83 protein-coding genes and 1 tRNA gene (1 of these 84 running past the window's edge) are annotated in these 105,240 nt (G+C 45.1%); 29 read left to right on the top strand and 55 right to left on the bottom strand.

Features of this window, described 5'->3' with window-relative positions; genetic code table 11:
* Positions 1-43: 43 nt before the first annotated feature.
* Positions 44-14,032 (bottom strand): retention module-containing protein, encoded by a 13,989-nt coding sequence (locus R7035_RS09765; protein WP_318146110.1) that lies wholly within the window; start codon positions 14,030-14,032, stop codon positions 44-46.
* An 861-nt stretch (positions 14,033-14,893) separates the two neighbouring features.
* Here R7035_RS09765 and R7035_RS09760 point away from each other — a divergent pair.
* Positions 14,894-15,145, top strand: coding sequence for a YgjV family protein (locus tag R7035_RS09760; RefSeq protein ID WP_005376619.1), 252 nt, complete (start codon positions 14,894-14,896; stop codon positions 15,143-15,145).
* Positions 15,146-15,233: 88 nt separating this feature from the next.
* On the opposite strand, the gene R7035_RS09755 is transcribed toward R7035_RS09760, so the two are convergent.
* Together R7035_RS09755 and R7035_RS09750 are read right to left on the bottom strand one after the other, a co-directional pair.
* Positions 15,234-15,515 carry a DUF2218 domain-containing protein gene (locus R7035_RS09755; protein ID WP_005376622.1) on the bottom strand — a complete coding sequence of 94 codons (282 nt, stop codon included), beginning with the start codon at positions 15,513-15,515 and terminating at the stop codon, positions 15,234-15,236.
* Positions 15,516-15,556: 41 nt separating this feature from the next.
* On the bottom strand, positions 15,557-17,563 hold the full coding sequence (locus tag R7035_RS09750; protein WP_025767866.1) for a TonB-dependent siderophore receptor: 2,007 nt from the start codon (positions 17,561-17,563) through the stop codon (positions 15,557-15,559).
* A 116-nt stretch (positions 17,564-17,679) separates the two neighbouring features.
* On the opposite strand from R7035_RS09750, the gene R7035_RS09745 reads away from it, so the two are divergent.
* Together R7035_RS09745 and cueR are read left to right on the top strand one after the other, a co-directional pair.
* Entirely contained in the window at positions 17,680-18,648 is a 969-nt protein-coding gene (locus tag R7035_RS09745) for a helix-turn-helix domain-containing protein (protein WP_025767867.1), read from the top strand.
* Positions 18,649-18,735: 87 nt separating this feature from the next.
* On the top strand, positions 18,736-19,122 hold the full coding sequence (gene cueR / locus R7035_RS09740; RefSeq protein WP_005376627.1) for a Cu(I)-responsive transcriptional regulator: 387 nt from the start codon (positions 18,736-18,738) through the stop codon (positions 19,120-19,122).
* A 42-nt stretch (positions 19,123-19,164) separates the two neighbouring features.
* Here cueR and vctC read toward each other — a convergent pair whose 3' ends face one another.
* The 13 genes from vctC to rbsD form a co-directional block, all read right to left on the bottom strand.
* Entirely contained in the window at positions 19,165-19,920 is a 756-nt protein-coding gene (gene vctC / locus R7035_RS09735) for an iron chelate ABC transporter ATP-binding protein VctC (RefSeq protein WP_017635379.1), read from the bottom strand.
* 2 nt (positions 19,921-19,922) lie between these two features.
* Positions 19,923-20,873, bottom strand: a complete 951-nt coding sequence (gene vctG, locus R7035_RS09730) for an iron chelate uptake ABC transporter permease subunit VctG (RefSeq protein ID WP_005376631.1) — start codon at positions 20,871-20,873, stop codon at positions 19,923-19,925.
* A complete protein-coding gene (gene vctD, locus R7035_RS09725) occupies positions 20,866-21,801 on the bottom strand; it encodes an iron chelate uptake ABC transporter permease subunit VctD (protein WP_213971769.1) in 936 nt (311 codons plus the stop codon). The genes vctG and vctD overlap by 8 nt, the downstream gene beginning before the upstream one ends.
* 22 nt (positions 21,802-21,823) lie before the next feature.
* Positions 21,824-22,732 (bottom strand): siderophore ABC transporter substrate-binding protein, encoded by a 909-nt coding sequence (locus R7035_RS09720; RefSeq protein WP_005376635.1) that lies wholly within the window; start codon positions 22,730-22,732, stop codon positions 21,824-21,826.
* Between the two features lie 163 nt (positions 22,733-22,895).
* Positions 22,896-23,576 carry a Crp/Fnr family transcriptional regulator gene (locus R7035_RS09715; protein ID WP_005382613.1) on the bottom strand — a complete coding sequence of 227 codons (681 nt, stop codon included), beginning with the start codon at positions 23,574-23,576 and terminating at the stop codon, positions 22,896-22,898.
* 134 nt (positions 23,577-23,710) lie between these two features.
* Positions 23,711-24,442, bottom strand: a complete 732-nt coding sequence (locus R7035_RS09710) for a nucleoside phosphorylase (protein WP_256900933.1) — start codon at positions 24,440-24,442, stop codon at positions 23,711-23,713.
* A 10-nt stretch (positions 24,443-24,452) separates the two neighbouring features.
* On the bottom strand, positions 24,453-25,184 hold the full coding sequence (pnuC, locus tag R7035_RS09705) for a nicotinamide riboside transporter PnuC (RefSeq protein WP_025767870.1): 732 nt from the start codon (positions 25,182-25,184) through the stop codon (positions 24,453-24,455).
* Positions 25,185-25,683: 499 nt separating this feature from the next.
* The gene (locus tag R7035_RS09700; protein WP_025767871.1) at positions 25,684-26,706 is read right to left on the bottom strand and encodes a substrate-binding domain-containing protein; all 1,023 of its coding nucleotides are present in this window, start codon (positions 26,704-26,706) and stop codon (positions 25,684-25,686) included.
* 35 nt (positions 26,707-26,741) lie between these two features.
* A complete protein-coding gene (rbsK, locus tag R7035_RS09695; RefSeq protein WP_206225662.1) occupies positions 26,742-27,659 on the bottom strand; it encodes a ribokinase in 918 nt (305 codons plus the stop codon).
* Positions 27,660-27,882: 223 nt separating this feature from the next.
* Positions 27,883-28,761 carry a ribose ABC transporter substrate-binding protein RbsB gene (gene rbsB / locus R7035_RS09690; protein WP_005373143.1) on the bottom strand — a complete coding sequence of 293 codons (879 nt, stop codon included), beginning with the start codon at positions 28,759-28,761 and terminating at the stop codon, positions 27,883-27,885.
* Between the two features lie 87 nt (positions 28,762-28,848).
* The gene (rbsC, locus tag R7035_RS09685; RefSeq protein WP_005382618.1) at positions 28,849-29,832 is read right to left on the bottom strand and encodes a ribose ABC transporter permease; all 984 of its coding nucleotides are present in this window, start codon (positions 29,830-29,832) and stop codon (positions 28,849-28,851) included.
* A complete protein-coding gene (gene rbsA / locus R7035_RS09680) occupies positions 29,829-31,334 on the bottom strand; it encodes a ribose ABC transporter ATP-binding protein RbsA (RefSeq protein ID WP_085569089.1) in 1,506 nt (501 codons plus the stop codon). Before rbsA ends, rbsC begins: the two co-directional genes overlap by 4 nt.
* 23 nt (positions 31,335-31,357) lie before the next feature.
* Positions 31,358-31,777 carry a D-ribose pyranase gene (rbsD, locus tag R7035_RS09675; RefSeq protein WP_005382620.1) on the bottom strand — a complete coding sequence of 140 codons (420 nt, stop codon included), beginning with the start codon at positions 31,775-31,777 and terminating at the stop codon, positions 31,358-31,360.
* Between the two features lie 473 nt (positions 31,778-32,250).
* Here rbsD and R7035_RS09670 point away from each other — a divergent pair, with 473 nt between their 5' ends.
* Positions 32,251-34,611 (top strand): EAL domain-containing protein, encoded by a 2,361-nt coding sequence (locus R7035_RS09670; RefSeq protein ID WP_167416090.1) that lies wholly within the window; start codon positions 32,251-32,253, stop codon positions 34,609-34,611.
* A gap of 139 nt (positions 34,612-34,750) precedes the next feature.
* Here R7035_RS09670 and R7035_RS09665 read toward each other — a convergent pair whose 3' ends face one another.
* Complete coding sequence (locus tag R7035_RS09665) at positions 34,751-35,326, bottom strand: imm11 family protein (protein ID WP_017635389.1); 576 nt, start codon at positions 35,324-35,326, stop codon at positions 34,751-34,753.
* A gap of 853 nt (positions 35,327-36,179) precedes the next feature.
* Between R7035_RS09665 and R7035_RS09660 the strand changes: the two genes are divergently transcribed.
* From R7035_RS09660 to R7035_RS09650, 3 genes are all read left to right on the top strand, one after another.
* The gene (locus tag R7035_RS09660) at positions 36,180-36,821 is read left to right on the top strand and encodes a murein L,D-transpeptidase catalytic domain family protein (protein ID WP_262651208.1); all 642 of its coding nucleotides are present in this window, start codon (positions 36,180-36,182) and stop codon (positions 36,819-36,821) included.
* 333 nt (positions 36,822-37,154) lie between these two features.
* On the top strand, positions 37,155-37,613 hold the full coding sequence (locus R7035_RS09655; protein WP_017633653.1) for a hypothetical protein: 459 nt from the start codon (positions 37,155-37,157) through the stop codon (positions 37,611-37,613).
* Between the two features lie 86 nt (positions 37,614-37,699).
* Entirely contained in the window at positions 37,700-38,023 is a 324-nt protein-coding gene (locus R7035_RS09650; RefSeq protein ID WP_054574645.1) for a hypothetical protein, read from the top strand.
* Between the two features lie 125 nt (positions 38,024-38,148).
* On the opposite strand, the gene R7035_RS09645 is transcribed toward R7035_RS09650, so the two are convergent.
* From R7035_RS09645 to R7035_RS09635, 3 genes are all read right to left on the bottom strand, one after another.
* A complete protein-coding gene (locus tag R7035_RS09645) occupies positions 38,149-38,829 on the bottom strand; it encodes a DedA family protein (RefSeq protein ID WP_047101379.1) in 681 nt (226 codons plus the stop codon).
* A gap of 50 nt (positions 38,830-38,879) precedes the next feature.
* Complete coding sequence (locus R7035_RS09640) at positions 38,880-39,260, bottom strand: hypothetical protein (protein WP_262582060.1); 381 nt, start codon at positions 39,258-39,260, stop codon at positions 38,880-38,882.
* Positions 39,261-39,404: 144 nt separating this feature from the next.
* Complete coding sequence (locus R7035_RS09635; RefSeq protein ID WP_262651206.1) at positions 39,405-39,923, bottom strand: DUF4136 domain-containing protein; 519 nt, start codon at positions 39,921-39,923, stop codon at positions 39,405-39,407.
* A 371-nt stretch (positions 39,924-40,294) separates the two neighbouring features.
* On the opposite strand from R7035_RS09635, the gene R7035_RS09630 reads away from it, so the two are divergent.
* Positions 40,295-40,369: transfer RNA gene (locus R7035_RS09630), tRNA-Gly, on the top strand.
* A gap of 16 nt (positions 40,370-40,385) precedes the next feature.
* On the opposite strand, the gene R7035_RS09625 is transcribed toward R7035_RS09630, so the two are convergent.
* The gene (locus tag R7035_RS09625; protein ID WP_005373167.1) at positions 40,386-41,243 is read right to left on the bottom strand and encodes a sterol desaturase family protein; all 858 of its coding nucleotides are present in this window, start codon (positions 41,241-41,243) and stop codon (positions 40,386-40,388) included.
* A 7-nt stretch (positions 41,244-41,250) separates the two neighbouring features.
* Positions 41,251-42,261, bottom strand: a complete 1,011-nt coding sequence (locus R7035_RS09620; protein WP_318146109.1) for a DUF2804 domain-containing protein — start codon at positions 42,259-42,261, stop codon at positions 41,251-41,253.
* Positions 42,262-42,564: 303 nt separating this feature from the next.
* Between R7035_RS09620 and gdhA the strand changes: the two genes are divergently transcribed.
* Positions 42,565-43,917: an NADP-specific glutamate dehydrogenase gene (gdhA, locus tag R7035_RS09615; RefSeq protein ID WP_005373174.1), complete on the top strand. Its 1,353-nt coding sequence runs from the start codon at positions 42,565-42,567 to the stop codon at positions 43,915-43,917.
* Positions 43,918-43,992: 75 nt separating this feature from the next.
* Here the strand turns inward: gdhA and R7035_RS09610 are convergent, their stop codons facing one another.
* The 3 genes from R7035_RS09610 to R7035_RS09600 form a co-directional block, all read right to left on the bottom strand.
* On the bottom strand, positions 43,993-44,460 hold the full coding sequence (locus tag R7035_RS09610) for an OsmC family protein (RefSeq protein ID WP_017820322.1): 468 nt from the start codon (positions 44,458-44,460) through the stop codon (positions 43,993-43,995).
* Between the two features lie 99 nt (positions 44,461-44,559).
* Positions 44,560-46,917 carry an ATP-binding protein gene (locus R7035_RS09605; RefSeq protein ID WP_262651203.1) on the bottom strand — a complete coding sequence of 786 codons (2,358 nt, stop codon included), beginning with the start codon at positions 46,915-46,917 and terminating at the stop codon, positions 44,560-44,562.
* On the bottom strand, positions 46,910-47,878 hold the full coding sequence (locus R7035_RS09600; protein WP_411913237.1) for a cytochrome-c peroxidase: 969 nt from the start codon (positions 47,876-47,878) through the stop codon (positions 46,910-46,912). Before R7035_RS09600 ends, R7035_RS09605 begins: the two co-directional genes overlap by 8 nt.
* Positions 47,879-48,376: 498 nt before the next feature.
* Between R7035_RS09600 and R7035_RS09595 the strand changes: the two genes are divergently transcribed.
* Both R7035_RS09595 and R7035_RS09590 read left to right on the top strand, forming a co-directional pair.
* Complete coding sequence (locus tag R7035_RS09595; RefSeq protein ID WP_005382635.1) at positions 48,377-49,753, top strand: NfeD family protein; 1,377 nt, start codon at positions 48,377-48,379, stop codon at positions 49,751-49,753.
* Positions 49,754-49,763: 10 nt separating this feature from the next.
* Positions 49,764-50,546, top strand: a complete 783-nt coding sequence (locus tag R7035_RS09590) for a slipin family protein (protein ID WP_005373196.1) — start codon at positions 49,764-49,766, stop codon at positions 50,544-50,546.
* Between the two features lie 41 nt (positions 50,547-50,587).
* Here the strand turns inward: R7035_RS09590 and R7035_RS09585 are convergent, their stop codons facing one another.
* Positions 50,588-51,022, bottom strand: a complete 435-nt coding sequence (locus R7035_RS09585; RefSeq protein ID WP_193837964.1) for a globin — start codon at positions 51,020-51,022, stop codon at positions 50,588-50,590.
* A gap of 243 nt (positions 51,023-51,265) precedes the next feature.
* Here R7035_RS09585 and R7035_RS09580 point away from each other — a divergent pair, with 243 nt between their 5' ends.
* Entirely contained in the window at positions 51,266-51,922 is a 657-nt protein-coding gene (locus tag R7035_RS09580) for an NAD(P)H-dependent oxidoreductase (RefSeq protein ID WP_053304732.1), read from the top strand.
* A gap of 96 nt (positions 51,923-52,018) precedes the next feature.
* Here R7035_RS09580 and choV read toward each other — a convergent pair whose 3' ends face one another.
* The 14 genes from choV to R7035_RS09510 form a co-directional block, all read right to left on the bottom strand.
* Positions 52,019-53,197, bottom strand: coding sequence for a choline ABC transporter ATP-binding protein (gene choV / locus R7035_RS09575; protein ID WP_042523602.1), 1,179 nt, complete (start codon positions 53,195-53,197; stop codon positions 52,019-52,021).
* A gap of 2 nt (positions 53,198-53,199) precedes the next feature.
* Positions 53,200-54,042, bottom strand: a complete 843-nt coding sequence (choW, locus tag R7035_RS09570) for a choline ABC transporter permease subunit (RefSeq protein WP_005392552.1) — start codon at positions 54,040-54,042, stop codon at positions 53,200-53,202.
* Between the two features lie 77 nt (positions 54,043-54,119).
* Positions 54,120-55,058, bottom strand: coding sequence for a choline ABC transporter substrate-binding protein (locus tag R7035_RS09565; protein ID WP_005382646.1), 939 nt, complete (start codon positions 55,056-55,058; stop codon positions 54,120-54,122).
* 36 nt (positions 55,059-55,094) lie between these two features.
* Positions 55,095-56,810, bottom strand: coding sequence for a choline dehydrogenase (gene betA / locus R7035_RS09560; RefSeq protein WP_005373209.1), 1,716 nt, complete (start codon positions 56,808-56,810; stop codon positions 55,095-55,097).
* A gap of 180 nt (positions 56,811-56,990) precedes the next feature.
* Positions 56,991-58,451, bottom strand: coding sequence for a betaine-aldehyde dehydrogenase (gene betB / locus R7035_RS09555; RefSeq protein ID WP_258481524.1), 1,461 nt, complete (start codon positions 58,449-58,451; stop codon positions 56,991-56,993).
* An 18-nt stretch (positions 58,452-58,469) separates the two neighbouring features.
* Positions 58,470-59,069, bottom strand: a complete 600-nt coding sequence (betI, locus tag R7035_RS09550) for a transcriptional regulator BetI (protein ID WP_017820329.1) — start codon at positions 59,067-59,069, stop codon at positions 58,470-58,472.
* Between the two features lie 605 nt (positions 59,070-59,674).
* Positions 59,675-61,696: a diguanylate cyclase gene (locus R7035_RS09545; protein WP_373417442.1), complete on the bottom strand. Its 2,022-nt coding sequence runs from the start codon at positions 61,694-61,696 to the stop codon at positions 59,675-59,677.
* A 462-nt stretch (positions 61,697-62,158) separates the two neighbouring features.
* Positions 62,159-62,917: an SDR family oxidoreductase gene (locus R7035_RS09540; protein WP_054576059.1), complete on the bottom strand. Its 759-nt coding sequence runs from the start codon at positions 62,915-62,917 to the stop codon at positions 62,159-62,161.
* 9 nt (positions 62,918-62,926) lie between these two features.
* The gene (gene mmsB, locus R7035_RS09535; RefSeq protein WP_138940142.1) at positions 62,927-63,823 is read right to left on the bottom strand and encodes a 3-hydroxyisobutyrate dehydrogenase; all 897 of its coding nucleotides are present in this window, start codon (positions 63,821-63,823) and stop codon (positions 62,927-62,929) included.
* Positions 63,824-63,842: 19 nt separating this feature from the next.
* Complete coding sequence (locus tag R7035_RS09530; RefSeq protein WP_042523593.1) at positions 63,843-64,973, bottom strand: enoyl-CoA hydratase/isomerase family protein; 1,131 nt, start codon at positions 64,971-64,973, stop codon at positions 63,843-63,845.
* Between the two features lie 10 nt (positions 64,974-64,983).
* On the bottom strand, positions 64,984-65,760 hold the full coding sequence (locus tag R7035_RS09525) for an enoyl-CoA hydratase (RefSeq protein WP_042523591.1): 777 nt from the start codon (positions 65,758-65,760) through the stop codon (positions 64,984-64,986).
* A 29-nt stretch (positions 65,761-65,789) separates the two neighbouring features.
* Positions 65,790-66,944: an acyl-CoA dehydrogenase family protein gene (locus R7035_RS09520; RefSeq protein WP_053307598.1), complete on the bottom strand. Its 1,155-nt coding sequence runs from the start codon at positions 66,942-66,944 to the stop codon at positions 65,790-65,792.
* A 93-nt stretch (positions 66,945-67,037) separates the two neighbouring features.
* Positions 67,038-68,531, bottom strand: a complete 1,494-nt coding sequence (locus tag R7035_RS09515; RefSeq protein ID WP_256900928.1) for a CoA-acylating methylmalonate-semialdehyde dehydrogenase — start codon at positions 68,529-68,531, stop codon at positions 67,038-67,040.
* 70 nt (positions 68,532-68,601) lie between these two features.
* Entirely contained in the window at positions 68,602-69,780 is a 1,179-nt protein-coding gene (locus R7035_RS09510) for a thiolase family protein (protein ID WP_256900927.1), read from the bottom strand.
* Between the two features lie 209 nt (positions 69,781-69,989).
* On the opposite strand from R7035_RS09510, the gene R7035_RS09505 reads away from it, so the two are divergent.
* The 7 genes from R7035_RS09505 (at position 69,990) to R7035_RS09475 (ending at position 77,621) form a co-directional block, all read left to right on the top strand.
* A complete protein-coding gene (locus R7035_RS09505) occupies positions 69,990-70,376 on the top strand; it encodes a MerR family transcriptional regulator (RefSeq protein WP_005373242.1) in 387 nt (128 codons plus the stop codon).
* Positions 70,377-70,421: 45 nt separating this feature from the next.
* Entirely contained in the window at positions 70,422-71,591 is a 1,170-nt protein-coding gene (locus tag R7035_RS09500) for an isovaleryl-CoA dehydrogenase (RefSeq protein WP_256900926.1), read from the top strand.
* 114 nt (positions 71,592-71,705) lie between these two features.
* Positions 71,706-73,313, top strand: a complete 1,608-nt coding sequence (locus R7035_RS09495; RefSeq protein WP_256900925.1) for a carboxyl transferase domain-containing protein — start codon at positions 71,706-71,708, stop codon at positions 73,311-73,313.
* Positions 73,314-73,418: 105 nt separating this feature from the next.
* Positions 73,419-74,201 carry an enoyl-CoA hydratase-related protein gene (locus tag R7035_RS09490; RefSeq protein ID WP_256900924.1) on the top strand — a complete coding sequence of 261 codons (783 nt, stop codon included), beginning with the start codon at positions 73,419-73,421 and terminating at the stop codon, positions 74,199-74,201.
* A complete protein-coding gene (locus R7035_RS09485; protein ID WP_262651189.1) occupies positions 74,194-76,242 on the top strand; it encodes an acetyl/propionyl/methylcrotonyl-CoA carboxylase subunit alpha in 2,049 nt (682 codons plus the stop codon). The genes R7035_RS09490 and R7035_RS09485 overlap by 8 nt, the downstream gene beginning before the upstream one ends.
* Positions 76,223-77,125: a hydroxymethylglutaryl-CoA lyase gene (locus tag R7035_RS09480; protein ID WP_017820341.1), complete on the top strand. Its 903-nt coding sequence runs from the start codon at positions 76,223-76,225 to the stop codon at positions 77,123-77,125. The genes R7035_RS09485 and R7035_RS09480 overlap by 20 nt, the downstream gene beginning before the upstream one ends.
* 175 nt (positions 77,126-77,300) lie before the next feature.
* A complete protein-coding gene (locus R7035_RS09475; RefSeq protein ID WP_017820342.1) occupies positions 77,301-77,621 on the top strand; it encodes a DUF1840 domain-containing protein in 321 nt (106 codons plus the stop codon).
* 98 nt (positions 77,622-77,719) lie between these two features.
* Here the strand turns inward: R7035_RS09475 and R7035_RS09470 are convergent, their stop codons facing one another.
* Positions 77,720-78,586, bottom strand: coding sequence for a mechanosensitive ion channel family protein (locus R7035_RS09470; protein WP_005373258.1), 867 nt, complete (start codon positions 78,584-78,586; stop codon positions 77,720-77,722).
* Between the two features lie 330 nt (positions 78,587-78,916).
* Here R7035_RS09470 and R7035_RS09465 point away from each other — a divergent pair, with 330 nt between their 5' ends.
* Positions 78,917-79,465 (top strand): sugar O-acetyltransferase, encoded by a 549-nt coding sequence (locus R7035_RS09465; RefSeq protein ID WP_017820343.1) that lies wholly within the window; start codon positions 78,917-78,919, stop codon positions 79,463-79,465.
* 9 nt (positions 79,466-79,474) lie between these two features.
* Here R7035_RS09465 and R7035_RS09460 read toward each other — a convergent pair whose 3' ends face one another.
* The gene (locus R7035_RS09460; protein ID WP_017820344.1) at positions 79,475-80,908 is read right to left on the bottom strand and encodes a PLP-dependent aminotransferase family protein; all 1,434 of its coding nucleotides are present in this window, start codon (positions 80,906-80,908) and stop codon (positions 79,475-79,477) included.
* A 136-nt stretch (positions 80,909-81,044) separates the two neighbouring features.
* On the opposite strand from R7035_RS09460, the gene R7035_RS09455 reads away from it, so the two are divergent.
* From R7035_RS09455 to R7035_RS09445, 3 genes are all read left to right on the top strand, one after another.
* A complete protein-coding gene (locus R7035_RS09455) occupies positions 81,045-82,376 on the top strand; it encodes a cytochrome ubiquinol oxidase subunit I (RefSeq protein ID WP_318146107.1) in 1,332 nt (443 codons plus the stop codon).
* Between the two features lie 61 nt (positions 82,377-82,437).
* Positions 82,438-83,445 carry a cytochrome d ubiquinol oxidase subunit II gene (cydB, locus tag R7035_RS09450; RefSeq protein WP_017820345.1) on the top strand — a complete coding sequence of 336 codons (1,008 nt, stop codon included), beginning with the start codon at positions 82,438-82,440 and terminating at the stop codon, positions 83,443-83,445.
* A 20-nt stretch (positions 83,446-83,465) separates the two neighbouring features.
* Positions 83,466-83,594 (top strand): DUF2474 domain-containing protein, encoded by a 129-nt coding sequence (locus R7035_RS09445; protein ID WP_005373267.1) that lies wholly within the window; start codon positions 83,466-83,468, stop codon positions 83,592-83,594.
* 133 nt (positions 83,595-83,727) lie between these two features.
* Here R7035_RS09445 and R7035_RS09440 read toward each other — a convergent pair whose 3' ends face one another.
* The 3 genes from R7035_RS09440 to R7035_RS09430 all read right to left on the bottom strand — a co-directional run bounded on the left by R7035_RS09440 (position 83,728) and on the right by R7035_RS09430 (position 85,963).
* Positions 83,728-84,234, bottom strand: a complete 507-nt coding sequence (locus R7035_RS09440) for a hypothetical protein (RefSeq protein ID WP_020480907.1) — start codon at positions 84,232-84,234, stop codon at positions 83,728-83,730.
* Complete coding sequence (hxpB, locus tag R7035_RS09435) at positions 84,227-84,952, bottom strand: hexitol phosphatase HxpB (RefSeq protein ID WP_053349210.1); 726 nt, start codon at positions 84,950-84,952, stop codon at positions 84,227-84,229. The genes R7035_RS09440 and hxpB overlap by 8 nt, the downstream gene beginning before the upstream one ends.
* A gap of 129 nt (positions 84,953-85,081) precedes the next feature.
* Positions 85,082-85,963: a LysR family transcriptional regulator gene (locus R7035_RS09430; protein WP_017820348.1), complete on the bottom strand. Its 882-nt coding sequence runs from the start codon at positions 85,961-85,963 to the stop codon at positions 85,082-85,084.
* Between the two features lie 97 nt (positions 85,964-86,060).
* Between R7035_RS09430 and budA the strand changes: the two genes are divergently transcribed.
* Genes budA through R7035_RS09415 form a run of 3 tightly spaced genes read left to right on the top strand, consistent with a single transcriptional unit; the run spans position 86,061 to position 89,334 of the window.
* Positions 86,061-86,846, top strand: coding sequence for an acetolactate decarboxylase (gene budA / locus R7035_RS09425; protein WP_017633685.1), 786 nt, complete (start codon positions 86,061-86,063; stop codon positions 86,844-86,846).
* Positions 86,847-86,875: 29 nt separating this feature from the next.
* On the top strand, positions 86,876-88,579 hold the full coding sequence (gene alsS, locus R7035_RS09420; protein WP_213869872.1) for an acetolactate synthase AlsS: 1,704 nt from the start codon (positions 86,876-86,878) through the stop codon (positions 88,577-88,579).
* The gene (locus R7035_RS09415; protein WP_318146106.1) at positions 88,576-89,334 is read left to right on the top strand and encodes an SDR family oxidoreductase; all 759 of its coding nucleotides are present in this window, start codon (positions 88,576-88,578) and stop codon (positions 89,332-89,334) included. Before alsS ends, R7035_RS09415 begins: the two co-directional genes overlap by 4 nt.
* A 288-nt stretch (positions 89,335-89,622) precedes the next feature.
* On the opposite strand, the gene R7035_RS09410 is transcribed toward R7035_RS09415, so the two are convergent.
* From R7035_RS09410 to R7035_RS09370, 9 genes are all read right to left on the bottom strand, one after another.
* Positions 89,623-90,219 carry a methyltransferase domain-containing protein gene (locus R7035_RS09410; protein ID WP_005382731.1) on the bottom strand — a complete coding sequence of 199 codons (597 nt, stop codon included), beginning with the start codon at positions 90,217-90,219 and terminating at the stop codon, positions 89,623-89,625.
* A gap of 136 nt (positions 90,220-90,355) precedes the next feature.
* Positions 90,356-91,558 (bottom strand): phenylacetate--CoA ligase family protein, encoded by a 1,203-nt coding sequence (locus R7035_RS09405; protein ID WP_170890151.1) that lies wholly within the window; start codon positions 91,556-91,558, stop codon positions 90,356-90,358.
* Between the two features lie 9 nt (positions 91,559-91,567).
* Positions 91,568-92,389 (bottom strand): ABC transporter ATP-binding protein, encoded by an 822-nt coding sequence (locus tag R7035_RS09400; protein ID WP_005373283.1) that lies wholly within the window; start codon positions 92,387-92,389, stop codon positions 91,568-91,570.
* Between the two features lie 80 nt (positions 92,390-92,469).
* Positions 92,470-93,714, bottom strand: coding sequence for an ABC transporter substrate-binding protein (locus tag R7035_RS09395; protein WP_318146105.1), 1,245 nt, complete (start codon positions 93,712-93,714; stop codon positions 92,470-92,472).
* Between the two features lie 45 nt (positions 93,715-93,759).
* Positions 93,760-94,827 carry a branched-chain amino acid ABC transporter permease gene (locus R7035_RS09390; RefSeq protein WP_005382737.1) on the bottom strand — a complete coding sequence of 356 codons (1,068 nt, stop codon included), beginning with the start codon at positions 94,825-94,827 and terminating at the stop codon, positions 93,760-93,762.
* A gap of 11 nt (positions 94,828-94,838) precedes the next feature.
* A complete protein-coding gene (locus tag R7035_RS09385; protein WP_005373295.1) occupies positions 94,839-95,732 on the bottom strand; it encodes a branched-chain amino acid ABC transporter permease in 894 nt (297 codons plus the stop codon).
* A complete protein-coding gene (locus tag R7035_RS09380) occupies positions 95,732-97,684 on the bottom strand; it encodes a long-chain fatty acid--CoA ligase (RefSeq protein ID WP_213885482.1) in 1,953 nt (650 codons plus the stop codon). Before R7035_RS09380 ends, R7035_RS09385 begins: the two co-directional genes overlap by 1 nt.
* Complete coding sequence (locus R7035_RS09375; protein ID WP_005373297.1) at positions 97,684-98,484, bottom strand: ABC transporter ATP-binding protein; 801 nt, start codon at positions 98,482-98,484, stop codon at positions 97,684-97,686. The genes R7035_RS09380 and R7035_RS09375 overlap by 1 nt, the downstream gene beginning before the upstream one ends.
* 242 nt (positions 98,485-98,726) lie before the next feature.
* The gene (locus R7035_RS09370) at positions 98,727-100,364 is read right to left on the bottom strand and encodes an electron transfer flavoprotein-ubiquinone oxidoreductase (protein ID WP_186585399.1); all 1,638 of its coding nucleotides are present in this window, start codon (positions 100,362-100,364) and stop codon (positions 98,727-98,729) included.
* A gap of 155 nt (positions 100,365-100,519) precedes the next feature.
* Between R7035_RS09370 and R7035_RS09365 the strand changes: the two genes are divergently transcribed.
* The 3 genes from R7035_RS09365 to R7035_RS09355 all read left to right on the top strand — a co-directional run bounded on the left by R7035_RS09365 (position 100,520) and on the right by R7035_RS09355 (position 104,313).
* A complete protein-coding gene (locus tag R7035_RS09365) occupies positions 100,520-101,272 on the top strand; it encodes an electron transfer flavoprotein subunit beta/FixA family protein (protein WP_186585400.1) in 753 nt (250 codons plus the stop codon).
* Complete coding sequence (locus R7035_RS09360) at positions 101,269-102,195, top strand: electron transfer flavoprotein subunit alpha/FixB family protein (RefSeq protein WP_186585401.1); 927 nt, start codon at positions 101,269-101,271, stop codon at positions 102,193-102,195. Before R7035_RS09365 ends, R7035_RS09360 begins: the two co-directional genes overlap by 4 nt.
* A gap of 87 nt (positions 102,196-102,282) precedes the next feature.
* Positions 102,283-104,313 carry an acetoacetate--CoA ligase gene (locus tag R7035_RS09355; RefSeq protein WP_186585402.1) on the top strand — a complete coding sequence of 677 codons (2,031 nt, stop codon included), beginning with the start codon at positions 102,283-102,285 and terminating at the stop codon, positions 104,311-104,313.
* A 177-nt stretch (positions 104,314-104,490) separates the two neighbouring features.
* Here R7035_RS09355 and R7035_RS09350 read toward each other — a convergent pair whose 3' ends face one another.
* Positions 104,491-105,240, bottom strand: the 3' portion of a protein-coding gene (locus tag R7035_RS09350) for an alpha-glucoside-specific PTS transporter subunit IIBC (protein WP_262651176.1). It continues 801 nt past the right edge of the window; only the last 750 of its 1,551 coding nucleotides appear in the window; its start codon lies off the right edge, out of view; it ends in the stop codon at positions 104,491-104,493.

The following is a 105,240-nucleotide window of genomic DNA, read 5'->3' as shown; positions in this document are numbered from 1 at the left end:
ACTGTGACTGAAGCATAGGAGTTCCCTCCAATCGTTGCCTACTTTAAGTATAACAACAGTTAAAGGGAACATAGCCAATTGAGAAGTTGTCTTCATTAGTTACTGTCCAACGACCTCCACCTTCATTTAGTGCACCGACGATAACCAATTGGTTGAGGATCTCAGGGTCCACATTGTGAAATTGAACAACAAGTTGAGTCACCACTTCATCTGAAGACGCATCAAACTCTTGGTATTTAATGATATGAGCGCCAGATTCGCCCCCCATAGAAGTGTTGATCGTAAAGTCAATGTTACCTTGATCATCTGACTTCACGATATCGGTAGCACCACCACCACTTTCAGTGACAAGCAGACGGGTTTGGTCATCTATTGCCCCCGTATTATCCTCTGGCTCAACGATTGGATTAACTTGGACATTCACCGTACCATTGATGGTTTTCTCAGCGATACCTTCACCGGGATTCGAAGCGTCAACATATTCATGGTCAATCTCTTTCACAGTGACGGTCGTGGTCAAGTCAAAGTCAGTACTTGAATCCTGCTCCAACTGGACTTGAACATAGCCACTTTGAGAGATTTTAGCGGAAAAATCTTGCTCTGATTCACCAGCTTGCGGTGAAAGCGTTAGTGTTCCAGAAACAAGCGCTTGTGCCACACCATCTACATAGACCGTGCTGCCTGGAGGAAATCCAGAGATGGTTACATCACTAAAGAATTCATCGGTATCAGGGCTTTGTACGAGCGTCGGTTTCCAATCGATGTCAAAGCGCGTATCTTCATCTCCCTCCGATCGAACAACGTAGTTATCTTGAGCGTCAATAACGGGTTCGACCTTGATCCTTACCTCTCTTTCAATCACACGACTATGACCATCATTTTCGGTAACAATGATCGTCCCTGTAATCGCAATGTTTTCGGTTGAAGAGGCTTCTGGAATAATTTGAATACCGGAATTAAAATTCAGCCCAGTGATGTTTGCTTCGTAAATCGGTTGACCGTTACCATCATAGCCAACAAAGGTGAGGTCAACGCTTGAACCGTCTGAATCTACGACACGAACACCGTCGGGGATGTTGGACAGGATAACAGTAATGGCTTCTGAATCATCCTGTGGTCTATCGGCAACTTCACCTGATACAACCGAGAAGTTGAGGTTTACAACACCATTCTCTTCAATAGTCGTCTCTATCCCGGCCACATCTCCGTCTACGAATCGGTTCCAAACGTTCCCCGCGTCAATTAATACCGTGTCTGGTATGTCAGCAACACCTTTTACACCAACGATGACGGTCTTACTGCCCAGTGACAACACATCTTCTGTCGTACCGGTAGACAATGATGCTGTGTCTTTCACAATGCCTTCGACATTGAAAGTAAAGTCATCATTGCTGTGCAACGGAGGAAGAACTTCGACGTTCGCTAATTCAGACTCTGGCACTTCGTAATAAAGTACATTGCCGCCTGAATCGGTCACTTCTACTATCTGACTTGGGTTTGCTGAGTCCAGCCACACCAAAGTAACCCCATCAATTGAGAAGTTAGAAATGCGCACAAATAACGCTTCAGAACCATCTAAGTCCGCTGATGGTTTCATGGTGATCACTTCACTTAATTGGAGTGGGTCGTGATCAGTGACAGGGTCTACCGTATTTTGAGTTCGAGCATTATCCTCAAACACATTAATTCGGTTTACAGTAAAACTACCTTTATCCGCAACTGGGTTTACATCAATAATGATGGTTTCGGTTTCTGAGCGAGCGGTATCTTTCCCAAGCAGTGGATTGTTGTTTTCCGTCGTAATAGCGGTGACATCAATTCTGATTTCGCCCGAGAAGTTATCTATCGGATCAACTTGAACTTCATCAATTCGGCTTGCATCCACCAGATAAACACCACCGGATTTTGGTATCGCACTACCATCTGAATAGACTAACTCTGCGTTACCTTCTCCTTGTGTAAAGACAAGCTCGTACACAATGCCTTCAGGGTTACTAGTGTCTTGGGTTTCAGCCGTGATGTTAAGTGCGACATTGTTTCCATCTTCATCAACCGAGTAGTTAAATTCGCTGCTTGCCGTCCACGTTGCAATATCTGCGACGGCAGCAACTTCAATGTCTAAACGACCATTAATCGTATGATCTGGCGTACCATTGTTAAGAATTTCCACGCGGATACGAGGATCGATACCAGAAGCATCGGTTGATGTATGACGATCTGGTACGAAGTACAAGTTATCTAACGAGACAAGCTCACCATTGAATGACTGCTCAACATTTGATGCGTCGAGAACAACCGTATTGCCCACAGATGTTAATTCAATGTAGTTGCCACTGCCGTCTCTGTAGTAGAACGTACCGTTGTGAGTATCAGCATCTCGAATAGTGATGTCACCTAAGCTCTCGTTACGGTCGATATCGTGTAAATTGATAACCAAGTCGACTTTCGCAGGGCTAACATCCAGCGTCGACAAGTTGTCCTGAGTATTTGCAGAGTCAACGCCCACAACGACACCATCACGCCCTTGGTCTTCGAACGCAGTAACGGTAGACGTGTCAATTTGCGCATTGCGGTCTCTTATCGAGATATCCACATCGGCATCTGCGATATCGCCATCACCATCGGTTGCAACAACGTTGATGGTGAAATCAATCGAGTCGGTTTCGGTATGGTCAAGGTCGTCATTCGGACGGAATGACACACTGCCATCGGTTCGAACAACCAAACGACCGATTTCAGTATCCACTCCGTCAAGAACCTTGTGAACAAATACGACTTGGTCGCTGCCGTTCAAATCGACAGAATCAGAATCAACACCATTTTGCTTAAAGTAAATGCCTGAATCATCAGCCGAGAATGAAGTCACTTGTGCGCCGTCAGCACCAAGGTCATCATCCCCCTCTACAGGGTCTCGGAATAAACGAACCGTGCGGCTGCCTTGCCCCTCAACACGCGAAATAGATGCATCGTGCAAGGTTGGAACATCATCGGTAATCGTCACTGGTAAGTTAATACCTGCCGTATCACCATCGACATCGGTCGCAAAGACTGGGAGATCAAGTATGAGTGTATCTTCGCCTTGAGTTGAGTGATCTAGCGCACCCTCAAGCGTAAACTTGTAAGAGCCGTCAGCGTTCAAAACTAGTGTGAACACTGAGTTACCATCAGGTGTTTGACCTTGATAAGTAAAGTTGTTGTTGCTTACCGCGGTTTGAACTAACGTCACCGCAAAACCACCTGAAGTTACTCCTGGTATCGGGTTAGAAGTAAGATCCAACTGATAAGAGACAACGGTATCTGCCCCTTCCACCGTATCGAAATTGCCCGTTGCTTCTAGGCTGTCTTTGTTGGTTGCCTGAGAGCCGTTGGCAAGGTCATCCTCATCAACAGCCAAAGCATCTGCTGATTTAATTTCGGGAATGTCATCAACTACGGTAATTGGAAGATTCAGTGATGATGACGTGTCACCATCAAAGTCTGTTACTGTAATTGGAATATCAATGACAAGGTTGTTTTCACCTTGAACAGCGTCATGGTCGATTGGTCCCAACAGCTCAAATTGGTAGCTGTCATTATTCGCATCAAGAGACAGCGTGAAGATCTTAGTTGATGTGCCAGTAATAACCGCTTCGTAACTGGTTACTCCACCATTCGTGCTTACTAGATTCAACTCGATGCTGCTGCCGTTCGACGTTAAACCAGACACGACTGCATCGAGGTCTGAAACTTGGTAGCTGACAATCTTGTCTGCACCAGCAACGACCTCAAATCCGCCGTTCAATACCGTTGAATCACTACTTGTCGTGTCAGAGCCACCGGAAAGATCATCTTCATCAACGGTTTGTTGGCTAGAGTCTGTCACTTTCACAATAGCTGGGACATCGTCCACCACGGTGATCGGCAAGGTGATGTTATTGGACACATCGCCATCAAAATCAGTCGCGTTGACTGGGAAGTTAATGACCAACGAGTTTTCATCGTTACCCGCAGGATGATCAAGTGCACCCAACAGTTCAAATTCATAACTGTCTGCTGAACCATTTAGCGTCAGTTTAAAGACGGTGTCCGTCGTACCTTGTACATAAGCTCGGTACTCAATCACACCGTTTGAATTTGAAAACTCAACCAACTCAAGCGGTTGACCACCTGAGGTAAGTCCAGAAACAGGCGACGTTAAGCTATCCAACTGGAAGCTAACGATAGAGTCGGCACCATCAGTAACGTCAAAGTTGCCACCAATGATATTGGATTCTGGCGTGTCGTCCGAACCTTGGCTCGGAATATCATCCTCATCCACAGACAAGGTACTACCAGAGCTAATAGCATCAATGGTTGGCTTGTCATCTACGATGGTCACTGGCAAGGTCGCAGTGATGATATCGTTGTCGCCATCCGTGATCTTCACAGGTAGATTCAACAAAATCTCATCAGAGTTAATCGCGTGATCTAACTGACCAGATAACTCAAAGTCGTATTTACCATCTTGATGAAGTGTCAACGTGAAGACCGTCACTCCACCCGGAGTTTGTCCCACGTAAACACGCGCGTCAGCAGTTGAAGCACCAACGTCTTGAGAAAGTGTTACCTCTTCTCCACCCGATTTCAGATTCGGGATAGGATTTGAGCTCAGATCCAATTCGAAAGCATCAATACCATCTGCGCTAGTGACTTCGAATTCACCTGATACCGTTAACGGCTCTTTAGTGCCATCAGAACCAAGAGGTAAGTCATCTTCGTCGACACGTAGACTTTCAATATTGGTAACAACTGGAACATCGTCCACAACGGTAATTGGCAATGTGAAGGCTGGTGAAGTATCACCATCATTATCTGTCGCCGTCACAGGGAGGTTAATAACAATCTCATTTTGCTGATTACCATCTGGATGATCAAGCGGCTTCTGTAAATCAAACTCGTAGGTGTTGTTCGTTGCATCCAACGTCAGTTCGAACACCACTTCAGCAGGATTGCCAGCGACACCTTGGTATACGTTCACGCCGTTTGCGCTAGAAGACAGAACTAAGGTGATAGCTTCACCATCTGAAGTCAGTGACGCAACAGGCGTGGTCAGGTCACTCAGCTGAATAGAAGCAACTTGGTCAGCACCTTCGGTGATATCAAAAGTACCTGAAATAACAGTATCTTCTGCACTTGCAGCATCCGTACCTGCTGGTAGGTCATCTTCATCAACGGTTTGTTCGCTGCCTGCTAGTAAACCGTCAATGGTCGGAACATCATCCACAACCGTAATTGGTAAGGTGATGTTGTTCGACACGTCTCTATCAAAGTCAGTCGCGTTTATCGGTAAATTGATGACCAGTTCATTTTGGCCATCAGCATTTGGATGATCGAGAGGAGCAAGCAAATCGAAAGTGTAGCTATCATCAGAAGCATCGAGAGTCACACGGAATACTGGTGTCGTCGTGCCATCAATACGAGCTTCGTAAACTGAAACGCCACCTGCGTTTGATACTTCAACCATAACCAGAGATTGACCACCAGAGGTCAGGCCTTGTACTGGCGTGGTTAGGTCAGAAACGCTGTACTCCACAATGCCATCAGAGCCATCAGTCGCGATGAAGTTACCTGCAATGCTGTTCGACTGCGTACCATCAGATCCGACTGTTGGGATATCGTCCTCGTCAACCGTTTGCACACTTGTTGCTTCGATGCCACCAAGTGTCGGTTTGTCATCAACGATCTTGACAGGAATTGTCTCAGCAGACGTGTCGCCATCAAAGTCGGTTGCGATGATTGGGAAGTTCAGTGTCAGCTCGTCACTATCTACCGCGTGGTCGATTGGACCTTCTAGCGTGAAGTTATAAGAGCCATCGGTATTCACTGTCAGCGTAAAGACCGCTTCAGTCCCCGCTGCCGCTTGGTAAGTAAAGCTACCATCGCCGTTTGCGGTTTCCGTCAGTGTGACTGCCACGCCTTGTGATGTGAGTCCAGCTACAGGTGTTGCAGAAGCATCGAGCTGATAGCTCACCACTCGGTCCGAGCCTTGTGTGGTGGTAAAGTTACCATCGATTGAAATCGGGTCAGTTTGGTCTGAGCCAATCGTACTTAAGTCATCTTCATCAACGGTAATCGCATCGACATCAGTAATGGTCGGTTTATCATCCACGATGGTGACTGGGATCGTTTCTGTGGTGGTATCACCATCAAAATCCGTTGCGATGATTGGGAAGTTCAGCGTCAGCTCATCACTGTCTACCGCATGGTCGATTGGCCCTTGCAGCGTGAAGTTGTATGAGCCATCCGTGTTTACTGTTAGCGTAAATACGGCTTCAGTTCCTGCTGTCGCTTCATAAGTGTAGCTACCGTCGCCGTTTGCAGTTTCAGTCAGCGTGACGGCCACACCTTGTGATGTTAGACCGTCAACAGGCGTTGCAGCAGCATCCAATTGGTAGCTTACTACCCCATCAGAGCCTTGCGTTGTAGTGAAGTTGCCATCGATTGAAATTGGATCTGAGCCGTCGGAGCCAATCGTCGCTAAGTCATCTTCATCCACGCGGATTGCGTCTACGTCAGTGATGGTTGGTTTATCATCAACGATGGTGACAGGTAACGTCTTCGATGAGGTGTCGCCATCAAAGTCTGTTGCGATAATCGGGAAGCCGATTTGCAGACTGTCGCTATTCACCGCATGGTCTAGTGGGCCCTGCAGAGTAAAGGTGTAGCTGCCATCTGGCTTCACCACCAGTTCAAATACGGCATTGCCATCTGCTGTGGCAGTGTAAGTAAAGCTGCCATCACCATTTGTTGTCTCAGCAAGTACGACAGGCTCACCATGAGAGGTTAACCCTGCTACTGGATCTGCTGTTGCATCAAGCTGGTATTTAACAACGCTGTCCGAGCCTTCAGTTGTGCTGAAAGACCCCGACATAAACGCATCATCGTTTTGGTCTGAGCCAATTGAAGCGAGATCATCTTCGTCCACCGTGAGTGGAACAACGTTGTCAATGGTTGGAACGTCATCAGTAATCGTAACTGGAATGGTCGCGGTCGTCGTATCGCCATCAAAGTCTGTTGCAATGATTGGGAAGTTCAGTACTAGCTCATCGTTGTTTAACGCGTGATCGATTGGCCCTTCTAGACGGAAGTTGTATGTGCCGTCTGCATTCACATTCATGGTGAAAACCGGATTGCCATCCGCGGTAGCCACGTAAGTGAAGCTGCCATCGGCATTCGCAGTCTCTACCAAAGTAACAGGCTCACCTTGAGAAGTTAAACCTGAAACAGGATCAGCCGTTGAATCAAGTTGGTAGCTCACCACACGGTCTGAACCTTGAGTGGTCGTGAACGCGCCTTCAACATAAACAGCGTCAGTTTGGTCTGAGCCAATACCTGATAAATCATCTTCGTCTACTGCAAGAGGCACAACATTATCTATGATTGGTGCATCATCCGTGATCGTGACTGGAATGGTTGCCGAAGTCGTATCACCATCAAAATCGGTGGCAATAATTGGGAAATCAATCGTCAGGCTGTCGCTGTTAGCTGCATGGTCAATCGGGCCTTGCAGCGTAAAATCGTAAGTGCCATCTGTTGCTACGTTTAACGTGAATACCGGATTGCCGTCTGCGGTCGCCACATAAGTAAAGCTGCCATCACCGTTGGCGGTTTCCACCAAGGTAATCGCCTCACCTTGAGACGTTAGCCCCGCAACAGGATCAGCCGTTGAATCCAGTTGATAGCTCACCACTCGGTCAGAGCCTTGAGTGGTCGTAAACGCGCCTTCAACGAACAGATCGCCGCCAGGGTCGGAACCCACACCGCTAAGGTCGTCTTCATCGACACTTAACGCATCCACCGCTGTGATGGTCGGTACATCATCAACAATCGTGACTGGAATGGTTTCAGTGACAGTGTCGCCATCAAAGTCGGTTGCGATAATTGGGAAATTTAGTGTCAACTCGTCACTATCAACCGCGTGATCAATCGGCCCTTCTAGCGTGAAGTTATAAGAGCCATCAGTATTCACAGTCAGCGTAAAGACCGCTTCAGAGCCCGCTGTTGCTTCGTAGGTAAAACTGCCATCACCATTTGCAGTTTCTGTTAGCGTGACAGCCACACCTTGCGAGGTTAAACCGTCAACTGGTGTTGATGTGCCATCGAGTTGGTAGCTCACCACTCGGTCTGAACCTTGCGTGGTGGTGAAGTTACCATCAATAGAAATCGGGTTGCTTTGGTCTGAGCCAATTGACGCTAGATCATCTTCATCAACCGTAATGGAATCCACGTCAGTAATAACTGGCTTATCGTCTACGATCGTCACTGGGATAGTGGCATTTGTGGTGTCGCCATCAAAGTCGGTCGCGATGATTGGGAAGTTCAGTATCAACTCATCACTATCTACTGCGTGGTCGATTGGACCTTCAAGCGTGAAGTTATAGCTACCATCAGTATTCACTGTCAGCGTAAAGACCGCTTCAGTACCCGCTGTCGCCTCGTAAGTAAAGCTGCCATCACCGTTTGCGGTTTCAGTCAGCGTGACGGCCACGCCTTGTGATGTAAGGCCGTCAACTGGTGTTGCAGAAGCATCAAGCTGATAGCTCACCACTCGGTCCGAGCCTTGTGTGGTGGTGAAGTTGCCATCGATTGAAATCGGGTCAGTTTGATCTGAGCCAATCGTGCCTAAATCATCTTCATCAACGGTAATCGCATCGACATCGGTAATGGTCGGCTTATCATCCACGATGGTGACTGGGATCGTTTCTGTGGTGGTATCACCATCAAAATCCGTCGCGATGATTGGGAAGTTCAGTGTCAGCTCATCACTGTCTGTCGCATGGTCAATTGGCCCCTGAAGCGTGAAGTTGTATGAACCATCCGTATTCACGGTCAGCGTAAATACGGCTTCAGTTCCTGCTGTCGCTTCATAAGTGTAGCTACCGTCGCCGTTTGCAGTTTCCGTCAGCGTCACTGCCACACCTTGCGATGTTAGGCCATCAACTGGCGTTGCAGCAGTATCTAATTGGTAGCTTACTACCCCATCAGAACCTTGCGTTGTAGTGAAGTTGCCATCGATTGAAATTGGATCTGAGCCGTCAGAGCCAATCGTCGCTAGGTCATCTTCATCCACACGGATTGCGTCTACGTCAGTGATGGTTGGTTTATCATCAACGATAGTGACAGGTAACGTCTCCGATGAGGTGTCGCCATCAAAGTCTGTTGCGATAATCGGGAAGTCGATTTGCAGACTGTCGCTATTCACCGCATGGTCTAGTGGGCCCTGCAGAGTAAAGGTGTAGCTGCCATCTGGCTTCACCACCAGTTCAAATACGGCATTGCCATCTGCTGTGGCAGTGTAAGTAAAGCTGCCATCACCATTTGTTGTCTCAGCAAGTACGACAGGCTCACCATGAGAGGTTAACCCTGCTACTGGATCTGCTGTTGCATCAAGCTGGTATTTAACAACGCTGTCCGAGCCTTCAGTTGTGCTGAAAGAACCCGACATAAACGCATCATCGTTTTGGTCTGAGCCAATTGAGGCGAGATCATCTTCGTCCACCGTGAGTGGAACAACGTTGTCGATAGTTGGAACGTCATCAGTAATCGTGACGGGAATGGTCGCGGTCGTCGTATCGCCGTCAAAGTCTGTTGCAATGATTGGGAAGTTCAGTACTAATTCATCGCTGTTTAACGCGTGATCGACCGGCCCTTCCAGACGGAAATTGTATGTGCCATCAGCATTCACGTTCATGGTGAAAACCGGATTGCCATCCGCGGTAGCCACGTAAGTAAAGCTGCCATCAGCATTCGCAGTCTCTACCAGAGTAACTGGCTCACCTTGGGAGGTTAGCCCCGAAACAGGATCAGAAGTTGAATCAAGTTGGTAGCTCACCACACGGTCTGAACCTTGGGTAGTGGTGAACGCGCCTTCAACAAACACAGCGTCAGTTTGGTCTGAGCCAATACCTGATAAATCATCTTCGTCTACAGCCAGAGGCAAAACATTATCGATGATTGGTGCATCATCCGTAATCGTGACTGGAATGGTTGCCGAAGTCGTATCACCATCAAAATCGGTGGCAATAATTGGGAAATCAATCGTCAGGCTGTCGCTGTTAGCTGCATGGTCAATCGGGCCTTGCAGCGTAAAATCGTAAGTGCCATCTGTTGCTACGTTTAACGTGAATACCGGATTGCCGTCTGCGGTCGCCACATAAGTAAAGCTGCCATCACCGTTGGCGGTTTCCACCAAGGTAATCGCCTCACCTTGAGACGTTAGCCCCGCAACAGGATCAGCCGTTGAATCCAGTTGATAGCTCACCACTCGGTCAGAGCCTTGAATAGTGGTAAACGCGCCTTCAACGAACACAGCGTCAGTTTGGTCTGAGCCCACGCCGCTAAGGTCATCTTCATCGACACTCAACGCATCCACCGCTGTGATGGTCGGTACATCATCAACAATCGTGACTGGAATGGTTTCAGTAACGGTGTCGCCATCGAAGTCGGTTGCGATAATTGGGAAGTTGAGTGTCAGCTCATCACTATCCACCGCGTGATCAATTGGCCCTTCTAGCGTGAAGTTGTAAGAGCCATCAGTATCTACTGTCAGAGTAAATACTGGGTTGCCACCCGCAGTCGCTTCATAAGTGAAACTACCATCACCATTTGCGGTTTCTATCAGTGTGACAGCCACGCCTTGCGATGTTAAACCGTCCACTGGTGTTGCTGAAGCATCGAGTTGGTAGCTCACCACTCGGTCAGAGCCTTGTGTGGTAGTAAAGTTGCCATCAATAGAAATTGGATTGCTTTGGTCTGAGCCAATTGACGCTAGATCATCTTCATCAACCGTAATGGTGTCGACGTCGGTAATAACAGGCTTATCGTCCACGATTGTCACTGGGATAGTGGCATTTGTGGTGTCGCCATCAAAGTCTGTTGCGATGATTGGGAAGTTGAGTGTCAGCTCATCGCTATCTACCGCGTGGTCGATTGGACCTTCAAGCGTGAAGTTATAGCTACCATCAGTATTCACCGTCAGCGTAAAGACCGCTTCACTACCCGCTGTCGCCTCGTAAGTAAAGCTGCCATCAGCGTTTGCGGTTTCAGTCAGCGTAACTGCCACGCCTTGTGATGTAAGGCAGTCAACTGGTGTTGCAGAAGCATCAAGCTGATAACTTACCACTCGGTCAGAGCCTTGTGTGGTGGTGAAGCTACCATCAATAGAAATCGGGTCAGTCTGGTCCGAACCAATCGTGCCTAAATCATCTTCATCAACAGTAATCGCATCAACATCGGTAATAGTTGGCTTATCATCCACGATGGTAACAGGCAATACGATTTGGCTTATGTCACCATCGAAGTCTGTAGCAATAACGCTAAAATCAAGGGTTAAGCTGTCGCTATTTGCCGCATGGTCAATTGGACCTTGCAGCTCAAAACTGTACGAGCCGTCGGTATTCAAAATTAATGTGAAAACTGCACTGCCATTTGCCGTTGCGCTGTAGGTGTAACTGCCATCTGCATTTTGCGTTTCGGCAATGGAAACGGTTTGACCTTGAGATTGCAGGCCATTTAAAGAATCAGCGTTTACATCCAACTGATACTGTACGACGCCATCAGAACCTTGAGTTGTCGTAAACTGACCTTCGACCAGCGTTGACTGTGATTGGTCAGAGCCTACCAAACTTAAGTCATCTTCATCGACGGTAAGAGCGACAACGTCATTAATGGTTGGCACATCATCGGCAATGGTTACCGGTAGAACAAGTGAACTGGTGTCACCGTCAAAGTCCGTTGCGACAATAGTGAAGTCTAGAGTTAAGCTATCGCTACCCACAGCATGATCGATTGGACCTTCAAGGGTAAATGAATAAGAACCGTCAGGGTTCACTTGTAAGGTGAAGATAGCGTCCCCTTCTGCCGTTGCAGAATAGGTAAAGCTGCCATCTGAATTGGTTGTTTCCGTCAGATAGATAGATCGCCCCTGCGATTCCAACCCATTGAGTGGATCAGTGCCGCTCTCTAATTGATAACTTACAACACGGTCTGAGCCCTGAGTCGTCGTGAAGCTACCTTGCGCGAACACAGAGTCGCTTTGATCGGAGCCAATGCTTGATAAATCGTCTTCATCGACGGCTAGCGCATCAACGCCATCAATCGAAGGAACGTCATCTTGAACTTGAATGACAATTTGCGCAGCTTCTGGTGTGTTCGAACCTTCGGTAATAGAGGAGCGGTCACCATCCGCATCTACCGCGTAAACTGGCAGTGAGAAAGTGAGCGAGTCATCGTTAGCACCCGTATGGTCAAGTTGTTCATACAAGTTGAATTGGTATTCGCCCAATGCAGGTGCATCAATCGCCACATCAAATACGGTAATACGCACACCATCCAGCTCGATGAAGCCTTCGTAAGTACGTACGCCGTTACTCTCGGACGCTAGTTCTAGTTGAACAACCTGCCCTTGAGATTGGAGTTCTCCACCAACATTGAACTCTGTAGGTTCCAACTCATAGTGATCAATGATGTCACTTCCGACCGCTGTCGTGATCGACCCAGTACCACTTGTTACTGCCGCGCCTTCCTGTGAACCTTGGTCAACCCCCGCCTCATCTAAAGACAAGCCCGTCACGTTCTCAATCACTGGGTTATCGCCATCGAGGATGGTCATCGTAAAGGTGTTGCTTGCCGTATCTTGGTCATAGTCGACGATTGTGGTTGGTAAAGAGAGCTCAATCGTATCTTCACCGTTTGTTTGTTCTAACGGCTTAAATTGCTCAAATTGGTAGGTACCATCAGTATTCAGACTGATGGTTAAGACGGTTTCATTCGAGCCAGCAATGGACAAGGTGATAGTACTGCCGTCTTCAGAGAGTACCGCTTCTGTCGCCTGATTATCACTCAGTAGGCCATCGAACTGACTAAGTCCTTCTTGATTAAACGTGACCGTTGCCAATTGATCACTACCAATATCAACAAAGGTGCCAGTAATTGGTGTAGAAGAAGATTCAACGTTTTCAAAAGTAACGTTTTGCGGCGCAGGATCATCGCCATCAATAACGGTTGTCGTAAAATCGATAGGCGCTTGAATGCTGTTACCACCAATATCTGCACCTGTAATATCAAAAGCAATATTGATTTGACCACCGACGATCGATACTTGGCCATCAGCAACAGACGCAACATGGTCAACGCCCTGGCTAATCGTGGTAACGACTTCTAACTCTAAATCACGGCCTACAGATGTCGCTTCGATCTCGATACGAAGCACTTCGTTACCTTCTTGAGTACCGATAATGGCATTTTGCGCTTCGTCATAAACGAACGCCACTGGCTGACCACCAGAGGTAATATCACTGTTAAGCTCAGTCAACAAAGACTCTAAAGAAGACGTTTCGGGTACAAATGAAGCAGTATCAAGTGCGAGATCCCCTGCTTCAACCAGCACACTAGACGAAATGGTTTGCGGGTAGCTTGATAGAGAAATTGAGCCTTCTGTTACGCTAGATTGCAGTGACTGCCCACCATCAGCAAAAATCGTGACATTCAAACCGTCATCTTCGTCGCGAGCATCTTCTCCGCTGCGAGTCGCAGACGTTTCAAAAAAAGTAGAAGCGAGTACTTCCGGGTTATTATATTCAACCGTCACGTAGCCAGCATTAGCCGAGCCTTCAGCACCTGCGCCAGCAGCTGTTGCTTCTAAGATAGCGGTAGGGTCAGCTCCGTCTAAAATAGCTTGCTGGATAGCGGCAATATCGTTGGCGTCGAAGTCAGCACTTCCAATAGCCGTTGGGTCAAAAGTCACCAAGCCATTAACTGGAGATTGTACCAATACTGGTTCTAACGGTTCAGAAGAAGGCACAGGAAGACAAGCAACACAATTTGCATCGACCAGATAAAGCTCATTATTTATCTGTACGTCGAGAGAAGCATTATTTTCTGTGATAATAATCTCGCCAGGTCTTAACTCATCCCCCGCTTTTATGACCTTAACGTTTCCATCCAGGCCCAAAACCAAAACTTCACCTTTGACAGCATTTACAATCGCGCTCTGCGGTACCGTGTGCGTACTCATCTGACCTCCGCTAATGGCTTACGTTTCCCATTAACCTTTTTAGATAATTTCTTATTAATTTAGTGCGGCATACTGCACACCTTTATACGATTAAACTAAGTATTGAATCATTAAACAATCGATAAATACCCTACTACCAAGCAACATAAGTAAAACTTACTCGTAGTCACAGAAATGTGACACATGTGCTGACGCGTAGATATCGAATAATTATATGAAATTGATACCTTATTCTGATTAAGTGTAGTTGTTTTAAGAAAAGAAGAGAGATGAAATCATTCAGCTAAACGCCAGACTGCCGGTTGCGATCAATAATGGAAGAAAAGCAATGAGAATGTTGTATACACCGGAGCGTGATGACATCTTAATCAATATCGGTGACGAAAAAAACGTAACGATTAAATATTGAACAACATAAATTGCAGGACAAAATGCAACGATAAAAAAGTGGCTTACGATATGAATCCCCGCACACCACGAGTTCGGTTTTGTTCTGATATACAGCAAAAAAAACACGAGCAAGCTAATAATAAAATACATAAACACAGCACTTGAAAATAATTATCATTTTCAATCATATGTAAATATTCCCTTACTTTCAATGGTGTTTGAGCTATTAATGTCATCGTTATTATCAATCAACACAATAAGTAAAATTATCAGTAATTCCAGTCCTAAACGTTTGCGTAATCGCTAACCTTCTCTTAACCTTGATTTGAGGCTTTTATCACGGTTTTTCCATTGATATAGTGCGTCCATACAACAAAAAAAGACCATTCGAGGCATGGAGCTTCCTCATTAATCTCAAGATGAGAAGAATTGGTACCGACAAAATTCGGCAGATTTTAAGAGGGTCAAAAAATGGACATGAATATGGTTGAGATTTTAGGTTATGCAGCTTCAATCATGGTCGCTATTTCGCTAACTATGAAAGATATTGTCAAGCTTCGTATCCTTAACTTTATTGGTTGTGCGCTATTTACTGCTTACGGACTAATGATTGATTCTTGGCCTGTAGTACTAACTAACGGTTTTATTGCTTGCGTTAACATCTACTTCCTAGCAAAAATGCAGCAGGAAAAAAAAAGCCTAGAGCCTGAGAAAGCGCAATAGCATTCAAACAATAAAAGCCCGCAAATCATAAGATTGCGGGCTTTTGCTTTTAACATTCCCTTTCTATCACAGCATCCTTAAACGAGCGCTAACGAACCCAGCTAAGTGCTAGTGTTTCTCGACGAGAAAACATGTCCACATGCGATGAAATGATCGCCTTCACCGTATTCAGTTTCTCTTCTGAATCCGCCTCACAGGTTATAGTTAAGCTAGATGCACAAAGGTTAAACTCAGCTTTTCCCGTCGGAAATGTCACCAAACCGCTATTTTCATTCCAAGTAGCAGGAACTTTTCGTCCAAAATGCCGACAAAGCGTCACTAAGTATTTGTCAGCGTGTTCGCTATCTATTCGGGTGCTTTCTTTAATCATGAACTTACTCGTTACTTTGAAACGTCCTATGAAGAACCTTGTTAGAATTGATAAGCTGCAGAGAGCTTGAAGTTGCGACCCGGCTCGTAGTCATCAAGCGTGAAGCCACGTGCAGTCCCCGAACGAGACGCATGAGAGCTGTACAACTCGTCAAATACATTATCAATACCAAAGGTCACCGACAGCCCATCAATATCAGACGGCACCCATTGAGCGTATAGATTATGCACATCATAACTTGCTTTCTTTGGCTGACCATCAAAGACGTTGTCTTCCTCTAGAACAAACATTGAGTTCCACCCGAAGATCGTTTCTAAAGCGTCTGACTGGTAATCCAAAGTTAGAGCAATGCTATCACCCATATCAATGCTACGCCCATTGCCCCCAGCAACAGGACCACCAGTATTCTTGTTTTTGGTGTCCGACTTAGAGTAAGAAAGTTTGCTGTTAAACTTGTCGTAACCATAAGAAGCACTTGCTTCAAAGCCTTTAATCTCAACATCACCTAAGTTGTAAATCAGGTAAGTTTGAGTCGCGTTTTGGTACTGATCTGCAATGTAATCATCAATTTCCGTTTGGAATACCGTAATATTCGCCCCAAAGAAATGCTTATCAAAGGTTTTATCAAAACGAACACCACCCTGCGTGTTCAATCCCGTTTCTGGCTTTAACCCATCCTCTAAAAATGCAACGTCTTGGTAAGCAATAAAGGTTTCCATTAGCTCTGGACCTTTAAATAGAGAGCGTGCACTCGCAAACAACGTCCAATCTTGCGTCACCGCCCATTCTGCTGCTAGAGCCCAAGTCACATCATCATAATTACTGTTTCCTGTCTCAGCTTTGCGTTTGTAATCATCAAAGCGCATACCTGCAGTAATAAAGAAGGCATCAGAGAAGAAGAACTGATCTTCTACAAACAGTGCGGTTGAAATCGCCGATTCGTCCATAAACTTACGACTACCGTAGTAACTCGAAGACGTTTTATCCATGTAGTCGAAGCCATAAGTGACTCGATTATCAAACTCACCTAACATAACATCTGACTGGAATTTGCCATTCAAACCAAAGTTTTGGTTTTTGGCGGTGTTCTTTGATAAACGGTTCGAGGGCCAACGAGGGGCCATCACCGTTTCGTCACGTTTAATTTCTGTCTCGGTATTATAAAGAGTGACGTTTCCTTGGTGTTGTTCGCCTCGCAACTCGTAACTCAAGGTAACGGTATCGCGGTCATAATCCGTAGGGATAAGTAACTTGCTCGACAGGCTATTATTTGCACTACCCGACATATCAGGACGCGGACTGTAATCTCCACTGTCTCGGTACATGTCATAAGAGAGCTCAAAACGATGGATGTCATTTAGTTCATACCCCAGCTTAGCCAGAATGTTGTAAACATCACCTGCAGCACCATAGGTTTTATTGCCATCACCATCTTCAAAATCATCACGCGTAACGTAATGGCCATAGACCATCGCATCAATGTTTTCGGACAAAAGTCCGTACAGTGTCAACGAACCTTGTTGGTTGTCGTTGGATGCATAGCCGCCATAAACACGCGCACCAAACTTTTCATCGTAACGAAGTAAGTCACGAGCGTCTTTCGTTTCAAAGTAGACCGAACCGCCTAACCCGTTTTGAGTCACAGAGTTATTACCTACCTGAATGTCCGCAGATTTGAGAATGTCAGGGTTCAACGTCAAGTTACCAATATGATGGAACATGCTCGCATGCTGAGAAGCACCGTCAAGACGAATGTCCAAATCGGTTTCGCTCAAACCACGAATCGTAATACGTTGATTCACAGAGTGTGTGCCACCAACATCCACACCGGGAATATCGCGCAGTAAATCAGACATATGATCCGCTTGCTTCAGTGACATGTCGTCCGCAAACATCGACTCAGTGTTGCTGGAAACTTTCGTTCCCCATACAACGACCTCTTCAAAATGTGACTCAGTATCTTGAGCTAAAACAGGGGTTGATAGCGCCATTCCCACTGCAAGGCAAAGGCTTGAAAGCTTGATAGGTGAACAAGCAGGGCTTTCCATAACTTAACTCCTAAATATTAATGATAATAATTCTCAGGTATAATAAGCATGAGTTTTATAAATACAAAGGCGATTCGGTTATGCGAAATCGCACAAGTGTTATGAGGAAGTGTCAAATGCAGGAAGTCACAACAAAACGAACTAAAATTGCCAAGATAGCTTTAACCCAAAGACTAGAGGCGACAGAGAAACAATGGATTGTCACGCAAGGCCAACCTTGTCAAACTCAACTGGCCGAAGGTAAGTTCCTATCATATCAGTACAATGATCAAATTTTTGTTCATGGCGGGCGTTGTCTAGAACTTATTGATTCGAATATTGTTTCTACTGCACACGCCTCACTGCTGGTCACTATTCTTTTAGAAGGTAGACTCTCGTTTGGCTACGACGATTTGCAATTTGATTTAGACGCGAGCGACGGCCCTAAGGGTGTAGTGGTGAACTTACTCAAACCTGCAAATTTTCGTCGTTCACTGCTCAAAGATAACCTCATTAATAAGATCAACATATTGGTTAAGCCCCAATGGCTAGAGGCCCGCCTTGAGCAAAATTGTAGTCATCGAGCCTTTTTTAACTCTCATCAGGCGTTTCAACAGTTGGAGCCTAACCAGACGCTATGCGAGCTGGCCGAAACGTTAACAAATAGAGAAACACCGCAAGAGTTCCAAGAGAAGCTAGAGGTCGAAAGCTTGATCTATCAAATATTACATCAAGCCACCAAGCAAATTCCTAAGAATTTCAGTGCTAAAAACAGCAATATTGAACGACACATTGATGGTCGGATTGAGGATATTGTCAGCTATATTGAAACTCACCTTGATCAAGAACTACGCTTGGAAAAGTTGGCGAGCCAATTCTCAATGAGTGTTTCAAACCTGCAGCGCCGATTTAAACAATCACTTAATATGACCATAAACGGCTACATTCGTTTTCGACGTCTTGAGATTGCTAGGCAACATTTGGAACGTGGCTTAGTGACGATAACAGAAGCCGCCTATGAAGCAGGATACCACCACCCTTCTAACTTCACTTATGCCTTCAAAAAGGCATTTGGTGTGCCACCACATGAAGTGATTAAAGAGTAAGGGGACTCTAGATAACTGACTGTTATTTAGGAGTGTCTTATCCACAACATCGGTATATACTCGCCTTAAACGTTATGGAGGTTAAACATGAATATTGGTGCTGTCGCGAAGCTCACAGGGCTTTCATCTAAGTCGATTCGATTATATGAAGACAAAGGGATCATATCTCCACCAGCGCGTAGCGACTCTGGCTATCGCGAATATTCAGATAATCATATTCAAGAGCTTAACTTGGTATCACGCGCAAAAAGCGCAGGCTTTTCGTTGCAAGAATGCAAAGAGTTCGTACAACTTGCTCATAACCCCAACCGCAAAAGTAGCGAAGTAAAAGCAAGAACCATGGACAAACTGAGAGAGGTTGAAGAAAAAATTGCACACCTCATGGAGATCAAAACGCAACTTGAAGGTTGGGTTTCTTCTTGTCCTGGAGATGCAGAGAGCCGATGCCCAATCATAGACGAGCTCACCAAGTAAGCCCGCCTATCTATTGATCTCGTTAAAAACGAACTAGCTCGCTTAATGATAAGTACACATGCGCTTACCGTTTAACTCTATGATGTTAAATGGCGTTTCATAGATGTCCTCTAGCGTAGATGCTTGAATAACCTCTTCAACCGCACCACTCGCCACAACCTTGCCTTTCTTAAGCGCCAATATGACATCTGAGTAACACGCCGCGAAATTAATATCATGAATCACGACCACCATGGCTTTATTCATGTCATGGGCTAACTGCTGCACAACTTTCATGATCTGAAGAGAGTGTTTGATATCTAAGTTATTAAGAGGTTCATCAAGAAAGACATAATCTGTATCTTGTGCAATCACCATAGCAATAAATGCAAGCTGTCGCTGACCACCACTTAATTCATCCAAGTATTTGTCTTGAATATCTTGCAAATCTAAGTAGTCGATCGCTTGTTCTATGACCTCATGATCTTCTTTAGTCAGATTTCCTTTAGAGTATGGGAAACGACCAAAAGAGACTAACTCTTTTACGGTAAACCGCATTGTAATCGAGTTAGCTTGGCGAAGTACTGCCAGTTTTTTCGCTAGCTCTTTTGTGTCCCATTCCGCGATTTCCTTGCAATCAATGATAACACTACCGCCATCTCGCTCCGTTAAGCGCGAGGCCATAGATAACAGCGTGCTCTTTCCCGCGCCATTTGGACCGATAATCGATGTTACCTTGCCCTTTTCAAACTGAGTATTGGCCTCGTCTACGACTTTGTTTGAACCGAAAGCCTTCGTTAATTTATCTATTACTATCATATTTATACAACTTTGTTTTTCAGCAGCAGGTATAAGAAATACGCACCGCCGATAAAGTTAATTACGACACTCAACGTCGTCTCAAAACTGAACACGTTTTCGATTATCCATTGCCCAGCAAGTAGTGAACTTATGGATAGAAACGAACATCCGACCAATAGCGTTTTATGTTGGTAACTTCGAAACATTTCTCGGCTTAAGTTGGTCACTAGTAAACCAAAGAACATGATTGGCCCTACCAAAGCCGTAGAAATAGCAATCAAAACCGCCGAGATAATAAACACATTTCTCGTCACTTTAGGTACATCAACACCCAAGCTTTTCGCATTGTCTTGGTCGAGCCAAAACACATCTAAAGTGCGATGCATCCTAAACAACAACCAACATGCAAACATCAAAGCCGGAGCACTAAAGTAAACCAAGTTCACTTTGACATTATTGAAACTGGCGTACAGTTTCGACTGAACAATCGCATATGTGTTTGGGTCCATCAGCAAAGAAAAGAATGACGCCGCATTGGAAAATAGCTGACCAAAGATCAAGCCGACCAATAGCAACGTAATCAAGTTCTTGCTTCCTTTTGAAAAGTAAAACCCAAACAGCAGTAGCGAAAACGACACCATTACAATTACTGCAATCGCGAAATTGACGTACAAGTTAAGAACTAAGGTACTCAACCCACCAAAAATCAACACGATCAAAATTTGGGTTAACACATACAGCGCATCAAAACCCATGATACTTGGCGTTAAAATTCGGTTGTGCGTAATGGTTTGAAATACAAGTGAAGACTGAGCAATGGCCACACCCGCTAGCACTATCGCCAATACTTTAGGGACTCTACGAGACAAAAAATATTGGTAGTTGTCAGCCGTTAGCCCAATACCAATAAACAGACACGCGAAAAGAATCGCAATGCCACCTAGCAGCAGGATTTTCGTTGAATCACGCATGTTGCTTACCTCGCAACAACATAGCGATGAATACCACTCCACCCAATATGCTGATCACGATAGAGATTGGCATTTCATGAGGGAAAATAATTAAACGACTCACCAAGTCGCAACACAACACTAAAATGGCCCCATACATGGCCGTAAGCGGAATGTTCTTTTTGAGGTTATCGCCATAAAAGTGACTCACGAGATTCGGTACAATCAGCCCTAAGAATGGCAACTGGCCAACAATCATCACGACACTTGCTGACATGATGGACACCAATAGCACACCAATCGTCACAATCTGCTGATAATTCAAACCCAAGTTAATCGCGAAATCTTTTCCGATACCTACGGCGGAGATCCTTGCGGCAAAAAGATAGCTGAGGATAACCATTGGTACCGCGATGTACAGCAGTTCAAAATCACCACGCAAGATGTTAGCGAAGTTTGCGACTGTCCAAGCATTCAGACTTTGAAGTGCATCATATTTGTAAGCGATAAACGTAGTCATGGATTGGATGACATTGCCGAAAATAATCCCGACAAGTGGCACAAAAACCACGCTCTTAAATTGAATGCGCTGAATAAAGAAAACAAACGCCAGCGTCCCAAATACCGAGATGCCGAACACGAGCCAAAGGTGATTATCATTACCAAAGAAAACCACGCTCAGTACATAGCCCAGCATGGCACATTCGATCGTACCAGTTGTAGAAGGTGCCGCAAATCGGTTCTGGCTGATTTGCTGCATGACAAGACCTGCAATACTCAAGCCAGCACCAGCAAGCAATATGGCAAATAAACGTGGTATACGGCTGGTAAAGAAAAGTTCTAATGCTTTCTCATCACCTGAAAAGAGTTGTTGGGGCGTCATGTTTGCCACCCCAACAAATAACGAAACCGTGCTTAAAACCACAAGGGTTAGCAATAACTTCTTCAAAGTTAACCTCTGCTATCTTGGATTACAGTTCAACGGTTTGCTTTATCTCACTGACCATTTTTTCTGTTGCTGTCACACCAGACATCGACAAGTACCACGCGTCCACATCTAAATAAGTGATTTTATGATTTTTATATGCTGCGGTCGCTTTGACTAAGTCGTTATCCATGGATTTACGAATATCGTTATCCGGCGTACCTGTCAGAGAATTTCGGTCAACCACGAGAATATTTTTCGGGTTAGCTTCACGAATAAACTCATAAGAAATGACATCTCCGTGAGTGCCCGTTTTCACGTGCTCAACCGTTTCCAAGAAGCCAAAGTCGTTATAAATGACGCCAAATCGCGACTGGGCACCAAACGCGCTGATGTTGTCACCCATGCTCAAAATCGTTAATGCATCATTTTTGTTCGATTGGTTGTAGTCACGGATTGCTTTGAATTGAGCATCTAGCGCTTCAATTTTCTGCTCTACTTTTTCTTCGATATTAAAGATCTTACCAATATTGCGCCATTGCGCTTGCGTGCCTTCCCAATAGCCTTGGTTCTCTTTCGCCGCAAAAACAACTGTAGGGGCAATTTCACTCAGCTCTTCATATTTCGCAGACGCTCGCGGACCAACCAAAATCAAATCCGGTTTTTGCATGTAGATGGTTTCAAAATCAGGTTCAAACAAACTACCCGCAGAGGTGTAGTTATCTTTGCTGTATTTTGAAAGGTAACTAGGAAGATTAGAAGAGTTAGATACTGCAACAGGATCGATACCAAAGTTGTCCAACGCATCTAGCGGGCCAAAGCCAATCACAACCACACGCTCTGGGGATTGTTCTAGCTCTGTTTGACCCATGTAGTGGTCAATCACAACTTTAGCAGCGAAAGAAGGAGAAACAGTAAATAACGACAGCATAGCCGCACCAACGAATTTTTTCATTTTGTTAAGCCTTAATGAGATCTATTATCATACGCGTTCGCAATATAACGCTACTCTTTAATGCATTCAACAAAATTTAAGGTACTTTACATTAGTTACGTTTACTCAAGACTTAGATATATCAAAGACTTATAAAACCCATCAGTTCCAATACCTGGGCGTATCATTCATGCGCTTCAATAAACGCTTTGAGTGCCAGCTCATCAATAATCTCCAAACCGTTGTCCGTTTTTGTAATCAATCCCTTTTCAATCAAGTCCTTAACTGCACGTCGATAGACTCGGCCTGAGGTACCAAACCGCTCAGCCTCTTGGTTCACTTTATCAAAACCACCAAGCAACTTATCCGTCTGATTACGGACGAGAAGATCATAGGCAATGTTGTAAGTAATGGGATGCAACAAACGGTTAGTGTAGATATCCATGGAGTCTTGATAATCCTCAGCCAATGCTGAAGCGAAGAACACCATCATTTGGGGATGATTTTGCAGTGCTTCGGTTAGTTTTTGGATACAGATAACATCAACCTGCATATGTTCATCTGCTATCACATTCCATTGACAAGGAGTCTGAGTGAAGAACTCCATTTCACCATAAATATGATAGTCGCAGTTAGCTTCCCCTAATTGAAAACGTCGTCCATTTGCGGCCAATATGTTCATCGAGACTCGACCTACTGGCACAACATACAAGTACTGAAGTTGCTCACCTTGGCGGAGAATTGCTTCCCCAGCATCAAAGTAACGCGAATTTATTTGGCATTGATAAATCAAATCGCGAAAGGTGGCACTCTTTTCTTCAAGGTATGTTTTGAAGCGACCAGTCGGATAAGGGCTGATTTTCATTTTCTGCTCTCTCAGAAAAAGTTACGGACAACTATTTAAGGTGGATTGTACCCCGTAACTCCAAATAAAAAAGCGACAGTGACCTGTCGCTTTACATCTATTCTGTTTATGTGACTTACTGAGATAGAGACTGGCTAACGCTGAGCAACCAAGGCTTCTAATGCCGTAATCGCGGCACTCTTCTCACCTTGCATCATTACTTTGGCTTCATCAACGTACTGACCAACACCTTCTTTCACATCTTGTTGATACAGCACCACGTTGTTTAATATCGAAGCCACATTAAGGCCTCGTAGTCGACCGACCGTAAACAGCGCAGAGGTTTCCATATCGGCACCTAAGATGCCTTTCTTGTTCCAATGTTGGCATATTGCATCTTCGTCATCGGTATAGAAACTGTCGTGAGAACGCACCACACCAAAATGATAATGCACTTTTTGCATCGACAAGTAACGCTCAACTTCCTTTAACAGTGAAAAGCTTGCGTAGGCTGGATAAGACGAATCGACATACGCTTTAGAGCCGCCCTCATCTCTTACCGCGCCTTCGGCAATGATCAACTCGCCAAGGTGAATGCCTGATTGCATTGCCCCCGCCGATCCAACGCGTACCACATGAGTCACACCGCACTGTTTTAGCTCTTCCACTGCGATGATCATCGATGGCGCACCTATACCTGTACTACACACTGAAACAGGCTTGCCTTTGTAGTTGCCGGTAAACACACGGTACTCGCGGTTTTCCGACACCATTTCTGCATCATCAAATAATGCCGCGATACGATTCGCTCGATCTGGCTCGCCGCATACAATAACGAAGGGAGCGATTTGTGTTTCATCCACTCCGATATGAGGTTGTTTGGCCATTCTTCGTTCCTTAAGCAGCAGCGTGCGCTAAGGTTTTATCGCCATTGCGCTTAGCGCTACGAGCCCATTCACGCGTGCCATTGGCAGCGATGAACATAAGAATCGCGTACTGAACAGACATTGCGTAAACACCTTGCGTCGCGTAGATACCCACACTGATAATGTTAATCACGACCCATAGAATCCAGTTTTCGACGTATTTACGTGTCATCAGAATTTGTGCAACAACAGAAAGTACTGTCATGGTTGCATCCCAGAACGGAAACGCGTCAGGTTCAAGCACCGGTTCAGCCAAGCCAGCACCAAAGAGATTCAAGCTATCAACAGCAATGTTTGCTAGCGCAAAGAAAAATGGGTCGATATAGATCGTTAATAATGCGATACATGCAACGCTAATAGAGGCAGTAGTAATAAGTTTCTGTTTATTTAACCAGCGAACTTCCAGCGTTTCACCTTGTGCGTTTGGACGGGTCCACGCATACCAGCCGTAAATGTTCGCACAGAAGAAAAACAATTGAAGAAGCAATAATCCGTATAACTGAATTTGAAAAAAGATAACGGCAAAAAGCGTGACATTCAGCAAACCGAATAAGTAGTTGATGGTTTTTTCTTGGCTGGCAAACCAAATGCAAAGCAGTCCAAAAACGGTACCGAAAGCTTCGATCCAACTCATTGCGTAGCCGTCGCCGATCGGAATGTTAACGAGAGTATTATTAATATCGAGTAAGGCAAAGAGGTCCATAACATGTCCTTTATTATTTTGTTTGGAATACGCTTATATTAGAGCGTGATCCCCAACAAAAAGGAGGACATTTGTCCTCCTCTTGATGCACTCGATCATAATTCAGTTCAATGTTTACTTGAAAGCAATAAATGATGCTATTGAACGATGTTGGAAATAGACGTGCCTATGAATCCAAGCCTAGATAGCGTTTTTTGAATGCAGAAGCTGATGCAAATAAAGCTGACGCCAAAAGTGTAATAATAAAGCCAATTGCGTACTCAAATGCTTCATTAACCAGTAGCTGATAGCAGCTCACAAAAAAAATCAATACAACTGTAATAACATTAACTCGGTGAAACCAAGGGTGTTTTACAGATAACTTAGCGTAACCTTTTGATAACATTTAACTAATCCGCCAGACAACAATTAATAGTTTTATTTATAATCAACGACGATAGTAAGGCTTTATCGTATAAAGAGAAACGACTTTTTTAATTTTTTAGCTCAACATCACACGTCATTCAGTGACGTTTGACTTTAACCTCTTGACGCTTTTTCGTTCCACTAGAGTCGGTTCTAATTGTACGACCTGTGCCTCTGTTGACTTTTCATCCAACTTTCGGACAAGAGTCTCAACGGCAGCCTGCCCCAAACGGTACTTAGGCTGATGAATGGTAGTTAGCGATGGCGACATAAATTTCGCGATATGGATGTCATCGTAACCAATAATGGACAGGTCGTCCGGCACTTTAATATCGAGCTCATTTGCGGCGTTAATCACCCCCATCGCCATCATATCGTTAGAGACGAAAATCGAGCTAGGTAATGCGCCACGCTGAGCCATTTTTTTGAACGCTTGATACCCACCCTCACATTCGAAGTCAGACTCAATGATCCAATTGGCATTAAATTCCAAGCCAGCTTCGTTCATTGCTCGCTTATAACCTTCGTATCGCATTTGCGCTTGGTGTTTAATCAAAGGGCCTGTGATGCACCCAATTTCGGTATGGCCGCAATCAATTAAGTATTTCGCCGCTAAGTAACCGCCACGAAGTGAGTTGTCTTGGATTTTATCGCTTGTAAATAGCATCGGCCCCCAGTCCATTACCACAACTGGGATATCTGGGTAACGCTCAAATACATCGATACGCTCTCCTTCTAGCGACGAGCACATCAAGATCAAACCATCGACACGCTTTTGCAATAGCGTATTAATGGATTGACGCATACGTTCGTTATCACCCTCGGTGTTACATAAAATGAGGCTGTAGCCTTTTTGGTAGCAGCTGCGTTCGACGCCTTTTACGACTTCGCCAAAGAATGGGTTGGTTGAGGTTGTCACGAGCATACCAATGGTTTTGGTACGATTGACTTTGAGGCTACGCGCCAACGCAGAGGGCGCGTAGTAGTTAAGCTCTTTTGCGGCATTGTTAACGCGTTCAGAGATCTCTTCGCTCACAAAACGCGTCTTGTTAATAACATGGCTCACTGTTGAAGTGGAAACCCCTGCCAGTTTTGCGATGTCTTTCATCGTCGCCATGTTACTACTCCTATTTTAATGAGGCGTTGTGCGCCTTATTGTTCAGCGAGAAACGCGTCCACCTCTTCGCGGGTTGGAATCGACGTTTGCGCGCCAAAGCGGGTCACAGAAATTGCAGCCGCCGCATGTGCAAACTTAATCGCTGATTCTAAAGGTAAACCTTCTAGGAGACCAGTGACGAATGCCCCATTAAATGTATCGCCCGCAGCGGTAGTATCCGTCGCTTCAACGCGGAAACCCGAGATGATTTCACCTCGACCGTTTTGGCTTAGCCAAACGCCTTTTGCACCGAGTGTGATCATGACAATTTCTATACCTTTACCATGTAGCACATTCGCCGCTTCTTGCGCGCTTTCGTTGTCTGTTACAGTAATACCTGTCAGAACTTCAGCTTCCGTTTCATTTGGCGTAATCACGTCAATGTAAGACAGTAATTCATCTGACAGTTCGCGAGCTGGCGCTGGGTTCAGAATGACATTGGTTTTGGCATCTTTCGCGATTCGCGCGGCTTTCTCAATGCCGCACATCGGCGTTTCCAATTGCATTAGCAAGTAATCTGCTTGGCGAATACGCTCTAAATCTGGCTCAATCGCTTCTGCTGTCAGTTTGGCGTTTGCTTCAGCTGAAATGCAAATGCTGTTCTCACCACTGTCCGACACTTGAATCATCGCGATACCTGTCGGGCAATTTGGCTGCATCTTCACACCAGTGATATCGATGCCGTCCATTTTGAAGTTTTCGCGAATGTTAATGCCGAATGAGTCGTCGCCCACACAAGCGATAAAACCGATGTCTGCATTTAATCGCGCCGCCGCGACGGCTTGGTTGGCACCTTTGCCACCTGGGATAACTTGATAGTTGCGACCATGCAGCGTCTCGCCTGGGCGAGGAAAAGAAGGCACTTGAAGAACATGGTCAGCGTTTACACTACCTAACACCACTAACTTATTCATACGGTTATCCTCGGTTCTGAATGAACCCTTTTTAAAAACTGTTTAGGAAAATACATTAGATGACTTTAACTTCTCTTCCTGACGAAGGAGTCTCGATAAAAAGCCAAAGGCATCTATACCCCACACTTTGCAGTATTTTGGGTAAATTTGCCCTCACCTCCTAAACGACAGATATAAACGGAGGAGAGAGCAAAAATTAGGATGATTTATTGGAACTTGAAACTTACTTAGTGACTACTTTTAGTGGTACTGGGATGTACTCTTCTACTTCTTCACCTTTCAAAACTTTGTCAGCCGTTTCAACACCTAAAGCACCGATAAGGTCTGGTTGCTGAGCAATAGTTGCCGCTAGTTTGCCACGGTTAACTGCTGCAATGCCGTCTTCCGTACCATCAAAACCAACGATAACGACATCTTTGCCAGAAGCTTGAACTGCGCGAAGTGCACCTAGCGCCATTTCATCATTCTGTGCAAATACCGCTTGTACATCCGGGTTAGCCGCTAGCAGGTTTTCCATTACGTTTAGACCTTTTGTGCGGTCAAAGTCAGCTGGTTGGCTAGCAAGAAGATCCATATCGCTGCCCTTCACGGCATTCATAAAGCCTTCACCGCGCTCACGCGCTGCCGATGTGCCCGCAATACCTTCAAGTTGAATGACTTTTGCTTTTTCGCCGACTTTTTCCATGATGTAGTGGCCTGCCATTTCACCACCAATTACGTTGTCCGACGCGATGTGACTCACAACTTCACCACGGCTTGCACCACGGTCTAATGTCAACACAGGGATCTTAGAACGGTTCGCCATACGAATTGCATTAGACACTGCATCAGAATCCGTTGGGTTGATAAGAATTGCTTTTACGCCGCGAATACTTAAATCCTCGATGTTCGACAGTTCTTTACTCGGGTCATTTTGCGAGTCCAGTACAATTAAGTCGTACCCCAATTCTTTCGCTTTTGCTTCCGCACCGTCTTTCATCGTTACGAAGAACGGGTTGTTTAGCGTCGAAACCACAATCGCCATGGTATCTTGAGCTTGCGCCGCTACCGATACGGTTGAAGAAAGAAGTGCAGCAGAGATAAGAGTTGCAAGTTTTTTCATCGTTCTAGTCCTTTGTGTAGGGTGAGCCAGTACACGTCCCCTGACTCGGTTTGTATTCACTGTTTTATATATACAGATTGTTATGAATTACTTGTTTTTGTTGTCTACCAATACCGCCAGCAAGATAACCACTGCTTTTGCAATCATTTGGTAGTAGGAAGAAACATCAAGTAGGTTAAGTGCATTGTTCAAGAAACCGATGATCAGCGCACCAATCAAGGTACCCATGATACGGCCTTTACCGCCCATCAAGCTGGTACCGCCAAGAACAACCGCTGCGATAGCGTCTAGCTCGTAGCCCATACCTGCTGTTGGCTGCGCCGAAGAAAGACGAGACGTTACAATAATGCCTGCAAGCGCTGCTAACATACCGCAGATGGCGTAGACACCAATCTTCACTCGGTCTACATTGATACCTGATAGGCGAGTCGCAGACTCATTGCCGCCTAGTGCGTAAACATAGCGACCAAAGCGCGTGTGGTTAAGTAAATACCAAGCCGCAGCGAACACAACCACCATTAACCAAACAGGAACTGGAATGCCTAGCGCGTAGCCAGTACCAAACCATGCGAACGCATCCGCGGTGTCAGTAAAGCCTGTCGAGATTGGACGACCTTCGGTGTACACCATGGTCACACCACGTAGTAACGTCATGGTAACCAGCGTAGCGATAAATGCCTGCACCTTACCCTTCGCAATAATGATACCGCTGATCGCACCTAACGCTGCACCTGCGACTAAAGCAGTTGGAACCGCCACCAGCACCGGAACCTCAAGCGCAATCATGCTTGCCGCAAAGGCACCACACAATGCCAATACCGAACCAACACTTAAGTCGATGCCTGCTGTTAAAATAACTAATGTCATACCCACTGCGATAATGGCATTCACGGAGGTTTGACGAAGAATGTTGAGAATGTTGTCGACCGTAAAAAAGTTCGGGTTCAAAAATGACACAACAACGATCAGAAAGATCAAAGCTATCAGTGATTTTTGCTCAATCAGCCACTCTTTTGTAAACAACTTCTTGTTGCCAGTTTCGGTTGGTTTGCTCATGGTATTCGTACTCATGCTGCTTCCTCATTGATCTCTTTGCCTACGGCACAGGCGAGTAATTTTTCTTGATCGGCGTCTTTCGCATCAAATTCGCCAGTGATACGACCTTCATGCATCACTAAAATACGGTCGCTCATGCCGAGCACTTCAGGCATCTCGGAAGAAACCAAGATGATGCTCATGCCTTCGGCCTTAAACTTGTTGATGAGCTGATAAATCTCTTTTTTTGCTCCGACATCAACACCACGTGTTGGCTCATCCAGAATCAGAACTTTAGGTTTCGTCATTAACCCTTTCGCAATCGCAACTTTTTGCTGGTTACCACCAGATAAGTTGCCGATGATTTGATCTCGCGTTGGGGTTTTAATGTTGAATAACTTAATAAAATCTTCCACTGCAATCACTTCGTCGCTGTGTTGAATCTGGAAGCCTTTGGTCAGTTGGTTTAGCGAACAAAGTGACATGTTCTCCTTAACTGAAAGACCTAAAACCAAACCATCGCCTTTGCGATCTTCAGAGATGTAAGCGATACCATTTGCCAAGCCATCTTGCGGGCTAACCGGGTTAATAGTTTTGTTATCAAGATTGATAACACCATGCTCACTAGGTAATGCGCCGTAAATGACTTTCATGAGTTCAGTGCGGCCTGCGCCCATCAAGCCAGAAATTCCAAGAATCTCACCACGCTTGAGAGTAAAGCTCACATCCTGAACGCCAGATCCAGTCAAACCAATGACTTCAAGACAAGCTTCGCCATGTTGTACATCAATACGTGGATATTGCTCTTCTAATTTTCGGCCAACCATCATTTCAATTAGGCCATCTTCATCAGTGTCGGACACCTTGCACTCACCGATAAACTTACCATCACGAAGTACGGTAATGTCGTCACAGATTTCAAAGATTTCTTTAAGACGATGCGAAATGTATACGATGCCGCATCCTTGCTCGCGAAGCTCATTAATCACTTTAAACAGTGATTCCGTTTCGGTATCGGTCAATGCGTCCGTTGGCTCATCCATAATGATGACTTTCGACTCAAACGAAAGTGCCTTTGCAATTTCCACCATTTGTTGTTCACCAAGGCTTAAATCGCCAAGCAATGTTTTTGATGAGTGCTTGACATTGAGACGTTTTAAAAGCTTGTCAGCTTCGTCATACATTTTGCCCCACTGGATACGCCCTAAGGATCCAGTGAACTCTCGTCCCAAGTAAATATTTTCGGCAATCGTCAGTTCAGGAATCAGGTTCAGCTCTTGGTGAATAATACTAATACCAGCTTCCTGTGAATCACGTGGCCCTTTAAAGGCCGCCGGCTGACCTTGATATTGAATGCTCCCCGCATCCATGTGGTAAATGCCTGTCAACACCTTCATTAACGTTGACTTGCCTGCTCCATTTTCACCCATCAGCGCCATAACACGGCCTGGATAAACATTCAGGCTTGCTTTGTCGAGTGCTTTTACGCCCGGAAACGCCTTCTCAATTTCGCTTAGTTGTAGAATGGCTTGAGTCATAATCTGTCCTCAATATCTCTGGCTTAAAAAACCACGCCCGCTTGGAAAATAACGTTCGCATATGGCGAGCATTCGCCGGTTCTTACGATAGCGCGACTTTGCGCCGTACGTGCTTTAAACGCTTCATGTGACACGTAGCTCACTTCAATAGATTTGCCCGTTTCTTCACTCTCTTTGCTCAGTTCGTTGAGCAACGCTTCATGCAAAACTGGGCTTGCATCAGAGAACTCTTCCGCAATGATGACCCCTTCGATTTGGGACTCAGATAGAATTACGCGAACAGTATCAAGAAAACTTGGTACCCCATGCGTTAGCGCCAAATCGATTCGCTGAACATGCTCTGGGATTGGTAGACCAGCATCACATATCGTGATCTCGTCGGTGTGGCCTAGCGTCGCCACCAAGTAAGAAATATCTGAGTTAATTAGGGTACTTTTTTTCATCTCATCGACCTTTCGGTTACACGTTCATACAACCATGAGCGCCTGTCTTAAAGTGTTTTCGTTATTAACAGAAAACTCATCGAAACGTTTCGATGAAATAATAATTCGTCATCGCAATTTGACCAGTGTGAGATCGATAAGGTGTGAGAATGATCTGTAATTCAATTGTCATTGAATAGGAAAAGTGCACTTGAGTCACACTTTACCATCGAAACGTTTCGATGATGGTATTTCCCTGTCATTACGGTTAGGTTTTATACAGGGAGGAAGGAAAAGAGACGTCCAACTACTGAGAAAACCTCTAGTTAATAAGCTCGAAACCTTTCACGTCATCACAATTCTTAGATAGCTGCCTGATTTTGGAGAACGCTCACCTTACAATCTGGTTACAATTTGCCAAAACACATCATCCGTTCAGTACCTTACCTGGTACGCGACGTTTGTAGGGACACAAACGGAAACTAAGAACCATAATGAAGTTAAGCAATAGAGTCATTTTGCTTGTCGCGCCAGTGATCTTATTAAGCGCGTTAGTATCTAGCTATATTATTTATAGCATTCAAAAAGTGACGCTCATCAAGCGGGAAGACAGCTATATTCAGTTGCAAATGGAAAAGCTCGCCGGGCAGTTTCGACAAGCGAATATTTTTCTTAATAGTTATGCCTATACGCTCAGTAAAAGTGATGTATTACAAGACTATTTGGTAAATCATAACAACCCCTATCGTGAACGAGTCTTGTTTAACCGATTAGACGAGACCGCTGAAGTATTGAGCCATGGTTACAAAGGCGATGCGAGCATGGCGATCCTCGACGGAAAACAAAACCTTCTCTACTACACAGAAAACAAATATTACGAATCATCGGGCGTGGTCGACCCAAAGGTGTTAGAGTACATATCACGAAGTTTCAATGAGAGAGAGGCTTTCAGTCACACTGGCTTTATTTATAACTCCAGTGGACAAAGCATTCTTCTTCAATATGAGGTCGTCGACAAAAGAACGGGGACTCACCCTTTGAGCTTTGACTCGAAAAATGTGTTTTTTGTGGTAGTTTCCGTATCACTTGAAGCCTTTAACGAGATTAAGCATGAAATCGAGTTTGACACGCACAGCGTGATTACTTTCGCCGACAAACCCATTTATCTTGATATTCCTCTCGCTCAAACCATTGAGCTGCTGCCGCACTTTTATGCCGTGCTTTCTCCTGCCGAATATTTAATGTGGAATAAAGTCGATAAAGTGTGGCTAGAACTTGCTTTCTCCTTTGGCGTAGCGGCGTTTTTCACCATCACATTAATCATTTTGGTGTTGTACCGCTATGTGTTGCGCCCTGTTTCTCGCCTTGATAAGCAGCTGAACGAACTTGAATCTAATCAACGTGACAATATTGAAAAGCTAGAAACAAACGATGAAATAGGACGCCTCTCTGCACGCTTTTTTGATATGTATGAGGAACTTAATGTCATCTATAAAAAGACAAAACGCCTAGCTGAAACGGATCACCTGACGCAACTCGCCAATCGCCATCGTTTTCATGAGCTTGCCACTCGTGAACTTATCTCCCCTTCGCAGTTTCTGTGGGTTGTTTACGTCGATCTTGATAACTTTAAATACGTGAATGATAAATACGGGCATGAATTGGGAGATAACTTATTAAAAGTGTTCTCATCACACATCAAGAATGCCTGTCAAAAGTTCTCGCACGATTACAACAGCCCCTGCTTTGCCGCCAGGTTATCTGGTGACGAATTTGCAATTTTGCTGAGCTCAAATCAAGAGGTAAAACGCTTGCCTGATTTGCTTGCATCAGAGCTGCTAAAACCGATTAGTAATCTCAGTTCATCTTGGAGTAATTCATTTCCCGTTACGGCAAGCGTAGGTATTGCACAATATCCTCAAGACGGTACTGACATCGCGAAGTTACTCTCCAGTGCCGATGCGGCTATGTATCAAGCAAAACGGGCAGGGAAAAATCAATACGCCTATTATTCAGCCGCTCTCAATATTGAGTCTCAAAGACGAAGTCAACTTGAACGTGCGCTCCGAAAAAGCAATGTAGAGGAAGAATTTCACCTTGTTTTTCAACCCTATATGAACAATCGAAGCAACGAAATTGAGGGGTTAGAAGTCTTGTTGCGCTGGGAAGCCGAAGGTATCGGCCCTATCCCTCCAAAGGAGTTTATTCCAATTGCAGAGCAAGCCGGATTATTTGATAAAATTGACCGCTGGGTTTTCGCCAATGCAACGGCGGAATACCATCAATTAAGGAATATTTTCGGTAAGGATATTGTTCTTTCGGTCAATCTTTCATCAGCAGAGCTAAACTCGATAGAAATGGCAAACTACATCCATGAACAAGCGACACTGCACAGTGTTAAACCAGAATGTATTGAGATAGAAATAACCGAAACCTTTGCCGCAGAACAACAAGGCACGGCTCTACTTGATGAGCTATCAAAACGTGGCTACCGTCTTGCAATTGATGACTTTGGTTCTGGTTACACATCGTTAACTCAGCTCGTTCAGTATCCGGTTCAAAAAATCAAATTTGATCGAGAGTTCCTCGTTACATTGATGAAGACCAACAACGGCCATGTGATCAAACCTATTATTGAGCTATGCCATGCCCAGAATAAAACGGTTACAGCAGAAGGTATTGAACACAATATGATGCATGAATGGCTATCGGCATACCGCTGCGACTATATGCAAGGCTATTTATTTGGCAAACCAATGACTAAAGAACAATTGAGTTTGTGGTGGCAATCGGCAAATGACGACAGTCGATTTGATGCGTCCATGGCCAGCTCAATTAGGGTTTCAAGAACATAAGTTAAGGGGAGACGTACAGCTGTCACAACTGTGGCGGCTGTATTTAGTTATATATGAGCTTCATTGATAGATGCTCAGCTTTTGTTCCCCCATACCTATATCTATGACTTTAGTCGAGTAAATCACTATTTATTCGTTTTTAAACCAGCACTTCCTTGAAATCCAAACCGGTCAAATTCAGCGCTTTGACGCTATCGTACAAGCCACCTTTTTTGTCCGTGCAAAACGTTCTGAGCCCAGCACCTTTTACTCTGAACAAGTCAGATTCATTAACGGCTTCTCTATTCAAAACGAGTTTCTTAAACGGTCTAGCACGACTTAGCTTACCATGACGAAGATTATACTCGGTAGCAGAGGTATCAATGGCATCAATTTGAGTGACAATGTTTAATGCTCGCCAAGGCTTTCCTTGTAGATTTAATGGTAAAAATTCGACATTCTCGCTCAACACATCGAGCTTATCCGCAATAGAAGCGGATACAGCAAGAGTAAAAGATCCCCATGCTGCAATATCAGGCCTGGGCAATGGCTTTTCACCCATAACGTCTAACCATTCAATATCAATACTTTTCCAACTGGCTTTAACAGACTCTCCATAGAGTTGGATAGGTTTGCTTGCCGTTACTTGAAGAGACATTTCCAATGGCGACTCTTGCAACATTGCAAAATCATTAACATTGGGAGTGACAATAAACACTTTATTAAATGCTGTCATAACCGTCCTTAAATAAATTCTAGCGCTTTTCTTAATGAGATGAGCGCTTTCACACCAAACCAAACCGAGCATAATAGATAGAGTTTAATTTCATGTTCAAAAATTTAATGAATTAAGATCTGGCGTTCTTATCTTTTAATTTCGAAGTTTTATTATTTATATATTTTAATCCACACGATAGAATTATTTTTTCAATTTTTACTATGTACCCTTCCTTATGTAATCGAATAAATTAGAAAATAAACAGTAGCACGCGTCACTTCACTTTTGTTGAGCTCATCACTCTCACTTAAACGATACATTCACAAGTTCAATTTTTGTACGACTTAGACTTAGCTTTGTCAATCGTGAATTAAAAACAACCGATTCACCGCTGTTTTACTGCCTTTTCTTACCACCCTGTTGTTTATTCATACATTATAAATGCACTTATACACATAACGATTCGGCGTTACGATTTGTTACGAGTTAAATCACAAACTTTTGAGGTATTGGATAAAGCGTATAAAAAGAAAACACATTGAAATAAAAAGAGTTTCTAAAGTACGAAAAATAAAACGCCGTTTTTATAAATTAGCAACTTCACAAATATCCTTAAACACAGTTTTATTAATTACATATATCAGATATTATTTACGCCGAAGTTTATAGAAACCATCGTTAAACTTCATATTTTATATAAGTTTCAATTAGTTAGTTTTTAACTCGAAAACTTATCGTCAACCCAATATCAAGCACCTAAGCGTGCAATAAGAAACATTGGGAATAGAATTATATTGATGTGCATGTTGTTTTAACGAATGCATGAAGCAATCGGTAAATTTGTAACACCATAGAGTTTTATTTAGCCAAGATGAAAAAGTTAATTTTATTATTTACATGTGCGCTGTTGTCTGTCTCACCTTTTGCTTTTGCAAAACAATCAGATAACGAACCCAGGAATCATTTACGACCAAAGCAAGCTGAACATGTGTTTAAACAAGCCAAGCTAGATGGCATAGTAGACTTTAAGTTGTTCAGTGACGCTTACATCGCTTATCAGAAGACACCCGATAGAAAGAAGTCGGTACTAACGATCATCGACTATAGTAAACCATCAACTGAAAAGCGTTTTTATGTGGTTGATTTAGATAAAAAGAAGCTAATCTACAATACGTATGTTTCTCACGGCGTGAACAGCGGAAAGAAAACAGCGACACAGTTTTCAAATGTCGTGAACTCGCGAAAAACATCATTGGGCACTTTTTTGACTGATACCACTTACTACGGCTCAAATGGCTATTCACTTCGATTAGATGGGCTAAGCTCTGGATTAAACGACAAAGCTCGCGAGCGTTACATTGTCGTGCACGGCGCCGATTACGCAAACCCTTCCTTCATCAAGAAGAATGGATACCTCGGACGCAGTTGGGGTTGCCCTGCTTTGCCAGAGAAGTTGTCTCGCGAGATCATTGACACCATAAAAGGCGGCAGCGTTATTTACGCAAGCGCATAATATCGATGCGACACATATGGGGAAGAAAAAGAAGATTCTATTTCTTCCCTAGTAATAATCCTGTTAGCTTAATCGTCCTGTGCAACGACTCTCTTTCCATTTTCGCTTACTCGAAAGCGAAAATTATTGTGTTATTCGCTGATATACCTAAGTGCGATCAGAAAACTCTGTTCATCCCCCTTCCATCTCGTTAGTATACGCTGAGTTGATCAGACACTGGCTTTCATCGTTATCATAGTGCCACTAAGATTCCTTAATCATAGTGGGTAACTGTGGCTTTATATGTTATATGTTTAGGGTTACTTCTTGCGTTATCTACACCGTATATTATTGATGCTTTCTTTGTCCCTGCTCTCAGGGCTCATCACAGCTTCATATGCGCATGAGTGGCACCACACCAAACATTACACTTCCGAGCGCCTACTTAAACTCTCTCAACAAGACGATTTTGAGCTAGCACACACTGATTTTCATGCCTCAGCTTCTCTGAGCTCTTGGGGTTCAGAAAGTTACTACCTACATATAAAGCGCGAGTTGTTCGGGCTTGTCTCCTGTCGCCGAACATCAGCTACTGATGGCGTTTTATCATCAGATTTTACTCCTGATTATTTTTTACTTATTGCTTTCTCTTCTCCACCACTACTGGAGTTGGCAAAACAAGCATCTCGCTTACCTCTAGACAGTTATGGCGGACTCATGAGTCAACGCTCTCTTTATCGCCTCTCAGGAAGAAAGGAAGCGAACTTAATGTACGTCTTTACTCATGGTCGCAACGCCTTCTCTGTTGTTTAACTTTTTATGACATACAGAGAACACGAAAATGTAACGATAAGAGCCAATATGCTCATTGTTACTAGAACCAATTTGAGGTCCATATAATGACAAGAATCGCTACAACCATCGCACTAGCATTACTATTTTCAGCGGGCTCAACCTTAGCAAACACAGAAACTAAGCCAGAAGAAATGAGTAACGACACTCTGTTAGAGTGTGCCAACGTTTCTAACGCACGTATTGCAGTTCCGGAACACAGAGCGATGTTCAGACACTACTTAATGTCTGAGAGAGACTACAGCTTTGACCAGCTATCGTCTGCCGAACTTGAATTTAAAGCAGCAGATAAGAATGAGTCTGAAGTAGAGAACATCTACAAGTCTCAGTGCAAAGAAGTTGGCGAATACCTATATAGCATTGGCTATTAAATTCGAAACCCTAACGACACTCAAAAAGAAAGGCGCAATGTATGCGCCTTTCTTTTTACTGACAAAAACCTGTCGATTAGATGTCTAATCTGCATACAAGCTTAAAAGTGCAAATCAAAGTAAACTTACTGGGAAAACTCAGACACATCCTTGGGTTTACAGAACGCTCGACGTGCTTTAACAAACAAGAAACTAAGCACTCCAATCACAAGAGTAATTATTGGTGCCGCCATTAATAGCATTGTGATCGCTTTGCTCATATTTTCTGGTAACAAAGGAAGTAATGAACCAAAACCGCATAATACCAGCGTCCATAAAATCGCACTCAACCACGCAAAGTAATGGAATTTACTAATACGTTTCACTCGCAACCCCATCATTAATGGCAATAGGGAGCGAACAACCGGAATAAACCGCGCACAAAAAAGCGCAATCAATCCATGTTTACTGAGTAATACGTCGACTTGTTCCAGGCGCTTTTGAGGAACCGCACTCACCCAGCCTTGGACCTTAGGTAAGCGATTTAGCCACTTGCCTTGTAAATAAGCCGCCCAACTTCCCAATCCCGCACTAACAGCTATCACCAACATGATCATAATTGGGTCAAGGACGCCAACCGCCGCCAGCGTACCGGATAATACGACGACACTGTCGCATGGGAAAGGTGCAGCAGGAATAAAACCACTTTCCAAAAAAATAATCACAGCAACAACAAAATAAACTAAACCTGCACTGCCTGGCGCCATTAACGCCGTGAAATCTTGATGCCAAAAGGCACTCAAGACCTGAATTATCGAATCAAACATAAACCGCTCCTAAGCATAATTAACCAAAAGTTGCAAAAACATGGAATGTGTTAGCGAGCATGTATAAAGCGGTATATGAAATTCGATTCTTTTCTCACGCCGATTCTGTATTTAAAGTGAGTAAAAATACTTTCAATACAACAACCTAAAGCCTCATTGCCGATGCGTTTTAGCCGCTTCATCGAGTAAATTGCCGAACGATGCGCCCACCATACTACATCAAGCATTTCAAACCATTCGGGCTCTACATCGTCGTTCGAGCTCATTTCCTTAGCATGGCTAACCCTCAATACATTCCGGCTGTTTAAACTCGGATAGTCTTGTTGTATTGGAGAGATAGGATGTTCTGAAAAGTGCTTCGACTTAGCGTCAACAGCAATATTCTGGTTATGAAAGGAAAGAAAATTTGGGTGTGAGTGCGCCAGGCTCATGCTCGGAGCCAACAAGCAGAAAAGTAGTCCGAGTAAAGCAATCAGGGTCGTACGCACAAAGGTAACCAAAACCAAAATAATAAGTTCTTTTAACCCTGTGCGTAACTATTGGCAATTAGTATTCTTAATCGTTAAGAATACTAATTATTTTTCACCGTAAGGGTAGCTTTCAAACATCTTCGCGATTTCTTCTTGGATGAGAGATTCTCTTTTCTCAGAGCTCATTGACTCAGACAGTTTACGACTTGAAACGCCTTTCCAAACGACTTGATTAGCCTTTGCATCAACCAGTTCAACCACCAACTTCCCATACTTACGTTCTTTATATCTTTCTGGGCTTGAAGTGATCACACCAAAGCTATTCCAGCCATAGCCAAAGCTCACCGACGATCCTGAAGAAACAAGCTCGGATTCTTCTACGATATCATGATGTACGTAAAGGTCACCGCCACTATTTACCTTAATTAAACCCTTACCCTCAAGCTGTTCAGCAAGCCCTTGCTCAATACGTCGACCATCAATACTGGTAGGAGCTTTCGCCTGAGCACCGAAGTCAAACGTTCTGTAAGCTGAAAAGTCGGCTTGTTTATCTACATCGGTTGTAACGGTAGTACAAGCAGATACCAGCATCACCACCAGCCCTAATATCAAACCTCTCATCATGTTAAATCTCCTTTGGTTAAGCTGACTGTTTCAGCAGAATTACCCTGTGTTATACATACGCATCAACAGTAAAAAGTAATCATTTCAATATCTAGTCTTGACCATGAAACGTGACTGTTCAATAAACGAGATTAACCTTTACACAGAAAATCTTGAATATCATCAACATCTAAACACCTAAGAATTCGGTGTTTACGACCTAATTGGAAGCCTCTAGGCTTAGTAACGAAATCGCGAGTGCCACAAAAAACCAGAGACAATGAACACTTTAACATCAGTCCGCTACTTTTTTAGGCAACTGACAAACATTTGATGAGAAAAGACTTTTCTTTTTCGTCCAGTGTGGCATATTAACCGAGTCCTATCGATGCGCGGGCATCGTATAATGGCTATTACCTCAGCCTTCCAAGCTGATGATGCGGGTTCGATTCCCGCTGCCCGCTCCAATCTCTTTATCTCAATTTACTCATAAAAATCCGATGGCGGAGCGAACAAACGGCGGCAGCGTTGTTTCCATGATAAGTTTGGTCGAGTTACGTCATAAAACATGTCTTTCCATTCTGCAAACGTCACGCGGATGGGATTAAAGCTGTTTACAGGTTTAGAAACCCCATACCGAACCGTTTCCACCTCTGGTTCAAACGTTCCGAACATTCGATCCCAAATAATTAATACACCCGCATAATTTTTGTCGATGTACTGACGGTTCACACCATGATGAACGCGATGGTGAGACGGCGTGTTAAATACCCACTCTAGTGGCCCGAGCGAACGAATTGATTGGGTGTGAACAAAAAACTGTAAGCCCAGATTAAACAACACAACGAAGACAACCCATTTTGGCTCAAAACCAATAATCACCAAGGGCAACCAAAAAATCCACATCCCCGCTAGCGGATACATTAAACTTTGACGAAAGGCGGTACTGAAGTTCATTCTTTCCGAACTGTGATGAACAACGTGCGCGGCCCACATCCAACGAATACGATGGCTAGCCCGATGAAACCAGTAATAGAAAAAATCTTGCAGGACAACAAGTAAAAGAAAAGCTGAGACGCTCATTTCGATATCAAACAAACGCCAATCGAACCACCACAAATACAACTGAGCAATCAGTAAACCCGTGAGTATGTCTGTCGCTTGGTGTAAGCCCGCAAGAACAAAATTACACGCTACTTCAGGGAAGTAATACGTCGCGCTTTCAGGCAAGCGTCCCCTTCTTTGTCCGAACCAATATTCGGCAAGCATGCAGAAAAAGAAAACTGGAGCCAGAATCATCAGAAGTAATTCTGGGCGGTCCATCAACTGCGTCCAATCCATTGTATTTCTACCATTTTGCATAGTGATCTTCAGTAAGACCCATAACTTCTTCTAACTGATGTTTGATGCCATTTCCATCGATAAGATAGCCAGAGAAATAACCGATATACTGACGAAAGTTACTTTTGAGAAGCCAAAAATTTTTCTTCTCTGAGCGTCGATTCAAAGGCGTGAACTGTAAGTTAACTCGTTTATCTTCAGACGTAATATGCCACTTTTGCCCTTCATCACTTCGTGAAAACTGAAACTGCACAGGTTGCAAAAAGTGACGCTGACCATTAATCCACAATACATTTTCGCAATAGCCAGTTTCATTAACGCCAGCTGCCAAGTTCAACCCCAGACGCCTGTCATCCTCAAAGCAATTGATACTCGCCCAGCGCCAACTTGTTTCTCGCCGCATGTACCCAGCGGAAAAATCGTAACCAGCAGCCACCTCTGAAAGATCTTGCTCTTTTCCTAATATGAACAAGTTACCGTCTACTGCTAACGCATTGTGCTTCTGAGTATATGTCCAACCCGCATAACCTGTTGGCGTACACAACATTAATGGCAAACTCATATTTTCTGGACGTAAATAGAGATCCGCATTGACTGACTCTGTCACAAAGTGGACGTGCCAAATACCATCCTTAATAGAAAACTGAACTCTTTTGTTAGCAAGATGGGCAAGACTGCACCAACTGGAAGGCTGAGTTTGATAACCTATATTAAAAGGTTTCAACCATTGTTGCTCAATCAACTTATTCTTTTTAATATCAAACAGGTAGCAAAAGCCGGATGCTAAATACCGTATATCAGCAATCGCTACTCCAATGACGTAATTAGGTGTGACCAAATTGACGAACTGAAACTGCTTATAATCGCGGTAACGGCGCCACTTAGACACCGGCTTATCCATCTCATTGAGGTAGGTAAATTTATCTAGCTGTAACGATGTTGGAATTCCATCAAGGTGGCCAAACGCTGGTAGGCCATTCTGCTGAATAAACGAGTTCAGAACCTTAAGCTCATCCATATAGTTGTCTTTTCACAAGTTATCACACACAAACTTTAACATGACGTTAACATAAACAATTTGCGTAACTGCACAACAACATCGACTAAAGTGATTTCTGCTTGTTATATGTGAAACTGATCACTCAACCACCCGCTTACTTAGCTAGCCCTACCTATCTCAACCAACACAGCCTGGGTTAGAAGCTGCACATTCTCATCCGCAGGAAAGACCACTACAACCATTGAATCTTGGTCAAAATCACTATTTAATGGAAATACATTCATATAAACTGATTGCTTATTCACATCAAGGAAGAAATCTATGTCATACATACACGATACTATTGTTGCGTTGCAACACAGTAGCCCTGCGCAAAAAGAATTTTACCAAGCGGTAGAAGAAGTATTAACTTCTCTCGCGCCGGTAATAGAAGGCAATAATAAATATAAGGAACAAGCGATTATCCAGAGGATCGTCGAGCCAGAACGTCAAATCATGTTTCGAGTTCCTTGGGTTGATGATGCTGGAAATGTACAAGTAAACAAAGGTTATCGAGTTGAATTCAACTCTGCTTTGGGGCCGTACAAAGGAGGATTGAGATTCCATCACTCAGTCAATGCGAGCATCATAAAATTTCTCGGCTTTGAGCAAATTTTTAAAAACGCACTGACTGGCCTTCCTATCGGTGGCGGCAAAGGCGGTTCAAACTTCGATCCTAAAGGAAAATCCGACGGCGAGATCATGCGATTTTGCCAATCATTTATGAACGAGTTGTACCGTCACATCGGTCCTACCACCGATGTGCCCGCAGGCGATATCGGTGTCGGGGCGCGCGAAATTGGCTATATGTTTGGTCAATACAAACGATTGACGGGCCGCTACGAAGGTGTGCTTACAGGCAAGAGTCTGCTTTGGGGTGGCTCACTCGCCAGAAAAGAAGCGACAGGATATGGCGCCGTCTATTTTGCAGAATGCATGCTCAACGACCGCAACGATTCATTGAAAGGGAAAACTTGTCTCGTTTCTGGTGCTGGAAACGTGGCTATCTACGCCATTGAAAAACTGTACCATATGGGAGCAACGCCAGTTACATGCAGCGACTCTCGAGGTACGATCTATCATGAGCACGGTATTGATCTTAAGCTCCTAAAACAACTGAAAGAAGTGAAAAGAGCAAGCTTAGAAGAATATTTAGAAACTTACCCTGAAGCAGAATACACACCAGAGGGCGACTATCCTAATGAAGGACATGCTGTTTGGCGATATCAGGCTGATGCTGCCTTCCCTTGTGCGACTCAAAATGAATTAACGTCAGACGACGCACTGGCTCTTATCGAAAACGGATGTATTTTGATTAGTGAAGGGGCGAACATGCCAACCACCCGTGATGCTGCCAATATTATCGTGGACTCGGACATAGCTTATGGGCCTGCAAAAGCAGCCAATGCAGGCGGCGTTGCAACCAGTCAACTTGAAATGGCGCAAAACGCCAGCATGCAAAACTGGACGTTTGAACAAGTGGATAGTCAGTTGCAAACCATCATGAAAAATATTTTCATCAATGCAAACGAAACCAGTAAAGAGTTTGGCCAACCTGGAAATTTAGTTTTAGGCGCCAACATTGCAGGCTTTAGAAAAGTCGCTGATGCAATGATTGAGCAAGGTGTCGTCTAGATGAACGAGCCAGCAGGATGACTGCTGGCTTAATATAACTCCGCAATAGGCCGCGCTTTTGATAAAGAGCTCCACTTAATTCGCAATAAGCGTTGTCACTTCTGTTTTAACGGAGTTGGCGATAAAGCAATTCTCATGGGCCATGTGATGCAGTTTTTCTAATTGAGATGGTGTCGGTTGTTTTTCACCTGAAAATGTTATCTTAGGGTTTAACGTTACCTTTGATACCCACTCTTTTCCGTTTTCGCCTTTTTCAAGCTCCCCTACCGCTTCATCGAAGTAACTGTCCACAACATAACGTCGCTTTGCTGCAATAGACAGGAAAACGAGCATATGACAACTAGAAAGTGCCGCGACAAACGCTTCTTCTGGATCAACGTTTTCTTCTACGGATAGTGGTAATGGTACTACGTGGGGAGATGGAGATGCTGGGACTTGCAACCCTCCATCAAATTGCCAAATGTGTGCCCGACTATACTTATTATCACTAAACTCTTCGCCAGCTTTACGATGCCATTTGATTAAAGCGGAATGCTTACTCATTCTAACTCCCTGATTTTCCGACGACGAATCAACACTATCCGTCCTTGCCACAGTAAACCACAACAAAATGAGTTAAGGAAAGCATCGCACTCACAGGGACTATAAAATCTGTTGAGGATCGGCATTGTTCTTCTGGATATCATCCAAAAGTCTATGAGACTGATGGATGTTGACCTGTAACCGATTGATCAGCATCTGCAACTGCTCAATCTCGGGACTTTGGTTGGCTTTAAGTTGAGTTTCCAGGGCCTCCGTTTGGCTCGCCAAAATAGGTAAACTTAGGTTCAGTGCCATCCCTTTCGTTTTGTGCAACGTCAGCTCTAATGAAGCAAAGTCTTCAGCCATAAAGTATTCAATAAGTTCATCAACAGAAGTCTCAAAATCGACAATAATGCTTTTTAGCAACTCGTCGAGCGCTTCTGGCTCATCTCGTAAAGAAGTAAACATGCCTGAACGGGAGAGTTCTTCCTCTGTTAACCTTAAGTTCTCGATTGGCTTACGTTGCAATTGAAGCACATTGCTGTCACTCGTTAGTGGCGGATTCTGTTTCGGTTCGAGTCTGGCGGCAAACTGTTTGAGAGCGTCTGAAAAGCTCTCATGCTGTAGCGGTTTCGTAAGCACATGGTCTGCTCCTGCTTCAATAAAGCTATCGTGAGCTTCACGAAATACGTCTGCCGTGTACGCAAAGAGTAATGTCTTGATACCTAACTCTTGTCGGATAACGCGTGTCGCCTCAACGCCATTCATCTCGGGCATATGGTTGTCCATCAAGATCAGGTCGTACTCGTTCTCTTTCGCCTTTTTAACCGCGATTAATCCATTTTCTGCAACTTCCACTTCATGCCCAAGCTTTTCGCAAAACCCTTTTGCCACAATGGCATTCACACGGTTATCATCAGCAAGTAGTATCTTTAAATGGTGTGATTTTGCGCGAGGTTTCGGTGCTTCTTGCTGCTTTTTCGGAGCAGATTCTACCCAAGGAATCGGCAACTCAACGATAAATTGACTTCCAACGCCTTCTATACTCTTCAGAGTAATATGGCCACCCATCAAATCGGTTAGTTTTTTGACGATGGCTAACCCAAGCCCTGTTCCGCCGAACCTTCGAGTCGTTGATGAGTCTGCTTGCTCAAACGAGTTAAAAATATGCTCGTGCTTGTCTGGCGCAATACCAATACCGGTGTCGCTCACGCGCATGACCAACAACTGATTCGATTCATCTAACTCAGTTCTAACCAGCACATGCCCTTCATTGGTAAACTTCACCGCGTTACCGGCGAGATTAAACAAGATCTGTCGTAAACGCGCACAATCTCCAGTAAATTCAGTATATTCAGAAACCTCGTTTTCCAAGATTAACTCGATATTTTTTTCATCAACAAGTGGTTTTATTGCGCTACACACCGGAGAAAGCACTTGATCGAGCTTAAACTTAGCTTGCTCAAATTCCAGTTTGTTTTCTTCAACTTTAGAAAAATCCAAAATATCGTTGAGGATAGTCATCAGATGCTGGCCAGAATCAAGAATAACCCTAATATGCTCTTTCGTCGTCGGCTCTTTGGTCTCTTCTGCAATCATTTGAGAAAGCCCTAGTACACCATTCATCGGCGTCCTTAGTTCGTGACTCATTGCAGCGAGAAAATTTGATTTCGCTTTTGCCGCTCGCTCGGCTTTGTTTCTCGCCTCTTCAATTTCAAGATTCAACTGTTTTAAGTTATGCATTCGGTGATGTGACTGATAAACAAACGCGCTAACTAGAAACATCACCGCGATAAATACAAACAACCACGTAAAACGCGCCTCACTTTGAGCAATATTGAGTAACCGATGCTCTGAGCTTTCGACAAACTCAATATAAGTGTGATCAAGCAGTTCATTCGTCAGCAATTCAATTCTTTTATCACTCGTTTGAAGCCGTTTAAGGAAGTTCGCTTCTTTTTCACTCTCAACTTCAGTTTGTGTTAGAAGCAACTGGTTGAGAAATTCAAAATAACGACTGCCACCCAATGATTGACCGCTCTCGGTAGAAACATCTTGCTGATATAAATTGAACAACATGAGTAATGCATACCGATTTTCTACCTGAACACCAATTAACATATCAAGCTTCAACGTTGTTTGAAGCACTCGCTCCTTAAACTGTTCAAGCGTATCCCTAACTTTTATACGATTGGGTGTCACGGGAAACCAAACTGATGCCTTTGATGATTCCAACAGTGCCTGTGCTGCGATTTCTATCTCTACTAAAGATGTTGTTAACTCATAGTTTTTCCTATCTTCAACGGCATATCGGTTCACGATAACATCACGCTCTTCAATCAATTCATGTCCGATATTCATTAGCTCTGCATGAAATTCTTGAGCGTTTTTTGAGTTCATATACGACATATACGCCAGTGTGCAACACGTCAGTATCCCAATAAAAAAGCAAAAGTTGATCAGTTTGAATTTATTCATTTTCCAACACCTCTAAAATTATGGGTCTAGGTGCTGTCAACGACTGCAAGAATGCTTCAATGTCCGCGACATTCTCATCGTTCATCGTTATACCGAGCTGGGTTTTAGCCATGATTTGTATCGCGTCGGATAACTTATCGACTTGCCCATTATGAAAATAAGGACTCGTTAGCGCGACATTGCGTAAACTGGCTACTCTAAAATAGAATCGCTCTTCATCTTCTATCGTAACGAGTTGCCGGCCCAGGTCCTCTACTACTGGCTTATCCTTGAAATAGGCGAACCTTTGGATCATCGCTCCGCCGATATTTTTGCCCTGATGACACTGCACACAACCTGAAGTCTGAAATGTTTTCCAACCTCTGATTTGCTGTTCACTCAGTACATGCGTGTAACCCAATAAGTAAGCATCGAATGGTGCGCCAGGCGTCTGCAGCCCTTCAACAAACTCCACAATAGCGGACTTGATATTATGAACGTTAATCGGCAATTCATCGTCACGACTAAATAGCGCTTGATAATGTTCACTCTCTTTTACATATTGCTCTATTGTTTGCCAGTTTGAGTCCATTTCCATTGGATTATGGATTGGACCATCAATCTGAGCCATCAAGGTGTTTTCCGTTCCATCCCATAAAAAACGATAATTTAACGCCGCATTAAACACTGTTATAGAATTTCTAATTCCATCACCTTTCACCCCCGTAGAGACTGGTGTATTTTCAGCGCCATTGGTTTGCAGATTGTGGCATGTCGCGCAGCTGACATTACCATTTGACGATAATTGAGGATCGCGTAAGAGATGCCAGCCAATTCTCGCTAGCTTAATATCCACATTAGGATCACCCTGTATGGGCTGAACTAGGGAGATATCACCTAACATCTTCGCGTTTCTTGCGGTTGTTGTTTGGCTCAAAATGAGTGTTACAACAGCTAGTGCGATTGCGCTGAATTGCCTCATCAACTACATACCTTAAACTTGTTATTGATATGAATTTAGTTGCATTTTGGCGTTTTTTCCACCGACAGGAAGTTGAAAAAACGAGTTAAGTATTGCTTTGTTTAAGGCTTTGGTTGAAGAGGGAGTAATAAGGCGAATAGGAAGAAACCTATCGCCTTATGAGTAGCTAACGTATTGAAATCTGAGTTTAGTGTAGAAAAGCCAAAAACCGTTGAAACCAAGTCACCTCTCCATACGAGATCAGATCGAAAATAGTAAAGAATACGGCACAGATAACGGCCAACTTAATCAAACGCTGAACAATAAACATAAACATCACAATTACCAATAATTTGCTTTAGTTTACTATCTCACACAGCGTTTATATATAAAAAAGTAGTCTCCTAATTAGCCTCGGCAGCTTATTCATTAGAACCTATACTCAAGCATCTCTAAGTTATTTGGATATACTTGAATTAGGATTTCAAAAAGTCCCTGTGACCACACAAGGAGGACTGCATGAAACGACTATGGATATGGTTCTTACCTTTACTCTTGATGGCCAGTCAAGCACTGGCGAATACTGTTTGGATTGTTCCTGTCAAAGGCGCTATAGGGCCTGCTACTAGCGACTATTTATCTCGTGAAATAGAAGAAGCTCAACTAAACGGTGTCAGTTTAGTGATCTTAGAGATGGACACACCAGGCGGCTTAGATAGCGCAATGCGAGATATTATTCACGCGATTACCACCTCCTCCACTCCAATTGCGACTTGGGTTGGCCCGTCAGGATCTAGAGCGGCTAGCGCAGGGACATACATTTTACTCGCCAGCCACGTTGCCGCCATGGCTGAAGCCACCAACCTTGGCGCGGCAACGCCCGTCGCGTTAGGTGGTGCCCCTCAGCCCCCTTCATCGGATGATGGCAAAGATCAAAACGCGGAAGAAACGTCAGAAGGAACCAACGAAGGTTCAGAGAAAGTTCCCGCGAAAACCGCAATGGAGAAAAAGGTGATTAATGATGCTAGAGCCTATATTAAAGGCTTAGCAAAGCTTCATGGCCGAAATGCAGAGTGGGCAGAGAAAGCAGTGAGCGAAGCAGCGAGTTTGGACGCCACAGAGGCATTGGAATTAAACGTTATTGATTATATAGCCAACTCACCAGAGGATTTAGTCAAAGCCATTGATGGACAAACTGTTAAAGTTAACAATCGTGATGTGACATTGTCACTGGAAAATCCCGTATGGATTGAAAGAACACCCGATTGGCGAGCAGAAATGCTAGCCGTTATAACCAATCCAAACGTTGCCTACATTCTAATGCTCATCGGCATCTACGGTTTACTTCTTGAATTTTACAACCCAGGAATTGGCTTACCCGGTGTGCTAGGTGGGATTTGTCTGCTTCTTGCCATGTACGCACTACAAATGATGCCCGTCAACTACGCAGGTCTTGGTCTGCTGTTACTCGGTATTGCACTAATGATAGCGGAAGCATTCAGCCCGAGCTTTGGTATTTTGGGCTTAGGCGGCGTTGTCGCCTTTGTACTCGGTTCGATATTTCTCATGGACAGTGAGTTACCAGGATTCCAGATCGCCCTTCCTTTGATTTTTGGTATTGCCATATTTTCCGTGGCTCTAATCGTGCTGACCGTCGGCCTGCTGCTCAAAATTCGTCGCCGGCGTGTAACGACGGGTTTAGAGACTTACCCTGGGAAGGTCGCCGTGGTAAGCGATGACTTTATCGATGGCGAAGGACGCGTTCAACTCAACGGTGCGTTATGGCGAGCTAAAGCCAAAGACCATCAACAATTCAAACAAGGTGATCACGTCACCATTGTTAATGTTAAAGGGCTGACCTTAACTGTGATGCCTGATGACCGCCAAAATAAATAGGAGGCGCTTTATGATGCTCTATACCGTTGCGGTGATCGTGGTGCTGCTGTTCGCACTAGCGACCCAAATGTTCAAGGTTTTGAGAGAATACGAACGTGGGGTTGTGTTCTTTCTTGGTCGATTTCAAGAAGTCAAAGGACCTGGTTTGATCATCCTTATCCCATTTATTCAGCAAATGGTGAGGGTTGATTTACGTACTGTCGTTTTGGATGTGCCGACACAAGATTTAATTACCAAAGATAACGTTTCTGTGCGCGTCAACGCGGTCGTTTATTTTCGCGTAGTCGATCCTCAAATGGCGATTAACAATATTGAAAGCTACAGCGATGCCACCAGTCAGTTAGCACAAACCACGCTGCGCTCGGTATTGGGTCAGCATGAACTCGATGAATTGCTATCAGAGCGAGAACGCCTCAATAAGGATTTACAATCCATTCTCGATCAACAGACTGATGACTGGGGAATCAAGATTGCTACGGTTGAAGTCAAACATGTTGATTTAAATGACAGCATGGTCAGAGCCCTAGCCCGTCAGGCAGAAGCAGAACGTAACCGTAGGGCGAAGATCATTCACGCTACTGGTGAGTTAGAGGCTTCAAATAAATTAAAAGAAGCAGCGCAAATGCTCAACGAAGCACCGAATGCACTGCAATTACGTTACATGCAGACACTCACTGAAATCACTACAGACAAAACATCCACTATTATTTTTCCAATGCCGATCAATCTTGTCGAAGCTGTCAGTGATATCGCCGAAGCGGTGAAAAAGAATAAAGAGACACAAGATAAGTAAGGTTCTGACCCTAGGAAGTAACGACCACTCACGTTACTTCCTTATTTGGAACTCGCTTTAAGGATGTGCCCATCTTCTTTATCACACTCTTGTTTCATTACTTCTAAGCCCGTTTTAAAGCATGTTCGCCAAGCGGTTTCAACATCGGCATCATACCCGGAATCACACTGTCGAACCGTTTCTAACAAACTCTCAAGCCAAACATCAAAATCCTGCGGCTCTATACCAATATCTGCACTTGCATGCTTTTTCCCATACTTTTCCACCATTTTGTGCGCTTCGGTCGAGGTATCTGCCATCATAAAAAATACGATAGACCCTCTAAGCATTCTCACTTGTTGGTGCATGTCTATACCGTCAAACTTCTGTCTAAAGTTGGCACTTTTCGACCATAAATTTTTGTAGAACAAGTCGAAAAACTCCTGATCTGAAGTACAACGTTCATAGCTATCATTAAAAACTTCAATCACGTTCATGTTGCTTTCCCCTACGCCTTAATATGAGTTTAATTTAATATCAAATAAAAGCTTCCAAATAAGGACTTTTAAGTTTCAAACCGATCAACCCACATCGATTTTCAACAAAAAGTAAAAAGTGATTTAAATAAACACCCTCTTATCAATGAAAAAATATCCATTATCATGAACCCATATTCGAGGTACGCATGGTTGTCGATGCTAGTGCATCCTCATCTGTCATCACATAAAGAGGATATAAACGTGTCCCATCAAATCATTACCGATCTAAATAGCCGTTACACTGCAAAAAAATATGATGAAACCAAGCGCGTTTCTCAAGAAGACATGGCGATAATCAAAGAAGCACTGCGTTTGTCGGCGTCTTCTATCAACTCACAACCATGGAAATTCATCGTTATTGAAAGTGATGAAGCGAAGCAACGTTTCCACAATACGTTTGCAAATATGCATCAGTTTAACCAACCACACGCGAAAGCCGCATCACATACGATTCTGTTTGCTTACGATCCTAAATTTACTAAAGAGAAATTTGCGAAGCGTGTGGATGCAGAAGTAACATCTGGCCACTTGCCAGCGGAGATGTACAACAACTTTATGGGTGCTTACGCTTTTGCCGATGCAAATACGGACGAAAATGGCTTCAACGGAAGCTGGACAAAAGCACAAGTCTATTTGGCACTAGGTAACCTACTACACACATTGGCTCGACTAGGCATTGATTCAACACCGATGGAAGGTGTCGATCCGGCTCTGATTGGAGAAGAGTTTAAAGAAGAGCTCGAGGGCCATATTTGTGAAGTTGCGCTAGCGATTGGCTACCATAAAGATGGGGAAGATTATAATCATGGTCTTCCAAAAGCGCGCCTTGCAATGGATGACGTAATTACGACTCTATAGTCGACCATTGTCTTAGCTTAGCGACTTAAATCATTGTTTAAACTAAAAAGAGCCGCACATTAATGCGGCTCTTTTTTACTTGGTTCTGCGTCAACTTTACGCAACTTGCTCTGACTTAAAATTACCAAGCAATGCATCGTAAAGCTCATTGTCGCTTAACACACCAACCAGCTTATTATCTTCAACCATAAGCAGAGGCTGATTGCTACGCTGTTTAAGTTCAATCGCTTCTCGCATACTGATTTCTGGACTAACCTGAACCAGAGAGTTTTCATTAACTTCGTCAAGGTTCGAAGAATCGCTCTTCCATTGAATCAACGATTTATCTTTATCCGCTAAACTTAACCCCTTGCTCTCTTGTATCACCCAAATATCTTTATCAGGGCAAATCAGAACACGCGTATCTTCGCGAACCAAATCGTCACGCATTAAGGAACGTCCCTTCAGCACATTTAATGGATTAGTGTGAGCAACAAAGTCCGCCACATAATCGTTTTCTGGAGCAAGAATGATCTGTTCTGGCTTGCCATGTTGAATCAGCTTTCCTGATTCCATAATGGCGATGTTGTTACCGATTTTAAGTGCTTCATCCAAGTCGTGACTCACAAAAAGAATGGTTTTGTTTAGCTTTTCCTGAAGCAGAATCAATTCATCTTGAAGCTGAGCACGAATCAATGGATCAAGTGCTGAAAACGGTTCATCCATTAACAAGATATCAGTGTCCATCGCGAACGCTCGCGCTAGGCCAACACGCTGCTGCATACCACCAGAAAGCTCGTGCGGGAATTTGGTTTCCCACTCAGATAAACCGACCATTTCGAGCTGTTCACGCGCCTTTTTACGACGCTCTGCTTTACCAATGCCTTGCATCTCTAGACCAAACGCTACATTGTCTAACACCGTTAACCAAGGCATCAATGCAAACTTCTGAAACACCATGGACACGCGGTGCGTACGAAGGTGGCGCAGTTTCTGTTCGTCACAGTTAGAGAGCTCAACCATATCGTCGCCATCTTTAATTTTCAGAGAGCCACGAGAAATATCGTTCAACCCGTTAACCGTTCGCAGCAAACTTGATTTACCCGAGCCCGAAAGCCCCATCAAGACACAGATCTCACCCTGTTTCACGTTCAGCGAAACATTATCAACCCCAACCACTTGGCCAGTTTCATCAATGATTTCTTGTCGAGACTTCCCTTGATCTAGTAGTGCTAGCGCCTGTGCTTGTTGCTGACCAAAAACGACATCAAGATTTTTAATAGTAATAGCGTCCATGATTATGCCTCCTTCTGGTTTGGTGCTTTACACAAGCGATCAAGAATGATGGCAACGAGTACAATCGCTAAACCAGCTTCAAAACCTTGTGAAATGTTTACCGTATTCAGTGCACGTACGACTGGCTTACCAAGCCCATCAGCACCAACAAGCGCCGCAATGACCACCATAGAAAGAGACAACATAATGCACTGAGTAACGCCAGCCATAATACTTGGCAATGCCGCAGGTAACTCCACCTTAAACAGTAGCTTCATGCGGCTGGCACCAAATGCTTTACCCGCTTCAAGTAGCTCCTCCGGCACTTTAATAATGCCGAGGTACGTCAATCGAATTGGCGCAGCGATAGCGAAAATGATGGTCGAGATTAGACCTGGGACAATACCCAATCCAAACAGAACCAAGGTTGGAATTAGGTAAACGAATGTCGGGACGGTCTGCATTAAATCGAGTATTGGCCGCAACAAGGTGTATAACCAAGGACGGTGCGCCGCCATAATGCCCAACGGCACGCCAATTAATACGGAAATCGTTGTCGCTGCAAACACAAGGACAAAGGTTTCCAGCATTTCTTGCCAGTAACCAAGGTTGAGAATTGCGAGTAAGGCCAACACGATAAATACGACAAGAGGAATGCTGCGATGTAAGAACCAAGCAATTGCCGCCGTCATAATGATTGGCGCTGCAGGTGGCATCCATTTAAAAATGTCCACCACGAAAAGAATGATCGTTTCAAGTGTAATAGAGATTGCATCGAAAAAACCCGATGCATTGATGGTTAACCAATCGACGCCAGTTTCCATCCATTGGCCCAACGGTAGTTTGTTGTCCGTAATAAAATTCAAAATAAAACCTTTGTGTTAATGAAGCGGGCAAAACTCTGCCCACTTTCTTTTAAAAAAACGAGCTCAAATACTGCTTATTAAGCGTTTGTTTTTAAGTAGTTTGTAATAGCTGTTAGCGCATCTTGGCCATCTACCGTTTTCACGCCCTCTAGCCACGCTTCAATTTGCTCTTGGTTTGCATTCAACCATGCTTGCGCTGCTTTTGATGGCTTCTGTTTCTGGTTAAGAATCGCTTCCATCAGTTCATTTTCCATTTCTAGGTTAAACTCTAGATTTTTCACTAGCTGACCTACATTTGGACACTCAGCGAGGTAATTTTTACGTACGTTTGTGTAGACGTTCGCGCCGCCGTAGTTAGGACCGAAGAAGTCATCACCACCCGCTAGATATTCCATTTCAACGTTACTATTCATTGGGTGCGGCGCCCAACCTAGGTACACAATCCATTGATTGCGGCGTGCGGCACGTGATACTTGAGACACCATGCCAGCTTCACTGGACTCAACTAGGCTGAAATCTTTTAGGCCGAATGCGTTGCTATCAATCATTGACTGAATTAAGCGGTTGCCATCGTTTCCTGGTTCAATGCCGTAAATGCGGTCTTTAAATTTGTCGGCATGTTTTACTAGGTCAGCGAAGTTGGTTACGCCTGCGTCATAAACGTATTTTGGAACCGCTAGCGTGTACTTTGCGCCAACGAGGTTCGCGCGTACGGTTTCAACAGTACCTGCATCACGGTATTTCGCGATATCACCTTCCATCGTTGGCATCCAGTTACCTAAGAAAATGTCGATATCGCCATTAGCCATAGAGGAGTAAGTTACAGGCACAGACAGAAGATCGGTCTTCGTTTTGTACCCCAACCCTTTAAGTAACTCTGATGTAACGGCAGTGGTCGCTGTGATGTCAGTCCAACCTACATCTGCGAAACGAACCGTTTCACATTGGTTGGCGTAAGCGCCTGTTGCTAAAGTACTTAGTGCAATTGTTGAGAAGATTTTTGTCATCTTAGACATGTTGAATTCCTTGTAATGATTACTGACTTTTTCATTTTATGAGATCGAATCGAGATCTCTTTTTGGCGGATGCATTCGTTGCATCTCTTGCCAGTCCGGTGCAATCCAAACTGGTACGTTGTTCGACGTTTCTAGGGCGTTATCCAAAATCATATCCGCGGCGCGTTCTGCCACCATAATCGTTGGCGCATTTAAATTACCGTTCGGAATGGTTGGGAAAATAGAAGAGTCCACCACACGCAAGCCTTGAATACCGCGTACTTGGCATCGCTCATTTAAGACGGCTAATGGGTCATTATCTGCGCCCATTTTGCAGGTACAAGATGGATGGTAAGCACTCTCGACGTTTTGCTTCACCCATTCATCAATCTGTTCATCCGTTGTGATGTTCAGACCGGGTTGGATCTCGTCCCCACGAAACTCATCCATGGCTGGCTGATTGAGGATCTCGCGAGTAAGGCGAATACAATCACGCCAATCCTGCTTATCTTGTTCAGTGGAAATGTAGTTAAACTCAATCTTCGGCTTATCATTCGGATTCGCAGAGACAACCTCGACCGACCCGCGACTTTCTGGCTTGTTAGGTCCAACGTGCACTTGGAAACCATGACCATCAAAAGCAGCTTGCCCGTCATAGCGCATTGCCGCTGGCAAGAAGTGATACTGAATATTTGGCCACTTTAGTCCTTCACGAGAGCGGATAAACGCACACGATTCAAAGTGGTTAGTAGCACCAAGGCCTTTGCGAGTTAATATCCACTCAGTGCCAATCAAGCCCTTGCTCACCAAACCTAATTTGCTGTTGAGCGTGATAGGTTGTTTACAGTGATATTGGAAGTACACTTCTAAGTGATCTTGCAGGTTTTTACCTACTCCCTCCAACGAGTGTTTCACCTCAATGCCCGCTTTTTCTAATACTGCCTTAGGGCCAATGCCTGAAAGCTGCAACAGCTGAACGGAGCCAACCGAACCCGCACTCGAAATCACTTCATTATTCGCAAAACATTGCTGAATTGAACCTGACTTTTCAAACTCAACGCCTACCGCTTTCTTGCCTTCTGCACCAGTTTCTTCTAATAAAACTCGATGAACCGTCACCCTCTTCATTAGGGTGAAGTTTTTGCGTTTTTTAGCGCGGCTTAAGTATGCATTAGAGGTCGAAGCGCGTACGCCTTTGTCGACGGTCATATGCATTGGGCCAAAGCCCTCTTGCTGATAACCGTTGTAATCTTTTGTTTCTGGGTAGCCCGCTTCTTTGCCTGCATCAATAAAAGCTTGGTACAGTGGATTGAGCTTCATATCGTTGCCGTTACATGTGCCGACTGGACCGTGATCGCCCCGATATTCATCAGCACCACCAATCCAAGACTCTGCTTTACGGAAATAAGGCAAACACGACTGATAATTCCAGCCTTTCGCGCCTTCCTCTTCCCACTGGTCAAAGTCACAAGCGTGTCCGCGAACGTAAACCATGCCGTTGATAGATGAGCTACCGCCCAGAACTTTTCCGCGAGGACAATGAAGTTGGCGACCATCCAACCCTTGCTCTTCAACCGTCTCAAACTGCCACGCGTATTTTTCAGTGTTCATCGGGTAAGAAAGCGCTGTTGGCATTTGGATAAAAATACTTTTATCCGACCCACCCGCTTCGAGTAATAGGACCGAATTTTGACCACTTTCACTTAAGCGATCCGCTAACACACAGCCGGCCGAACCCGCACCGACGATGATGTAATCGTAGTGTTGTTGCATTTTTATTCTCCTAGGAGTTAATACTAATCACCCTAGATAAGTGAACGAAATTAGCGTAGGAAAAATGCTTGAGAACAAGGCGGAAATTTTGATAAGTAGTTAACCTACAATCAAAATTGACAACGTAGTTATCGAGCATTTTAACAAGCTAAAGTGGTCAGTTATCTACTATGAGTAGTATCATTTGTAAGGGCTTTCGAAGTCGCTTAGCTGAACCAGAACACTCTTCGTTTGTGTGTAATGTTTAAGGGTTTCGACTCCGTTTTCACGGCCAACACCTGATTGCTTGTAGCCGCCAACTGGCATTTCTGCAGGTGAGTCACCCCATGTGTTCACCCAACAAATACCCGCTTGAATTTGATGGATCACACGGTGCGCACGAGATAGGTTTTGAGTAAATACACCTGCCGCTAAGCCATAATCGGTGCCATTTGCACGCGCAATCACTTCCGACTCATCGCGGAATTTCAGAACTGACATTACCGGGCCAAAGATTTCTTGTTGAACGTGGCTCATGTCATCATCGCAATCAACAAATACGGTTGGAGCAACAAAGTTACCATTAGCTAGGCCATTGTCTGTTACTTTGTAGCCGCCAGTCAGTAACGTCGCGCCACTCGCTTTCGCGGCTTCAATCGCTCCTAAAACTTTCGATTCATGATCTTTAGAGATTAGCGCGCCAATCTGCGTGTTCTCATCAAGCGGATCGCCGACGACTAACAGCTCGGTTCGGGCTTTAAGTTGTGCGATAAAGTCATCATAAATACCTTCATGGACAAATACGCGTGTACCGTGCGTACAAACTTCACCTTGGGTGTAGAAGTTCGCCACCATGGCCGCAGAAACGGCATCGTTTAACTTCGCATCATCAAAAATAATCAGTGGAGACTTACCACCAAGCTCCATCGTTACTTGTTTTAGTGTCTTAGCGCTGTCACTCATGACGACTTTACCGGTGCCTGACTCACCCGTGAATGACACTTTTGCGATATCAGGATGCGCCGTTAGCGTCTGTCCTACTCGGTAATCCCCTTGCACGACATTAAATACGCCATCTGGCATGCCCGCTTCTGAATAAATTTCGGCGAGCTTAAGCGCCGTTAATGGTGTTTCTTCTGATGGCTTGAAGATCATTGCGTTGCCCGCAGCCAGTGCTGGCGCCGATTTCCACATCGCAATTTGAATTGGATAATTCCAAGCGCCAATACCCGCGCAAATGCCCAATGGCTCACGACGTGTATAGAAAAATTGATCGTCGCTGAGTGGCTGCTGTTCACCTTGTAGACTTGGAGCAAGGCCAGCGTAGTACTCAAGAACATCGGCACCTGTTGTTATATCAACTGCGATAGCTTCTTGAATGGGCTTACCAGTATCTGCCACTTCCAATGCAGCCAGCTCGTCATTACGCTCACGTAAAATGGCAACGGCTTTGTGTAAAATACGGCTGCGCTCAATCGCAGTCATCGCCGACCATGCAGCAAAACCTTTTTTTGCCGATTCAATCGCTGCTTGAAGATCGTCTTGGTTCGCTTGTTTAATATTGGCCAATGGCTCACCATTCGCCGGATTGTAAGTGGTGAAGTGTTCATCTGAACACCCGTCGTACATCGCACCATTGATATAGTGTGCTTTCATTTCCATTTTGAAGACCTGTAACTTTTATATTTTTTCAGAATAAAACGTAAGTTGTTTTTCGAGATAATCGTTGATGATGATTCTCGCTCTTTCTGCATCAATGCCTTGCGGGTTGAGCGTTCCGCGCAGCCAAATTCCATCAATAAGTGATGCAATACCATGAGCAACCAATTCAGCCTGCTCTGCATTTAATAATGCTTTGAGTTCTTTTCTTAGGTGGGACAATAGACGTCGTTCGTTGACACGCTGCAAACGCTTGAGCTGCTCGTCATGCATTGAGTACGACCAAAACGCCAGCCAAGTCTTAGCAACTTGGTTTTCTGCCTGATAGCCGACAAAGTTACCATCAATGATGGCGTTAATTCTTTGGTGATGAGCATCACTTGGCAGCTCACGTAACTTCTGTGTGATAGTGGACGAAAGCTGACGCAAGATTTCGCGCATCGTTTCCTCCAGCAATCCGTGCTTACCACCGAAATAGTGGTTGATAATCCCCGTTGATACACCGGCTTCTTTGCTGATTAACGAAATACTCGCCGCGTGTAAACCGACTCTATCAATCACTGACATTGTCGCTTTCACAAGCTGCGGTTTTCTGATTTCAGGCATCCCCACCTTTGGCATTTTGCGTCCCTGTTATTTTTAATTGAACGGTTAGTTAAATATAAAATGCCTGAAAATTAATTCGAACTCAAATTATTTTTAAAGAAAAATGTTAGTAAAAAAGGATGAAAAGTTGAGGGTGTACGAAAAATCGCTCGGCAAGAACTTGTCGGGATAACTAGATTTCAGTTTAAGAACAAACAAATAAGGCAAACAAAATCAAATAGTTAACCATTAATCTATTTTTAAAACGATGATGAACGAGTTGATTTTTGAACAACAAAAATCTGTGCCACAAAAAATTTATATCGACCACTAATCATTTCACCTGTACACGGTTTATTTGTACAAAGAATAGACACACTAGTTTGTTATAGTTTTGTAGACACAAGTGGCATTCGCACTTTGAAGGTGAAGGAGGCAAAAAGAGAGGTTATATTGAACGCCATGAATATGCGATTCGATATCCTTAAGCAATTTTTAAGTAATATCGCCAAGTGACTTTAAGATGTTAGATTCAGCGTTTTATATTCGAAGCAAGGATCTCAAAGTCACTTGGCTATCAAAGTAAATGGGAGGGATAAGTTCAGATTCATCGTGCGATGAGCCTGAACTTTTGATTTCTGTTACGCTAGCGAGCGACCTTTCACGCAGTTGCGTCCGTTCGCTTTCGCTTGATAAAGCAATTTATCGGCCTGATCGCAAAGTGATTTAAAACTCATCTCATTATCTTCAGTGGTAACGACTCCAAAACTACAGGTCACTCTCACTTCTTCTTTCTGTTCCGTAACAAAGCCATGTAGGGATAAAGCGCTACGTAAACGTTCTGCAGTAATAAGGGCGTTTTTATGGTCTGTATTGGGCATAACAACAACAAACTCTTCACCACCAAAGCGAGCAACAATGTCGTTTTCACGTACAGTTTCCTCCAACACTTTGGCAACGCCCGTTAGTACGGTATCTCCAAACACATGCCCATAGGTATCATTTACCTGCTTGAAATAATCCACATCGATTAACGCTAAAGTTACTGGTCCCGATTGTGGTTTATTTGGCACCATTTTCTGTTTATCGAGTTTGCTATCTACCCATTTATTTAAAGCTAGATAACCGTACTTAACTTGCTCGACTTGCTCAAAAACAAAGTGTTGTATTTTTTCTTGCTTAGATTGAGGTACCGGTTTCTCTTTTCGCTCACGCCTCACTTCTACTGGCTTAGTGAACCAGTCCTCTAAAAAACGGCGATTGAACAACCCTGTCAATGTGTCTGTCTTTGCGAGGCGACGCATTCTCAAACGCGAGCGATTGACGACGAGAAATACTACCGCCATCAAAAACAGAACACCGATGAGCGCAAGTAGCGCTTCACCCAATAAGTAAAAAGTACGACGGTTATTTTCTAGCTCCATACGCTGCAAAACATTGTTCCAGTTGAGATCTTCGTTCTCATATTCAAGTCGTTCCAACTCAAATAACGTCTGCTGGCGCTCAAGATTTTCAACTTCTCTTTGATTGCTAAATTGGATAAATTTATCGTGATAGTTACCGTAAGTTTCGAATGCTAGTTTAAAGTCATTGCTTCCCGCATAGGCCATAGCGGCGACTTTTAGTAGCTCCATTTGCTGTTGCTTGACGTATCGACTCTCTATAATCTCCGGCAGCATTGGCGCGATCATCGCTAAAAGTATTTCAAATTGCTGCTGCTCTAACATATATTCGGCTTGTAACAACTTAAATGTTGCCAAATACGCGCTAGACGTTTCTCTGTACTGTAAATTCTCCGCCAGCTTCAAGTGATTAACCATCTTCTTTTCTTGTTTCGTCTCGCGATATAAAGCTGCAAGTTCAAGGTTAACTCGAAATCTAAAGCGTCCATCACCGATAATTTGAGCCAGCTTTAACGCTCGCTGATATGACGCTATCGCCTCTTCGTATTGGAACTGTGCTTTATGAAGTTTCGCTATCGTCAAAACGCTCAACAACTCATTGAACGACATACGCCTATCCCTAAAATAGCGATATGCTTGTTCCAAAAGCGCCTCAGATCGGTCGTAACCCTGAATTTTGACAAGTACGTCACCTAGCTCTAGTGCTGCACGTTCGACCAGCCCGTGAACACCTGAAGATTCAGCCGCATCCATGGACGACATAAGTGCAGCATAGGATTTTTTAAACTCACCTTGCTCATCGTAATAGCGTCCTTTTAGCAACAGGATTTCTGATTCAAGTTGCTTATCACCATTCTCACGCGATGTTTCCAACAAGCTATCCAACGCAGAAAGCGCGGTATCGATATCGCTCTTTCCAACCATAGTTCGCATCTGAATCAACTTAAACAGGAGATACTCATGGCTCTGTGGACGCACAAGCTCCAATCCTTTTCGAACGACACTCTGACTCTCTTCTAAGCGCCCTAGCAGCTCTAAAACCGTGGCCTTGGCAAGCCAGTAACGCACCAACAGCGCTGTTGGTTGGTTTTGTAGTAAAGACTCTTCTTCTAACGCTTCAATCAAAGCTAAAGAACTCTGAGGTAATGCGTAAATTTGATTTTCGATGCCTTCTAACGACTGTAAAAACTTACCTTCCTGTTCCACCTTTTCTGTGGATGCCTGAACAGAAAAACACAGACACCCCAATAATAGCGGCATCGTCCTAAGCGAATGAAATAGTGACATTATTGCTCTTCCCTAATGGGTAGTTACTTCAGTGTAATTGAGAATTCTGATTATTTATTATTAAGACAACTGAAGGTTATTCAGTCAGCCTCATATTCCCATGTATTTTGCGCTGAATAATAAATCACCATCTTTAGATGCCGAAATAGTTTTCGGTCACAATATAACCAATGAGAGTATTTTTTACACACCAAGAATAATGATCTCGTTAGTGAGACAAAAGATCGTCTTAGTTGTGAGTTGATACATTTACATGACAAGCAATATAGAACTAACCATTCACATTAGAAATAGAATAAATTTCTATACCGTTCGATGAGATAACAGTCGACCATGCATCCAATACATTTTTCAGATAGAAGCAATAAAAGAAAGGAGAAAGTGGAAGGAAGCGGACAATCAAGCTCGCTCCCCTTTTTTATGTTGCAGAGGGGGTTACATTCGCATTCCGCCATCGACTTCGAACACTCTTCCGGTCACGAATTCGTTGGTTAACACGTATTTTATGGTCGATGAAATTTCATCCGCCAAACCTAAACGTCCAACCGGAATCATTCCGATTAAACGTTCCATCGCTTCAGGTTTTATTTGGTCTGTCATGGCAGTTTTGATGACACCCGGAGCAATCGCCACTGAGCGAATTCCGAAACGCCCTAACTCTTTCGCCCACACCGTTGCCATGGTGGCTACCGCCGCTTTAGATGCTGAATAGTTGGTTTGACCAATATTCCCGGCACGCGCAACGCTGGATATGTTGATCAGAACCCCTTTGCTATCGGTGTTCAGCATTACCTTGCTCGCTTCACGGCCACACAGGAAAGTGCCTGTTACATTCACATCTAGAACAGACTGAAATTGTTCCAGCGACATCGTGTTAACCTGACCATCTTTGACTTTAATGAACATACCATCACGCATAATACCTGCGTTATTGATAACGCCATTGAGCTGCTTGAAATCTGCCTCAATTTGCTCAAAAGCACTGCACACCTGCTGTTCGTCAGTCACGTTCGTCACATAAAAACGAGCGGTAACGCCGAGAGATTCACATTCCGCTTTCGTTTCAGCCAGTTGCTCTGAATTGAGGTCGATAAGCGCAAGATGAACGCCATTTTCCGCCAGTGACAGTGCCATTTGTTTACCCAGCCCCTGCCCTGCCCCCGTGATCGCAATGACCTTATTTGCTAACTCCATAAGCGCTCCTTAGGCCTGATTTTGCTTTTGGTAGAACTCAAACAAGCTTGAAAAATCTTTTTGCCCGTTGCCCTGACCGTTGTGAAAATTAAACAGATTACGAGCCAAGCTGCCCATTGGCGTTGATGTTTGACAGGCAACTGCCGCTTCCATCGCAAGACCCAGATCTTTAGCCATTAACTGGCTCATAAAGCCGCCTTGATAACCATTGCTTGCGGGCGTATTTTCCATCACACCTGGACAAGGGTTATACAGCTCTAGCGCCCAGTTACGCCCTGAACTTTGCAACATGATGTCGGAAAGCACTTTGGGATCGAGTCCGTTTTCCATCCCTAAATTGAGTGCTTCACAGGTGCCGCTCATCAAAATGCCCAACATCATGTTATTGCAGATCTTCGCCACCTGACCAGCTCCAGCATCGCCTGCATGGAAGATGTTTTTACCCATGTGGCTAAGCACCGCTTTGGCTTGAACAAAGTTCTCTTGTGAGCCGCCAACAATGAAAGTTAACGTACCTGCTGCTGCGCCCGCAACGCCACCAGATACTGGTGCATCAACAAAACTGATACCAAGTTGCGATGCTTTTTCGCCAACCAAACGAGCAGTCGCCGGATCGATGGTGGAAGAATCAATCAGCAAGGTACCTGATTCGACGCTATCTAAGATGCCATCTTGACCAAGATAAACGCTTTGAACGTGTTGGCTCGCTGGCAGCATAGTGACAACCACGTCAACACCTTGTACTGCCTGCTGAACGGAATCGGCACTTGAAGCGCCCAATGCGGTCAACTCCTCAACTGCGTTTGGGTTCAAATCAAATACTTCGACGTTCAAGCCCGCTTTGAGTAGATTCTTAGCCATAGGCGCACCCATGTTACCAAGGCCAATAAATGCAATTTTGTCCATATCGTATTTCTTCCTTGTACTAAAGTGCCGCTATAGCTACCGACGATGCGGTCAGTGGGTATTCTGCTGAGTCAATTGGCGAGAAGAAGCGCTCCAAAACTTGTGGCGTTACGTCAGAAACCGTGCGATGTTGCCAAGTCGGTTGATTGGTTTTATCAATAATCAGCGCACGAACCCCTTCTCTAAAATCACCTTCTAAGCCACAACGTAGTGTTAGGTTAAATTCCATATCAAAACACGCTTTCAAAGAGAGGTTTTGATACTGCGTTAACTGCTGATAAGTGATACTGAGCGACAACGGACTGCCATAGTTCAGTGACTTCTGCGCATTGACGAACCACTTGTTATCAACGTTAGCACGGCTGATTGCATCAACAATTGACGCTAAGTCACCCGAACATAACTGCTCAATCAATTCCGCATAGGGCATCAACATCCCTTCGGTTGGCTCGTCCACGTGTACCGAACGCAGCGTAGTGGCGATTTTTTCGTTGATGTTCGCTTCACCTTTCCAACTTACCGATGCAAGCAGATCCAGCAGCACTTGCTTGTTTTCTGGCTGTGCAATCCATTGGCTTAACCCCAACGCTTTCATATCTGTTGCGTTAATTTGGCAAGCCGTCAAACTTAAGAACAGTGCCAAATGTTTTGGCAACTGGTTCAGGAAGTACGTCGCGCCTACATCTGGGTAAAGGCCAATTTTAATCTCTGGCATTGCAAAGCGTGTGGTGGTTTCTGCAACGCGATGACTTGCTCCCATAAACAGGCCAACTCCCCCGCCCATCAAATAACCATGTCCCCACGCAATGATCGGTTTTGGATAAGTGTGAATAAGATGGTCACAGCGATATTCGAGGTCAAAGAAGGTTTCCATCGCTGAAAATGCAGAATCAAAGTCTTGCTCTTTGTTTTCAAGTGCACGGTAGATCGCTTGAATATCGCCACCAGCACAAAACGCTTTTTCACCTTGAGCATGCAAGAATACCGCGACGATGCTGTCGTTCGATTGCCACTCTACCAGTTGGTTATAGAGCTGCTCGATCATCACGTAACTCAGCGCGTTGAGAGCAGCTGGATTATCAAGCTCCAACACACCAATGGCAGAACCGTCAGCACATTCTATCTGTGAAACATTTACTGTACCTGTCATTTGGCCTCCGCTAGCTGTTTGTCCATTGTGGCTTACGCTTCTGCAAGAAGGCATTCACACCCTCAGTCTGATCTTGTGTATTGAACAGCTGTAAGAAGAGTTCACGCTCCAAGACCAATCCGGCCGCGTGAGTTTGGCTGCGTCGGCCTTGAATAAGCGTTTTGCATGCAGACACGGATTTCGGCGATTGGCTCGCAACACGCTGTGCAAGTTCCATAGCCGCTTCCAGTGCTTGGCCTTTCGCCACCACTTCTTCGACTAAACCAATTTTTTCCGCTCGCTCGGCCGTCACACGCTCACCACACAAGATCATACGCTTCGCCCAACCTTCACCTACCAACGCGGTCAGGTTTTGTGTCCCACCCGCACACGGCAGCAAACCTACCGACGCTTCAGGAAGTGCCATTTGTACTTGTTCTTCTGCGATGCGAATGTCGCACGCCATTGCCACTTCCAAACCGCCACCCATCGCGTAACCATTAATTGCCGCGATGGAAACCCCATCGAATGCAGAAAGCGCTTCAAACGCTTCACCAAATGCGAACGCCATATCTGCTGCTTGCGATTTATCGCCGGATGCAAAGTTGTTGAGATCCGCTCCAGCAGAAAAGAATTTCTCACCTTCGCCTGTTAATACCAACGCATAAATAGAGCGATCATTGCTAAGTTCAATCGCCAACTCTTTTAGCTGATTTAGAGACTCCAGCGTCCAGGTGTTTGCTGGCGGGTTACTAATCGTGAGCTTGGCAATGTGCGCTTCACGTTCCAATTTGATTTGTGCAATCATAATCATTTCGTCCTTTAAACAGTATCAATCTAAACCAGCTCAACGCCCTCGGTGAGTAAACGTCTTGCAACGATCAAACGCATAATTTCGTTGGTGCCTTCGAGGATTTGATGAACGCGAACATCTCTGAAGTGGCGCTCTACTGGATATTCTTTGATGTAGCCATATCCTCCGTGAATCTGCAGAGCTTGGTCACATACCTTAAAGCCAACATCGGTGGCAAAGCGTTTTGCCATTGCACAGTACGCGCTTTTTTCTGCATGTTGGGCATCGAGTTTTGCGGCAGCAAGTCGCACCATTTGACGCGCGGCAACCAGCTCAGTAGCCATATCAGCCAACTTGAATTGCAGGGCTTGGAATTGCGCCAGTGAACGTCCGAACTGTTTGCGTTCAGTCATGTATTGTTTGGCTTCGTTCAGTGCTTGTTGTGCCGTGCCGACGGAACAAGTAGCAATGTTGATTCGGCCGCCATCCAGACCAAGCATGGCAAACTTAAAACCTTCGCCCTCTTCACCCAACAGATAGTCGGCAGGAATGCGGACATTTTCGAAGGTAATCATGCGAGTTGGCTGGCAGTTCCAACCCATTTTGGCTTCTTTTTTACCGTAGCTAATGCCTTCGCAATCAGCAGGAACAACGAATGCAGAAACGCCACCCGCTCCTTCACCACACGAACGCGCCATCACGACCAATACATCTGTATCACCCGCACCCGAGATAAACACTTTTGCTCCATTGAGGACAAACTCATCGCCATCACGCACTGCGCTAGTCGTTAGAGAAGCGGCGTCAGAGCCGGCATTAGGTTCGGTTAAACAGTAGGAAGCGAGCTTTTCACCCGAAATTAGATCCGCGCTAAATTGCTGCGCCACTTCTGCTTTGGCAAAGCTGGTGATCATCCACGTCGCCATGTTGTGAATGGTCATAAACGCAGTAGTCGCGGTACAACCCATAGCCAACTGCTCGAAAATGATCGCCGCATCCAAACGAGATAACCCTAAGCCACCATGCTCTGGCGGCGTATAGATGCTCAGAAAGCCCAGCTCACCCGCCTGACGCAGTACATCTTTAGGGAAGTGATGGTTTTCATCCCACTCGGCCGCATGAGGCGCTAACATTTGGTCTGCAAACTGCTTTGCTACTTCGGCAAACGCGAGTTGATCTTCGTTTAATTCAAAATCCATCTTGAAGTCCTAAGGTCTAATTCGTTGCATTTGTATCCGAGCCAAGCCCACTTAAACGGTGGCGCTTGGCTAGAGGTGTCGCTAATCCAGTAATTAGCTAAGTTGAATGGTCATGTTTGGACCGCTTGGAATGTCATCTTCAAACCAACGCGCGGTGACAGTTTTCGTCTCGGTGTAGAAGCGAACCGCTTGTTTACCGTAAGCATGCAGGTCGCCGTAGAAGCTGCCTTTCCACCCAGTAAACGAAAAGAACGGCAATGGCACCGGAATCGGTACGTTGATTCCTACGTTACCTACTTCGATATTGTGTTGATACTTTCTCGCGGCAGCGCCGTTCGCCGTGAAAATAGACGTACCATTACCAAAGCGGTTTGCATTGATCAGTTCAATCGCTTCATCTAGGTCATCCACTTCCATAGTTAACAGTACAGGCCCGAAAATTTCTTCCTGATAAATCGACATGTCTGTGGTCACGTTGGTAAACAGTGTTGGCCCCACCCAGTTACCGTTCGGGAAGCCAGGTACTTGGCAGTCTGTCCCGTCCAGAACACAATTCGCGCCTGACGCTTTGCCTTCATTAATCAGATTCACCACTCGCTGCTTCGCTTGAGGGCTAATCAGTGGACCATAACCGGCGGTTTCATCATCCCACGCGCCAGGCTGAACCTGAGCTAACGCCTCTTTAAGCTCTGGAATCCATTCTTTGGTTTCGCCGACAAATACGGCAACCGAAATCGCCATACAGCGCTGGCCTGCAGCACCAACTGACGCGCCAACTAGGTTATTGATGACTTGCTGTTTGTTTGCATCCGGCATGATGACCATGTGGTTCTTAGCACCTGCAAATGACTGCACGCGTTTCAGGTTGTCTGTACCTGTTTTGTAGATGTACTCACCAACGGGCACAGAGCCAACAAAAGAGATCGCACGAACAACTGGATCAGTCAGAATGCGGTCGACTTGCTCTTTGGTCCCGTGAACAACTTGCAATACGCCTTTTGGTGCGCCAGCTTGTTCAAACAGCTCTGCCAGTTTCATTGCCGTTAGTGGCACTTGCTCTGACGGCTTCAAAATAAAGGTGTTGCCACAAGCGATCGCCATCGGGAACATCCACAATGGGATCATCGCAGGGAAGTTAAACGGTGTGATGCCAGCACAAACACCGAGCGGTTGAATGTAAGAGTAACCATCAATATTGGTTGCGACATTCTCAACCGTTTCGCCCATCATTGAGCTACAAATGTTCGCCGCTTGTTCTACGACTTCAATCCCACGCCAAATGTCACCCTTTGCATCCGCGAGGGTTTTGCCTGTCTCACTTGAAAGCAGTATCGCCAACTCATCGTGTTGCTCTTTTAGCAAATGTTGGTAACGCAACATCAATCTAGCACGCTCCGGCGCTGCAACTTCTTTCCAGCGTTTGAACGTTTCTCTTGCGCTGGCAATCGCCGCATTCATTTCCGATTCCGTGGCACAAGGTACTTGTGCAATCACTTCGTTGGTTGCCGGGTTGGTTACATCTAGCCATTGTTTTGAATCGGAGATGGCAAATTCACCACCGATATACTGCTTTACTTGTTCTGTCATGATGACATCCTTGTATTTTTCAGCTTGTTACTGACTACTGTTATGTAAGTGAAACTTTGTTGAGAGTGATTTAGCAGATTTCAATCGCGATAGCGGTTGCCTCGCCGCCGCCAATACAAAGCGATGCAACGCCACGCTTACCACCAGTTTGTTTTAGCGCATGAATCAAAGTGACAAGGATTCGATTGCCACTTGCGCCTATTGGATGCCCCAGCGCACAAGCCCCTCCGCGAGGGTTCACTTTGCTCTCGTCCAGTTCGAGTGCTTTCACCGCGTATTGAGTCACGACAGCAAAAGCTTCATTGATTTCCCAAAGGTCCACGCCTGATTTGTCCCAGCCCGTTTTTTCCAGCAGCGATTCAATCGCGAAGACTGGTGCGATGGTGAACTCATCAGGCTGTCTTGCATGCGTGCTGTACGCGACAATTTTGGCTAGAGGCTGAAGGTTTTCCTGACGACCAAACTCACTATCGACTAAGATCATTGCCGACGCACCATCCGAAATGGAACTAGAGTTTGCTGCGGTTACGCCGCCATCTTTGGCAAACGCAGGGCGTAAGGTAGGAATTTTAGTGACGTCGAGTTTGCTCGGTTGCTCATCATCTACAACCAAGGTTTCGCCGCGTCGACTTTTTACGTTAACAGGCACGATCTCTTCTTTGAACAAACCTTGTTCGATTGCTTGCTGCGCACGAGTCAACGACTGTTGCGCCCAGGCATCCATACTTTCACGGCTGAACTGATACTTTTGCGCCGTCTGTTCTGCAAAGACACCCATCAGCTCGCCTTGGTAGGCATCCTGCAACCCGTCATAAAACATGTGATCAAGCACTTGCTCGTGACCTAAACGGAAACCATCACGCGCTTTCTTTAATAGATAAGGAGAAGACGACATGTTTTCCATGCCACCAGCGATGACAGCATGCGCATTACCAGATTGAATAAGGTCATATGCCAGCATCACGGTTTTCATACCCGATCCACAAACTTTGTTCAGTGTCGTACAACCAATCGATTGTGGCATTTCAGCTTTAAGGCTTGCTTGTCTTGCAGGCGCTTGCCCCACACCGGCGGGTAAAACGCACCCCATCAACACTTCGTCTATTTTGTGCACATCGAGTTGGCTTTCGGCTAGCGCCCCTTGAATGGCTTTCGCACCGAGTTCCGTGACATCTGTTGAAGCTAATGCACCTTGAAAAGAGCCGATAGGCGTTCGCTTAGCGGCAACAATCCATGTTTCATTTTTCATTCCATTAACCTTTTGTTGACGTTTACGTCATAACTATACTAACATTTACGTTAACGTCAAGTTTGAGGTTATTGTTTGTTCGAGTGATTCTTTAATTTCGAGTAAATGCGAGTGATATCAAGGCTCAAGAGTGGATGTTGTTTGTTTACTTTAACGTTAACGAATTGTATATTCATGTAAATGTTATACGAAAGTCGTAAGGTTAAGGAATGAACACATTTAAGATCAGCGAGCTCGCGAAAGAGTTCGACATTACTACTCGAAGCATTCGCTTCTACGAAGATTTAGGTCTCCTAACTCCAGAACGTAAAGGCAACACTCGAATCTACAATGGTCGTGATCGAATTCGACTAAAACTGATTTTGCGAGGTAAGCGATTGGGCTTTTCTCTTGCAGATATCAAAGAGTTATTTGAACTCTACGATACCGATCAAAGTACTGAGCAGTTGAACTATATGATTCGGTTGATCGAAGAGAAGAAGGCAGCATTGCAACAGCAAGCAAACGACATTCAAGCGGTAATGATGGAGTTAAATGCTGCGCAGTTGCGATGCCAAAACACACTGAGATCCATGAAAGGCGAAAAAGTCACCTAACACCTCAACTCTGGGATGTAGGTGACGTAAAGGCAAGGACACGCAATGAAATCTACCTACTCTTCCCTGAACTTTGTTTATGACGAAAATACCGATTTGCTTCGCGAGCAAATCAATAGTTTTGCTGCAAGAGAAATTGCGCCGCTAGCGCAATCTATCGACCAAGCTAACGACTTTCCAAACCATCTTTGGTCCAAATTAGGTGACATGGGTCTTTTAGGTGTGACCACCAGCGAAGAGTTTGGTGGTGCAGGCATGGGCTATCTCGCCCACGTTATCGCTATGGAAGAAATCAGCCGAGCATCCGCTTCGGTTGCGTTAAGTTACGGCGCTCATTCCAACCTTTGCGTCAACCAAATCCACCGTAACGGCACACAAGCGCAAAAAGAGAAATACCTACCTAAGCTCATCTCCGGTGAACATATCGGCGCCCTTGCTATGAGTGAACCCGGCTCCGGCTCTGATGTGGTCTCTATGCAGCTTAAAGCCGAACGTAAAGGCGATATTTTCCTATTAAATGGCAACAAAATGTGGATCACCAACGGCCCTGATGCACACACCTATGTTGTCTACGCAAAAACAGACCCAAGCCAGCACTCCAAAGGCATCACGGCATTTATTGTGGAACGCGGATTCCCTGGATTTACTCAAGCACAAAAACTCGACAAGTTGGGTATGCGCGGCTCGAATACGTGTGAGCTGGTCTTCCAAAACTGCGAAGTCCCTGCGGAAAATATTCTCGGCGAAGAAAACCAAGGCGTGAAAGTATTGATGAGCGGTCTCGACTACGAACGTGTGGTGCTTGCAGGCGGCCCACTTGGCATCATGCAGGCGTGTATGGATATCGTTGTGCCTTACATTCACGACCGTAAACAGTTCGGTAAATCCATCGGTGAATTCCAGCTAGTTCAAGCAAAAATCGCGGATATGTACACACAAATGAATGCCGCTAAAGCGTATGTTTACGCCGTCGCTGCCGCTTGTGATCGCGGTGAAACCACACGTAAAGATTCTGCTGGCGCGATCCTCTACAGCGCAGAGCTGGCAACCAAGATGGCACTGGATGCGATTCAACTACTTGGCGGTAACGGCTACATCAACGAGTTTGATACGGGCCGTTTGTTGCGAGATGCCAAGCTGTATGAAATCGGTGCGGGCACTTCAGAAATTCGCCGCATGCTTATTGGTCGCGAATTGTTTAACGAAAGCGCCTAATCATCATACCTAGGCGTTCGAGCTCGAAACAACTTCCTTATTCAATCTAAATCTTATTCAACCTAAATAAAGACGGGTGGTGACACCCGTCTACCGAATGGAGATCGGCTATTTATGGCTTGTTTGACGACCAATATTAATACCCATTCAGAGCAGTATCAGGAAAACTACCGCTCTATGGCGTCACTTGTAGATCAACTTTATACCGTGACTGCCCAAATAGAAGATGGTGGCGGCGAGAAAGCCCGCGAGCATCAGCAGAAGAAAGGCAAACTTCCGGTACGTGAGCGCATTCTTGCCCTACTCGACCCTGGTTCGTCCTTTCTAGAAATTGGTCAATTTGCTGGCTGGGATGTCTATCCAGATTACGTTCCATGTGCTGGAGTGGTTGCCGGTGTGGGTGTAATTGACGGCACCGAGTGTATGATCGTTGCCAACGACGTGACGGTAAAAGGCGGCAGTTACTACCCACTCACCGTGAAAAAGCACTTAAGAGCACAAGAAATTGCAGAAAAATGCCAACTGCCGTGTGTTTACTTAGTCGACTCTGGCGGCGCTAACCTACCCCGCCAAGATGAGGTATTCCCAGATAAAGACCATTTTGGCCGTATTTTCTACAACCAAGCCCGTATGTCGGCCAAAGGCATTCCACAAATTGCGGTGGTCATGGGGCTATGTACCGCTGGCGGCGCTTATGTTCCTGCCATGTGCGACGTATCCATCATAGTCAAAGAACAAGGCACGATTTTTTTGGCAGGTCCACCTCTTGTAAAAGCAGCGACAGGTGAAGAAGTCAGCGCGGAAGATCTTGGTGGTGCAGACGTTCACTGCCGTACCTCTGGTGTGGCGGACTATTACGCAGAAAATGATCACCACGCGTTAGAGTTGGCAAGACAAGCCGTTTCTCAAATTAACCACTTGAAACCCGTTCAACTCAAGCAAAAAGCACCACAGGAACCACGTTTTCCTGCCCAAGAGCTGTACGGCATCGTCGGAACCGATCTCAAAAAGCCGTTTGATGTTAAAGAGGTCATTGCCCGAATTGTTGATGATTCCCAGTTCGATGAATTTAAAGCCTTGTTCGGCGAAACCTTGGTCTGTGGCTTTGCCCATATTCACGGTATGCCGATTGGCATTGTCGCTAACAACGGCATTCTATTTTCGGAATCAGCACAAAAAGGCGCGCATTTTATTGAGCTGTGCGCACAACGCAAAATTCCTCTGCTTTTCTTGCAGAACATAACGGGCTTTATGGTCGGCCAAAAATATGAAGCCGAAGGCATCGCCAAACATGGCGCGAAAATGGTAACCGCTGTGGCGTGTGCAGACGTACCGAAGTTTACCGTAGTGATTGGTGGCTCGTATGGCGCTGGGAACTACGGCATGTGTGGCCGCGCTTATGATCCAACCATGATGTGGATGTGGCCAAACGCGCGCATCTCCGTCATGGGTGGAGAGCAAGCGGCTGGCGTGATGGCGCAAGTGACCCGCGATATCAAAACTCGCAAAGGTGAAAGCTGGAGCGCGGAGGAAGAAGAAGCGTTCAAAAGTCCTATTGCGGAGCAATATCAGACTCAAAGCCATGCATACTACGCCAGTGCTCGTTTGTGGGACGACGGCATTATTGACCCTGCGAAAACCCGTGATGTTGTCGGCATTGCTCTGTCTGCTGCGCTTAATGCGCCGATACCAGACAGCAAATTTGGCATCTTCCGTATGTAGTCGGATGCAAGGCAAACCTTAACTCCTCGCGAATACCGATGTTTATACAAGTAATGGTTAGCGAGCATTGAAATACAGACTGAAATGTCAGACAAAGGAAGTCACATGACCGGACTACTGCTTGAAAAAGACAGCAATGGCGTTGCCTGGTTGAGCCTGAATCGGCCAGAAAAACACAACGCGTTTAATGACGCATTGATTGCCTCACTAATTGAGACACTAGAACAGCTCGAAAAGGACGATTCTCTCCGTGCACTGGTGTTAACTGCACAGGGAAAACACTTTTCTGCGGGAGCAGATCTGGGCTGGATGCAGTCAATGGCAACCAAAACCGAGGGTGAAAACCTGCAAGATGCACAGCAACTAGCAAAACTTTTGCATACGCTGGATACCTTTAGCAAACCAACCATTGCTATGGTGCACGGCGCTGCATTTGGCGGCGCGCTTGGGCTTATCTGCTGCTGCGATATCGCTATTGGTACACCTGAAAGCCGCTTCTGTTTGAGTGAAGTGAAGCTCGGTTTGTTACCCGCCACCATCGGACCTTACGTAATCCGAGCGATTGGACAACGACAAAGCCGACGCTACTTTTTAACCGCGGAACTGATTGATGCCGAAACCGCACTATCGATGAGTATTCTTCATCAGATAGACGCTCAACCACGTGAAGCCGTCAATCGCACCATTGATCACCTGCTTAACAACGGTCCACAAGCCATGCAGGCAGCAAAAGCACTTTGTTTACGTTGTGATAACCAACCTATCGATCACTCATTAATTGAATACACTAGCCAAGCTATTGCAACCGCTCGCGTGTCCAGTGAAGGACAAGAAGGACTAGCTGCATTTTTTGAAAAGCGCGCCGCCAATTGGAGGAATCATGTTTAAAAGAATACTGATCGCAAACCGCGGTGAAATTGCCTGCCGAATCATTAAAACCGCAAAAAGCATGGCTATAGAGACGGTAGCCGTCTATTCCGAAGCGGATCGCAGCAGCTTACATGTTAAACAAGCGGATTTCGCTGAATTCATTGGCCCCGCTCCGGCGAGTGAATCGTATCTCGATATCGATGCGATTATCGGCGCTGCGAAAAAATGGCAAGCCGATGCTATCCACCCTGGGTATGGTTTTCTTTCCGAGAACCCGAAACTGGCGAAAGCGTGCAGCGAAAATGGCATTGTTTTTATTGGCCCTTCCACCAGCGCAATTGAAACAATGGGTTCGAAGTCGCAAGCCAAAGCCATCATGTCTGAGGCGAACGTGCCCTTGGTTCCGGGCTATCACGGCACAGACAACAACGTAGAGCACTTATTAGCGGAAGCTGAAAAAATCGGTTACCCAGTGATGCTTAAAGCAACCCAAGGGGGTGGCGGTAAAGGCATGCGAGTGGTCAATAGCGCAGCCGAAATGCCTCTGGCCATCGACGGTGCGCAGCGTGAAGCACTTTCAAGCTTTGGCGATAAGCAGCTTCTAATCGAAAAATGCATATTGCAGCCTCGCCACGTTGAAGTTCAGGTATTTGCTGACCAATATGGCAACTGTGTCTATCTTTCTGATCGCGATTGCTCCATTCAACGCCGTCACCAAAAAGTAGTCGAAGAAGCACCAGCTCCCGGTCTTAGTGATGCACTGCGTAAACAAATGGGTGAAGCTGCGGTTCAGGCCGCTCAAGCGATCGACTATGTTGGCGCTGGCACGGTGGAGTTCTTACTCGATAGCCGAGGTCAATTCTACTTCATGGAGATGAATACCCGTCTGCAAGTTGAACACCCTGTCACTGAATTGATCACCGGCGTTGATTTGGTGGAGTGGCAATTCAAAGTCGCAGCTGGCGAGCATTTACCTATTTCGCAATCTGAAATCACCCACAACGGTCATTCAATTGAGCTGCGAATTTACGCAGAAGATACAGACAATGACTTTATGCCGTCGACTGGCCGCATTGACTACTTAAAAGAACCCGTATCAGACAGTAATGTGCGCCTAGCGTGCGTACGCGTTGATAGTGGTGTTACCCAAGGCGATAGCATCAGCGAATATTACGATCCAATGATCAGCAAACTGATCGTCTGGGGGCAAACTCGTGATATCGCGCTAAAGCAGCTTAAGCAGGCGTTAACTCAATATCACGTACGTGGAGTAACGACAAACATTGGTTATCTGCACAGCATTATTTCGCAGCCAACCTTTGCCGAGATTGAGCTCGATACAGGTTTCCTCGTAACACATCAACAAGGCATAAATGAGCAGCAAGACGTGTCGGATTCAATCTGGCTTACATTGGCGGCGGTTGCTCGTTGGAATGATCTCATTTCAAAATCAGACAGCTCAACGTTACCCGCGCCAACCAAACGAGGTTTTAGACTGTCAGTTGACAACGTTTACCGATTTAACTTCACGGATGCCAAAGCCAACCATCAGGCACGTTTGCAACAATCATCGCAAGATACAGGATCTCACTTCACTGTCCGATGTGGTGAGGAGCTGCATCAAGTCATCCTGCTTGAAAGTGGCAACCAGTTTATCGTCGATATTGATAATGTGCGTTACACCTTTAATGCACTTAGCGATGAGCAACAGACAACACTGTTTTATCTTGGCCAGCAACGCACGTTTGCTCATCAACCTAACTTTGACTCTGCAAAAGATATTGACGATGAACTAAGTCCAACCGCACCACTCAACGGCATAATTTCAGCAGTTATGGTGGCTAAAGGTGACGAAGTGGCGGCGGGCGATCCGCTTTTGGTACTCGAAGCAATGAAAATGGAATACACCATCACGGCTCCGGTAGCAGCAAAAGTCGACGAATTGTTTTATCAGCACGGGGACCAAGTACAGCACGGTTCCATCCTGCTGAATTTGGCTTTGATATCGGATAACGTCAGTGAAGATAAGGAGCGCGAATATGCTACCAGCGAAGGTTAATATCGTCGAAGTCGGCGCTCGTGATGGTCTGCAAAATGAAACGTCAGTGACGCTGGTTGATAAAATCCGTTTGATTAACCAACTAAGCAGCAGTGGCTTAAAGCATATTGAGGCGGGATCTTTCGTCTCTCCAAGGTGGGTGCCTCAAATGGCCGATTCCGATCAGGTGTTTGCTGGTATCTCAAAAAAGCCTGACGTGGTTTATAGCGCTCTCACACCAAATCTCGCAGGGTTAGAACGTGCGCTGGAAAGCGGTGTAAAGCAAATTGCGGTATTTGGCTCCGCTTCAGAAACGTTCAGCCAGAAGAACATCAACTGCAGCATTACCGAAAGTCTCGCTCGATTTGAGCCCGTTATCGAATTGGCGAACCAGCACAACATTCCTGTACGCGGGTACTTGTCTTGTACCATGGTGTGTCCATATGAGGGAGTAATCAAGCCAGAGCAAACTACCAAGGTCGCCAATACGTTGTTTGATATGGGATGTTATGAGATTTCGCTCGGTGATACTGTCGGTAAGGCAACACCTAATCGCGTTATCGCCATGCTGGATTCGTTGTTAACGCTACTGCCAAAAGACGCGCTCGCAGTACATTTTCATGACACTTATGGACAAGCATTAGCCAATATCTATCAAGCCTTGTTAATGGGCATCAACACCATTGATAGCGCAGTAGCGGGGCTCGGCGGCTGCCCTTACGCGAAAGGAGCCAGTGGCAATGTTGCAACGGAAGATGTACTTTATCTGTGTGAGCAACTTGGGATTGAAACAGGCGTTGACCTTGGCGTCATCAATGAAGCGGGTTGGCAAATTTGCCGTGCGTTAGGAAAGTCTCCTGCTTCTAGGGTCGCATTGGCTCTAGGCGATCCGTATAGCTTGTAAATCATCAACTATCATAATCAAATAATGTATTTAAACGGGCATGCAGACGTACGTGCCCGTTTTTTATTGTTACTCATAAAAACCTTAACGCTCAACGGTCTTCATCACATTAATTAGTGCCTGATTTCAGCTACAATTTAGTTTCAAAGCGAACGTATAAAACAGGATCAGGTAAATGCTCATAACATTTCGTTGTCGAAGCCACTCAAACGTCACAATGTTTGGTGATATTGCATTAGATATGCTCAAAATGATGGGTCACAGCGGCACTGTGCCGGGATCAATTTCCGCTCAAGATGTTCCTAACGCGCTATCAAGGTTAACTTCTGCTCTATCTGCGAAAAATGCAGCTGAAGAAAACCTCCCTACTGATGTAGACGAAGAGGAAGAACAAGCAGAGCCCGCGGTAAGCCTAGGACGCAGAGCTTTTCCACTGATTGAGTTGCTAAAATCAGCAATCAAAGAAGAATGCGAAGTCATGTGGGACAACCAATAACGCCTTCAAACTGGTTTCTAGCGAGGTGAATCCGTGTTGTGACCGCCTCGCTATGGTTACTCGACACCAAGATAAGAACACCAATACCGCTTATCGCCCTATCCGTTTCTCTCCCTAGACAACTTGATTTGCCCATCAATGTGCACATCTCGTTGTGGAAACGCGATTTCAATGCCGTGCTTTTCGAAAGCTTCGTAGATTTCAAAACGCATGGCACTTGCGACCGAGCGAATACCGCCCTCAACCGTTGAGTTAATCCAAAAATAAGATTCGAAGATCAAAGCATTGTCACCAAAGTCTTGAAAAAACACATCTGGCGCTGGCGAACTCAGAACTTGCGCTTGCTGCGAAGTCACTTCCGCCATTAAGGCAGCAACCTGTTTGACATCGCTCCCATACGCGACACCGACGACGACAGAGCCACGAACTAATCTGTCGCATAACGTCCAGTTGATCACCACGTTCTCAATCAACTGACTGTTGGGTATGAGCATATGAACACCATCGGTTCGTCTGATTCTCGTTGAGCGTGTATTTATTTGCTCGACAGTGCCTTTGGCGCCCTCAACCTCTAAAAAGTCCCCAATTCGGATTGGCTTTTCACCAATCAAAATCCAGCCACTTATGAAGTTGTTAATGATGTTTTGCGCACCAAAACCGAAGCCGATAGCGATGGCACCAGACAGAAAGGCAAACGCGGTAATTGGCACATTTATCATCGAAAGTGTGGTCATAAAAATAATGGCGAGAGCGATGACAAATAATATCCGTTTAACCAAATGAATCACGTTTGGGTCTTTCCCCGATGAAGACATTCTTGACGTAACGGTTTTGATCAAAATTTTGGATAACCATAAAGCGACAATGACCCATGTCGGCACCATCAATATCGCCCACAACGTGATAGGTTGTTCGTTAAAGGTAAACAGTGTTGTTTCTAAAAATGAAATGACCCGTTCGAACATAAAGTGCTCACTCTTGATTCATCGTTATCAGCAAGCCAGAGCGCATAAGTCTTATATTTTTAGCCCAATCGATAGCGCAGCGGCTCAATTAAGTTCTTCCTATTAACTATATTGTAATCTACGTAAAACGCTTCGAGTGGTTTCCCACTTTTTCAACCGATTAAGCCATTTAGGGAATACGTCTTTGTGAACTAAACGAGCCAATCAACCAACTGGATACGCAAGGTAAATCAGTGATAACTTTCTGATTTTTAAGCATCAAATTTTCACTTCGAATCACTCTCACCTATTATGCACCTTATTGCAAATAACATTGATGGAATGATTGTTATGTCAGAACTGACTCGGATGCGCTCTGGAGAAGCCTATAATTGTCTGGATGAAGAACTAAAGCTAATGCGCGCCAAAACTGCGCAGCTTGTCTTCCAATTTAACCACGAGCCAAACCCAGATATCCGTAGACAACTATTGGCGGAAATGGGCGTCCAATTAAAAAACAGCGCCTGTATAGAGCCACCGCTACAACTTACCTACGGTTGTCACTTGTCCATCGGAGAAAACACCTACATCAACTGGGATGCCATTATTCTGGACAATGGGCAGGTTGAGGTTGGCGCGAACGTCATGATTGGGCCTAGAGTGCAAATTTACACAGCCGCTCATTCACTCGATACACAAAGACGCTTAGCCGGAGATGAGATCGCCAAACCGGTAACAATTGGCAATAACGTTTGGATTGGTGGGGGCGCAATCATACTGCCGGGCGTGACCATTGGCGATGAGGCCGTCGTCGGCGCTGGCTCTGTCGTAACCAAAGACGTTGCGCCGGGCGATCGAGTTGTTGGAAATCCGGCGCGCTCCATTAAACCAAAAAACTGAAGAAAGTCGCTATTTCGCCAAATGCTCGCGAATAATATTAGCGAGCAGATTGAGAGCATGAACATATTTGTCATTGAGCTCAAAAGAAGCGTTAAGACGAATACAGTGATCGTATTGTTCTGTCAGGCTGAACATCTTTCCCGGTGCGATGCTGATATTACCTTTTAGCGCTTCTCGATATATCGGCAAGGCATCAATATGCTTGGGAAGCTCTAACCAAATAAAGTACCCACCGCTTTGGCTTAACACTTTGACTGCTTCAGGTAACAGCTCACTAAGCAGAACCGTCATCTTACTTTTACGTTCAAACAGCTTTTTCCGTAACTGCTTCAAATGAGATTCATAATTGCGGCTTGTTAAATAGTGTACCAATGTCATTTGCACTGGTGCACTCGTCGCTAATGTACTCATTAACTGTAACTTTTGTACCTCTAGCGCCCGCTTTCCCGCCGCAACCCAACCAATACGTAGCCCTGCGATTAATGATTTTGAAAACGAGGAGCACAACATGGTATTGCCCGTGTCATCAAACATTCTTAGTGGATAAACCGAGTCATTCCCTGCATGCAGTTCGCTGTACACGTCATCTTCAATCACTGGCACGTTATATCGCTGTGTCAGTTCAATCAGCTTTTGTTTTTTCTCGTTAGAAAGCGTAAAACCCAGAGGATTCTGGAAGTTCGACATCAGCCAGCACGCTTTCACATCGTGTGTTTGCAGCGCTCGTTCCAATGAGTCTAGGTCAATGCCCGTGACTGGGTCTGTTCTTACTGAGAGCGCTTTCAAACCTAACCGCTCTAAGGATTGCAATGCACCATAAAATGCAGGCGACTCCACAACCACCCAATCTCCCGGTCTTGTGCAGGCTTGCAAACTGAGCGTTAACGCCTCCAGCGCGCCTGCCGTAATGACAATTTCATCGGGTGAAATTTCAATGCCTTTCGCAGCATAACGCTTCGCGATGATGGTGCGTAATTGCTCGTTTCCCGGCGGTAAGTTATCAAAGGTGGTGGAAATCGGCATATTGCGAGCGGCTGCGCTCATCGCCCGATTCACGTGATATCGTGGGTACAAACTTGGGTCTGGATAGGCAAAGCCAAAATTGATCATGGATGGATTTTTACTCGCCTGCAGAACATCAAAGATAAACTCATTGATGTCTACCTGCTCAGTCCACGAAACCGCGGCTGGCGCTTGGGGTTCATTTGAGCTCTTAATATTGGGCGCTACTCGATAACCAGATCGCGGCTGTGACGTGACCCAGCCTTGAGATTCCAGAATTTGATACGCGTGCAACACCGTCATCAAGCTCAAACCCGAGTGTTCAGATTGGCGACGCAGCGAAGGCAGCTTGTCACCCGGATGCCATATCCCCGATTTTATCTGCCTTTTAAGCTGTTCCACTAACTCTTGATACTTCGCCAAACGCAAATCCCCTTCCATAAAGCCGAATTCAAAATAATAACACTTCAATATTTAATCTGTTATAGGTTTATAGTCACTGTCTGTACCTACTTCCCTCATTCCGCTCCTCTTAAAATAGCTCTCTCATAAAACTTAAAAGATCAAAGGAAGTTTAATGTTTGGCCTCGACGCATTTATGCTTGCACGGATACAGTTCGCCTTTACGGTATCCTTTCATATTATTTTCCCCGCTATCACCATAGGTTTGGCCACCTATCTCGCCGTGCTGGAAGGCTTATGGCTAAAAACACGCAATCCCGATTACCAAAAGCTCTATCACTTCTGGTCGAAAATTTTTGCGGTTAACTTTGGAATGGGTGTTGTATCTGGTCTTGTCATGGCCTATCAATTCGGCACCAACTGGAGTGGTTTCTCCGACTTCGCTGGTTCTATCACTGGCCCATTACTGACTTATGAAGTGTTAACGGCTTTCTTTCTCGAAGCCGGATTTCTTGGCGTAATGCTGTTTGGGTGGCGTCGCGTCGGCGAAAAGCTGCACTTTTTTGCAACCTCGATGGTGGCGTTAGGCACGATCATTTCGACGTTCTGGATTCTCGCCTCCAACAGTTGGATGCAAACGCCACAAGGCTATGAAATTGTCGACGGACGTGTGGTGCCAACCGACTGGTTTGCTATCGTTTTCAATCCTTCATTTCCTTATCGTTTGGCGCACATGAGCGTCGCGGCTTTCGTCAGTTCAGCACTCTTTGTAGGCGCGTCAGCCGCTTGGCATTTATTGAGAGGCAATCAATCGACTGCGGTAAAAACCATGTTTTCGATGTCGCTCGGGATCTTAGTGTTCCTTGCGCCACTCCAAGCCGTGATTGGCGATGTGCACGGGCTAAACACTCTGGAACACCAGCCCGCCAAAATCGCTGCCATCGAAGGACATTGGGATAACAGCGATGGCAAACCAACCCCATTGATATTGTTCGGCATGCCAAACATGGAACAAGAACGCACAGACTATGCCTTAGAAATTCCTGTTTTAGGAAGTTTGATCCTACGCCACAGTTTAACTGAGCCAATCCCGGCGCTGAAAGACTTCCCGAAAGAGGAACGACCGAACTCACCTATCGTCTTTTGGTCATTTCGAATCATGGTCGGGCTAGGACTTCTGATGATTTTTCAAAGCTTCTACAGCATATGGTTACGAAAAAAGAACACGCTTTATACTTCGCGTTGGTTCCTCAAGTTTTCATTGTTTATGGGGCCATCTGGTCTTATCGCAATACTCGCTGGCTGGTTTACGACAGAGGTTGGTCGGCAACCTTGGGTCGTGTATGGCGTACAAAAAACGCGTGATGCGGTTTCTGCACACGGAGACCTACAAATGAGCATCAGCCTGCTGTGTTTCCTTGTTGTATACAGCTTGGTATTTGGTTTTGGTTATTACTATATGATCCACCAAATCAAGAAAGGCCCCGATGCAATCGAACACGATTAGCACGACATGACGACCGTTTCAGGTCGCATTTAGAATTTGTCACAAAGTGAAGGTAGAGAATATGCATTTTGATTTATCCGTGATTTGGTTCGCGATCATCGTTTTTGCCACTTTGATGTACATCATCATGGACGGCTTCGATTTGGGTATTGGAATACTGATGCCCTTCATCAAGGATGAAAAACAAAAAGACGTCATGGTCAACAGTGTCGCGCCAGTTTGGGACGGCAACGAAACTTGGATTGTGCTTGGAGGCGCATCTCTATTTGGCGCTTTTCCGATGGCTTACGCGGTGATTATTGAAGCGCTAACCATCCCTTTAACGTTGATGTTGATTGCTTTGATCTTTCGTGGCGTCGCGTTTGAGTTTCGCTTTAAAGCATTGGAAAGCCACTTAAAGTTCTGGGATCGCTCTTTTATGGTCGGCTCGATTTTAACCACGTTTTTCCAAGGCATCGTTGTTGGCGCGGTAATTCAAGGCTTTGCGGTGGAAAACCGCGTCTTCGTAGGTAGCCAACTCGACTGGCTCAGCCCTTTTCCCATCTTTTGTGGTTTGGGTTTAGTCGCAACGTACGCGCTGCTTGGTAGCACATGGCTCATCATGAAGACGGAAGGTGAACTGCAAAACACGATGTACCGCTTCACTAACAAAACACTACTGGCAATGATCTCCGCATTAGTCATTGTGAGCGCTTGGACTCCACTTGCTTACCCTGCCATTGCGGAAAGATGGTTTTCTCTGCCTAATTTGTTCTACTTACTGCCCGTACCTGTCATTACTGGGCTGGTCTGTTTGAAGATTGCCGACTCCGTTAAAAAGCGTAAAGAGCGCAGCCCTTTCGTGATGGCATTGGTGATCGTGATTCTCGGGTTCGCTGGGCTTGGCATCAGTATCTGGCCAAATATCATTCCTCCTAGCATATCGATATGGGAAGCAGCGGCTCCTGCAAGCAGTCAGCGCTTTATGCTCGTTGGAGCGGTGATCATCATCCCGATCATTCTGGCTTACACCTTTTGGAGTTACTACGTCTTCTCCGGAAAAGTGAAAGAAGACGAAGCGTACCATTAACGAGTTGATAAGGAGTGAGTATGAAAATCAAAAATTGGTGCCGCCAGTGGGCTTGGATGGTTGGAATTTGGGTCGTTAGCGTCGCTGCATTAGGGTTAGTGTCTATGTTATTTCGCGTCATGATGACCGCTGCAGGGTTAAAATCTTAGCTCGACACGTTTAAGTCAATAAAAAATGGATGCCTCTAGATCTTGTGTAAGAGCTAGAGGCGTTGAACCTAATACTCAATCTTAATGAAAAAGCCAAGCGTTAAGAATCTACTCAAAACATTCTTTCATAAGTCTACATTGCCTGAAGTCGTTCATGCATGCTTACGAGATCAAAAGGTTCAAGCTTTTTCGCAATGCTCAGTAATGCTTCCTTTTTATCTTGCGGTAAACTTTGAAACTTCGACTCTAAACGTAAATCCACTTTGCTAAAAAGTAGCTTTCTAATTTGACTAGCTTTTGCCTTTGATAATTGCAATCCATCATTATCGGAGGTTTCAATTATCATGATAATTCTTGCTAAATCACTGAATTCATCATCAGAGCATAAATAAAGTGATTGTTTGTATAAATAGCCAACCGAAATTTCAAAATCAATATTAAGCGCTTGAATCTGACCGACAATGTTTTCACTCATATCATTTTGAGAAGCAGAGTTGATACAATCATCAAATCGCCTTTCAAATGTAACAAATCGATTATTGAGCTCGTCCAACATAGTCGTATCTTTTGCGAATGATTCTATAGGTAAAACCAATAAGAACATTGGCAGTAGGTATTTTTTCAGCGACCGACTATTCACAATCAAGTCCTTCTTCTAAAAAACTTTCATGCGGTGTTGGTGCAATTGTTTCTTTCAAATTCAAGTCCATTAAACTCGCCAAATGGCTTTCATTAAACTCTGATAGCTTTTGCAGCTTTAGACTGGCTTCATTAAACTCTTGGTAGAACTTATCAGGTTGAGGTATCACGACTGTTTTTATGTTTGCTCGTGTTGCCGCAAGCATACCCGAATAAGAGTCTTCAAAGGCAATACAGTTACTTGAATCTACACCTAGTTTATTGATTGTTAAAAGGTAGACATCTGGCTCTGGCTTACCCTGCTCTACATCGTCTGACGATGATATCGCGTCAAAGTAACTGGCAATACCGAGTTTGTTCAAAATGATGGGAATGAGTTGATAAGGTGAATTAGTAGACAACCCTATCTTAAACCCTTTTTCCTTAAGCAATTTGAGTGTTTCTGTAACACCCTCTAATTCGCATCCTTTTTCAATTATTAATGCCTCCACTTTATCCACAACAGCATTCTCTACTTCCTCTAGGCTCTTTTCTTGCCAAGGATTACGTTCATACCAAAACCTTGTTACTTCACCTGTCGTCATAGTTGCAGTCTGCTTTGACAGCACTTCGGTCACTTGGACACCAACTGATGAAAACACCTGCTTTTCCGCTTCCTTCCACAAAGGTTCTGAATCAATCAGCAACCCGTCCATATCAAAGACCGCAGCGTATATCATTGGTACATCCTCAGTAAGTTCTATTCGTTGAGTAAGATTTGTCTATTCAACCAAAGCATAGCTTTGCATATAACGAGTGAGAGTATCACATTTGCCTGTGGCTATCAGAGCCAGTTCGATGACTCATCTTTAAGCCTCAACATGACCGATGTGCATGGCTACTTTTAGCGCTTGTTTATTGAGATTAGATGCCTCCCAAGCAACAACAACACGACTAGTGAGAGGGATATCCTCAATCTCGGCGACTGTCGCGGAATCATCGAGATGTTCAGCCAGTGAGCGCGGAACGAGAGCAATACCTAACCCGGCCTGCGCCATGGCAATCGTCGTACGAAGTTGCGGTGCTGCGAACTGTGGTTCGAGCCTTACTCCTGCGTCGGCAAAAAGTGTGCTCATGCCATCAAACAATGCGGGTCCAGTCTCTCGTGGAAACAGTAAAATTTTATGGCCTCTCAACTGTTTCATCTGGATACAGGGATACTTTGCCAGTTCGTGGCCCGCCGGAATCACCGCGACAAACGGGTCGTTAAACAACACCTTGTGCTCAAAAGGCTCACTGGCGTAACAGGGTAGCCGCATGATTGCGAGATCAAGTTGTTTGCTTTTTAACTGAGTGGCAAGCTCTGGCATTGACAGTTCCGCCGTCTGTAAATGAACCCCATTCTCTTGAATACGCCCAATCCTCTCCAATACCTTAATGCAGGTTGATGTTGACGTCGCGAACCCAATTTTAACCTGCGTATTTTCACCACGGGCAATCTGTCGGGCTTTTGCTTTAGCGCGTTCCACATCAGCAAGAATATTTACCGCATCCGTATAAAAGACTTGCCCTGCATGGGTCAGTTCTACTCCTCTAGACAAGCGCTTAAATAAGTCCACGCCAAGCTCGTGCTCTAGCTTTTTGATTTGTTGACTCAAAGGAGGTTGCGCAATCCCTAACCGTTCAGCTGCTCGGGTAAAGTGACGAGTCTCGGCGACCGCGACAAAATACTTCAGGTAGCGAAATTCCATATATTTTCCATATCAAAATAAATCTTTTTTATATTGGATTTAGCACCGTGTAGAAGTCAATCTAAATATACTCTTCATTGCATAACTGGTCTTACTCATGCGTGGATTTTATAACCCTCTATGTGCTTGTTCGCTTGAAGTAGCGAAAGAATTTTCTGAATACCATCACGTTACCGGAGATGGTGAGATTTATCAGACTTCGTTAATGAGTGCTTTGATCGCTGGTGTTTACGAAGGCTCAACAACCATAGAAGAACTGCTGAAACATGGGGATTTTGGTTTAGGTACGTTCAATGAATTGGATGGTGAGTTGATTGCGTTTGATAAGGAAGTTTTTCAACTCAAGTCGGATGGCTCCGCAAACCCGGCAGACCTGGCGCAAAAAACGCCCTTTGCTGTCATGACTTTTTTTAAGCCTGATATCGAGCTGCCACTGACATCGCGCATGTCACGTCATGAAGTCCATAGCATCATAGACGAGATGGTTCCAAGCGATAACCTATTTTGCGCAGTGCGCATTGATGGCGTTTTCGATTCAGTTCGTACTCGCACCGTACCTAAACAAACACGCCCTTATCGGCCAATGCTTGAAGTGGTCAAAGAACAACCAACGTTCCGCTTCACGCATAAGCAAGGCGTGGTCGCCGGCTTTCGCAGTCCTAAATATACGACTGGCATCAATGTGCCCGGCTATCACGAACACTTTATTACCGATGACCGCCAAGGAGGTGGTCATATTCAGGATTACAGCATTTCGTCAGGGTTCCTCCAGATTGGCAAAGTCTCGCGGCTAGTGATTGATACCCCGGTATCGACAGACTTCCTCAACGCCAATTTGGCTCCGGAAGATATAAATACCGCCATAGAAAAGGCGGAAAAGTAACAAAGTCAGGCAAATAATAAGGACAACAAATGCAATCCAAACCTTCAAATAAAAATGGATCTCAGTTGATCGCTCAACAGCTAGAGTCTCTCGGCATTAAGTACATTTTCGGTATTCCCGGTGCAAAAATCGATCGACTGTTCGATGCGATTGAAGACACTAACATCCAAATGATTCCGGTACGCCACGAAGCTAACGGCGCATTTATGGCGGGCGTTATGGGAAGACTAACCGGCAAAGCAGGCGTCACCATGGTTACGTCAGGCCCTGGCTGTGGAAATCTAGTTACGGGAGTGGCAACAGCAAACTCCGAAGGCGATCCGCTGATTGCTATCGGTGGTGCGGTGAAACGAACTGACCAGCAAAAACAAACACACCAGAGCATGGATACCGTCAGTATTTTTCGCTCTATAACTAAGTTCAGTGCTGAAGTGCAGCATGTGGACGCCGCAAGCGAGATCATGGCGAACGCATTTCGTATCGCAGAGTCAGGTCGTCCTGGGGCTTGCTTTTTGAGTCTCCCCCAAGATGTTTTATCCGAGCAAACCCAAACGGACATTATTGTCCCCTCGCCTTACACACAGCCTGGTTGCGCAGACATCGCAGCAATCGAAGAAGCGGTCAGTCGAATCAGTAAAGCAAAGCGCTGTGTGGTTTTACTTGGCCTTCACGCGAGCCGCAGTAAAAACGCTGCTGCTATCGCCCGATTTCTTCAAAATACGCAGCTACCCGTTGTCGGCACTTACCAAGCCGCCGGCACGGTAGACATCAATTACTATCATCACTTTGCTGGGCGTGTCGGTTTGTTTAATAACCAACCTGGCGATGTTTTACTGCGGGACGCCGATTTAATTCTCACCATCGGCTTTAGCCCAATAGAGTATGACCCTGAGCTTTGGAACAGCCACCGCAACCCAGTGATTCACCTCGATATTGAACCGGCAGAATACCAACTTAATTATCAGCCTTGTGTTGAAATCGTCGGAAACATTGCGCAGTCATTAGACAAGATGGGCAGCTATATCTCTGAATATGCCCGCCTTTCCCCAACGGCACTTTCAGTACTGGAAGAGGTAGCACTGCAACGGCAAGTGATCAAAACCTATCCCAATGTCTATCACAAGCAAGGATTTCATCCACTGGCACTGATTAAAGCCATGCAATCTATCATCACACCAGATACCACGCTATGTCTTGATATGGGGAGCTTCCACATCTGGATCGCTCGTTACTTAAGTTGTTTTCGAGCTCGCCAAATGCTGGTGTCTAACGGCCAACAAACAATGGGCGTTGCACTACCATGGGCCATTGGTGCCAGCCTACTAAAACCTGGTAGCAAAGTGGTATCGATATCAGGAGACGGCGGTTTTATGCAATCGAGCATGGAGTTAGAAACCGCGGTTAGACTGAACTGTAATATCGTCCATATTGTGTGGGTTGATAACGCCTACAACATGGTAGAAATGCAAGAGATCAACAAATATCAGCGCTGCTCTGGTGTGAAATTTGGACCAATTGATTTCAAGGCGTACGCCGAATCATTTGGCGCGAAAGGCTTCGCAGTGACTAGTCAACACGAATTGCTACCGACATTGAATAAAGCCATGGACGTTGAAGGACCAGCAGTGGTGGCTATCCCCGTAGATTACAGCGACAACGACAAACTGATGTTGCCGCGCACAGAGAAAAATCAAGATCCCGTTTTTGTAAGTTTCGAAGGAGAAATCGCATGAGAGGATTAAAAAATAAAGTCGCACTCGTCACTGGTTCTGCCAATGGTATTGGTTTGGCCATCGCAAAACGTTTGTATGAAGAAGGCGCAAACGTCGCTCTTGCCGATTGGAATGAAGAGCAATTGGCAAACGCCGTTGAGGGCTTTGATAAACAGCGTGTGTCTGCGCATTCTATTGATGTTTCTGACCCAGAAAAAGTCGCAGCACTGATTTCTGATGTTGTTACCCGTTTCGGTAAACTGGATATTTTAGTAAACAATGCTGGCGTACATGTCCCTGGTTCCGTGATTGAAGGTAGTGTGGAAGACTGGAAGAAGATCTCTGGTGTAAACATTGATGGTGTTGTTTATTGCGCGAAGTTTGCTTTGCCTGAACTCTTAAAAACGAAAGGTTGTATGGTAAATACCGCGTCCGTTTCCGGTTTGGGTGGTGACTGGGGTGCCGCATTCTATTGCGCGAGTAAAGGCGCAGTGGTGAACCTTACCCGAGCGATGGCATTGGACACTGGTGCGGATGGGGTAAGAATTAACGCCGTATGCCCAAGTTTAGTAAAAACCAACATGACAAACGGCTGGCCGCAGGACATCCGCGATAAATTCAATGAGCGCATTGCGCTTGGCCGAGCAGCCGAACCTGAAGAAATTGCGTCTGTCGTGACTTTCTTGGCAAGTGATGACGCATCTTTCATTAATGGCGTAAACCTACCTGTAGACGGCGGTGCCACCGCATCAGATGGTCAACCTAAAATAGTATAAGCATGAAATAGACAGATCAGTGAGAGACGTTCTACTACCTTTCGGATCGATGCTGATCTGTCGCTTTACGCTCTGAGCACACAACCCGTGCCGGCAATAAACTCAACCACTCGACCGCTGTTAGAGATATCTCAACAACTTAAACCAGCAACGAGAAATTAATGTTTCACACAAACCGACAAACTATGTGAGCATTCCATCAGGCATAGAGTGAAGACTTATGTATCAGCGATTCACAAAGAACCAGACAGTTTCCGCGAATACTTTCTAAAGAAGTCTCAGTGACGACTAACGTTTCTGCCACACCATCCATTGCTCTCTGCCTTTAAAAACCTCAACACTGTTTGCCACCACTGAGGACTTCACAAGTTCAAACGTGGGCTCTAGAAAAGATGCCAACTCCCCACTTCGCAAACAAAATGGAGGAAAGCGTGATAGGTAATTATCATCAATGACGAAAAAACCAATTAGAAAACCTCCGCTTGGCAATAATTTATCCACCATCGAAAAGTATTCTGACCACATATCTCTCGGTAGTGCTGCGAGAAAGGCCCGCTCGTAAATGACATCAAACGAGTGAGAAAAATCGGCATTAAATACATCACCCAATACGACTTTATCTTTGTAGTTACCTAACGTTGATTGCGCCATTTTTACCGCTTCTTGGCTGTAATCCATCGCGATCACGTCATGCCCATATTGAATAAAAGTGCTCAGTTCATAAGCGGCACCACACCCAGGAATAAACACTGACTGGCCTACATGAAGTGAATTGTCGAGATAGTCCTTGAGTTCTTGAGGTGTCGATTGGGCATCCCAAGGCATAGTGCCTCGGATAAACAAATCATCCCAGAATTGTGTGTTAATCATTGGTGCCTGTTTCATTTACCCGCTCCCTGATTGCGGTAGTAAAAAATAAAGGGATACGCAGCGCAATGTGGTATCCCTTTTCTAGCCTTTTGTCTGACGTTGTTAGTTTTTTATGACAACCACTTTCTACTGCACTTATGCCACCAATGAGTTAACTGCGAAGATCATTGATTAACGGCTGCTCCGCTTGGTTCGGTACAAACTGGACATTGCCTTTCAGTTTAGTGACAGACTGGAGTGTTGCTTGAATGTCCTCTGCTGATACATGCACATCATGACAACAGAAAGTAATGGCATCGTTGAAGCCATCGCGCTCAATTTTCAAGGAGCCTTTAATATCGTGGCGACGACAGACTTCTTGGATCTGATGCGGATAAACAAACAGCCCTTTTACTTTCACCGCGGAGTCTGCTCGTCCCATCCAGCCCTTAATTCGTGCATTCGTGCGTGAAGAATCAGAACTTGTCTCTAGGTATGCCGATAAATCTCCCGTTGCGTAGCGAATCAGCGGGAACTTCTCATCGAGCGACGTTACAACGACTTCACCGACTTCTCCCGGTTGTACAGGAACACCATCAGGATCAACGATTTCAACAATAATATCTTCGGCAATCACTAATCCTTGTTCACCAGACACTTGATAAGCAATCAAACCAAGCTCTGCACTTGCGTAGGCTTGAAAGACTGCAATGCCTTTTTCCTCAAACATCTGTTGCATGTCTGCTGTAACCGCTTCACCAGAGACCAGAGCTTTCTCAAAGCTAGGCAGCTCATTGTATTTCTCTTGGTACTTTTGTAGCAACGTCAGCAAATAAGAAGGTGTGCCAGTGTAACCATTAGGTTGAAGCTGTTTAATTGCCTCTATTTGCGCTTCGGTATTGCCTACTCCAGCCGGAAATACCGCACAGCCACAAGCCCTTGCGCCACCATCCATAATAAATCCGCCAGGAGAGAAATGGTAAGAGAGCGTGTTATGCACTAAATCACCCGCACAGAACCCAGCAGCGTGAAACGCGCGCCCCATACGCCAGAAATCGGCCTCATCCGTTTGAGCCTCATATAACGGCCCAGGAGATTGGAATACGCGCGCCATTTGACCAATGGCAACGCTATTTAAGCCACCAAACGGCGGTTTAAGTTGCTGCTGATTAGGTACATTGAACTTACGTGTAATCGGGAGCTGAGCAAGCCCTTCACGATTGTTTGCCAATGTAGGATCTAACTCAGAAAAATGCGCTGCGTAATGTTCGCTATTGGCTTTCGAATTCTCAATCAGTGCTGGCAAACGTTGAAACAGCGACTCTTCTCGCGCCTGTAGAGACAACGATTCTTTCGCATCAAATAGTTCGTTCATCCTTGCTCCTTACAACCAACGCTTACGACGTTTGTAAGATTTCAGATTCTTAAAGCTCTTGCGATCTTCATCGCCGCCGCCAAGGTAGAATTCTTTTACGTCCTCATTGTTTAGCAATTCGTGCTTGCTGCCATCTAGTACGATTTTGCCTGATTCCATGATGTAACCGTAATCGGCCGCTTGAAGAGCGAAGTTGGCATTCTGCTCAACCAAAAGCATGGTAATACCTTGCTCTTTGTTGATCTTGTTAATAATGCTGAATACTTCTTTAACTAGCAGTGGAGAAAGCCCCATAGACGGTTCGTCCAACAAAATCATCTTCGGTCGAGCCATTAATGCTCGGCCAATCGCTAACATTTGTTGCTCACCGCCAGACAAATAGCCCGCCAGGCCAGTGCGCTCTTTGAGTCGCGGGAAATAGTCAAACACCATTTCGATGTCTTGTTCAACTTCGTTGTCAGTGCGTGTATAAGCGCCTAAGCGAAGATTTTCTATTACCGTCATATCTTCAACAATTCGGCGCCCTTCCATAACTTGGAAGATGCCCGAACGGACGATCTCTTCCGGGCTTTTGTTGTCTATACGCTCGCCCATGAAGTTGATTTCGCCGCGCGTCACTTCACCATCTTCGGTTTTCAATAAACCAGAAATGGCTTTCAACGTTGTGGATTTACCCGCACCGTTGGCGCCCAGTAAGGTCACAATCTGCCCTTTTGGAACTTCTAAACTCACACCGCGAAGTACTAGTATTACTTCGTCGTAGACGACTTCAATGTTGTTCACTGAAAGCAGTATTTCTGCCGGTTCGATATTCGTTGCTAATTCAGCCATCAAACTACTCCTTGCTAGGGTGAGAGTGTTCTCTCACCCATCCTTATTTTCAGTAGGCTTTGTTATTAATAAGTCGTAAATTAGTAACCTAGCCAATCGTCACGACGTGACAATGTCACCTGAGATACTTTCTTAATATCAACTGCGCCGCCATCGTTGTTGCCCATAAAGACGTTCACAGTTGTTGTGCCTCGGTGATCTTCCGGTTTCCAGTTCGCAGGGACACAAACACCTTCTAAGCCTTGTGGTACCCAGTTGTCATGGACATACATGCCCTTCTTGATGTTTTCACCTGTGATGCCACCGTTGTCTTTCGCCCACTGCATTGCTTCTTTCATATAGAACGCAGAACAAATACCGCGAATGTAATGGTGAGTTCTGAATTCGCCCGGCTCTGATTCAGACTGCTTAGAAATCTCACGAACCAGCTTCATGCCCTCATTATCATCTCCCCAAAACGCCGTCATACCCGGGAAAACGTAATCTTTAAGGCCATCGCCTGCTGCTTCAAGCACTGGCTTGTCGCCGCCCCAAATGTTTGCCATGTACTGGAACTCTGTCCCAACCGTGTTACAAGACTTCACTAGTGAGATAACCGAGCTACCGATATTAGCAATGTAACCGTAGTTGGTGCCTGACTCTTTCAGCGACAAACATTGCGCTTTGAAGTCCCCTGGTTTTAGTGACACAACGACTGGGTTTTGCACATCAAAACCAAGCTCTTTAGCGTACTCTGCACACGCTTCTTTTGGCGCATTCGGGAATGGATGGTTATCGCCAATGTGCGTAAATTTCGGCGCACCTTGATTGCCCTTAGATTCCCAATCTTCTTTCGCCCACTTAACTAGCGCACGGCACGCATCTGAGTACGACGCACCATAAAAGAAATTATAAGGCGCTGGTTTCGCGGTTTTTGGGTTTTTGCCAGTTGGGTCAGTTAAGTGACCAGAATAAGAAGCAGAGAACACCGGCACTTTGTCTTTGGTAACAAACGAAATAAGTGCTTCGGTATCCGCCGTACCCCAACCTTGCAGCGCAACCATGTCTTTACGCGCCACCCAACGTTTATAGTTGGAAATCGCCACTGGTACTTTGTACGCCATGTCTACTGTTTCAAATTCGAGCTCGGTACCGTTAATGCCACCGTTTTGGTTAATCCAACGCAATGCATCTCGCACGCCAGAACCATAGGGCTTGCTCACATAGGCCGTTGGTCCAGAAAAATCGACTAATTGCCCGACAAACACAGAATCTTTTGCCCAAGTTGCGGTAGTAAACAGTGCAGATGACAGCACCAACGTTGTCGCTAAATGTCCTTTGTTCATAACTCGTTGTCCTTGTTATTGAGGTATATTCCACTTAATTCCACGTTAATATGAGAACGGATAGTGTTTCCAATATGCTCGAATCTGTTGCCAGCGATGCGATAATCCTTGAGGTTCGAAAATGAGGAACAGCATGATGACTAAACCAATCGCCATTTCTTTGAAGTAAGCCAGACCATCAGTGAAAGCGGTGGTATCACCAAACGCTGAAAGCCCCGTTACGCCAAACTCTAAAACTTCAGGCAGCAGTACGATAAATATCGTCCCCATCAGCGTACCTTTGACTGAGCCTAAGCCACCAATGATGATCATTGCCAAAAACTGGATAGACATCATGATGGTGAAGCCTTCTGCTGATACAAACCCTAGATAATGTCCGTAGAGTGCGCCCCCGATGCCTGCATAGAATGCACACACTCCAAATGAGAGCAGACGATACTTAGTTAGGTTGATGCCCATGATCTCTGCTGACAGATAGTGATCTCGTACTGAGACAAACGCGCGACCGTCACGAGAACGGATTAAGTTTGATGCCCACATATACATGAAGATCAGCGCAAACAGAGCGATATAGAAAAAGCTTTCGTCAGTCGTAAACTCAAAGCCAAACAAATTAATTGGGTTCGCGCTAGCACCGTATGAGCCGCCACTGAACCAATCTGCGCGAGCAAAGAAGTCCTCTAGAATAAACTGCGCCGCCAACGTTGCGATAGCTAGGTATAAACCTTTAATTCGAGCCGCTGGCAGACCAAACAGCATCCCCACAATCATGGTTAAGTAACCCGCGAGCGGAATCGCAAACACGACTGGAATGTTAAACTGGTTATTTAACCAAGCCGATGCAAAGGCGCCAAAGCCAAAGAACGCACCGTGACCTAGCGAGATTTGTCCGGTAAAACCAACCAGAATGTTTAAGCCCAATGCCGCGATACCGAGGTATGCAATCTGAATAAACAGGTTTAGGAAGTAAATATCCAAGACCAGCGGTGCTGCCAGCATGGCGATGACACCAGCAATCGCAAGGCTTCTGATGGTTTTGGTTTCAAAAATTGGCGTATCGCTTTTGTATGTGGTTCGAAAATCCCCACATGGGCGCATGCTAAGTTGAGCCATGTTATTTCTCCTTAAATACGCTCAATATCTTTGGTACCAAACAGGCCATATGGCTTGAAGGCAAGAATGATTAACAGCACATAGAATGGTGCGATGTTGTACAGGTTACCCACTTGCAGGTATTGGCTATCAAAAAACTCAGCCAAGTTTTCTAGCACCCCGATGGTGATACCACCGACAATTGCGCCGACTACCGAATCTAAGCCACCTAAAATAACGGCTGGGAAAACTTTGATACCAATAATGGATAGCGCGTCAGATACGCCGTTAACGATACCGATAACAATCCCTGCTGTTGCAGATACCATTGCCGAAATGGCCCAACTGATGGCGAACACTTTCTTGATGGAAATGCCAAGACTCTGGGCTACTTGCTGGTTAAATGCCGTTGCGCGCATTGCCAGACCCATTTTGCTGAATTTGAAGAACCAGTAAAACGCGCCCATGATGAGCATTGAGAAGATCAAACTCAGAATGTAAGCAAACTCAACATTCAAACCTCCGATATTCACCACGTTGGTTTCAAACACTTGCGGGTACGACACAGCAGAGACGCCAAATATCCACTTCATCAGCGCTTGGAAAAACATCGATAGACCGATGGTCACCATGATCACAGAAATAATCGGTTCACCAATCAACGGTCTGAGCACAATGGTTTGCACGGCGATACCAAAAATCATCATGAACGCGAGCGTGAGTAAAAAGCCAATAAAGAACGGTAACTGTAGGTGCACCAATGCCGCCCAACATACCCACGCGCCAATCAACAAGAACTCACCCTGAGCAAAATTGACCACCTGGGTCGATTTGTAAATCAATACAAAGCACATGGCGACAACGCCATACAACATGCCAACGATCACGCCATTAATGACGAGTTGCAGTAATAAATCCGTATTCACTATGCGATCCTCCGTTGTTCGCTATCCACTAGTGTTGGCTCATGCTCAATAAGCGTTTCAATAACTAGCGACGTTTGAATGCGTGTTTTAGTGCCATCTTGATAAGTGATCACTGTATCGACATCGACTTTTGGATCGTCGCTGTAGATGGTTTCGATGATGTCTCCGTATTTCTCTGCAACCACACCACGACGCACTTTACGCGTACGAGTTAACTCGCCATCGTCGGCATCCAGCTCTTTGTAAAGTAGAATGAATTTGCTGATCTTCTGTGCATCCGGTAGGGATTCGTTCACTTTTTGAACTTCTTCACGAATCGCTTGGTACACTTCTGGTTGAGCAGATAAGTTGGTGTAGTTGGTAAATGCCAAGCCGCGTTGCTCTGCCCACTTCGCGACGATCGCATAGCGAATACAGATGATGGCAGACAGCCAAGGTCGACCTTTACCTACCACCACGGCTTCTGCAATAAACGGCGAGAACTTGAGTTTGTTTTCAATGAACTGCGGAGAGTAGCGGTTGCCGTGGCTGGTTTCCGACATATCTTTCAGACGATCAATCACCACCAAGTGACCGGAATCTTTAAAATAGCCCGCATCGCCTGTGTGCATCCAACCATCTTGAACATCTTCATCATATGCTGCTTGGTTGTTTAAGTAGCCAGTAAACATGCCTGTACTTTTCGCGATGATTTCACCAACGCCATTGCTGTCTGGGTTGATGACTTTCACTTCTGCATTATCAAACGCAACGCCAACCGAATCATAGTCCACGTCATCGGCTTGGTGGACGGTGTACGCACCACACATTTCGGTTTGACCGTAAAGCTGCTTGAGTGGTACACCGATCGCTTGCAAGTAACGGAAAGTGTCAGGCCCCATCGCCGCGCCGCCCGTTGCAGCAGATGTTAGGTTCGAAAAGCCTAAACGGTCTCGCAAAGCACGCAAAAGAATCCATTCGGCGAGTTTAGAACGTTTGCCCTGCTCTAACGCTTTGTTGGCTAAGCTCATGCCCAGTTTGTACATCTTTTGCTTAAACGGTGTCGAATCCATCATTCGTGCAGACACGTCTGCCACAATGTTTTCCCACACTCGCGGCGCTAACAGCACAAAGTTTGGACCGATTTCACGCAAGTCGGACATCATGGTTTCTTGTTCTTCCACAAAGTTAACGATTTGACGAGAAATCAACGCCTGACCAACCACGTAAACCTGCTCCATAATCCAAGGCAAAGGCAGAACAGAAACGTAGTTGTCGCCTGGGGAACGAGGGTCTGCACGCAAGTAAGCCGCACAGTGATCCAAGAACGTGCCACTGTGTAGCTGAGCCAATTTTGGTTTAGAAGTCGTACCCGACGTTGTACAAAGAATTGAAAGATCGCTGCCTTTGGTTTCAACAACCATATTGAGATATTTGTCTGGGTCCGCTTTATCAATCAGCTGACCTTTTTTGTAGACCTGTTCAACATCAATCAATCTTGGATCATCGTATTTACGCATTCCACGAGGATCGCAGTAAATAATGTATTCAACGCTAGGAATTTCATCACCAAGCTCAAGCAGCTTGTCGCATTGCTCTTCATCTTCGGCAATCACGACTTTTGCTTTGGCATAGTTGATAAGGTACGCCACCTCTTCGTGCATAGAATCTTGATAGATGCCCAGCGAGAAACCTTTGATCGCATGTGCCGCTAACTCGCCCCATACCCATTCCGGGCGGTTATCACCTAGCAAACCAACGACATCTTGCTCACCAATACCTAAATCTTGTAGTGCCAGTGCCATCCACTTGACGCGGTTTTCATAATCCTTCCAAGTGAACTCTCGCCATATACCAAACTCCTTTTCACGCATTGCGACTTGTTCGGGCCAGTTCTTGGCATTGTGTTGCAACACTTTTGGAAAGGTATCTAAGCGGGTTATATCTGCCCAATCATTATGTTGCTGTGCCATTATGCACTCTCCTCTAATGTCGGTAACTCTTCGCCTAAGTACGCTTGTTTCACATGTGGGTTGGCCATCACTTCTTCAGGCTCACCCGTAGCAATGTGTTTACCGAAATCCAAAACCAAAACGCGATTAGAGATGTCCATGACCACGCCCATATCGTGCTCAATCATGATGATCGTGATATCTAATTCTTCATTCAGATCCATGATGTAACGTGCCATGTCTTCCTTTTCTTCCAAGTTCATTCCTGCCATTGGTTCATCAAGCAGCAATAACTTAGGTTTTAAGGCAATGGCACGAGCAAGCTCTACACGCTTACGTAAGCCGTAAGATAGGGTGCCTGCAGTCGCTTTTCGGATGTGCTGGATTTCTAGAAAATCGATCACGTCTTCCACATATTTGCGGTGCGCCATCTCTTCTTTCTGCGCATTAGAGAACCAATAGAGTGGCCCCGTGACGAAGTTGTTTTTTAGTAGGTGGTGTCGGCCAACCATGATGTTGTCCAGTACCGACATGTGAGAAAAGAGCGCTAAGTTTTGGAAGGTTCTTCCCAACCCTAACTCAGCTCGTTGGCTAGGTGTCCGTTTAGTTACATCATCTCCAGCGAAGATTACAGAGCCTTTGTTTGGTGTGTATCGACCAGAGATGCAATTGAGCATTGAGGTTTTACCTGCACCGTTTGGGCCAATGATTGAAAAAATTTCCTTTTCATTCACATGGAAGCTCACGTCAGTTAAAGCTTTCACCCCACCAAAAGCCAATGAAATATCGTTTACCTGCAACAGAGGCGATTCCGATACCATAGTTGATCTCCCTTTCGTTATTTTAAGTGCGTTCCATTGAGCACTATTTGATCAAACCTAACTTTGATACTGGTAACCGCTTTTACACCTATGCATCAACTTTGTATTCAGTTTACGTAAACGTCAATTTAAAATCAGAATAGTGCCTGAAAGATTAAGTTGCAATCGAGTTCATCGAGAAAGATTTGAACTAACGCAAACTTTAAGTAAATAAATTGTTAATAAAAATTATTCTCAAACGCTTACATATTTGGATAGTTCGGACCACCACCACCTTCTGGCGGAGTCCAGGTAATATTTTGACTTGGATCTTTGATGTCGCAGGTCTTACAGTGGATACAGTTGGCCGCATTTATTTGCAGCTCTGGCTGCTGCTCCCCCTGTACGATTTCATACACGCCAGCCGGACAATAGCGCTGTGCTGGCTCTGCATATAATTCAAGGTTCTGCTCAATAGGGATCCGCTGGTTCTCCAGTCGTAAGTGGCATGGTTGATCTTCCTCATGGAAGATATTGGATAGATAAACGGAAGAGAGGCGATCGAAACTTAACACGCCATCAGGCTTCGGATAGACAATTTCATTGCTGTTTTCCGCCAATAACAGAGACTGATGATCAGGCTTATCACAGCGGATATGCCACTTAGCTTTACCTTTTAACACGTTATGTTCCAGCAGCGCTAAACCACCGCCCAGCCACGATCCAAAGCGGTGGATTCCACTTGAGAAGTTACGTGCTTGATAAAGCTCTTCATACAGCCAAGACTGTTTGAAATGCTTTTGATAATCAGCAGTAACTGACTGACTCTCAAGGGCTTCACATACTGCTTCAGCGGCAAGCATTCCAGATTTTATTGCGGTGTGTGTGCCTTTGATTTTAGCGCCGTTAAGTGTTCCTGCATCACAGCCAATTAACAAGCCACCAGCAAACTGCTGCGTGGGAAGCGAATGAAAGCCGCCCTTGGTAATCGCTCTCGCGCCATAGCTAATAGGCTTCCCATTTTTGAGGTATTGCTCAATCAACGGGTGGTGTTTAAAACGTTGAAACTCATCAAATGGACTCAAGTGCGGATTCTTATAATTCAAGTCAACAATCAACCCGACGGCAACTTGGTTTCCCTCTAAATGGTAGAGATAACTGCCACCTGTAGCTTCATTTGATAACGGCCAACCTAATCCGTGCACTACTAAACCTTGCTGATGCTGCTCTGATGGGATTTCCCACAGCTCTTTAAAACCGATAGCGTAGTGTTGAGGCGTTTTCTCTTCAGCAAGATTAAATCGGTTAATCAACTGCTTACCAATATGCCCCCGTGCGCCTTCAGCAAATAAAGTAAACTTCGCTCGCAGTTCAATACCAGGTTCGAAATTTCCTTTTTGTTCACCATTTTTATCTAATCCCATATCGCCCGTGATCACGCCACAAACACGACTATCTTCATCGATGATCGCTTGACTGGCGGTAAAACCTGGGTAGACCTCCACCCCTAAGTTCTCAGCCTGCAACGCCATCCATCGGCATAGACTGCCCAAACTTATGATGTAATTACCTTTGTTATGTAACGTATTAGGCACCGCCCAAGAAGGCAGTTCATGACCATTGATGTCATTGCCTAGATAGTAGGTTTTATCTTGGTTTACTTTGGTATTGAGCGGCGCGCCTTTCTCTTCCCAGTCGGGAAAAAGCTCATCCAAACTCCGCGTTTCAAACACCGCACCCGATAAAATATGCGCTCCAACTTCAGAACCTTTTTCTACCACGCAAACAGAGAGGTCTTGTTTTTTTTCTGCTGCTAATTGTTTGATTCGGCATGCCGCAGACAAACCTGCGGGACCAGCGCCTACAATCAGAACATCAAATTCCATGCAGTCTCTTTCCATGATTGCATTCCTTTTTCTTTGCATGTTGCCAACTTGTTAATCAACAATATATTTAAAGTTGACGCAAACGTAAAGGTAAATTAACATCATTTTAAAGACGTCATCACATCGTCTTCACTGTAAACACATAGTCTTCACTGTAAAAGGAATCTAACGTGAAAATACTAGTGCCAATCAAAAGGGTCATTGATCCCTACGTTAAAGTTCGCGTGAAAGCGGACCATAGCGATGTTGAAACCAATAACGTCAAGATGACGATTAATCCATTTTGCGAAATAGCCGTTGAAGAAGCCGTACGACTAAAGGAGCAAGGTATTGCAGATGAAGTCATCGTTGTCAGTGCCGGCGGTAGCCAGTGTCAGGAGCAACTACGTACTGCGCTTGCGTTAGGTGCCGATCGCGCTATTCATATCGATACTGAAGACAAAATAGAGCCATTGGTCGTCGCTAAGCTGCTCAAAGCTCTGGTTGAGCAAGAACAAGCACAGCTTGTGATTACGGGTAAACAATCCATTGATACTGACAACAACCAAGTGGCTCAGATGCTGGCCGCCCTACTTGACTGGCCTCAAGCAACTTTCGCTTCCGACGTGAAGATTGAAGATCAAAAAGTTCAGGTCGTGAGAGAAGTGGACGGCGGCTTGATGACGGTCACGATGAACTTACCTGCGGTGATCAGTACTGACTTACGCCTGAATGAACCGCGTTTTGCCTCTTTGCCTAATATCATGAAAGCTAAGCGCAAGCCGTTAGATACCATCACACCTGACAGTCTGGGTGTTGAAGTGGTATTTAGCCAAACCATTCAAGAAATCACACCGCCAGCGCAAAGAAAAGGTGGCATCAAGGTTGAATCTGTCTCAGAGCTTCTCGATAAGCTGCGTAACGAAGCGAAGGTGATTTCATGAAGAACTTAATCATAGCAGAGCATGACAATAACCAATTGCATGCGGACACACTCAAAGTGGTTAATGCAGCAAAACAAGTCAGCCAAGACAATGTTTTGATCGTAGTGGGCCACCAGTGTGAAGAAGTCGCTCAGCAAGCTTGTCGCGTTGATGGTATATCAAACGTAATTTGTGTCGATGATGAGCAACTTAAGCATCAATTTGCCGAGAGTATCGCACCTACTGTAGTGAGTATTGCTGAAGGTTTTGACGCAATCTGGGCTAGCTCATCATCAAAAGGGAAAGATCTTGCACCGCGAGTAGCAGCGAAGTTCGGCGTTGGGCAAATTTCCGATATTGTCCAAGTTATCGATGAAAACACTTTTGTCCGCCCTATTTACGCAGGAAACGCATTTGCCAAAGTGACCACCAGCGACAAGGTTCGCGTCATCACCGTGCGCGCGTCTGCGTTTGAGCCGGTTACTTGTCACAACCAAGCTGATATTAAGCATCAGCAGGTAACTATCTCAGCTCCAATGGTTGAATTGGTTTCTGTCGATAAAACCGTGTCAGAGCGCCCTGAATTAAGCGCGGCAGAGGTGGTTGTGTCAGGTGGACGCGGGGTCGGTAGCAAAGAGAACTTCGCGTTGATCGAACAAGTGGCCGATAAACTAGGTGCTGCCATTGGCGCTTCTCGCGCGGCGGTTGATGCCGGGTTTGTTGCCAACGACTTACAAGTGGGTCAAACCGGTAAAATCGTTGCACCTAAGCTTTATATAGCGGTTGGGATTTCCGGTGCCATCCAGCATCTTGCAGGAATGAAGGAATCCAAAGTGATTGTCGCGATCAACAAAGATCCAGAATCTCCTATCTTTGAAGTTGCCGACTATGGATTGGTTGGTGATTTATTTGAGGTACTACCTCAGCTTGCCGAACAACTTTAAACGATCAGTTAAGGGGCGAACACTGCTATGTTCGCCCCTTTATTTTGTTTTTGGTCATATTCAAAAGAATTGAAATTAGAGGGACCTATGCCAAATTCTGCACCTATTTGGTCACCATCTGCTGAGCGCGTCAGCAATAGCAACTTATTACGGTTCATCGAAAAGGTTAATAAAGACAAAGCCGAAGGTACCGTAATCAACAATTACACGTCTCTACACCAGTGGTCCATTGAGCACAATGATGAATTTTGGCGACATACTTGGCAGTTTTGCAACGTAATCGGAGATATAGGTTCGCAAATCAAGAGCCTTGGCAGTCCCAAATGGACACAAACAGGTTCTAATCATCACCATGTAAATAGAGACACAGTATGGTTTGCTGACGCCACGCTGAACTACGCAGAGAACCTCCTATCTCAGGCTGAGCAATCACCAGAGCGTGAGTTTATTGTTTTTAGCAATGAAAGCGGTGAACACAGACAACTCACCGGTAAACAGTTGCTTGAACAAGTTTCTGCCATTCAACAATGGCTACTCAATTGTGGTGTCGGTAAAGGCGATGTCGTTGCGGGTTATTTGCCCTACCTTCCTGAAACCGTTATTGCCATGCTGGCCACCACCAGTCTTGGTGCCATTTGGACTTCAACCTCTCCTGATTTTGGTATCGATAGCGTCGTAGAGCGTTTTGGTCAGGTCAAACCGAAAGTTCTTTTTTGCTGTGATGGCTACCAGTTCGGAGGCAAAGCTTTCGATATGACGAACAAGAACACCACTCTTAGTAGTAAGTTAAGCAGTGCCTCCGAAGAGACTACTATTAGCGTATGCCAAATCGAATATTTACAAAACGCTGAGAGTGCTAGCACTTCTGAGTTTGTTTCTTGGTCCGATATTACTCACCACTTTTCTCCACAATCAATTCAATATCAACCAACGCTGTTTAATGACCCGTTATTCATTTTGTATTCTTCTGGTACAACAGGTCAACCTAAGTGTATTGTCCATTCCGCAGGCGGTACCTTGCTCAATCACCTCAAAGAACATCAACTGCATTGCGACATCAAATCGCAAGACAAGGTTTTCTACTACACAACATGTGGTTGGATGATGTGGAACTGGCATGTTTCCGCTCTTGCGAGTGGTGCTGCCTTAGTGATTTACGACGGTAGTCCGGTTTACCCTGATCACTCCGTCTTATGGCAATTAGCAGAAGAACATAGCGTGTCGCTGTTTGGTACTTCAGCGAAATACTTAGAAGCACTGGAACAGGCAAACTGCTCTCCAAAACTAGAACATAACCTGAAGTCACTCAAAACTCTTTGCTCAACTGGTTCGGTGCTTTACCCAGAACAATTTAGTTATGTCTATCAGCACATCAAGCAGGACTTACATCTCGCTTCTATCGCTGGCGGCACGGATATTTGCGGATGCTTTGTACTGGGAAACCCTATCTCACCAGTTTACAAAGGTGAATGCCAAGGCGCAGGGCTGGGAATCGACGTGCGTGTTTTGGACGACGAGGGAAAAACCATTACACAGCAACGCGGCGAACTAACTTGCAATAACTCACTACCTAACTTCCCTATTGGCTTCTGGCACGACAACGGCGAACGCTATCACAACGCTTATTGGAGCAAGTTTACCGATATCTGGCACCATGGCGACGATGTGATGCAAACCGAACATGGCGGTTTTATTTTTTATGGCCGTAGCGATGCGACATTGAATCCAGGCGGCGTACGAATCGGCACCGCTGAGATCTATCAGCAAGTGAACGCGTTACCCGAGGTCGAGGACTCCATCGCCGTCGGCAAGTTAAACCAGCAGTCTGAAGAAATCTGGTTACTAGTAAAACTCGCTCACAACGTCGAGTTAACCCAACAACTCACCGATTCAATTCGCCAAACATTGAAAACAAAATGTTCACCGCGCCATGTCCCACGACAAATTTTTGCTATCAGTGATATTCCTAAAACGCGCTCAGGCAAATTGGTTGAGCTAGCAGTGAAACAATTGGTAAACGGACAAGCTGTAAAAAACATTGGTGCTATTGCTAACCCAGAAGTGCTGGAAGAAATTAAAACGCTTTTCAACATAGAAAGTGGCGCCACTGTCAATTAGAGACTCAACAAGTCTTCCAACAATACAGACGGGTATAACCTAACTATATTTTAGCTCGCTCGATAACTCCTCCCCACTTTCGTGGAAACTGAGCGAAATATGCTTCATGTACACAAAAAAGGTGAGATAATTCTATCTCACCTTTGAGCCATATGAGCTGGAGCATTAGTTTGGGGGTTAAGCTTTTATCAGTTGGCTCATATCTTCGCGAACTTGTGGCACCGTTAAACCAACGATGATTTGAAGGCTCTCTTGATTTCTAACAATATTCACCGCTCCGTGCTGTGTGAAAAATGCGTTCTCCTTTACCAGAGAGACATCTTTAACTTTAACACGCAGACGCGTCGCGCAATTAGTTAACAAGTCAATGTTTTCTTTTCCACCCAAACCTTCAATAAAGGCACTAGCTTGTGACGGACTTGCGCTACTGCTATGGACCGCTTTCGCTTCTTTGTAGTCAGCTTTGGAATACAACTTACTATCTGCACCTTCACGCCCCGGAGTAAGTATGTTGTATTTTAAAATAAGCGCGCGAAACGTAACAAAGTAAACACCAGTAAACATGAGACCAATAATAATCTGAATCACGTATGTTCCTGCATGGTTACCAGCCAAAGGCAACCAGTTTTGGAAAATGAAGTCTATCAAGCCAGTCTGAAAGTTACCGGAAACACCAAACATAAAGGCGATCGTTGCCATTGTCGCAGATAACAACGCATGCAAAGCAAACAGCGCAGGTGCGATAAATAAGAATGTAAACTCTATTGGTTCGGTTATCCCTGTAAGAATTGCTGTGATTGCGGCTCCGAGCACTAACCCCATCACCATCTTTTTATTTTCTTTTTTCGCAACTGAATAGAGTGCTAGTGCGATACCCGTACAACCAAACACTTTACCCATTCCCGTCAACATCAAACCACCCTGAGG

It is taken from the genome of Vibrio sp. 1731 (genome assembly GCF_033339955.1).
GTDB lineage: Bacteria > Pseudomonadota > Gammaproteobacteria > Enterobacterales > Vibrionaceae > Vibrio > Vibrio alginolyticus.
This window is presented reverse-complemented; position numbering and strand designations above follow the sequence as displayed.

What these genes read in the sequence shown, in the direction of transcription:
- R7035_RS09765 (WP_318146110.1), bottom strand. Translation starts at nt 14,032, where the DNA reads ATGAGTACGCACACGGTACCGCAGAGCGCGATTGTAAATGCTGTCAAA.
- R7035_RS09760 (WP_005376619.1), top strand. Translation starts at nt 14,894, where the DNA reads ATGGACATGAATATGGTTGAGATTTTAGGTTATGCAGCTTCAATCATG.
- R7035_RS09755 (WP_005376622.1), bottom strand. Translation starts at nt 15,515, where the DNA reads ATGATTAAAGAAAGCACCCGAATAGATAGCGAACACGCTGACAAATAC.
- R7035_RS09750 (WP_025767866.1), bottom strand. Translation starts at nt 17,563, where the DNA reads ATGGAAAGCCCTGCTTGTTCACCTATCAAGCTTTCAAGCCTTTGCCTT.
- R7035_RS09745 (WP_025767867.1), top strand. Translation starts at nt 17,680, where the DNA reads ATGCAGGAAGTCACAACAAAACGAACTAAAATTGCCAAGATAGCTTTA.
- cueR (WP_005376627.1), top strand. Translation starts at nt 18,736, where the DNA reads ATGAATATTGGTGCTGTCGCGAAGCTCACAGGGCTTTCATCTAAGTCG.
- vctC (WP_017635379.1), bottom strand. Translation starts at nt 19,920, where the DNA reads ATGATAGTAATAGATAAATTAACGAAGGCTTTCGGTTCAAACAAAGTC.
- vctG (WP_005376631.1), bottom strand. Translation starts at nt 20,873, where the DNA reads ATGCGTGATTCAACGAAAATCCTGCTGCTAGGTGGCATTGCGATTCTT.
- R7035_RS09720 (WP_005376635.1), bottom strand. Translation starts at nt 22,732, where the DNA reads ATGAAAAAATTCGTTGGTGCGGCTATGCTGTCGTTATTTACTGTTTCT.
- R7035_RS09715 (WP_005382613.1), bottom strand. Translation starts at nt 23,576, where the DNA reads ATGAAAATCAGCCCTTATCCGACTGGTCGCTTCAAAACATACCTTGAA.
- R7035_RS09710 (WP_256900933.1), bottom strand. Translation starts at nt 24,442, where the DNA reads ATGGCCAAACAACCTCATATCGGAGTGGATGAAACACAAATCGCTCCC.
- pnuC (WP_025767870.1), bottom strand. Translation starts at nt 25,184, where the DNA reads ATGGACCTCTTTGCCTTACTCGATATTAATAATACTCTCGTTAACATT.
- R7035_RS09700 (WP_025767871.1), bottom strand. Translation starts at nt 26,706, where the DNA reads ATGGCGACGATGAAAGACATCGCAAAACTGGCAGGGGTTTCCACTTCA.
- rbsK (WP_206225662.1), bottom strand. Translation starts at nt 27,659, where the DNA reads ATGAATAAGTTAGTGGTGTTAGGTAGTGTAAACGCTGACCATGTTCTT.
- rbsB (WP_005373143.1), bottom strand. Translation starts at nt 28,761, where the DNA reads ATGAAAAAACTTGCAACTCTTATCTCTGCTGCACTTCTTTCTTCAACC.
- rbsC (WP_005382618.1), bottom strand. Translation starts at nt 29,832, where the DNA reads ATGAGTACGAATACCATGAGCAAACCAACCGAAACTGGCAACAAGAAG.
- rbsA (WP_085569089.1), bottom strand. Translation starts at nt 31,334, where the DNA reads ATGACTCAAGCCATTCTACAACTAAGCGAAATTGAGAAGGCGTTTCCG.
- rbsD (WP_005382620.1), bottom strand. Translation starts at nt 31,777, where the DNA reads ATGAAAAAAAGTACCCTAATTAACTCAGATATTTCTTACTTGGTGGCG.
- R7035_RS09670 (WP_167416090.1), top strand. Translation starts at nt 32,251, where the DNA reads ATGAAGTTAAGCAATAGAGTCATTTTGCTTGTCGCGCCAGTGATCTTA.
- R7035_RS09665 (WP_017635389.1), bottom strand. Translation starts at nt 35,326, where the DNA reads ATGACAGCATTTAATAAAGTGTTTATTGTCACTCCCAATGTTAATGAT.
- R7035_RS09660 (WP_262651208.1), top strand. Translation starts at nt 36,180, where the DNA reads ATGAAAAAGTTAATTTTATTATTTACATGTGCGCTGTTGTCTGTCTCA.
- R7035_RS09655 (WP_017633653.1), top strand. Translation starts at nt 37,155, where the DNA reads ATGCTTTCTTTGTCCCTGCTCTCAGGGCTCATCACAGCTTCATATGCG.
- R7035_RS09650 (WP_054574645.1), top strand. Translation starts at nt 37,700, where the DNA reads ATGACAAGAATCGCTACAACCATCGCACTAGCATTACTATTTTCAGCG.
- R7035_RS09645 (WP_047101379.1), bottom strand. Translation starts at nt 38,829, where the DNA reads ATGTTTGATTCGATAATTCAGGTCTTGAGTGCCTTTTGGCATCAAGAT.
- R7035_RS09640 (WP_262582060.1), bottom strand. Translation starts at nt 39,260, where the DNA reads ATGAGCCTGGCGCACTCACACCCAAATTTTCTTTCCTTTCATAACCAG.
- R7035_RS09635 (WP_262651206.1), bottom strand. Translation starts at nt 39,923, where the DNA reads ATGATGAGAGGTTTGATATTAGGGCTGGTGGTGATGCTGGTATCTGCT.
- R7035_RS09625 (WP_005373167.1), bottom strand. Translation starts at nt 41,243, where the DNA reads ATGGATTGGACGCAGTTGATGGACCGCCCAGAATTACTTCTGATGATT.
- R7035_RS09620 (WP_318146109.1), bottom strand. Translation starts at nt 42,261, where the DNA reads ATGGATGAGCTTAAGGTTCTGAACTCGTTTATTCAGCAGAATGGCCTA.
- gdhA (WP_005373174.1), top strand. Translation starts at nt 42,565, where the DNA reads ATGTCATACATACACGATACTATTGTTGCGTTGCAACACAGTAGCCCT.
- R7035_RS09610 (WP_017820322.1), bottom strand. Translation starts at nt 44,460, where the DNA reads ATGAGTAAGCATTCCGCTTTAATCAAATGGCATCGTAAAGCTGGCGAA.
- R7035_RS09605 (WP_262651203.1), bottom strand. Translation starts at nt 46,917, where the DNA reads ATGAATAAATTCAAACTGATCAACTTTTGCTTTTTTATTGGGATACTG.
- R7035_RS09600 (WP_411913237.1), bottom strand. Translation starts at nt 47,878, where the DNA reads ATGAGGCAATTCAGCGCAATCGCACTAGCTGTTGTAACACTCATTTTG.
- R7035_RS09595 (WP_005382635.1), top strand. Translation starts at nt 48,377, where the DNA reads ATGAAACGACTATGGATATGGTTCTTACCTTTACTCTTGATGGCCAGT.
- R7035_RS09590 (WP_005373196.1), top strand. Translation starts at nt 49,764, where the DNA reads ATGATGCTCTATACCGTTGCGGTGATCGTGGTGCTGCTGTTCGCACTA.
- R7035_RS09585 (WP_193837964.1), bottom strand. Translation starts at nt 51,022, where the DNA reads ATGAACGTGATTGAAGTTTTTAATGATAGCTATGAACGTTGTACTTCA.
- choV (WP_042523602.1), bottom strand. Translation starts at nt 53,197, where the DNA reads ATGGACGCTATTACTATTAAAAATCTTGATGTCGTTTTTGGTCAGCAA.
- R7035_RS09565 (WP_005382646.1), bottom strand. Translation starts at nt 55,058, where the DNA reads ATGTCTAAGATGACAAAAATCTTCTCAACAATTGCACTAAGTACTTTA.
- betA (WP_005373209.1), bottom strand. Translation starts at nt 56,810, where the DNA reads ATGCAACAACACTACGATTACATCATCGTCGGTGCGGGTTCGGCCGGC.
- betB (WP_258481524.1), bottom strand. Translation starts at nt 58,451, where the DNA reads ATGGAAATGAAAGCACACTATATCAATGGTGCGATGTACGACGGGTGT.
- betI (WP_017820329.1), bottom strand. Translation starts at nt 59,069, where the DNA reads ATGCCAAAGGTGGGGATGCCTGAAATCAGAAAACCGCAGCTTGTGAAA.
- R7035_RS09545 (WP_373417442.1), bottom strand. Translation starts at nt 61,696, where the DNA reads ATGCCGCTATTATTGGGGTGTCTGTGTTTTTCTGTTCAGGCATCCACA.
- R7035_RS09540 (WP_054576059.1), bottom strand. Translation starts at nt 62,917, where the DNA reads ATGGAGTTAGCAAATAAGGTCATTGCGATCACGGGGGCAGGGCAGGGG.
- mmsB (WP_138940142.1), bottom strand. Translation starts at nt 63,823, where the DNA reads ATGGACAAAATTGCATTTATTGGCCTTGGTAACATGGGTGCGCCTATG.
- R7035_RS09530 (WP_042523593.1), bottom strand. Translation starts at nt 64,973, where the DNA reads ATGACAGGTACAGTAAATGTTTCACAGATAGAATGTGCTGACGGTTCT.
- R7035_RS09525 (WP_042523591.1), bottom strand. Translation starts at nt 65,760, where the DNA reads ATGATTGCACAAATCAAATTGGAACGTGAAGCGCACATTGCCAAGCTC.
- R7035_RS09520 (WP_053307598.1), bottom strand. Translation starts at nt 66,944, where the DNA reads ATGGATTTTGAATTAAACGAAGATCAACTCGCGTTTGCCGAAGTAGCA.
- R7035_RS09515 (WP_256900928.1), bottom strand. Translation starts at nt 68,531, where the DNA reads ATGACAGAACAAGTAAAGCAGTATATCGGTGGTGAATTTGCCATCTCC.
- R7035_RS09510 (WP_256900927.1), bottom strand. Translation starts at nt 69,780, where the DNA reads ATGAAAAATGAAACATGGATTGTTGCCGCTAAGCGAACGCCTATCGGC.
- R7035_RS09505 (WP_005373242.1), top strand. Translation starts at nt 69,990, where the DNA reads ATGAACACATTTAAGATCAGCGAGCTCGCGAAAGAGTTCGACATTACT.
- R7035_RS09500 (WP_256900926.1), top strand. Translation starts at nt 70,422, where the DNA reads ATGAAATCTACCTACTCTTCCCTGAACTTTGTTTATGACGAAAATACC.
- R7035_RS09495 (WP_256900925.1), top strand. Translation starts at nt 71,706, where the DNA reads ATGGCTTGTTTGACGACCAATATTAATACCCATTCAGAGCAGTATCAG.
- R7035_RS09490 (WP_256900924.1), top strand. Translation starts at nt 73,419, where the DNA reads ATGACCGGACTACTGCTTGAAAAAGACAGCAATGGCGTTGCCTGGTTG.
- R7035_RS09485 (WP_262651189.1), top strand. Translation starts at nt 74,194, where the DNA reads ATGTTTAAAAGAATACTGATCGCAAACCGCGGTGAAATTGCCTGCCGA.
- R7035_RS09480 (WP_017820341.1), top strand. Translation starts at nt 76,223, where the DNA reads ATGCTACCAGCGAAGGTTAATATCGTCGAAGTCGGCGCTCGTGATGGT.
- R7035_RS09475 (WP_017820342.1), top strand. Translation starts at nt 77,301, where the DNA reads ATGCTCATAACATTTCGTTGTCGAAGCCACTCAAACGTCACAATGTTT.
- R7035_RS09470 (WP_005373258.1), bottom strand. Translation starts at nt 78,586, where the DNA reads ATGTTCGAACGGGTCATTTCATTTTTAGAAACAACACTGTTTACCTTT.
- R7035_RS09465 (WP_017820343.1), top strand. Translation starts at nt 78,917, where the DNA reads ATGTCAGAACTGACTCGGATGCGCTCTGGAGAAGCCTATAATTGTCTG.
- R7035_RS09460 (WP_017820344.1), bottom strand. Translation starts at nt 80,908, where the DNA reads ATGGAAGGGGATTTGCGTTTGGCGAAGTATCAAGAGTTAGTGGAACAG.
- R7035_RS09455 (WP_318146107.1), top strand. Translation starts at nt 81,045, where the DNA reads ATGTTTGGCCTCGACGCATTTATGCTTGCACGGATACAGTTCGCCTTT.
- cydB (WP_017820345.1), top strand. Translation starts at nt 82,438, where the DNA reads ATGCATTTTGATTTATCCGTGATTTGGTTCGCGATCATCGTTTTTGCC.
- R7035_RS09445 (WP_005373267.1), top strand. Translation starts at nt 83,466, where the DNA reads ATGAAAATCAAAAATTGGTGCCGCCAGTGGGCTTGGATGGTTGGAATT.
- hxpB (WP_053349210.1), bottom strand. Translation starts at nt 84,952, where the DNA reads ATGATATACGCTGCGGTCTTTGATATGGACGGGTTGCTGATTGATTCA.
- R7035_RS09430 (WP_017820348.1), bottom strand. Translation starts at nt 85,963, where the DNA reads ATGGAATTTCGCTACCTGAAGTATTTTGTCGCGGTCGCCGAGACTCGT.
- budA (WP_017633685.1), top strand. Translation starts at nt 86,061, where the DNA reads ATGCGTGGATTTTATAACCCTCTATGTGCTTGTTCGCTTGAAGTAGCG.
- alsS (WP_213869872.1), top strand. Translation starts at nt 86,876, where the DNA reads ATGCAATCCAAACCTTCAAATAAAAATGGATCTCAGTTGATCGCTCAA.
- R7035_RS09415 (WP_318146106.1), top strand. Translation starts at nt 88,576, where the DNA reads ATGAGAGGATTAAAAAATAAAGTCGCACTCGTCACTGGTTCTGCCAAT.
- R7035_RS09410 (WP_005382731.1), bottom strand. Translation starts at nt 90,219, where the DNA reads ATGAAACAGGCACCAATGATTAACACACAATTCTGGGATGATTTGTTT.
- R7035_RS09405 (WP_170890151.1), bottom strand. Translation starts at nt 91,558, where the DNA reads ATGAACGAACTATTTGATGCGAAAGAATCGTTGTCTCTACAGGCGCGA.
- R7035_RS09400 (WP_005373283.1), bottom strand. Translation starts at nt 92,389, where the DNA reads ATGGCTGAATTAGCAACGAATATCGAACCGGCAGAAATACTGCTTTCA.
- R7035_RS09395 (WP_318146105.1), bottom strand. Translation starts at nt 93,714, where the DNA reads ATGAACAAAGGACATTTAGCGACAACGTTGGTGCTGTCATCTGCACTG.
- R7035_RS09390 (WP_005382737.1), bottom strand. Translation starts at nt 94,827, where the DNA reads ATGGCTCAACTTAGCATGCGCCCATGTGGGGATTTTCGAACCACATAC.
- R7035_RS09380 (WP_213885482.1), bottom strand. Translation starts at nt 97,684, where the DNA reads ATGGCACAGCAACATAATGATTGGGCAGATATAACCCGCTTAGATACC.
- R7035_RS09375 (WP_005373297.1), bottom strand. Translation starts at nt 98,484, where the DNA reads ATGGTATCGGAATCGCCTCTGTTGCAGGTAAACGATATTTCATTGGCT.
- R7035_RS09370 (WP_186585399.1), bottom strand. Translation starts at nt 100,364, where the DNA reads ATGGAAAGAGACTGCATGGAATTTGATGTTCTGATTGTAGGCGCTGGT.
- R7035_RS09360 (WP_186585401.1), top strand. Translation starts at nt 101,269, where the DNA reads ATGAAGAACTTAATCATAGCAGAGCATGACAATAACCAATTGCATGCG.
- R7035_RS09355 (WP_186585402.1), top strand. Translation starts at nt 102,283, where the DNA reads ATGCCAAATTCTGCACCTATTTGGTCACCATCTGCTGAGCGCGTCAGC.